The following is a 115,343-nucleotide window of genomic DNA, read 5'->3' on the forward strand; positions in this document are numbered from 1 at the left end:
GATCTGCGGATGACAGTGTTTTTTCCGAAAGGTCCTGCCCCGGGAATGCTTCAGCCGCCTGCCGGAAGACCGAGTTGATGCGCGCATGGGCATACTGAACGTAGAAGACAGGGTTGTCCTTGGACTGTTCGGTCACCTTGGCGAAGTCAAACTCAAGGGCGGCGTCGTTCTTGCGTGTCAACATGATGAAACGCACCACGTCTTTGCCAACGCGCTCCACCACATCGCGCAGCGTAACAAAGGTTCCTGCGCGCTTGGACATTTTAACCGGCTCGCCATTGTCAAACAGGCTGACAAGCTGGCAAAGCTTGATATCAAGATCGCCCTCGCCGTGCGTAATCGCCTTGGTGGCCGCCTTCATGCGTTTGACGTAACCGCCATGATCGGCACCAAAGATGTCGATCATCAGGTTAAAACCGCGCTCGTACTTATCAAAGTGATAGGCGATGTCGGACGCAAAATAGGTCCAGCTGCCATCCGATTTCTTCAGCGGACGGTCTACATCATCGCCAAATTCGGTCGCTCGGAACAACGTTTGCGGGCGCGGCTCCCAGTCATCGGGCTTCTTGCCTTTCGGTGGCTCCAGCACGCCGACATAAATGTCACCCTTTTTCTCAAGATGCTCGAATGCTGACTGAACCTTTCCAGCCTTGACCAGTCCGTCTTCAGAGGTGAAGACATCATGGGCAACGCCAAGAAGACGCAGGTCTTCCTTGATCAAAGCCATCATTTCGACAATCGCGAAATTACGGAATTCCTCAAGCCAGTCTTCTTCGGGCGCGTTTTGCCATTTGTTGCCATCGCGCTCGGCCATTTTCTTACCCGGCGCAACCAGATAGTCACCCGGATAAAGGCCTTGCGGGATTTCGCCAATATCTTCGCCAAGCGCCTCGCGATAGCGCAGATGAAGCGACCGGGCCAAGACATCAACCTGCGCGCCGGCATCGTTGGTGTAGTATTCTTTGGTCACGGCATAACCGGCCTTGCCAAGCAGATTGGCCAGAACGTCACCCACAACGGCCCCACGGCAATGACCGACATGCATCGGGCCGGTCGGGTTGGCTGAAACATACTCGACGTTGATCTTTTCACCCTTGCCAAGATCGCTGTTGCCGTATCCCGTGCCGACTTCAAGCACTTTGCTCACCTGGGATAGCCAGAACTGATCGGCCATGCGCAAGTTGATGAAACCGGGGCCAGCAATCTCGACGTTCTCGATATGATCAAGACCACGAAGCTTTTCTGCAAGTTTCTCGGCCAGATCCCGCGGCTTCATTCCAGCAGCCTTTGAAAGCAACATCGCCGCATTGGTTGCAGCGTCCCCGTGCGACGCATCGCGCGGCGGCTCGACCGTCACACGTGTCGTGTCAGTTCCGGAAGGAAGAACACCATCTTTTTCAAGGGCGAGAAGCTGATTCTCGATGTCGCTTTTCAACAGGCTGAAAACATTCATGACTTGGAACTTTATAATTTCTGGTTCTGACCGGACAGGCCAATTGACTGGCGCCTGTTTTGAGCCATTTCACCTTAAAACGCAAGTCACCCTTGTCAGGACCCCTGACAGGTTTTGACATTTCTGCCATGCGCGCTAAATAGAGACTTAAATACAGCGTTCCGACCATGCTATGATGTGTTCACAGAACGCAAACATGCCTGCCCAGGCAGGCTGGAGACCAAGGAGTGTTGAATGACCGATTCTTCTCGGCAAGTTCAAATGACTGAAAGTGCTGCGAAACGCATTCAGGAACTTATTGCAACCGAAGGTGCCGCGAACACGATGCTGCGCCTGCAAGTCTCTGGCGGCGGTTGCAGCGGGTTCCAGTATGAGTTCTCGCTCGATTCAGACACCACCGATGAAGATCTTATCTTCGAAAACCACGGTGCGAAAATGGTGATTGATGAAGTATCGCTCGACCTTCTGGGCGGTGCAGAGATCGATTTCGTGCGTGAATTGGTTGGTTCGGCGTTTCGTGTGAACAACCCGAATGCCACGTCCTCTTGTGGTTGCGGATCTAGTTTCTCGATTTGATCCGGATCTACAAACCGATTTATGAAACGGGGTTCGTTGATGGCGAACCCCGTTTTGTTTGACCAGATACCCCAAAAACCGAGGCCCGAATGAAAATCGCCACCTGGAATGTCAACTCAATCAAGGCCCGCCTGCCAAACATTCTTGAATGGTTACAGGACGGGAAACCGGATGTGGTTCTTTTGCAGGAAACCAAAACGGTCGATGATGCATTCCCGGCAATGGAGATCGAGGATCTCGGCTACAATATCGCGGTGCATGGTCAGAAAACCTATAACGGTGTCGCTATCCTTTCAAAGTTCCCGATTGACGATGTCGAACGCGGTCTTCCCGGTAACGATGACGATGACCAGGCACGCTATATCGAAGCGACCATTTCCTCGCCCAACCCGGTTCGGGTCGCCTCGATCTATGTTCCGATGGGAACTGCCGTTGGCGACAAGAAGTTTGATTACAAACTGAACTTCCTTGACCGTCTGATCACCCGGTTTGATAAAATTCGCGCCAGCGGTGAGGCCGCCGTCATGGGCGGTGATTACAACATTGCGCCCGATGACATGGATGTCTATGACCCGGTGAAGCTGCGCGAAACCGTGTTGTGCACAACGGTTGAACGCAAGCGTCTGCGCACCATGATGAATATGGGCTTTACCGACGCATTCCGGACCTTCAACCCGAAAGGCCATCAATATAGTTGGTGGGACTATCGTGCAGGTGCGTGGAACAAGGATAATGGCCTTCGTATCGACCATCTTCTTTTGACCCCGGCCGCGGCAGACAGACTAAGCGCATCCGATATCGACCGCGATCCTCGTGGTAAGGAAAAGGCATCTGATCACACACCTGTATGGTGCATGATCGACGACTGACCAGTTGCGTTCATTGATATAACAAAGGGCCGCACCAGTCAGGGTGCGGCCCTTTTTATTTGTTGTACGTTTCGGGTCTTATTCAGCTGCCTGCTGCATCGCGCTGCGATAGGCAACGATGTCTTCAATGCTGATGACGACCAAATCGTGGGATTTGGCATATTCGATCAATTCGGGCAGTCGCGCCATGGTGCCATCCGGGTTGGTGACTTCACACAGTACACCTGCGGGCTTAAAGCCAGCCAGACGCATCAAATCAACAGTGCCTTCGGTATGGCCACGACGTTCCAGAACCCCACCTGGACGGGCGCGCAGCGGGAACACATGACCCGGACGCGCCAGATCACTTGGTTTGGTGTCATCCGCTATGGCCGTTTTAACGGTGGTGACACGGTCAGCGGCAGATACCCCGGTGGTTACGCCAACCTTGGCTTCAATGGTGACGGTAAAGCCGGTCCCCATGCTTGAGGTGTTGTCTGAGACCATCGGAGGCAGTTCAAGTTCCGTTGCCTTTTCGTCGGTCAAACACAGACAGACAATGCCACTGCAATCGCGGATCAACATTGCCATCTGTTCATTGGTCAGATTTTCTGCGGAAAAGATAAGATCGCCTTCATTTTCGCGATCTTCGTCATCAACAACCAATACACCTTTACCCTGGCGCAGATCATCAAGCGCACGTTCCATGCGCACATGCGGATCGCCAAAGATCGAAAGATCGGATTGTTTTTCAATACTCTGATTCATAACCGTCCTCTACGGATGGGGCTTACGAACCAGGGCAACAAAGAAAGGCCCGCTCTGCGGCAAATTGCCACATTGCGGTCGCAGTCAGACGGCACGTCAGTCACGCAAAAGCGCTCCTGTCATCACCGTCACGCTTTATCCTCTCCCATCCGGACTATTACCGTCGGCTCCGGAATCTCACCGGATCTGCTGACCCCAAAAGTCTTTCGACCTGTGGGCGCTCGCGGGCTTCCCAGAAAACTGGATTACCGCCGGTCGGGATTTGCACCCTGCCCTGAGAATAAGCGCCGTGTTTCAACGACAAACGCCGATCATAATTGATCGACAGGCGCACTTTATGAAAGCGCATCTGCGTTGTCAAACACCTTAAAACCATTGAAAAGTTGGCAGCTAAATTTCCGAAAGGACTTTGCCCGCACGGAAATGGAAATCACAACCGGTTTTGCGTGCCTCGCGCGGGGCCCACTGGCAAACCGCACATCTTTTGTCCGAAGTACGGCGCTTTGATTTGCATTCCCGATGTAGATAGCTGCCAAGCATTGCGTCAATATAACTGCCTTCAAATACATCGACGCCCAGGCTACGCCCCATTCTAAGGGCGGTTCGACTGTCGCACCGCGTCAGGATAAGACTTTGATCCGCAAACAGTTCGGCAAATTCGCGCAACCTGTCTGCGACCTCTGCACGACGGGACCCAACAATGTTTTGATCCCAGATCACCTTGATGAAATCGACATTCACTTTGCGTGGCGACAGGAACTCCAGTGCAGGTAATGTTATTCGATCCAGACCGACCTGAATTCCCAGCGAGTGCAAGAACTCACAGGCATCTTCGAATTCCCACCAGTTCGCAATCGCGTTCTCCATCGAGAATTCAATCGCCATATTCTCAATCAGCCTTCCATCATGCTCGGCGATGAAATCGGTGAACTTGTCGGTATGTACTGTCTGAATTTGCATATTCAAATGCAATTTATCGGGCAAGATTGCAGGTGCTATGGACGCTGTGACTTCCATGATCTTTTCATCAAGCACCCGCGACAGAATTTCGATCTCACCCGGTCCTTCCAGAAGAAAACTGGCAAGATGATGTTGGCGCAGGTAATCCAGTGAACAATAGATTTCATGGCCAAGGATTTCGCGGCGACTGTCTTCAAAACCGACAATTGCCTGTCTGCGGCACGAATCAAATACTGCTTCGGTTGTAATCGCACCGCGGAGCATTTCGGCCATGTCAAAACGCTCTGCCGCTGCACTGGCCGGCCGCTCTGCAAGTGAAATCCCCAACAAATCGCCAAGCTTTTCCTGGTCTTTTGGCCATTCGAAACGGTTCCAGAGATTGTCCGGAATATGGCCAAGCCCTTGCCTGTCAATCACGTCCGTCAGGATTTCACGGATATGCTCGACAAAGGTCTGATCATCGCTGTCCCAAGCACCTGCGCGTGCAAACGCCACCATCCCGTTTTCAAGACGGTGGACTTTGGTGTTTTCGGGCAGATTGTGAAAAGCATCGCGCGTGATCGCCTGATAATCTTCTGTACCAAGACGAAGATCAGCCGGAATATTCAGGATGCCCAATGAAGGAGACTTGCCGTTAGCTGCGTGTTTGCGCAAGCTTTCGATAAATCGGTTTATGGTCAGCGCGGGTTTGGTCGAGTGGGAGTTCATGAGCATTCCTGTGTGAATCGGTCACACCATATGCCACAAACTTGGTTAACTCAACCTAAACAACTATACCATTGCATAGTGATTCCTCCACCTTTAGAGCGAGTTTGGTGAAGAAGGTACTCGCTGGCACGCCGACAACATAGCCATCAATACGATCAACAACCCGCAGCCCCTGAAGCGCGTTGGCGGTAAAGACCGCATCAAACTCACGCAATTCCTCGGGCGTTTTGGGATCTGTGCTGATTTCAAGTTCGGCTTCCTCGGCCCACTGCAGGACATAATCCCGGGCAAGGCCACAGAGAATCCCGGTATCTTCATCCGGCGTCCACAGGCTGTCACCAGCGATACCAAACAGGTTGGCAACACTTGTCTCAGCCACGTGGCCGTCTGCCGACAGGATAATGGCATCATCTGCACCGTATTTCCGGACTTCCTGTTTGGCGGCGATGTTATCAAGGTAGTTGGTGCTTTTGATGCTACCCGCCACCGAATGCGCGTTCCGGCGCACTTTTTCCGACGTTGCGACGACAAGGCCAACATTGGGATCGACCGGGTCGAACGGTGCAGCTGTGATCAGGATGGTCGGGTCTGGTGAATCTGGCGGCAAAATGCCACGCTCTCCCGGACCACGAGAAACTGTCATACGAACAACTGCGTCCTTGCGGTGAACTTGCTCAAACAAGGCTTGGACAACGCTTTCGACTTCTTCGGTCTCTGGCAAAAGATCAAGCGGAAACTCGATCAGCTCTGCGTGATGATCAAGCCGCCCCATATGAGCGTCAAGCCAGGCAATCTTTCCTTCGTGGGCGCGCATGGTTTCGAAAAAACCGTCACCAAGAAGAAAGCCCCGGTCCGTTACCGGAATCGACGCTTCATCAAGATCGCAAAAACTGCCATTCATCCAAACCTGCATAGCCCGATCCCTTTTAGTCGTTATCGGCTCCCTTCCCGGAAGCGCATTTCAGAAAGTTGGCCAAAAGCATGTGGCCCTGCTCCGTCAGGACAGCCTCGGGATGAAACTGAACGCCATAAAGTGGCAGGGTTGCATGGGCAAATGCCATGACCTCCCCGTCTGGTCCCGTTGCTGTCTCAATCAAACTGCCATCATTTGGCAAATCAACAATTAACGAATGGTAGCGCGTTACTTGCAAAGGATTGTTTAATCCGGCGAACAAACCAGTCCCGGTGTGTTTTATGTATGATGTCATGCCATGCACAGGGCGCTTTGCCCGTTTTACGGTTCCGCCAAAGGCCTGCGCGATCGATTGATGACCAAGACATACCCCCAACATCGGGTAGTCGTTCTTAAGGGTGCTGATAAGTTCAAGACTGTTGCCTGCTTCATCCGGCCCGCATGGTCCGGGTGAGAATACAATTGCCTCAGGCATCATGCGACGAACATCATCCGCGGTAATATCGTCATTTCGAACAACTTTGACCGCATGACCCAGTTCTTCGAGGTAACGAGCAAGATTAAAAACAAAGGAATCATAGTTATCAATCAGCAGGATCATTTCAGATCCTTTGCATCAATGCCGAACAGTTCGAACATCTTCGCGGCCTTGACCAGTGTTTCTTCGTATTCCAATGCCGGGTCACTATCGGCAACAATTCCGCCGCCCACGTTAAATGCCAGTCTACCACCATTCACGCTGAGTGTTCTGATGGCAATATTGGTGTCCATGGTGCCATCAAACCCGACATACCCAATCGCACCACAATAGGCGCCGCGCGTCGTGCCTTCGAGTTCCGTAATGATTTCCATCGCACGAATTTTCGGAGCACCAGTAATAGACCCACCCGGAAAACAGGCCCGCAACGCATCAATGGCAGTCTTGCCTTCTTTGAGTTCACCCGTCACGGTCGACACCAGGTGATGCACGTTAGCATAGCTTTCAAGTGTACAAAGCGCAGGTGTCTTCACAGTATGAGGTTTACTCACTTTTGACAGGTCGTTTCGCAAAAGATCAACAATCATAACGTTTTCTGCGCGATCTTTTGCAGAAAGCATTAATTCCTGTGCCAATTCCGCGTCACTCAACGGGGTCTCTCCGCGCGGCCGGGTTCCCTTGATCGGTTTGGTTTCGATCTGTCCGTTGGTGACTTTCAGAAACCTTTCAGGTGAATTGGAAAGTACCGCGACATCGCCAAAGTTCAGGAACGCGCCAAAAGGTGCGGAGCTGATGTCACGCAGGCGTCGATACAGGTCAAAGCGCATCGGTATTGCATCGGTTGGATACTCTGCCCGGAAACTTTGAGATAGGTTTGCCTGAAAAATATCGCCCGCAAAAATGTAGTCAATGACGCTTTGTACAGCTGCCTCATATGCCTTGCGATCAAAGTTTGATTGCCAGTTCGAGATGATCGGCGCGTGCGGAACTGCGGGCGTATCGATCAACGGTTTGGCAAGTTTCAGGTACTTGCGAACCAAGCTCATACGATCCTTGGCGCGTTGATCACGTTTCGGCCCGGGCGTTTCGGGAATACCACTAGAAATCAACCACATGCGTCGATCATGCTGGTCAAACGCAATCACCAGATCATAGATGCCAACCGCCATATCCGGCATTGAAAGCCAGTCATTCGCTGCTTTGGGCAGGACTTCGGTCTGGTGCGCCAGTTCATATCCAAAATAGCCAACAGCCCCACCCTGAAATGGTGGAAGCCCCTCCTCGGTCTGAACTGGATATCGTCCCAGAAGATCATCAAGCACATCAAACGGATCGCCGGGTACGTCAAAACCATCAAGTACCACCTGCCCGTTCTTTGCCGTTAGCTTGTGTAATGGCGACACCACAATGTAGGAAAACCGGTCGCGGTCTCCGGAATCAAGAAAGTGGCTATCGGCAAAGACCGAAAACGCGCCGTAGGCATCGACCGGCTCGATATAGGGACATTCTTCTATCAGCATTCAACAGGGGCAATCTTGCGGGAAAAGGGATCAAAACCGCCGCGAAGTGCGGATCACAGCCAAGTCTGTAACAAGGAATGCAAAATTAAGCGATTCTTTTGCAATCTGACGAAGGGTTTTTATCAATCAAAGTTGATTTTCGAACCGAACAAAAGAAAAGGCCAACCCATCAAGGTTGGCCTTTTGTCATTTCAGATCGAACTTCCGATCACATCGAGGCGATACGTGCGAAAGCATCATTGAGTTTGGCCAACGTGTCCTTGGCCTCTTCAAGTTTGGCTTTCTCCGCACTCACGATATGTTCAGGCGCGCGGCTAACAAACTTCTCGTTCGACAGTTTGCCTTCCTGAGCTTTGATGTATTTCGTCTTGTCCTGAATTTCCTTTTCAAGACGCGCTTTTTCGGCGGCCACATCGATGAAATCGGCGACAGACACGAAGACCGTCACCCCGTCAACCACAGTCTGGATCGCGCCCTTGGCAATTGCTTCGACATCACCCTGCCCTTTGAAGGCAATCTCAGCCACGCGTGCAAGGCGTTTCACCTGGGCTTCCTGTGCGGAAACAGCGGCCTTCATCGCGTCAGATGCATCCACCAGATAAATTGGAACTTCGGCCGCCGGCGGAACATTCATTTCCGAACGCACGCCACGGATATTCCCGATCAGGCGGATGGCAAGATCAACTTCGGCTTCTGCCTCACGATCAATCAGGGCGTCGTCAAATGACGGATAACCTTCGGCAATCAGCATTTTGGCACGACTATCTGCCGTCTTGTCCCAAAGTTCCTCGGTGATAAATGGCATGATCGGGTGCAAGATCAGAAGGATCTGATCAAGAACCCACGCGGTGACGGCCCTGATTTCAGCCTTGGCTTCTTCGTCATTGCCCATCAGAACCGGTTTGGCCAGCTCCAAATACCAGTCGCAGAAAGAACCCCAGACGAACTGATAGGCACTGCTGGCCGCATCGTTGAAACGATAGGTCTCAATACCGGTGCCGACCGACTTCGCAGCTTCAACCGTTTTACCAACGATCCAGCGCCCAAGGACCGATTTCACTTCGCTTGGGTCAAAGCCCTCAACCGGCTTGCATTCGTTCATCTCGGCAAAGCGCGCAGCATTCCAAAGCTTCGTTGCGAAGTTTCGGTAACCTTCAACACGTGAAGCGGCAAGCTTGATGTCGCGTCCCTGTGCCGCAAGGGCTGTCAGGGTGAAACGCAGGGCGTCACAACCGTATTCATCAATGATTTCAAGCGGATCGATCACGTTGCCCTTGGACTTGGACATCTTCTGGCCGTGCTCGTCGCGAACAAGTGCATGAATATACACATCACGGAACGGTACTTTGCCGTCCATGAAATACATGCTCATCATGATCATCCGGGCAACCCAGAAGAAGATGATGTCAAAGCCGGTAACCAGAACATCGCCCGGATAATATTTGGCAAGCTCAGGCGTCTTTTCCGGCCATCCCAGCGTTGAATACGGCCACAGGCCAGACGAGAACCAGGTGTCAAGAACGTCGGTTTCCTGCGTCAGTTCGACATCCTTGCCGTAATGGGCCTTGGCAGCTGCCTTGGCTTCCTCTTCGGTCTCTTCGACAAAAAACTCGCCGTCCGGGCCGAACCATGCGGGGATACGATGCCCCCACCACAGCTGACGCGAAATACACCATGGCTGGATGTTACGCATCCACTCAAAATAGGTATTTTCCCAGTTCTTTGGCACAAAGCGAATGCGGCCGTCTTCAACCGCTTCGGTTGCCGGCTTCGCAAGAACCTTGGCATTTACAAACCACTGATCGGTCAGATACGGCTCGATCACGACGTTGGAACGGTCGCCATAGGGGACCATATGGACGGTATCTTCGATCTTCTCAAGCAGACCTAGTTCATCCATCTTGGCGACAATCTGTTTGCGGGCTTCAAAGCGATCCAGACCGCGGTATTCCTCGGGCGCTTCGTCATTGATGCACGCGTGGTCATCCATGATGTTGATTTTTTCAAGTCCGGCGCGTTTGCCGACCTCAAAGTCATTGAAATCATGGGCTGGCGTAATTTTAACAGCGCCAGAACCTTTTTCCGGATCAGCATATTCGTCTGCAACGATTTTGATACGACGCCCGACAATCGGCAGGATGCAATATTTACCAACCAGATCCTTGTAACGTTTGTCGTCCGGATGCACGGCAATACCCGTATCGCCCAGCATCGTTTCCGGACGCGTGGTCGCAACCGTTACAAATTCGCCGTCGCGCCCCTCAATCGGATATTTGAAGTGCCAATAGTGGCCTTTGACCTCTTTCTGAACGACTTCAAGGTCGGAAATCGCCGTCAATAGTTTCGGGTCCCAGTTGACCAGACGCTTGTCACGGTAAATCAGACCATCTTTGTGCAGCTTGACGAACACCTTGCGCACAGCGGCCGACAGGCCATCATCCATGGTGAAGCGTTCACGCGGCCAATCCGGTGACGCGCCCAGACGACGCAGCTGATTGGTGATGGTCCCACCGGATTTTTCTTTCCACTCCCAGACCTTCTCGACGAACTTTTCACGACCAAGATCATGACGCGTGACATTCTGTTCGCCAAGCTGGCGCTCAACCACCATCTGGGTTGCAATCCCGGCGTGGTCAGTACCTGGCTGCCAAAGGGTATCTTTACCCTGCATCCGGTTGTACCGGATCAGGATATCCTGAAGCGTAAAGGTCAGTGCGTGCCCCATGTGGAGGCTGCCGGTCACGTTGGGCGGCGGCATCATGATGACATAGGGATCGGCGCTTGAGCTCACATCGCAGGCAAAGGCCCCTGCTTTTTCCCATTTATCGTAAAGTCTGCCTTCAACATCGGCCGGGTTGTAGGTCTTCTCCAACATGGTCTTTTGATCCGCTGCGGGTTTCATCAGTTATACAAAGAAAAAGCGGCGCACCGTTGGCGCGCCGCTCGAATGTTAAAATCGGCTCGCCTACAGGTCTTCGGCGCGGTTCACGATCCGCTCGATTTCCTTTTTCACAAGGCGTTCGATCATATAGGGAAGGTTTTCGTCAAGCCATTCCTTAAGCAACGGACGAAGCATGTCACGCACCAGATCCTCTAGGGTGGCATGCCCGGCATTGACGCCAAGGGCCACAGCGCGTTTCTTTGCAACAGCTTGCGCCAATTCCGAGATGGTTCCGGTCGCTGTTGATTCCGTCATATTGGAAATCAGCGGCTCGTCATCATCCTCGTCGTCATAAAGGGCTGGCATTGCCGGTTCGGGCTCTGGCTCGGGTTCCGGCTCTTCAAATTCCTCATCCAAAGGGGTTTCATCGAAATCGAGCATATCGTCGAGTTCGAGGTCTTCCTCTTCTTCCGGTTCATCGAGTTCCAGTTCCTCTGGCTCGTCGTCGAATTCAAGCTCTTCTGGCTCTTCATCAAGAACGAGTTCGTCGATTTCTTCTTCTGGCTCGGGCTCAGGTTCTGGTTCCGGCTCGGGCTCAGGTTCTGGCTCGGGTTCCGGCGTCGGTTCGGGTTCAGGAGCAGCTTCCTGTTTTTCTTCATCCCCTTCATCAGCAAGAATCTTGCGGATCGACTGGAGGATATCCTCCATGGAAGGTTCTTGTTGCCCGTCACTCATAATTAAACTTCCGCACTAGTGTCATTTAACCAGACCGATCCGACCCAAGTCCGAAGGCAGGGTGATTCACCCTGCCCCGACCATCAACAAATCAATCCGTTCCCCACCACTGGTCCTTGACCTTTTTATAGTTGGACTCAGTGTCATAAATTTCGACCGGCAGACCAAGGACCTGCGCATTAAGCGCCCCCATGGCGGCCTTTACCTGAAATTCCGCAACTGCAGCGTCACGACGTGAACCGACAAGATCCACACGGGCCTGCAATAGTTCCTGTTCCTGATCAAGAACGTCAAGAACTGTACGTGAACCTACAGATGCTTCTCGTTGAACGCCATCAAGGGCGACTTCCGCCGATGAAACCTGCGCTTGTTGCGATTCGATACTTGCACGTGCTGTAACAAGCGTTTCCCATGCACTGGTCGCATTTTCGATCACCGAACGGCGCGCTTCATCGATCTGTATCCGCGCCTGTCCAGCAGTCTGTTTTGCCGAACGCACGTCCGAGAAAACGGCACCTTGCTGATAAAGCGGAATGGAAACCGATGCGATGATATCTGCGCTATCGGCCGTAAAATCCTCGGTCGAGGCTTCATGCGCCCGCTCAACACCAGCTGCCAGGGTGACTTCCGGGTACAGCGAACCTTCGCTCAGTTGGATATCAGACTGCGCTGCTTGTTCGGTATAGACCGCCTGAAGAACTTCAGGGTGCTGGTCCTGCGCGATCGCCAGGACATCGGAAATGCTGGTCGGCAACCCGGCAAGCGGATTGGGAATTTCAAGGTTGCTTGGCGGATTTCCCACAAGGCGCTCGTACTGTGCGCGGGTATTGGCCAAGGCGCCCTGTGCTGAAATCAAATTAGCTTTTGCGCCCGCAAGGCGCGCTTCAGCCTGGGAAACGTCCGTGCGCGTTACCTCGCCGACTTCAAACCGATCACGGGTGGCTTCCAGCTGACGTTCCAGAACGCGGACGTTATTCTGATTAAGCTCGACAACAGCCGTATCCCGCAGAACATTGAAGTAAACCGTTGCGACTTGAAGCATCACATCCTGCTCGGTCGAGCGCAGCGAAGCGCGCCCTGCCTTGATACGGGCTTCCGCGCGTTCGGTTTCTGCTGTCGTGCGCCCGCCACGATAAAGCGGCTGTGTAACATCAAGACCAACAGTATAAGGTGTCAGGCTGTTGTCGGTGTTGGTGCTATTGACCTCGGTCTCGTAGTCGCGAACACCTGCGCTGCCCGAAAGGCTTACGCTTGGACGCCAGTTTGACAGCGCCGATGAAATTTCTTCGTCAGTCGAGCGCAAAGCGGCACGACCGGCTTCGAGTGTCGGGTTGCTCTGATATGCCTTGATAAGAGCTTCTTCCAGGCTTTCTGCAGAGGCACCGTTGGCAAGAACACCTCCGGTGGCCAGAATACTGCAGGTCAGCAAGAACCGTTTGATCATTTATCTACCCTTGTAAAATCCTACACCAAGTCCCGACCCCGGCGCAGTTTCACGTATGGTAACGACGGAAAGAAAATTTTCCAAGAAAAGAGGCATTTGCATCAAAAAAAAGTAATGTGCCCCGTTTTCTCCGTCATTGCCGTTTTCAATCGTAGCGGCTCATATCACGCTCAATTTCAAGCGCCCATGCATCTATACCGCCGCGAACATTAAAAACCTCTTTAAATCCATGGTCCTCAAGGAACCGGCCAGCATGACGACTGCGAACGCCATGATGACAGATGATTGCCAAAGGCACATCAGGCGCCAGTTCACCCACCCTGCTCGAAAGCTCGGAAAGTGGAACATGCAGCGCCTGACTGATAGAGCAGATTTCAAGTTCCCAGTCTTCCCGAACATCAAGCAAGGCAATAGGCTGATTGCTATTTAGCCTTGCCGAAAGTTCAGTACAACTGATGTCTCGCACCATCAAACCCCAAACCGGACTCGATCCGGTCGAAACACAGAATCAGAAGACAAAGCGTTCTGCCGGCTCGAACCCAGGAAGGTATGGGATATTCGCATCAAACAGATCGCGATGACCAATCACGCCATTTTCACGTTCATAAAGGCGTGCGACACCCACCTTGCCGGGCTCACGCACGACAGCCAGCAAACGACCGCCGTCGGAAACCTGATCAAGGATTGTCGCAGGAACATCGGCGACCGCACCGTCAAAGATAATCACGTTATAGGGTGCCTGTTTGGCATAACCGGTGGCCATGTCACCTTCGACAACAATAACGTTGTCATAGTTTTCCGCCTGGAAGGTTGCCTCGGCTGCCGCGGCCATTTCCTTGTCGCTTTCGACGGAAACGACAGTTTCAGCAACGCGTGAAATCAGTGCACTGGAATAGCCGTAACCAGCCCCAATAACCAGCGCAACGTCCGTTTCAGCAATTTGTGCGCTTTGCATAAGGCGTGCGATGACCATCGGCTCCATGGCAAAACGTCCGCCACCGACGGCAATGTCCTCATCGATATATGCGACACCGCGCTTGCCTTCTGGCAGGAACAGTTCGCGCGGAACCCCTTCCATCGCTTCGATGACCAGCGGATCGGTAACCTTGTTGGTCCGAACCTGATTTTCCACCATGTTGTGGCGCGCGACTTGGTAATCCATGTTTATCTGACCTGAAAATTCTCGCGAGAAACAGACCACAGTCCTCTTTTTGTCCCCAAAGACGGCTGCGGCAATTGCCCTGTTTATAGTCAGCACATAAGCAACTGACAACATCGGATCAATGTGTGGCTTCGATTTTAACACATTGAGGGCACTAAAAGATTGACCTTTACACGCTCATATCCGCGCAATGCTCCTTTTCATAAGGCAACTGAGCATCTGGACATGGCAGGAACATAGCTCTGTGCGATGCCGACTACTTCTTGCTCATATGAAATATGTTTTTGCGTTTTCAGGTCGTTACACAACAACGCGTCCGAGAAAACACGACAAAAATTACACAACCGTCACTTGAAACGGTCGACGGCTGCCTAAACATAAACCAAAGCATAATCTTAGGCACGCCTTGCACACACCATAACGGCGAACGATTTCGCTTTGCCTAGCGGGTTCTGCTGTCGCGCTTCGGGTGACTTAGTAAATTGTCTCGGCAAGAGATTTAGGGGAAAATAATGCGTGATAATGGTCCTGTAACCAATCGCGAAGTCCTGATGAATGACGATGATATTCTCGTCTCGGGAACAGATACGGGTGGACGCATCAAGTTCGCCAACAAATCCTTTGTGGATATTAGCGGCTTTACAGACGACGAACTGATCGGATCGCCGCACAATGTTGTGCGCCACAGCGACATGCCCAAAGAGGCCTTTGCAAACCTTTGGGAAACGATCAAAGCCGGACTTCCCTGGCAAGGTCTGGTCAAGAACCGCACCAAAAATGGTGACCATTATTGGGTTCGCGCAACTGTAACCCCAACCTTGGAAAAGGGTGAGGTCACAGGCTATGTATCGATCCGGACCAAACCGACGGACACGGAAAAAAAGCGTGCCGAAAGCATTTATGCGGACTTGCGCAAGGGTGAGGCAAAAAATGTCGGCCTTGAATATGGTGAGATTGTAGATACCAGCACCAAGGCGAAATTGGGCAACTTCCTTTCCAGTATCAAAGGAAGCCTGACCGTCGCGTTTGGCACCATGGTCATTCTGATGATGCTGATCGGTGGATATGGCCTGTGGGGCCAATACAACACTGAGAAGTCGTTGATAAACCTCTATGAAAATCGCGTAAAACCACTGAACCTGCTCAAACAGATATCGGATGATTACGCTGTTTTCGTTGTTGATGCCTCTCACAAGGTTCGCAATGGCAACTTCTCGTGGCAGGAAGGCATTGAAAGTATTGATCTCGCGAAGACACGCATCAAGGCGAACCTTGAGCTTTATCTCAATCGTGAATTAGGCCGTCGGGAAACGCCAATCGTTCAGGAAGTCCGCGGCATGCTGCCCGTCGCTGATGAACTGGTCGACCGCCTTCGACAGATTTTTGTCGCTGAAGACAGCGCGGCCCTTGATGCTCTCGTCAAGGAAGAGCTTTATCAGAAAATTGATCCGCTGACTGAACTGATCGGCAATCTGTCTGTTCTTCAAAACCTGATCGCCGGCGAACGTGTAGAAAAGGCGCGCGCGGATTTCGTTCAGACCCTGATTATTGAACTCGTCCTCATCGCACTCGCCATCATCTCGACAGTGATTTACGGTGGATGGTTGATCAAGAAGCTCAGACGTCCACTTGCGCAGATGGAAAATCATTTCGATGCCATCGAAACCAATGATTCGGGCTATGTGATCGAATTACCATCTGTTTCCGATTTCAAACCGGCGATACAGCAATTGCGCGCTTTGCACGCCAAACTTTGCTATGCCAAACTCGAACGCGAAGAAAATGAATCCAGGTCCAACCAGCAACGCGTTGGCGCGCTGCGTGGGCTTGCCGAGACCGTCGAGCAAGAACTGCAGAAAGTCGTTCAGGCAATCATTGATCAAACAGGTCGTTTGAACGCTGCTGCTGTTGATATGGCAGGCTCTTCAGAGCGTGTTTCCGAGAACTCCGAGAGTGTTGCCGCTGCTGCACACGAAGCCTTGGCAAATGCAGAAACCGTCTCTGGCGCATCTGAAGAACTGGCTGCGTCGATCCGTGAGATTACGCGGCAAATTGAAGAAGCAACCAGCCTGACAGCAGAAGCCAATCGTGCCGGTGAAAGTGCAGAAAACACAGTCAAATCATTGAAGGACAGCGTTGATCGTATTGGCGAGGTTGCAGAACTGATCGGTGATATTGCAGCTCAAACCAACCTTCTTGCCTTGAATGCGACCATTGAGGCCGCCCGCGCTGGCGATGCTGGCAAAGGTTTCGCGGTTGTCGCCCAGGAAGTTAAAAACCTTGCCAATCAAACCGCTAAGTCCACTGAGGAAATCACCCGCCAGCTTGGAGAAATCCAGAATGTTACGGGTTCTGTTGTCGCCACCGTTCAGCAGATGACGTCAAGCATCCGTCGCGTTGACGAAGTCGCCTCCAACGTTGCGGTCAATGTTCGCCAGCAAGACGACGCAACCCAGGAAATCGCTCGTAACGTGGTTCAGACGGCGGAAGCGTCAAATGAAGTGACCGAAAAGATCGGGCATGTTGCCTCCGAGGCGCAGGACAACCTCACGCGAGCGGCTGACATGAATAAAATCGCCGAAGAAGTAGATGTGAGCATCGCTGAACTTCGCAACAGCCTTGTTCGAATCGTTCGTACTGCCACACCTGAGGTAAATCGCCGCAAGGATCCTCGGCACGAAGCTCAACTGGCCGTTACGGTTAAGGTCAAGGGGAAGTCAATCCGTGGTCAGACCATCGACATATCGACGGGTGGCGTAAAGGTCTCGCTTGCTGAGGCGATCAAGGAAGGGACAAAAGGCGAAATCACCATCGATGGCCCGAACACCACGATCCCGTTTGAGGTCGAAAACGCCCTTGATACGATCGCAAACCTCGATTTCGCACCAAGCAAGATCCGCGAGGAACAACTGAAACCGTGGCTTGAAAGACGATTTGGCAAAGCCAAAGGTTAGTCCCAAGGCCAACTGTGGAATGACATTCCTATAAGCCCTCACAACCACCCGAGAAGTTTTTTCGGGTGGTTTTTCTTTTTCACGGGACTATTCGGCAAGCCTTCAGAAAAATGTAAATTGGGTGCTTGACGGGTTATGTTTGTTGGGGCTATACACCGCTCCAGCCAACGCGAAGGCGCGATGGCGGAGTGGTTACGCAGAGGACTGCAAATCCTTGCACGCCGGTTCGATTCCGGCTCGCGCCTCCACTGGTCCGGCATAGCTCAGTTGGTAGAGCAAATGACTGTTAATCATTGGGTCGCAGGTTCGAGTCCTGCTGCCGGAGCCATAAACCCCTGGAACCTAGTTCCGGGGGTTTTTGCTTTTGCGGGCCAGTTTCATCTGTTTGATCAAGCATTCGAAATGGCGACAGGCGCGTATAACGCCATGCGTATTTCAACCTCCTTTTGCCCTCCTCGCCATGTGATCCAATCGCATTGAAAAAAGACACGATTTTGGCCAGATTTTCTCAAAAAAGGTCTTGCGGGCCTCGGACTGTTTGATTATACACCTGCCACGCGCTTCGAGAGACGCGCAAAGCCTGATCCGGCATAGCTCAGTTGGTAGAGCAAATGACTGTTAATCATTGGGTCGCAGGTTCGAGTCCTGCTGCCGGAGCCAATTAAAAAGGGACCGAACAATTTGTTCGGTCCCTTTTGCTTTTAGCCCTTACAACCGCTGGATACTCAAGTGATGAAAACCGTCAAAATCGAGCTTCGTGAAGTTGAGCTAGCAACCCTTTCCGGATCGACCCGTGGTTGGCTGATAACTAGCGATGGCGGAATCATTCATGGAATGGTGCACCCGATTGACGGGGATCTGTTTACAATCTCGTCCAATACTGACCCCCGCATACAGGCCTTCGGCTGGTGCCCGATGTTTGACAGCCTGGCCCATGTGCAAAGTGACCTTGAAATCGCCCTTGCGATGTCTTCGCAAGAAGAAGTCGAAACCTGGCTTGAAGAATCCGAACGATTTGATGACGATGGCCATCATGGGCATGTTCATTAACACCCTGCGTGTCTGCTGCTTACCGGCCTGACCTCAAATGGCCACGCACTGCCACAAAAACTTCGTACCGGCAGTGCTTTATTGATACACAGCAAATCAATATAATTGTTACGCCTCTAAAATACCGCACCGCATCATGGATCGCGTGCTGACAAACTGGCATGCGCATCACCATAAAGGGCAAACAGGCCAAAACCCGGCCTGCCCCACAGGACAAGGCGCAATTTGGCGATGAGTACAATTAACCTCGATCATCTGTTCAAACCCAAATCGGTCGCCGTGATCGGCGCGTCAAACCGCCCGCACTCTGTTGGCAGTGTTCTGATGAAAAACCTGCTGGCCGGTGGCTTTGACGGGCCAATCATGCCAGTTAACCCGCGCAGCCAGTCGATTGGCGGTGTGCTGGCCTATCCGGACGTCGACAGTCTTCCAGTGGTTCCGGAACTTGCGGTGATATGCGTCCCGCCAAAGGGTGTTGTGCCGGTCATGGAATGCCTTGCGGAAAAGGGCTGTCTCGCCGCGATAGTGCTGACTGCGGGCCTGACTGCGGAGCAATATGATGATAACCGCACAGTCAAACAGGCGATGCTTGATATCGCGGCCTCCAGGAAGATGCGTCTTCTTGGTCCAAATTGCCTTGGCCTGATGGTGCCGGGCATTGGCCTTAATGCCAGCTTCAGCCATCAAAGTATTGGCAGCGGCAAGATCGCCTTTGTCTCTCAATCCGGGGCCCTGTGCACAGCTGTTCTGGATTGGGCTGCGGCTCGCGGAATCGGGTTTTCCCACTTTATCTCTTTGGGCGAATGCGATGACGTCGATTTCGGCGATGTGATCGACTATCTGGGGTCTGATCCTGACACCCGCGCGATCATGCTTTATATCGAGTCCATCCATGAACGCCGAAGCTTTATCTCTGCGGCCCGTGCGGCATCACGCAACAAGCCGATCTTGTGCATCAAATCTGGCCGCTTTGCCGAAGGTGCGGCTGCGGCAGCCTCCCACACCGGCGCTCTTGCTGGCGCTGATGATGTCTTTGATGCGGCCATCAAACGGGCCGGTGTATTGCGTGTGTATACGGTCAGCGAGATGTTTTCTGCAGCTGAGACCCTTTCACGCATGCGCCCTTTCCGTGGCGACAAACTTGGCATCGTCACCAATGGTGGCGGGATTGGTGTTTTAGCGGTTGATGCCCTGATCGAACGTCATGGCCAACTGGCACATCTTGAAGACGAAACCATTTCTGCACTCGACGAAATTCTGCCGCCGACCTGGTCGCATGCCAACCCGGTTGATATCATCGGTGATGCGCCCGGTGAGCGTTATGCAAAGACCATTGATGCGGTCCTCAAGGACAAGAATATCGACAGCTTGCTTGTGATGCATGCGCCGACAGCAATTACCGACCCGGTGGAGGTCGCACAAGGTGTGATCGACACAATCAAGGGCAGCAAGAAGAACATACTGACCAACTGGGTTGGCGAGGCCACCGTGGCCGAGGCGCGCAACATGTTCTACGCGGCCGGAATTCCGACCTATCGCACACCCGAAAATGCGGTTGCCGCCTTCCAGCACATGGTGAACTTCCGCAAGCTGCAAGACCTTCTGATGGAAACCCCGCCATCCGTGCCACATGATTTTACGCCCGATATAGACAAGGCGCGCAGCATCATTCATGCGGCAATCCATGCGGGACGTAACATGCTGACGGAACCCGAAGCGAAGTCGGTTCTGGAATGCTTTGGCATTAACACCGTCAAAACCTATGCAGCACGTGATGTGCAGGACGCTGTTAGCAAGGCTGAAGAGATTGGTCGTCCGGTCGCACTGAAAATCCTGTCTGACGACATCAGCCACAAATCCGATGTTGGTGGCGTTATCCTGAACCTTGAAAACGGGGAGGAAGTTCGGGCTGCTGCGGAAAAAATGGAACGCGTCATTCGCGAAAAGTTCCCGGAAGCACGTCTGCGTGGCTTTACCGTTCAGGAAATGGTCAAACGGTCTGGTGCACGTGAACTGATCGTTGGCATGACCACCGACCCGATATTCGGGCCGGTCATTCTGTTTGGTCATGGCGGTGTTGAGGTCGAAGTTGTTCGTGACCGTGCCATGGCATTGCCGCCACTTAACATGAAGCTTGCCCGCGAGCTTGTGGAAGGCACACGTATTCACAAACTGCTTCAGGGCTATCGCGATGTGCCCGCAGTGAACCTTGAAGAGCTATACATGACACTGGTGCGCCTGTCGCAGCTGGTGGTGCAGTTGGGTGAAGTTGTCGAACTTGATATGAACCCGCTCTTGGCTGACCGCGAAGGTGTCATCGCGCTTGATGCCCGCATCAAGGTCACGCCAAAAGTGCTGAGCGACGAAAACCGTCTGGCTATTCACCCCTACCCGCGTCACCTCAAAGAGAACGTGGTGATGGATGATGGCACGACTTATTTGCTACGGCCAATCAAGCCCGAAGATGAACCTGCTCACTATGAGTTCATGTCGCGCCTGACCCCCGAAGACATTCATTTCCGCTTCTTCGGATCGGTTCGTGAACTGCCGCATTCGGAAATGGCGCGTCAGACGCAGCTTGATTACGACCGTGACATGGCCTTCCTTGCGATTCTGGTCGATGGCGACGAAGAAGTTGAATTCCACGGCATTGTTCAGGTTGTTATTGACCCGAACAACGAAACAGCCGAATACGCCATCATGGTTCGTTCCGACATCAAGGGGCGCGGGCTTGGCCGTATACTAATGGAAAAAATGATCGAGTTCTGCCGTCGCAAAGGCACAGAAACCTTTATTGGTCAGGTTCTGCCAAACAACCGCCGCATGCTGACCTTGTGTGAAAGCCTGGGCTTCACCCGAAAATTCATTCCTGATGAAGATGTGTTTGAGGTGACGTTGCCATTGCAGCGCGACACAGAATGACCAAACGATGATCAAAACATGCAAAAAGCCCGGCCTAATGCCGGGCTTTTTCATAAGATGACGAGTTTTGCCTTGATATCGGCCACGGCCTTTTCAGGGTCGATACCCTTTTCAAGCAGTGAGTCTCTGGCTTCGTTCTCAATCACGCGCAGTTCATGCAAGGTCGTCTGAACATCTTCCAATTGCTGTTCGAGCTCTTCGATCCGCCGTCTTCCAACCAGCATCAAGTGTGCAAGCTGCTCGGTGCGGGAGCGGTCAGCATCGTAAAGGTCAATATATTCCTTGATGTCTTCGAGCGAGAAACCAAGACGCTTTCCACGCAGAACAAGCATTAGCCGCGCACGGTCACGATAGTTGTAAACACGCGTCGCCCCTGCCCGCTGAGGCGAAAGCAGGTTTTTGGTTTCATAAAACCGGATTGCGCGCGGGGTAATGTCGAACTCTTCGGCCAACTCGGTGATGCTATAAAGCTTGTCGTTCATGATTTTTCTTGTTTGTTGAATGCGGTGCGCCACCATCGCAACATTCCGACAGCCCAGTCAACTGATTTACGCATACGTAAGGCGAAAACACCTGGTGTGGTGTCTTACGATGACGTCGTGTCAATCATTGTAGACTGGTAGGGAACGGACATATTCAAGATCGACAGGAATGTAGTTCGGACCTTCGAAAACTGAACCACGCGTGCGTGCCCCTGGCCAATACCCGCTTTCACTAGACCACGTACTGCCATCTGGCATCGGCACATCCAATGCATCGCAATAACCTTCCTGATGCTGCGCGCGAAGCTCGAAGCGTGCAGCCAATCCATCCTCGAACAATGGGGTATCTGAGGCGCGTGGCGCGCTCAGAACACCATCATAAGGGGCAAATACGTCGGGATACGTCACGTGATTGGCAAGATCACCGGTAAACTGAACCGGTAATGGTCCGTCCGCTGACAGATCAAGCTTATCGAATGGACCAAAGAAGGACTGATCCAATGGCATTAAGTCTTCAGGCAGTTTGTTTGGATCCGCATGTTCAATGGCGTTGCGCGCATTGATCAAACCGCGTGTTGTTCCCTTTTTGATGTATTTCTGGCGCAAGAAAAAGCTGTTGTGCAGGCAAACCGATACATAATCGGGCTGTGCCACGGCCCCGCCTTTGCCCAGCTTGAAAACAGCGCCGCCATTATACTCATCACCCTCCGGGCCCGGTCGGCTGTCAAACCAGCAGATATTTCCATAATAGTACCAGAACCCGCCACGGACACCGTCCTGCGAGAACAGCTTGTGGCAGTTATAAAACCGGTTGCGCCCAATCCACCAACCGACCGCCGTGGCTTCGGGTTCGATCGGATTATCGCGAATATATCGAAAGCGGTTGTCTAATATCCGGACGTCGCGGTTAAAACTGCCAACCGGAGCATTAAGATTATGGGGCGAAACATCCATCCGGACGCCATTATAGCAATCACAGATATCGTTTCGGATGATCTCTACATCGCCGATAATGTCATCAGCGCCAAAGAAGGCACCATTCAGATAGCGGTACTCAACCTTGATGACATTGCCGTTTTCGTCCTTGCCATCATGGATTTCGTCCCAGCGGATGCTGCGCCAGATATTTGGGTTCTGAACCCATCGACAGTCCGATATCGAAATGCCACGGGTTTGTTCACCATTTGCATAAAAGGCATAGGTCCCGTCGGCGATATCAAGATCACGAAAAGCCAGATCCTGACTGTTCTCGATATAGACGGCACTCGGCCAGGCGCGTTTGATGGTAAATAGCTCGATCCGAATATGGGCGACATCAATTAACTGGAATACAGCAAAGCCGTCCCGCCCGGGATTACTTGCCGATACAGATGGATCGGGTTGCTTGTTCGCATTGATGATCGCATCGGGTTCACCCCGGACGATGATTGGTTGTTCAGAAGTCCCGCTGCACGGAAACCGCAAAGGTTTATCAATGCAATAGTCACCGGCAATCATCCGGATCATTTGTCCTGGCTGGCTTTGGCTAATCGCCTGTTCAAGGGTTAATGTCGGACGCAATTTTGCGTCGATCCAGTGTTGCCGACCATCACTTGAGACATAGACAATTTCCATACCAAACCCTCCTGCCAATGATTGCAAAACTATATCGCGTAACAACCGATTACAAAATCAGTTGTTTGCAGCACATTTTGCAAATCTTGGTTTAACAGAAATCCGGACGCAGTCCCGGTCCATCAGGGTTTAGACATAGTGATATTCGATCAAAACTTGGTATGGTGGGCCGCAAATCAAAAAAGTGAGTTTTTCTCATATTCTATTAACAAAACATATCCGCTAGACACGATCCCCGCTTTCCATCGGCCATTTTGTATGATGGCTGTCGATGACAAAGTGATGTTTATGGGTAACAGGCGGGTGATAGTGGCGATGTCGGTGTTTTTCCCTGTCCTGTGCGTCTTCATGAACATGCACGTGATGAGGATCATTATGGTCATGCGGATGTTCATGCCAAAACCCGGGATGGCTATGGCGTATTGCAAGCTTGTCTTCCTTGGGCCACAGCAAGATTGCAGCAATGATTGCCATGAACGCAAGACCACCTGAGGCCAGAAACGCAACAGACAGGTCAGCCAAACTGCCAAGCCAGCCAACAATACCATAGGCAAACAGCCAGCCACCATGTGACAGTGCAAAATTGGCCGCAAAGAAAGCCGACCGATCACCGTCACCCGCCGATCGTTGAACCAACCGACCACCCGGCGTTTGGGCAAATGTCGTACCTGCGCCTGCAATAACCCACAGGGTTGCAAACGCCATCACACCCCGTTCACCAGCGACCAACAAAGCACCACCGAGTAACATCGCCGCCGCTGCCCCGACGATGCCCGAAAGCATCAATCGGCGTTCACCTGTGCGTTCGATGAAGCGCGGGATCAAAAAAGCGGCAATCATGGATCCGCCGCCCGCACAGGCGAGGAAACTGGTGGTAAGGAACTCGCTCCCGCAAAGAACACCACGGGTTAAAACAACCGTATTGACGATAATCATCGCACCGACCGATGACACGGCAAAGTAAACCACCAAAAGCCCGCGCAAGCGTGGCGTTTTCAAATAGGCTACGATCCCGAAGATCGTATTATCATAGATACCGCCAAGCCGATCTGTTGCTGCCGCTTGCGGCACAACGGTGGTCATGATCAACAAGGCTGAAAGTGCAAATGTGAGACTGTTTGCCATGAACAGACTGTCAAAGGACCAGATGGCAAGCAGTGCCGCCGCCACCGCCGGACTGACGAGGTTTTCAAGATCATAGGCCAGGCGGGCGTATGAAAGCCCCTTGGTATAGGCCTTTTCGTTCGGAAGAATTTCGGGAATTATCGCCTGAAAGACCGGGGTAAAGGCAGCAGACGCCGCATTGACCAGAAACACCAGAACGAAAATCTGCCAGACTTGATCAACGAATGGCAGACATAGAACGATCAGCGCACGCAGCACATCAAGGCCGACGAGCCAGATCCGCCGTGGCAGCAAATGTGCCATGCCGCCCGCAACCGGCGCGATCAGAAGATAAGTCACCATCTTCAGAACAAGGATGGAACCTAGCACCCGCCCGGCATCATCCCCGGCAAGGTCATAAGCCAGCAGCGATAGAGCCACCGTGGTCAACCCCGTGCCAACCAGTGACGTGATCTGGGCTGCGAACAAATGACGAAAGGCCGGTTTGGTAAATGGGGATATGCTTGATGTCATCTCCGCCCTTTCACTTTCATCCGGCCGTTCGCGTCCTCAGGATGCGTCCTCGGCCTCTTTGGCCCGCGCACTGGCCGTACATTTCTTTTCCGGTAATTGAAGCATTTTTCCCGTGCGCAGTTCAATGATGCGTGTTGCCAGTTTGCGGCGAAAATGCGGATCATGCGATACAAGGATCATGGCCTGAGGCAGACCAAGCAGGATTTCCTCAAGCCGGCGCATATTTTCTTCATCAAGCGCGTTGGTCGGCTCATCGAGCAACAAGACATCTGGCTTCATTGCAAGCACCGCTGCGACCGATACCAGCCGCTTTTCGCCCCCCGAAAGTTCGTGCGTGATCCGTTCGCGCAGATGCTTGAGATGCAGTTGATCAAGGACATCATCAACAATTGCAAGCGCCTCTTCGCGGCTGGCACCAAGGTTTAGCGGGCCGAAGGCAATGTCTTCGATAACTGTCGGACAGAATAACTGATCATCCGGGTCCTGCACGATGAAACCCACACGGCAGCGCAAGTCATGAAATTCCGCCTCGGTAACACGTGGCGAGCCAAAGGCCCGGATTTCGCCCGCGTGCGGTTTAATGAGCCCCACGATGATCCGCAATAGAGTACTCTTGCCCGCCCCGTTTGGCCCGGCAATAAACAGCCGTTCGCCGGGGTCAAGCGTCAGACTGACACGATCCAGAACGTTTTGGCCCGCCCGATAGCCATAGGAAATATTATTCAGTTCAATAAGCGAAGACATAAATTCGATCCAACAGGACTAGCGCGGTAATCAGCGCCAGGAAAATTACGGCGAACAAACCATCTCGACGGCGGAAGGCCATATCATCAATCAACGGGAAATGACCGCTGAACCCACGACACTTCATGGCTTCAAGCACTCGTTCCGCACGTTCAAGCGAACGCACCACCAGCATACCAAACAAATACCCGAATGATCGGTATGTGTGGGCATTATTGCGTGCCTTGAAGCCGCGCAGTTTCATGGCCATGCGAAGACGGTGATATTCGTCATGCAGCACAGAGATATAGCGCACGGTAAACATCATCAGATGCACAAGTGCTGCCGGACATTTCAAGCGGTATAGCGCATGGCCAAGGGTCACCGGCGTCATGCCTGCAAGCAGGCTTAGCATCATCAAAACAACCGCATTCGCGCGGATACCGACAAGAATGGCATGCATCAGGCCCTCTTTGCTGGCCTCTGCCCCGAAAACGGTAAACATCGGTGTTCCCGGTGTCGTGAAGGGCAACATGATCAGCATGACGATGATGAACCCATCCATGGCCGCCATGCGTTTTAATGTCACGCGCCAGGGCGGATCGGTCAGGCTCATTGTCATAGCGGCAAGCGCCAGGGCACAGAGCGCGAATTCAATCTGTTGCAGGGCAACAACGACAATCGCAAAAACACAAGCAGCAAGGACACGCGCTCGTGGATCGAACCTTTCGACAAATGCGATGGGGTTCCCGACACCTGCCTTGACATTCAAGGGGTGATCATGTCCGAAAAGATGGCTCATGCTTCAGGTGCTTTTGCTCTTAGGCGTCGCGCGGCAAGGTAATAAACAATCCCGAATGCCCCGAATATATAACCAATACCGCCCAGAATCGATTGAAGATCGTTCTTTTCCTTGTATGCCGTGATTTCGCGGCGAAGCGGGCGCAATTCATCGCGCACGATAGATGCAATGATTTCTTCCTGGGCACGGGTAATGGCCGGAACCGCGTTTTCGGTTGTTGCAACCACTGCCACCTTCGCAGATGAAGCACTTGTTGCATTTGCCTGCGCGACATTTGATAAGTCGTTTATGGCAAATGCAGCTTCTGCCACGTGACCTGCACCAAGGTCCGCACGAAAACGTAAATCCACATCACCTGATGGCGTGTATACGAAAAAGCCATCTTCATCAGTGGTGATTTCGTCAATCTTCGTGCCATCGGGGGCCAGCACTTCGACCAAAGTGTTGCCGGCCATGACACCATTTGAGAAGCCGACTTCCCCTTCGATGCTGGGTCCACTTGGGAACACAGACGCAATCACCTTGTGCGCCTCTGCGCTACCAGTCCCCTGGAGAAGCGCAACCATGGTCAAAAGCAAAGCAAACAGCCTAACCATTTGGTGTCTGCTCCGCCTGATTTGCGCGCAAGACGGCTGCCTGCATTTGAAAGTCTTCAACGGGATCTGCAGGTTGCAACAGGGCCGGTTTGACCTTGGCAATAAGATAGACAGAAGCCGCAGAGACAAGGCCTTCAACGATCATGATCGGGATATGGGCAAAGAATACCAGTTTAGCCGCCGGAATAAATGCATCCCCGCTAAGCCCCAGGGCAATTGCGACAAAAAGGGTCGTGAGTGCAATTGAGAACGCACCAGCCACCCCACCCAACACAGCCGCTGGGACCGGCGGAACACGCGCAACCATCCCCCGGAACAGGAGCCCTGCCAACACAGCGGGAAATGCGATATTCACCGTATTGACGCCAAGTACCGTCAAACCGCCAAAGCCAAAGAATATCGCTTGTAGCAGCAGACCAACGAAAAGTGCTGGAAACGCGGTCCAGCCAAGCACCAGCCCGGCGAGACCACTCATAATGAGGTGCACACTGGAGGGCCCAACTGGCACATGAATAAGCGACGCAACAAAGAATGTTGCCGACAAAACCCCGGTTGCCGGGATTTTATCAATTGGAAGTTTCCGCAGTCCCAAGCCAAGCCCAGCCACTGCAAGACCCCCCCCACCAATCAAAACTTCCGGTGCCAGCGCACCATCCACAATATGCATCTGTTCTGTCCCTCGCCTATTTCACATCATAGGCGCGAACCCACAGGACTGCATCCTGTGAAAGCTCTTTACCCTGAAATTCTTTGTCAGGGCCGCTGCCAAGTGCTGCAAAACCCCAAAAGCCCGCTTTTGGCACGCCGAATGTGAAATACCCGTTTTCATCGGAAAGTGCGACCACGGCACCACCAGGCATTGGCGATGCGGTTGGTTCCTGGGGCGTATTGCTGGCCATGTCGGGTTCAGCCGCCATGTATTCGACTTCAACCTCTACACCCGCCAACGGTTTCCCGTTGCTGAGAACGCGACCGGTGAAGGTTGAACCGGCAATGATATTGGTTGGCCGATTAAGCGGCAGAATCTCGGTTTTCAGCCCTTGCGGTTCCATCCAGTCTGTCGGGATCTCGTTGCGGCTGACATAGGATTTTGTGATTTGCTGGATGAAGATATCTTCGCTTTCTTCATAATACGGTGCTGGAACGACGACCATCACATAGTCACCGCTGCGCCGAAGCGTCAGCACTCCGTCAAAGGCGGCTGCCGAATTCGCGCTTCCGGTAAAGGTGATCGGCGAAAGCGTTGATTTTAAATCAATTTTCTTGCCGCGATTAACCGCATAAAAATCCAACGGCTTTGCCATATCCATGACATGACCATTTTCAAACGGATGCCAGAAAATCAGTTTAACGGGCTGATCGCCCGCCTTGCTAACATTCACTTCCGGCGTATAGGCCAATTGAAAATGAGCATGCGCCGGCAATGTGGCCGCCATCACGCAGGTGCTTGCAATGACAAGCCTGCCAAGGGTTTTCAACATGTAATCGTCTCTTTCTCAAACGATGCACGCAAGCCAACGGCCCAACGCGCAGGGTCAGGACAAAGAACGATAGGATGGCTGGAAGCAAGATTGCGGATCTTGTTAAGACCGTGTGTACCCCTGCAACCTGACGCTCACCCCGGCGTCCAACAGTTTTATACCGGGCCATAAACACCCGGCAGTCAAAGGCAGGTCTCCTGGCTCGCGGCTTTAAAAACACTGCGCCTTCCCGGCTTGTACCAGTGGCATATGCAGTGCTCTGACCGCTTACAGTTGCGGGGGCAGCCGTGGCTTTGTCATGCGTGACGCACCACGTTCCCTTTTAAGTTGATCCATTCTGATCAACACCAAAGACCGTTTCATAATCCACGCGCGACGGATTGCTGTCAACTATTTGCCCCGTTGCTGAACAACAAACTTTTGGGCCAATGGCTTGACGTTATCTGGGGGCTACGCAAAGATCGTTCGCACCTTTACCAGCAGGCAAAGAATGCCTCAAACACGACGGGCGAAAACATTATGACACCTGAAACAGTTCTTGTTTTCTGGTTCAAGGAACTTGAAGAAAAACAGTGGTTTATCAAGGATACTTCCCTTGATCGCCATATCACCGAGCGCTTTTCCGATTTTCACGCAGCAGCGTGCACCGGCGAGCTTTTTACCTGGCGAAAAACGCCGCATGGCCGTTTGGCCGAGATCATCGTTCTTGATCAGTTTTCGCGCAATATGTACCGCGATCAACCGCAATCCTTTGCCACCGATCCAATGGCACTGGTTCTGGCACAAGAAGCCGTTTCACTGGGACTGGATCGCAAACTCGTGACACCGCAGGAACAAGCATTCCTGTATATGCCCTATATGCATTCAGAATCCGAGATCATCCACGAAGTGGCGGTTGATCTGTTTTCGCAGCCGGGGCTTGAAACCAATTATGAGTTCGAGCTGAAACACAAAAAGATCATCGACCGATTTAGCCGCTATCCGCATCGTAATGAGATATTGGACCGCCAATCGACGCCAGAGGAACTGGCGTTTCTGAAAGAGCCCGGATCATCCTTCTAAGCATAAAAAAGGGACGGTTTCCCGTCCCTTTCATCTGCTCTCAGCTAAGCGCAGAACATCACCCGACATCCCGGTCGCGATTATCCCACCAGTCTTGAACAAGGCTTTCTGCCTCATCCATGTAATCAGCCTTGCCGGCAAGGAAGGCTGCCATAGCTGCGCTGCCTTTGATTTTGGCCTCTGCAGGGATGTCTTCGACATCGCCACGCCAAACACCAAGGAAGTGTTTAAGAGAGACCGGGCTTTGGTCTTCATCATCTTTTGCGGGTTTAGACAACAATGCAGGCCAGCGAACATCATTGAGTTCGCCATTATCAAGCATGCGCAAATCGACATGCTTGTAAGGCGTTCTTTCCGCCTCGCCGCCGCCACCCTTGATCACGCCAATGCGCGGCAATTCAAGCAGCCTACCGGTTTCGCGATGAACATCGAGAAACGCCGGGTGAAACACGCCAAGAAACGCAGAACGTGCTTGCAGCGGGTTTAACAACCGAAGAAGGGTATTAACCGGGCTGCGCAGACCAAGCAATGGGCGCAAACCAATCAGCTCCTGCAGTTTCGGATGCATATGGCGTAACGGCAAATATGCAAAGCCCTTGGATGCGATATCCGACCGTGCTTCCTCTGCAGACATGGCAATTGGCAATTTCAGAGCCTTGATGGCGGCTTCTGTGCCGACGCCATTTACAAGGTGCGAATTGTAGCCATGCATCAGGATCGGCACGCCGTTTTGTGACAGCAACAGGGCTGAAAGAACAAACCATGGCAAACCACGGGTTCGACCGGCAGCATAAGATGGCCAATCGAGCGCAGGGCGTTCAAGCGCATCATCCTCGCCGTCTTCATCCGGCTCCAAACGGGCCGCCTTGCGCACAGCCTCAATCATGCCAGCAAGTTCTTCGGGCGTTTCGGCCCGATAGCGCAGCATCAACAAAAACGCGCCAAGCTGGATCGGTTCAACCTCGTCACGCAGGATCATGGAAAACGCTTCAAACGCTTCTTCGCGGGTCAGGCTGCGCGAGCGCCCCGGTCCACGGAAAAACGTGCGTAAATAGCCCGAAAAAGGATGCGCTTCGGGTAAAACGTTTTCTTCCTCGAGCTGTTCAAGATGCTCGTCGGTCATAAGACTTCACCGGATAGTTGTCGTTACTTGTCGTGGATACGCGTAAAGACCCACTCTGTCTCAGTGGAGAGGTCATCCTGATAGCGATAGCCGTCGACATCAAATTTCTTGAGGTCTTGCGGGTCTTCGAGCCGATTGTCAATCATATAGCGCGCCATCATGCCACGTGCACGCTTGGCTGAGAACCCGACAACCTTGGCCGTGCCCCCCTTTACCTCTTTGAAGACAGGGGTAATGACCGGGCCATCAAGCGCCTTGGTCTTGATCGATTTGAAATACTCGTTCGAGGCCAGATTGATCAGGCTCCGATCCTTATGACCCTTGGTGATTTCATTGATCTGCTTGGAAAGCTTGTCGTCCCAGAATGCATAGAGGTCCTTGCCACGCGGATTGGCAAGACGTGTTCCCATTTCAAGGCGATATGGCTGCATCAAATCACGCGGTTTAAGCAGACCATAAAGCCCGGAAAGCATACGAAAATGATCTTCGGCCCAGTCAATATCCGCAGCCTTCATCGTATCGGCATCAAGCCCGACATAGGTGTCACCACGAAATGCAAAAATCGCCGGTTTTGCGTTGGTCCGATCAAATGGGCGCGAAAAATGCTGGAATCTTTGATAGTTCAGATCAGCCAGATTTTCACTGATGCCCATAAGTTTCATCAAGTCGCTGCGACTTTTTTTGCGCGCGACATCAACGAGTTCTTCTGTGTCATCGAGAAATGCAGGTTGGGAAACAGACATTTCCGGGACATCTGTTTCAAAATCCAGCTTCTTGGCCGGGGACACAACAGCAAGCATCAATCTGCCTCTTCTCTTTCATCTCGGTTCGATTTGTCGTAACAAGCCACAAGGCATGGGCAATGTCTAGGGCCCAACCCCATGTACAGGAGTATACGGCTGTGCATCGGTTTGGACCCTTGGCGTTAACCATAAACTTCTAACTTTGCAGAAAAACCGTCTTGCGCAAGCTCTGACGGAAGAAAGGAACCATTATGAGTGAACAAGTTCGCGCATCCCACATTCTTCTGATGTATGCGGGTTCGGCCCGTTCGACCGCTACCCGGACCAAGGACGAAGCCCTGACCGAAATCAATGCACTTAAAGATCAGATCGCATCAGGTGCTGATTTCGCAGAACTCGCCAAATCAAACTCTGACTGCCCGTCCGGCCAGCAGGGTGGTGACCTTGGTTTCTTTGGTCGTGGCATGATGGTTCCGGAATTTGATGCCGCCGCCTTCAGCATGGATGTTGGCGCGACCTCTGACGTGGTTGAAACCGACTTCGGTTACCACCTGTTGCAGCGTACCGCCTAAGCAACCGCTTACGCGTCATGCAAATGGTAAAGGCTGGCATATGATTGCCAGCCTTTTTCTTTTTCAGTCCTGCATCTCAGAAATCAACAATCGGGGCATCAAGCTCATATTCCGACTTGTGATCCTCGACCTCCAGCACCCAGACATCGCGATCAAATCCGACTTGCTTGCGACAGTATTCGTCGCAGGCAAATTCCGTTTCCCGGCCCCCATCCGGCCCACCGGCAACCAACATCCAACCAAGGTCACCATCGAGCGTGGTCACGCGTGAGTAGACAAAACACCCCGCGTCAAACCGGTTAAGCTTCAAAAGCACAGCACCTGCGTCTTCGTTGCCCTTATGAGCGACCATGGCCGTGATCAGCTTTGACTGGCAAATCGCGATCTGCCCCCGCACCCATAAACCTGCCTTAAGACGCGGCTGCATCACACCCCATCCCGCGAAGCGGTTACGTTTTCCGGCATTTGCAATATCAGGTTCGCATTGGGGCAGATGTTTTCCCACATATCCCACTCGGAAGGCTTGGCCGCGCCAAAGAAGTCCCCTTCCCGACCCAGCATGTCAAAAATGATCTGGAAATGCAGATGCGGAATCCAGTCTCCGTTGATCGGGAAATCCCCAAAACGGCATAGTTGATCGCCCGCAGTTATTTCCATGCCCTTGTACAGCCCTTCAAGAGAATCACGACTTAAGTGCCCGTAAAGCGTATAGAATTTAACCCCGGCAGCCGGTTCATGCTGCAAGATGATCGTCGGTCCGTAATCAAGGTGCAGGTTGTTATCCGCAAAGCTGTGTACAACCCCGTCAAGTGGCGCGAACACAGGTGTGTATGCTGGCGCGAACAAATCGATGCCCAGATGCTGGCTTCGTGCCTCGCCATCATTTTTAAACTGTTCGGATTGATAGCAAATCCGGTCTTCGCGATAGCGGCCAACGCCGACAGGCGCCTTGGCATCTGCAAGTTGCTGCCACATGATTTCGGTTTGGCGCGCCGGATCGCTTTCCCCGCCAATGACGACGTCGCCGTTCGATGAGAAGTCGTAAACGATCTTTGTACAGGTCTTGAGGTCACATTCCATCACCGACCGGAAACTATCGCGATTCTCTTCGATCCACGCACGCAGCTCTGCGGCCTCTGGCATCGGTTCCTGCCCTTGTATGAGGCGTTCCTGATAGGTTTGAAGACGGTTGGCAGCAGCGGTAGATCGCATGACGGTCACTGTGGTGGCTCCGAAACAGAAAAAGGCAGGGACGATGCCCTGCCTTTAGCTACATTAATATCTGCCTGATCGGCAAGCCCTGGCTTACCAGTTGGTCACTTCGTATTCGCAGGACACGTCATCATCATCGGTGTCGGTCAGCGCAACCGTCAGGCGGCGCATCTGCGGGTTAAAGCGTTTGATAAAGTTCAGCAGCAGAAGCGATTCTTCGGAAAGCTCGCCCGCGTCCTCGTCGTCTTCATCAAGTTCGCACAGCTCAACCAGCTCAAGGAACAGCGCACCAAGCGCGCGTTTGACATCTTCACCGCCCTTAAGGCCGCCCGTCAGTTCGCCGAGCGGTCCAAGATCAATTTCGAGTTTGCGCAGGTTCTTGCTCATCTGGTCGATGGCGTCTTCATCAAGAACCATCTCGGCCGCAATCATATGCGTACCAACTTCGTTGATATTCATGAAACCGACGAACTCGAACAGATCGTCTTTGGTCCGGCCATCTGCCAGCAGCTTTTCGGTATGCGCTTCGAATTCATCGAAGTCGATATCTTCGCCAAGATCGTTTTCAAGATCGCTCATGTCGCTCTCCAATCTGAATTTGCGCTGCTGATACTCTGGATTGCGGGAAAACTCAACCCGGACTGGTGATATGGTCATCTGCTATGCAGCCATCACATTGCCTGCAATAAATCCTAGCAAAGAAGATTGCGAACATTATCGCAATATCACTAGGATCAACACCTCAGATTATAATAGTTCTGCACGGTCAGCTTTTAACGGATAGTGTCATGCCCGCCTTCACGCTTCTCGATATTGTCGCATTCTTCTGGGCTTTTGCCTGGTGGGTGGGTTACACGCTGTTTGCAGATGCCAGTTCAAGGCGGCGAAACTCCATTTCGGCCCATATGGCAAGAAATCGCCATCGCTGGATGGAACAAATGCTTAAACGCGATATCAGGATGGTCGACACATCCATTGCCAGCAACCTGATTACGGGCATCAGTTTCTTTTCATCGACCACCATTCTTGTTCTGATCGGTCTTGTGGCGTTGTTGGGCTATACCGACAAGGCAATTGAAACAGTGTCCGCCCTGCCCTTTGCGGCTGTCACAACGCCCGGTGTTTGGGAATGCAAGGTGGTGTTGCTGATTGTGATCTTTATCTACGCCTTTTTCAAATTCACCTGGGCGTTTCGCTTATCCAACTATTGCTCGATCCTGATTGGTGCTGCCCCTGATGCAGATGAACCCGATGCCCCGCGCGCTGCGGCCCGCGCTTCAAGGATGAGCATGATGTCGGCACATAACTTTAATCGTGGCATTCGGGCCTATTTCTTTGCCCTGTCAGCACTGGCATGGTTCTACCACCCGGTCGCATTTGTTATCTGTGCAACATGGGTAACGCTGGTTCTCTATAATCGGGAGTTCCGGTCGCACGCGCTCGATATCCTCAGTGGTCATCACTGAATTCTTCAAAAATCAAAAAAGGGCCGCGATTGCGGCCCTTCTCGTATCGTCGTATCGCGCGCTTTCAGGCGGTCTGCGCGCGTCGCCGAATTGCAAAGGTTGCAACAACGAACAACACCAGACCAACCGGCAGGGCTGCACTGTAAAGCAGCGTCACCCAACCCGATCCGGCATAGATTGTACCGGCTGACAAAGATGCGATTGCAACCGTCCCGAATACACAAAATTCATTGATCGCCTGCACGCGGGCCTGTTCGGATGGACGGTAGTTTTCCGTCAGGAACGTGGTTGCGCCAACAAACATGAAGTTCCAGCCAATTCCGAGCAACACCAGAGACACCCAGAAATTGCCGATTAAATCCTGACCGGCAAGACCGACAGCCAGGCACACAAAGTTCAGGATCGCACCAGCCTGAATGACTTTAAGGGCGCCAAATCGTTTGATCAGGTTGCCGGTAAAGAACCCGGGCGCATACATACCGACGACATGCCATTGAATGATAAATGCCGCATCGCCAAACGCGTAATCACAATCAAGAATCGCAAGCGGTGTCGCCGTCATCACAAAGCTCATGACCGCATAGCCCAATGCCCCGGCAATGATCGCAACAATGACAGCCGGTTGGCCCATGACGGTTTTAAGCGGACGTGCTGGTTCAGGGTGCTTGTGCCCGCGCATATCGTGCAACCGCAATTGCCCAATCGCGATCACCAACAGGAACTGCAATCCGATCAAGGCGACGAAGGTGCCAAGAAACGGCACCGTACCAAACCAGTCGCGGGCAAAACTTGCCAAGTTGGGGCCGATAAAGGCAGAGGCCAACCCACCGAGCATCGTGTAGGAAATCGCACGCGCCCGGAATTCTGCCGGCGCTGCTTCGGCTGCCGCAAACCGATACTGCATCGCCACTGCGTTTCCGGCCCCGATGCACGCACAGGCAATACACAGCAGCCAGAAATTCGAATAATAGACGGCCCCCATCCCCGATACCGCCCCCAGCATCGCGACCGTAGCCCCCATCCAGAATCCGAATTTGCGTCCCATCTTGGCCATGATCACGGCTGACGGGGCTGTCATCGCCATCATGGCGATCATCATGAACGCAACAGGAAGGGTTGAAAGGGATTTGTCACTGGCAAGTGAAAAACCAATGACTGCGGCGACGGTAAAAATCAATGACATCGCACTGGCAGACAGCGCGACACACAGACTCAATATCATGATGTTCCGGCGAACTTCCGGGCTCGACATTTGGGGCTCCCTTCGGTGGCGTTGGTGGCGCCGTTATGATGTTTTTGCAAAACAGGCCAAAGGCAAAGGCTTCTATCTTGCTCTACATGTTTGTCCTGTTATATTGGCTCTTCACCTTACGGGATAGTATCAATGCACGGCTTTGCCGACAAAAAGTTGAATACCGCCAGACTAACTGCATGCCGAAATGGCTGCAGCGCGGTTCGTGCTGTCCCGAAAGTCGCTTTTTTCAAAGAGCGAACTTGACCTCATCCTGAAATTCCTTTTCTTGTGCATTTACCCCGCGTAAACATGCGGGTCTTATATGTGCATTACTGAATTATGCCCGCAGATAAAGCAGAGTTGAGCCAACCATGATTGCCCTGACCCTTCCCGATGGTGCCGTACGCGAATTTGACGGCCCGGTATCGGGGTTCGATGTCGCCAAAAGCATCAGTTCTTCGCTGGCAAAGAAGTCCTTTGCCATCATCGTCAACGGCGAAGTGCGCGACCTCGCGCGCGAGATTGACACTGACGCGACTATCGAAATCGTGACCAAGGGCCATGAAGAGGTTCTGCCGCTGATCCGTCACGATTGCGCACACGTGATGGCCGAAGCCGTTCAGGAACTCTATCCCGATACGCAGGTCACAATTGGCCCGTCCATCGAAAATGGTTTCTATTACGACTTTGCCCGCGAAACGCCATTTACGCCCGACGATCTGGTCAAGATCGAAAAGCAGATGCACAAGATCATCGAGCGGAATGAGCCGATTGTGCGTGAAGTCTGGGATCGCAACGAAGCCATCAAGTTCTTCCTTGAGAAAGGCGAAAAGTACAAAGCCGAAATCATCGAAGACCTGCCGGAAGATGAGACCATCACCTGCTATCGTCAGGGTGATTTCATCGACCTGTGCCGCGGCCCGCATGCGCCCTCGACCGGCAAGATTGGCAAGGCCTTCAAACTGATGAAGGTCGCCGGCGCATATTGGCGTGGCAATTCCGATAATGAAATGCTGCAGCGTATCTATGGCACTTGCTGGGAAAGCAAGGAAGACCTGGATGCGTATCTGCACATGCTGGAAGAAGCAGAAAAGCGCGATCATCGCCGCCTTGGCCGCGAGATGGACCTGTTTCACATGCAGGAAGAAGCGCAGGGTTCTGTTTTCTGGCACGACAAGGGGCTGAAGCTGTATCGCAAGGTCGAAACCTATATCCGTGATCGTCTCGATGATGCCGGTTATCAGGAAGTCCGTACGCCGCAGCTTGTCGACCGTGTGCTCTGGGAAAAATCCGGTCACTGGGAAAAGTTCCGCGAGAACATGTTCACCACCACCCCGGATGAAGATGATCCAGAACGCGTTCTGGCACTCAAGCCGATGAACTGCCCGTGCCACGTGCAAATTTTCCGCCTTGGTAGCAAATCCTATCGCGACTTGCCGCTGCGTATGGCGGAATTTGGCTGCTGCCATCGAAATGAACCGTCTGGCGGTCTGCATGGCATCATGCGTGTGCGCCAGTTCATCCAGGATGATGCCCATATTTTCTGTACCGAAGACCAGATTGTCTCGGAAACCAAGATTTTCTGTGACCTTCTGAAGTCGGTCTACAAGGATTTTGGCTTCACCGACATTCTTGTGAAGTTTTCGGACCGTCCGGAAGTTCGTGCCGGTTCTGATGAAATCTGGGACAAGGCTGAAGCAGCCCTTCGTGAAGCGGCACTGGAAGCTGGCCTGGCGCTCGAAGTCAATCCGGGTGAAGGCGCGTTCTATGGACCGAAGCTTGAATTCGTTCTGCGTGATGCGATTGGCCGTGACTGGCAGTGCGGCACGCTTCAGGCCGACTTCGTTCTGCCGGAACGTCTTGATGCATCCTATATGGGCGAAGACGGCGAAAAGCACCGCCCGGTCATGTTGCACCGTGCGATTCTGGGCTCGCTCGAACGTTTCATCGGTATTCTGATCGAGAACTACGCTGGTCGTCTGCCGCTTTGGCTGTCACCGGTTCACGCAGTTGTCTGCACCATTACCAATGACGCGGATGACTATGCGCACGAGGTTAAAGCTGCTCTCGAAGCCAAGGGCCTGAATGTTGAGCTCGATATTCGTAACGAGAAAATCAACTACAAGGTCCGCGAACACAGCCATGCCAAGGTACCGATGATCCTTGCGCTGGGCAAACGCGAAGCAGAAGAAAAAACCGCTTCGGTTCGCCGCATTGGCTTCAAGCACCAGAAGACCTATGGCATCGATGAACTGGGTGATGCAATGGCCGCAGAAATCCGGGATCGCGTGATCGAAGCCGAATTCTGATTAAGGTCATACCGACAAATAAAAAGCCCGCAGGTCAGATGCTTGCGGGCTTTTGTTTTATCTAAACACGATGTTATTCGTGCGGAAGTTTCGGGTTATTCGTTGGCGGCAATGATCCGCCACCTGCCCCGGACAGATCCAGCTTTGGCATCCCAGTAGCAGTCTCTGCTTGTTGTGCACGTGTCTGGGCATAGGCTACGGACGGATGGCGGGCATTGCCAAATACTTGCCCGATAAAACGCCAGATCTTTGGCACAAGCCAGACCAGCAGCAGCACAAAAACAGCGAGCAGCACAAAGAAAACCACAGGGTGGAACGCAACAGTGTAAAGCGCACCAAAAACGGCCACATCTTCGGCGACCGAGGCGACGCTGTTGCTAATCGGTTCAGGTGACGTGTTGATCGCAGCCCGACTACCTGCCTTGGTAAAATGACTTCCAGCTGCAACGGTCCCACCGACCAGCAATGCAATGGCGGTTTGAACGCCATCTCCCAACCCAACATCAAGGCCACCCAGGGCGCCGGCCGCAAGCAGGGCACCAGCCGGAATACGGATAAAGGTGTGAATGGCATCCCAAACACTGTCGACGATTGGAATCTTGTCCGCAACGAATTCGATCAGGTACAGGAACATTGCCAACGCCAGCACCCACCAACTTCCCAGAATCTGAAGTTCCGGTGGCAGATCCAGCAGCCCGAAATTGTTCATAAAGCCAAGGATAACCACGGTACCATACAGATTTACACCGCTGGCCCAGGCCCCGCCCATTCCCAAAGCAAGAGTTTCAATGACCCCCACAGATAACGCCCTTTCAAAGACACAATTCTCACTAACAAGTGACTAGGCAAAACTTCCAGTTGTGATAAATCACACTTTCAGAGCGTCCCAACGCACGTATCAATGCCAAAGTAGATCTACGAAAGGTACGACGATGAACCGTGATGGTGAAACCCCAAAATTGATCAAGGCATGTGCTGTGGTGATGTTTCTTGCCGCCCCGCTTTTAACAAGCAACGCATTTGCGATGGGCAGTTCAGATACATGGAGTTCCGGGGGAACAGACCTTGGCGCCGTGACCGATCTTGTAGATACCGGCATGTACGACATGGCTATCGACAAGATCGAAACAATGCTCAAGGAAGATCCGGACAACGCCGATCTGTATAATTACCTCGCCTACAGCCAACGCAAAACGGGGGATTTTGACAGTGCGGCACAAAACTATGAACGCGCACTTATGATCGACCCGGAGCATGTCGGCGCTCTTGAGTATCAGGGCGAGTTGTTTCTTCAGACAGGCAAGCCGGAACTGGCACAGGAAAATCTGGCACGGTTAGAACAGCTTTGCGGCACGGGTTGCGAAGAATACCAAATTCTTGCAAGCAAAATCACAAACTGAACAACGTTATTGAGACCGCCCAAAACCTATTCGTCTGGATAGGTTCCCATTCTTGCGTAAACAGGCCATATGTCTTTCTTATATGGACAGACGCAAATGGGATTAGCCATGTCAAATGCGGTAATGCGTAAAAGCTATACGGTGGTTTGCCAGCGGACGACGGGCCAGCTGATGGAACTGGAAACAGTGTCCGACTATACTGCTGCCCTCAATACCGCCAAAGAAGCGATTGGCAACAAAAGCAATACTGAAATCCGCATCGTCGAAAACAAGTATGATCAGGCCAGCCGAAAGGACAAGAAGCAAGTCGTCAAGATCCTGACTGCCGAGAGCAAATCAGGATCTCGCGGATCGGCAGGACGTGCCGGGCAACGCCCCGGTGTGACGCGTGAAACAGCTAACCAAGCCAGCAAAGGGATCATCAACATCGTGATCGCCGTAACTGTTCTGGTCCTGCTTGCCGGCATCATGATTCCCTTGATCATGAGATAACCTGCTTCCATCACCTACGCTGGTCATTCACGCAAACAGATCCAGCTGCGTTTGTTTGACTATGTTCCTGATTTCTAAGTAGACCTGATCGCAGTTGGTTATTTGCGACAGTTGTTTTTGTCGGCAAGGAAAGATATAACTTTCCCTGATACAGTGATGATCAGGTGAAGCGTGAAAAGCAGGTCTGCGACAACAAAAAACAACCCTTGCAACAAGCGGGGCTGGATTACCGCCGCAGCGCTTTTGCCGCTCCTCGCCGCCTGTAGCACGGATGACCTTTCCGGTCTCTGGTTTGGATCTTCTTCCACACCACAAGAAATCACTTCCGCATCTGGCGATCAGTCCTCAGCCGCCGAAAAAAACAATTTTGATCAGGTTGCTTGTGGGTTATTTCTTGGTCAGACAGAACAGCAACACCGTTCGCAAGAAGGCAACAGTTCCGGTACGTCCAATCCGATATCGCTTGCGAGCAGCCCCCAAGAGAACCTGCTTCAGGCCATTTCCTATGACATGGACGGGAACTACCAAAGCGCGCGTAAACTCTATGTCTGGCTAACCGCTACACCACCTGACACGAAAGTGGATCTTGATTGTGGTCAGGGTATTCGTCTTTCCGGCAGCATCAACAGCCTTGCACAGAGACGTCTTGTTGCGCTTGATGCTGCATCCCCTGAATACGCCCGTTCCGAGGAAATCGATACAGTCGTCGCATCGGCAACGGTCCCGCCTGGCCCGGAACTTCCTGATCCACCACAAGTCGAACGTGATCGCCGCTTTTATGAGACAGGCGGCGTCGTAACGGCCGAACCCGAAGCGCCGACCAACGCTGTTGCGCGAATGGATATCGAAGTCAGCGAGAACACAGCACAGCTGACCCGTGTTGAACGTCGGACCGCATCAACCGCCCCTGCGGTGTCAAAAGCTACAAACGATGCGAAAATCGAAGCGGAAAAACCAACACAGCCGCCAAAAAATACAAACGCCACTACGGTAGCAAAGATTGCCCCGGTTGCGGCACCTGAGCCAGTCACCGAAGCGCCAACAATCGCAGGTGACTCTGCATCTACTGAACATTCGGGTGCGATTGTCACATCCAACGCCCGGCCTGTCGAACAAGGCGAGCTTGATGTCGTGGACCGTCGCCCAGAAGCACCGATGATCGAGCTTCCGATTGCATCTGCTACACCCCCCTCAGGCGCGACGAGCGAAACATCACAATCAATGGCGACTGAACCAAATCCGCCGGTACAGACCACTGCGTCAATGGCCCCCTACTACGCCGTTCAACTGGCGGCGTACCGGTCACGCGGGCGGGCCGAAGGCGCCTGGTCAAAGTTCCAGAATGCGTCTCATGGTATGCTTGCCGCCGCTGATCACGAGGTGGTCAGTATTGCAATTGAGGGTAAAGGTCTGTTCTTCCGCTTATTGACGGGCAACTATGGCACCGCTGCGGCGGCAACACAGGCGTGTAATACCCTAAAATCCGCAGGGACAGATTGCCTGATACGTAAAGTCAGCCCTTAGGCCTGAGGCGTTCTTTGGCCGCTATAGCGATTTTTTGTGAACGCACAAGGCCATCTGGACGCGTTTTCTTTCCGTGTCTGCGCACGAATCCTGGCATCCTGTTCAGGAGGTATTCGACCTTGGCGTTGTGCCGGTAATAGCGCCAACGCAGATGCTGGATAAGCCGCCTTGTTCTTTTTGACCCCGCAGCCAATAGCGGGACGCCAAATGCAATAAAGACCATCCCAAAGAACGGTGGCGGCAACGGCAAGAACACCAAACCGACCAGCAAACAGAATGCTCCTGCGATCATCAGACCCATTGATTGCAAACGCTTTAGCTTACGCAAGGCCGACCCTACCGAGCAATTCCAGCGACTTTTGATGTCGATTATCCAGATCACACTCGACGCTGCCAAAAGAATGTTCAAAGACATTTGATCAACAGGGGAATTGCTATTGTGCGCGTCTGGAGTACATTGCACCCATGAACACACAAATTTCTACGGGATAAACGATATGTTCTCCGTGCTAAAAGCCGATAAACCTAAAATGCCAACCGCAGAAACCGCGCTTCCGGGCCGTGACGAGGCACTCCCGGTCGCGGAGACAAATATAGTGACAGGCAATCCCATGAAAGGCCCGTTTCCTCAGCATCTCGAAATGGCTGTCTTTGGCATGGGGTGCTTCTGGGGTGCTGAACGGCTGTTTTGGCAAACCGAAGGCGTTTACAGCACAGCTGTGGGATATGCTGGCGGCTATACAAAAAATCCGACTTATCGCGAAGTTTGCGGCGGCATGACCGGTCATGCAGAAGTTGTCATGGTTGTGTTTGATCCGGCCGTGGTTTCCTATTCATCACTTTTGAAACTGTTTTGGGAAAGCCATGACCCAACACAAGGCATGCGTCAGGGCAATGACGTCGGAACCCAATACCGTTCCGTGATCTTTGCCTGTACGCCCGAACAGATCGAAGCTGCAAAACAGTCACGCGCGGAATATAACGCGGCCCTGAAGGCAGCCGGTCAGAACGATGTAACCACCGAGATTGCCGAGGCACCGGAATTCTTCTACGCCGAGGACTTTCATCAGCAGTATCTTCACAAAAATCCCGACGGGTACTGTGGTCTTGGCGGCACAGGCGTTTCCTGCCCGGGCATGTAACGAAGACGGTGATCAGAGATGTTTTTCTGCTCTGATCACCAAATCTAAGTTATCGCGTTGCTTTAACCTCAGACCGGCTTTCCGCCATATTCACGGCTAAGGTCTGCGCACACCCGACGGACCTTAAGCCCCAGATGTTTAATTTGGTCGTTCGGAATACGTGCCGCAGGTCCTGAAAGCGACAAGGCTGCGATGGGTAGCCCGGTCTCGTCACGGACCACGCCAGCGACACAGCGCAAACCTACGGCATGCTCTTCGTCGTCAAGTGCATAACCGCGCAGCCTGGAACGTTCCAAATCCTGCTCCAGGGCCGACTGAGTTACGAGAGTTCGGTCGGTAATCTTGGGCATACCGTGCTGCGCAATGACGGAATGCAGTTCTTCTTCTGGCAAAAAGGCAAGGAGTGCCTTGCCCACGCCTGAACAATGCATCAATGCCCGACGGCCGGGCGTGACCAGCGCACGCATCATCTTGCGGCATTCAACCTGCGTCAGGAAGATGACTTCGCCTCCGTCCGCGACAGCCAGATTGACGGTTTCACCACTGTCTTCCATAAGCGCACGCATATAGGGGCGCGCGATCTGGCTCAGGTTGCGGTTTTTGGTAAAGGCGTTGCCAACGCTAAACGCTTGGACACCCACAAACCAAAGTGTGCGCTCACCATCAAAAGTCACAAAACGTTCGTGCTGCATGGTTGTGAGCAACCGATGCGCCGTTGACGGCGGCAATTTTACCTGCTGCGCAATTTCGGTCAGCGTCATCCCGTCTTCACTTTCCGCAAGCGCGTTAAGGATGCTTAGCGCCCTGACGAGCGACTGCACTTGTTGCATTCAGAGACTTCTCCCAAAAAGCGGTCAGGAATGCCGACCACCGTTGTTATGTTGTCTCTAAATTTTAGGAGATCATCGTGCGGCTTGCACGGACTTTTGACGTACCCAGACAAAAGCCGAGTAACTGACCAGATAAACCGTGGCCGCCCCAAATGCACAAACTGTACCCCACCCCAAACCAAGGACAGGATAGCCAAGACTTACGGCAAGAATGTAAACCCACAGCGCGCCCATCCCACGCGGGAAATTGCGGATCACAGTGTGAACCGGCTCAACCCCGTAAGAAAAATGAATGATGAGCATCATGGGATACAGCGTTACCGGAAAACCTGACAGCAAACCGGACCACCGGGGACCGATCCATGCTGCAATTCCGCTGATTACCAAGACGATGACCGCCGCCAATGCCGCACGCAGCAGAACCACACCCTTCGTCAGGCGGACACGATTGAGAATTCGGACATTCTCGATCTTGCGAAACAGTATAAGGGCAACAAATATCGCGACCAGCAGGATCACAGCCGCCTGTGTCAAACTCATCGGGGCCAGTTGAAACAGCCAAGACACTGAAAGATATACGACAAAAGCGCCAAGGGAACTCAGAACAATCTGGGGAATGACCGGTAAGGCCACGCATTTCCGTGAAACAAGGAAATAGGCATAAAGGAACGTGAGTGTCGCGATCAGCCCCGGCAACGCATAAACCGCGCTTTCACTGGCAAATGAAATCCCCTGCTCGATTGCGATGAAATACAGAAGGATGGCCGTTCCCAACGGATAACCAGAAAGAACACCTGCAACCCGTGGGCCTGCGCGCTCTGCAAGGACGGACAGCCCAAGAACTGTTCCAACAGATACGGCAATCTTGGCAAGGATCAGTTCCACCGGCTTTGGTTCCTCTATACAATCCTCGATAACAATTTATCGACAAAGTGCCAATATCGGTAGCCGGTTTCGCTGAGTTGGGCAAGTGCAAACAAGTAAACCGAACAAATCGCTCGATATGGACCGCATTCCGCCGGTTTATTTCCGCCAAATTGGCAAACGCTGGCAGGCAGCCCTTCAGGCTGCTACTTATCGGTTTTCATTGGATAAACTCACAGGGTAGTACAATCGCCTATCCCGTTTCCCGTAAACACCCAAGCGATCTTCAGGCCGTGAACTCAAGGATAGAATCAGTCAGCAGTTTAACCCCTGTCAGGAACAGAAGACTGTAGCAAACCCGATAGAACAAGGTGACACTTACCTTGTCATGCGCCCACAAGCCCAACCAGGTTCCAAACAATGCCACGGGCACGAACAAAAGCGATGTTCCAAGGTTCGAGGCGTCGAACTGCCCAAGCATGGCATATGGAATCAATTTCACATAATTGACGACGATAAAGAACATCACCGTCGTGCCAACGAAGATCGACTTGTCCATTCTCTGCGGTAACAGATAAACCGACACCGGTGGCCCGCCGGCATGGGCGACAAAACTTGTGAACCCGGCGAGCGCCCCCAGAATGGTTCCTTTTCCGATTGTTGCGGATCCGGGCACCGTACTTGCGCTGCGGCCACGCAACCAATGGTCCAGTGTGAAAATGATTGCGATCATTGCGATAATCAGTTTGACCGCGGCTTCATTCAGGTAACTGAACGACAATGTTCCCACCAAAATGCCAAGCAACGCAGCAGGAACAAGTATCTTCATGTTTCTGCGGTCCCAGCGCTTGCGATAGGCCCACACATTGGCAACATCCATCAGGCACAGAATAGGAAGCATGATGGCGGCCGCAGCTTGCGGCGAAACGGCCAACGCCATCAACGGCACTGCGATCACCCCAAGGCCGCCACCAAAACCACTTTTGGATACGCCTGCGATTAAAACCGCCGGGATGCCAACGACATAGAAAAACGGATCCGAGATAAACTCCATCGGACGTCCTTGTTTGTTCGGAAACTTTCAGGATTTAGGGCCGGGTCTAAAACCGTTCACATCCTTATTTCTCAAGAAGCCTGGGCATTAACTCGACGAAATTGCAGGGTCGATGCCGGTTGTCGAGTTGATAGGTCAGGATTTCGTCCCATGCATCCTTGCAGGCCCCTGTCGATCCCGGCAAAGCAAACAAATAAGTGCCCATACAGACACCGGCAGTTGATCGTGACTGAACGGCGGACGTTCCGATCTTCTGGAAGGAAACCCATCGGAAAAGCTCCCCGAAACCCGGGATTTCCTTTTCATACAAGGCGCGATGCGCTTCGACTGTGACATCACGTCCAGTAACACCGGTGCCGCCCGTTGTTATAATCGCATCGACATTTTGGTTGGCGCACCATGCACCCAGCTGTTTACGCAAAGCAACCTGATCATCTGGCAGGATTTGCCGTTCATAGACGCGATGTCCCTTTTCGATGATCCGTTCGCACAGCACTTCCCCGGACGTATCATTATGGAGATCACGCGTATCGCTTACAGTCAGAACGGCAATGTTGATCGATACAAACGGTATGCTTTCGTCAATACCTGCCATGATGTTCTCCATATCTTTTGAAAGGCTGCACCAACCTAATATGACCTGAAATGGGTGCAAGCGTTTTCACGCATCAGGAGAATACCAATGCGGCCTTCCGAATCATGAAACAACAATTCAGGCATATATTTTGAAGTTTTATTAGCAAACCGACCTTCCAAACGCGTACTCCACCAAACTAATTTCTCCCAAACGAACGGCCCCACTCCTCATTTAATTTGAATAGCTTGACAAAATTATTGAATGTCTTACTTCATCAAAAATGACATAATTGGTAATACCAATATACGACATCTCGGTGACTTCGCTTGCCGGTCTGAAAAATTACGCTTAGAAAAGCGGTAAAGGACTACCAATTTGGCGCCCCGGAATGATGCGTCAAAAACAGAAAATATGGTCGACAGGAAACAAAGGACTCATCATGAGCGACTTGCTTTGGCAACCGACGAAAGAACGCGTTGAAAATGCAAACGTCACCCGCTTTCGCGACTGGGTGAACGACAAGTATGCGCTTGATCTCAAGAGTTTCACGGAACTCTATGACTGGTCTGTTTCCGAACTCGAACATTTTTGGCCTGCTGTCATTGAGTTCGCCGACCTCAAGGCCGAAACATGGGGCGAGCGCATCCTGATCGATGGCAACAAAATGCCGGGAGCACAATTTTTCCCTGACGCACGCCTGAATTTTGCCGAAAACCTGCTGGTTCGCGATGACGACAATGATGCGCTGATTTTCTGGGGCGAGGACAAGGTAAAAAGCCGGCTTTCGTGGGCTGAGCTTAACATTGCGGTCTCCAAGTTTTCGCAGGCACTGCGCGCCGAAGGCGTTGGAAAGGGCGACCGGGTATGTGGCTACATGCCAAACATGTCCGAGACCGTCATCGCGATGCTGGCAACAGCGGCCATTGGCGCAACATGGTCTTCTGCCTCCCCCGACTTTGGCGTGCAAGGTGTAGTTGACCGCTTCGGTCAGATTGAACCAACCGTCATGATAACGGTCGATGGATACCATTATAATGGCAAGCAACATGATATCCGCGAAAAGGTGCGCGACGTCGTTGACCGCATCGACAGCCTGAAGAAGGTCGTTATCGCTCAGTATGCCTTTGACGGGGCAAACACCACCGGAATTCGCAATGCAATAAAGTATGAAGAGTTCATCGCCCCTTTCCGGACTGAAAAGATCGTCTTTGAGCAGGTTGAATTCAATCACCCGCTTTATGTCATGTTCTCATCGGGCACGACCGGCAAACCCAAATGCATTGTGCATGGCACTGGCGGCACTCTGCTCAAACAGGTATCCGAGCATATATTGCACTGTGACGTAGCACCGGGTGACCGCGTTTTTTATTTCACGACCTGTGGCTGGATGATGTGGAACTGGCTCATGGCCGGGCTCGCTGCCGGCGCGACACTCTTGCTCTATGACGGCTCACCGTTCTATCCGAATGGCAACATCCTGTTTGACTATGCCGACGCCGAAGGCATGACTCTCTTTGGGACATCGGCAAAATACATTGATGCACTTGCCAAGGCAGAGCTGAAGCCGCGCGAAACCCACGATCTTTCTTCGGTTCGCGCCATGACCTCTACTGGTTCCCCGCTTGCCCCGGAAAGCTTTGATTACGTTTATCGCGACATCAAGGAAGACATTCATCTGGCATCCATTTCCGGCGGCACGGACATTCTCGGTTGCTTTGTTTTGGCATCCCCCGTTTTGCCTGTAAAACGCGGCGTCATTCAAACCCGGGCCCTTGGCGTTGCAGTCGACGTGTTTGATGATGATGGCAAGCCTGTGCGTAATGAAAAGGGTGAGCTTGTTTGCACCAAGCCCTTCCCGTCCATGCCGGTCGGCTTCTGGAATGACCCGGATGGGTCACGCTATCACAGCGCCTATTTTGATCGGTTTGATAACATCTGGTGCCATGGCGACTATGTCGAACTTGATGATGAAGGTGGCATGGTTATCTACGGTCGATCGGATGCCACGCTTAATCCAGGTGGTGTTCGCATCGGCACGGCCGAGATCTATCGCCAGGTCGAAAAGCTGCCTGAAATTCAGGAATCGATTGTTATCGGTCAGGACTGGGACAACGACGTTCGGGTCATCCTGTTTGTTGTGCTCCGCGATAATTATGTGCTGGATACCGCTCTGATCGATAAGATCAAGAAGCAGATCCGAGCCAATTGCACACCACGCCATGTGCCAGCCAAGGTACTTGCTGTCGCAGATATTCCACGTACAAAATCGGGCAAGATTACCGAACTGGCCGTTCGCGATGTTGTCCATGGCAGACCGGTGAAAAATCAGGAAGCCTTGGCTAACCCGACGGCATTGGAGCTGTTTTCCAATCTTTCAGAACTAAAATCCTGATCTTCAAAAGCCCCGCCATCACGAGCGGGGCTTTTTTCACACTTGCCCCCTCGCCTGACCACAAAGTGTTGCGACCTTTCTGCGCGTCACACCGATTCCGCACTGCAGCGGTGCATGTTTTTTAAACAATGTGAACTCGTGCACTTTTTTTGACCATCGATCTGAATTTGGTGAAAAAAAGTTCGTGCAATTCCCAACGCAGTCCCCATACCTGCACAAAACCCACCTAGAACATTGAATAAACATAGGAAATGGGAATTTGTATAATTTATCTACGCAAAAGCACGCAGGATATAACTGCAGAAAAAGTCTCATTTTCCCGCTGAAAACACAGTTCTCTGCCGTGCCCTAAATTTTTCACACTTGACACAAGGCGGCCTAAAATTTCTTAATTTGGCGGTCCGATCTTCTTCGGACGGATGGATATGCGGCTCTGCATATCCAGGGTGGCACAAAAGCTAAAAACAATGCTTTGCTAATAAGGGAGCTCATCTTATGAAAATCCAAACGATCCTTGCCGCTGGCGCAATGACCGTTGCAGCCGTTGCCGCGCAGAACGCACAGGCAGGTGCTGTGCTTGACGGCATCAAGGACAAAGGTTTCGTTCAGTGCGGCGTGAACACCGGTCTTCCGGGTTTCTCCGCTGCCAATGCCGAAGGTAAGTGGGAAGGTATCGACGTTGACGTTTGCCGCGCTACTGCAGCTGCGCTGCTTGGTGACGCGAACGCCGTTCAGTACACCCCGCTGACCGCAGCACAGCGCTTCACGGCCCTGCAGTCCGGTGAAATCGACATCCTGTCGCGTAACACCACTGCAACCACCACCCGTGATGCAAAACTCGGCCTGACCTTTGTCGGCGTCAACTACTATGACGGTCAGGGCTTCCTGATCCCGAAAGGCCTTGGCGTTTCGAGCGCAACTGAGCTTGACGGCGCAACCGTTTGCGTTGAGCCGGGCACCACGACCGAGCTGAACCTTGCTGATTACTTCCGCGCCAAAGGCATGTCCTTCGAGCCGGTTGTTATCGAAAACATCAACGAAGCAACTGCTGCCTTCTTCTCTGGCCGTTGCGACGTTTACACCACCGATGCTTCGGGTCTTGCTTCCATCCGTACCCAGATGGCTGAAAACCCGGCTGACTATGTCATTCTGCCGGAAATCATTTCCAAAGAACCGCTCGGCCCGGTTGTCGCCCAGGGTGACGAACAGTGGTCGGACATCGTTCGTTGGGCCTTCACCGCAATGGTTGAAGCAGAAGAGTATGGCGTCACCATGGAAAATGTTGACGACATGAAAGCAAACAGCACCAACCCGGGCATCCAGCGTCTGCTGGGCGTAACGCCGGGCATGGGTGAAGCTCTTGGTCTTGACGAAGCTTGGGCATACAACATCATCAAGCAGGTTGGTAACTATGGCGAAAGCTATGAGAAAAACGTTACCGCCAAGCTGGGTCTTGAGCGTGGTCTGAACGCTCTGTGGACCGATGGTGGCCTGCAGTATGCATGGCCGGTGCGCTAATCACTAGCAAGCCGACTATCTAAACCTACGAAGCTCCGCCCCACTGCCTGAACGCATGGGCGGAGCTTTTCGTTAGGTGCTTACTGATTTTGGATATAATCTACACCTGAGGGTCATATGAGTAAGCCTCAAAATGCCCCGGGGGATGTTCGTTCCAAGGGTCTCGTCGACTACCTGAATGACGAAAACGTTCGTGCGGTGCTGTATCAGATCATCGCGATTGGACTGATCGTCCTTGCGGGCTGGTATCTGGTGTCCAACACCCTGTACAACCTTGAACAACAAAACATCTCTACCGGTTACGGGTTCCTCGATCTTGAAGCGTCCTTCGAGATCAGCGAGACCATGATCGACTACAGCGCACAAAGCAGTTATGCGACAGCGCTGATGGTTGGTCTGCTTAACACTGTGAAGGTGTCACTTCTCGGCATCATTTTGTGCACGATCATCGGGACTATCTTTGGCATTGCACGCCTGTCCTCGAACTGGATCGTTCGTAAACTGGCAACCGTTTATGTTGAGACGTTCCGAAACATCCCGGTGCTGCTACAACTGTTCTTCTGGTACGCACTGATTCCCGGCGCATTCCCGCACCCGCGCGATGCGTTGGAACCCATTCCCGGCGTTTTGCTGACATCACGCGGCATGTATATGCCGGTTCCAGAACCTGATGCCGCCTATACCCTGATGGCCATTGCGGCCGTAATCGCCTGCGCAGTGATCTATTTCGTCAAGAAATGGGCCAAAAAGCGTCAGGATGCAACCGGTCAGCCCTTCCCGATGTTTCTTGCCGGTCTCGGCATTTTCGTCGGGTTTGTTTTGCTTGCCTATCTGGTCGGCGGTGCGCCAACCGAACTGAGCATGCCGGCCCTTAAAGGGTTTAATATCCGGGGTGGTTACAATATTTCACCCGAATTCATGGCAGTACTGATCGGCCTTACGGTTTACACCTCAACCTATGTTGCAGAGGTTGTTCGTTCCGGTATCCAGGCTGTTCCGAATGGTCAGTGGGAGGCTGCCGACAGTCTTGGCATTCGCCGTTCTGTCGCCCTTCGCAAGGTGATCCTGCCGCAATCCATGCGCGTTGCGATCCCGCCACTGACCAACCAGTATCTGAACCTGACCAAAAACAGCTCATTGGCTGTTGCTGTCGGTTACCCGGATCTGGTTTCGGTATCCAACACGACCATGAACCAGACCGGTCAGGCGATTGAGGCCATCTCGATCTTCATGTCGATCTATCTTGGTTTGTCCTTGTTGACCTCGCTCTTTATGAACTGGTTCAACAAGAAAATGGCACTGGTGGAGAGGTAACATGTCAGAAAACGCAAAATTACCTCCTCTGCCGACCGGCACCTTTGCCGAACGTGCGATTATATGGTCGAAAAAGAACCTGTTTGACGGATGGTTCAACACCATTCTGACACTTGGTTCGATCGCGTTCCTGTTCTGGCTTATCCCGCCAATCGTTGAGTGGGCCATCGTCAATGCGACGCTGTCCCCCACCATCGAGGGTTGCGCAGAAGCCAGCGGCGCCTGCTGGGGCTTTGTGAATGCGAACTTGCGACTGATCCTGTTCGGGACCTACCCGTTTGACGAACAGTGGCGTCCGCTGTTGGCCATGATCCTTCTGATGGGCATCATTTGCGGTAGCCTCGGTGGAGTTAAGTATCCGGGCATGCGCAAGGCCATCATCCCGATGTGGGTGATTGGTGTGCCGATCATTGCCATCCTCATGTGGGGTGGTGTGTTTGGTCTGACCTATGTCCAGAACAGCTATTGGGGTGGCCTGCCGCTGACCCTGATCCTGTCATCAATCGGTGTGATCTTTGCCTTTCCGTTCGGACTGCTGCTGGCACTTGGTCGTCAATCGCACATGCCAGCGATCAAAACCGTCTCAGTGGTTTACATCGAGGTTATTCGTGGTGTGCCGCTGATTACGGTGCTGTTCATGGCATCGGTCATGTTCCCGCTGTTCCTGCCTGATGGGGTGACCATCGACAAGCTGCTGCGTGCACAGATCGGTATTATCCTGTTTACCGCTGCCTACCTCGCCGAGGTATTCCGTGGTGGTTTACAGGCTGTGCCACGTGGTCAGTTCGAGGCTGGTGACAGTCTTGCTCTGTCTTACTGGCAATCGATGCGCCTGATCATTTTGCCGCAGGCACTGCGTCTGGTGATCCCGCCGACCGTCAACAGCTTTATCTCCATGTTCAAGGACACCACACTGGTCGTGATTATTGGCCTGTTTGACTTCCTTGGCACGGTAAAGCTGGCACTGCGCAGTGACCCGGCCTGGACCAAGTATTACGTCGAAGGTTATGCCTTCGCCGCGGCAATATTCTTCCTGATCTGTTTCTCGATGGCGAAATATTCCGCCTATCTTGAAAAAGAGCTTCGCAAAGGCGAACAAAGGTAAGGAGTGAGGAAAAAACAATGACTGTAGCAACTGAACCCACTACCGGCGCTGTGCCTCCTCCGTCCAAAGAGGATGTCATCACCGTCAACAAGATGAACAAATGGTATGGCAATTTCCATGTTCTCCAGGATATTGACCTGTCTGTTCGCAAAGGTGAGCGTATCGTTATCTGCGGCCCGTCCGGCTCAGGTAAATCGACGCTGATCCGCACCCTGAACCGCCTTGAGACCTATCAAAGCGGTGAAGTCTTCGTCGATGGCATCTTGCTTGGCGACGATGTCAAAAACATCGAAGCCGTGCGCCGCGAAGTCTGCATGGTGTTCCAGCACTTCAACCTTTTCCCGCACATGACCGTGCTGGAAAACCTGACGCTGGCCCCGATCTGGGTTCGCAAGATGCCCAAGAAGCAAGCCAACGAACTGGCCATGCATTATCTTGAGCGTGTGCGAATTGCCGAGCAGGCCCACAAATACCCGGGGCAGCTTTCCGGCGGTCAGCAGCAGCGTGTGGCGATTGCCCGTTCGCTCTGCATGCAGCCGAAAATCATGCTGTTTGACGAGCCGACCTCGGCCCTTGACCCGGAAATGGTCAAGGAAGTTCTCGACGTCATGGTCGAGCTTGCCAAGGAAGGCATGACCATGCTTTGCGTGACCCACGAGATGGGCTTCGCCAAAGAGGTCGCAGACCGCGTGATCTTCATGGATGCCGGCCAGATCGTCGAAATGGCTGGTCCGCAGGAGTTCTTTGATAACCCGAAAAGCGATCGTACGAAGCTGTTCCTCAGCCAGATTCTTTCGCACTAGTCGGTTAGCGAACCACTTGATCTCTGCAAAACGGCCCCCTCTACGCGGGGCCGTTTTCGTTTTTGCAAAAATGATCCTTGCCCCGGCCCGCGCAATTGCCGAAACTCGCCCCACCCTGTTCATCATCCGGAATGCAAATGACCACGCCTGAAACGAGTTCCGTGACACATCCCGCGCTTATTTCTGTTGAACATCTCAGCAAACGGTTTGGCAGCAAGCTTGCGCTTGATGATGTCAGCCTGTCTCTTCCTAAAGGTGAGACATTGGCGATCATTGGTCCGTCGGCGGCAGGCAAAAGTGTTCTGATGAAATGTCTGGTCGGAATTTATGGGGCAGATGCCGGCAAGATCATCCTTGATGGCGACGATGTCAGCCAGACCAATGCGCCCAAACGGGCCGCCTGGGCCGAACGCATTGGCATGTTGTTTCAGCAAAACGCCCTGTTTGACAGCCTTAAGGTCTGGGAAAACATCTGTTTCCGGCAAATTGAACTTGGCACGCTCAGCCGCAAGGACGCCAAGGAGCATGCCGTCCATCTGCTGGGACTTGTCGGCTTGGCTGCTGAAAGTGCTGACTTGACGCCTGGTGATCTGTCAGGCGGCATGCAAAAACGCGTTGGCGTCGCGCGGGCCATTTCAACAGATCCAGCCATCCTTCTGCTCGACAATCCAACGGCTGGTCTCGACCCGGTTTTATCGAATCATATTGAGCTCATGATCGGCAAAATTGCCGAGCAGCGCGGTACCACGGTGATTTCCATCACCAATGACATGCAAATTGCCCGAACACGTTATCAGAACCTGATGATGATGCATGATGGCAAGGTCTATTGGTCGGGGAAAACCCATGATATTGATGATGCGCACAATGAACATCTGACACAGATGTTGAACGGATCATCGCAGGGACCGATTACCATGCGTACCGGAAAACGCGAAGATCACGTCTTCAGCTAGAACCCAGCTTCCACCCCTGTTGTGCCCGCCTAGTTTGCGGTGTAGACCGACACGTCCGCTTCGCGGATGACGTCCGACCAGATCGGTCCCGGATGGCGATCCGTGAACAGCGCATCAATTTCGGAAAGATGCCCAAGACGCACCATTGCGCGGCGCCCAAATTTGGACGCATCCGTGCACAGGAATGTCTGACGTGCGTTGGATATGATCGCACGCGCCACGCGGACTTCGCGGTAATCGAAATCCATCAGACTGCCATCCTCATCGACGCCGGAAATCCCGACAATCGCGTAATCAACCTTGAACTGGTTGATGAAGTCGATGGTCGCTTCCCCAATCACCCCGAAATCCCGCTGCCGCACCACGCCACCGGCAATGATCACTTCAAAGCCCTGGTTTGCGGCACAGATTTCCGCAACATGTAGGTTGTTGGTAATGATCTTAAGGCTCTTGTGCCCGAGAAGCGCATGCGCAACTTCTTCGTTGGTTGTCCCGATATTGATGAACAGCGACGCACCTTCTGGAATGTGTTCTGCAACCAGCTTCGCAATTTCACGCTTGCTGCCAAGGTTCAGAACCTGACGGTCTGTATAGGCCGTGTTTTCAGTGGTCGAAACACTGGCCGCACCACCATGGTATCGCGCGATCAGGCCCTCTTCAGCCATTTCGTTGATGTCGCGGCGGATGGTTTGCGGTGTGACGGAAAAGTGTTCGGCAAGGGTATCAATGGTCATAAAGCTGTTTGAAGCGACGAGCTCCAAAATCTCTCTACGACGTCGATCCAGTTTCCCCATGCCTCTCTCCTACTGTTCTCAATTTTCATCTTTATCGGAAAATTTTCATTCCTGATCAAAATGCTTTCTCTTGCTCCATTTGGCAAGTCTTGTCCGTCTCACGAAAAGTACCTACAGCACCAACGGCACCAAAATCACGGCAAACAGTGTGATCATTATCAGAGCTACGACATTCATAACGGCACCAGCCCGCACCATGTCCCCAATGCTGATATACCCGCTGGCAAAAACGATGGCATTCGGTGGCGTGGCCACCGGCGACATGAAAGCACAGCTGGCTGCCAATGCTACCGGCACGGACAGCAGCAAAGGGTCAATCCCCTCACCGATCGCGTATGTCGCGACGAGCGGCAGGAATGTGGCGACCGTTGCTGTGTTGGACGTCAGATGACTGATCATCGAGACGATCAAGGCGATAAGAGCAATTTGCACGAACACCGAAAGATCAGGAAAAGCGCCTGCATTGCCAGCAATCCATCCGGCCAGTCCGGTATCATTGATCAAAGCCCCCAGAGCAAGACCACCCCCGACCAGAAGCAACACACCCCATGGCAATCGAAGCGCTGCCTTCCAGTCGAGAACATAAAGGTTTTCACGTGCCTTGACCGGGATCGAGAACAAGGCAATTGCTGCCATCACCGCAATTGATGCATCAGACAACTGCAAGCCCGGCAAGATGGCATTGATCAATGGCTTCAACAGCCACAGGCATGCCGTGATCACAAACACCAGTGCAACTGACTTCTCGCCCCGCGACATGGGTCCAAGAGAATCCATATCTCTCTGAAGGGATTCGCAAGCCGCGTCTGGAAGAGACGATTGCAACGGATAGACGATCTTGGTCAGGACCACCCAACACAGGGCCAACATGATCGCGGCAAACGGCACGCCAACAATCATCCATTGACCAAACCCTATGGAAAGATCGAAGTTACTCGACAAATATGCCGCAAGCAGCGCGTTGGGTGGTGTTCCAATCAAAGTCCCTATCCCACCAATGCTCGCCCCAAAGGCAATTCCAAACAGCAGTGCAAAGGCAAAATTTCGCACATCCGGCGCCAACTGGATCGGATCATCGTTTGTGGTTTGGTTGGTGGCGATGTCCAACGGGTCCGCTTTCCCGTCATCACGCAGCAGCTGCACCAGCGACAAGGCAATTGGCAGCATCATCGTCGCCGTTGCGGTATTGCTGACCCACATGGACAGGAACGCGGTTGCTGCAATAAATCCGCCAACAAGAGACGACGGCCGGAACCCCACCTGTTTGAGGATCAAAAGCGCAATACGCCGATGAAGGTTCCAGCGTTCCATTGCGATTGCAATTACGAAACCACCAAAGAACAGGAACAGCAACGGATTTGCATAATGCTTGGTGACCTCACTGATCCCTGCGACTGACAGGCTGGGCGCAATGGCAATGGGAACAAGGGCCGTTGCAGCGATCGGGATCGCCTCACTTAGCCACCATATTGCCATCAGAGCCGCAATCGCCGCTGCATACATGGCCGGTCGCGGCATGCCATCGGGTGGGTCTGACACCATCATCACAAGCGCCACGATGATCCCGGTCCAAAATCCGATCTGCCGACGCAACGCCCCTGGACGGCGTGGTGACGCGGGGTTCGCCCCTGTTGTCGATATTGGCAGACGTTCAAGAAGTCGGAACCGTATCATTGTTACACGCTCATCAATCATCAAACGGGAAAGCAATCCATGGGGATTACTGCATCAAACTTATCTGATATCAAATTGATTTTGCTTGAATTATTCCAGTCCCCAGCATGATGGCAATTTTTCCGCATCACGGTAAACCGACCAGTTCGATTATGTTTGCAGATGCCAAGATCGGTGATAGCGTTCCGTAAACAGACAAAACAAGACAAGCTGCTTACAGCGCATCAGAGAGGAACCATCCGTGAAACTCCATTGCTGCCCCACCCGCGTTTTCGTTGCCCCCCTTGGCGTGGAGGCAGAAAATGGACCGCTTTGACTACATCGTGATCGGGGCCGGTTCGGCCGGATGCACCCTTACCAACCGGCTTTCAGAAATTCCTGATGCCAACGTGCTGTTGTTGGAAGCAGGCGGCAAAGATCGCAACCCGTGGATCCATATCCCCGTCGGTTATCTTTATTGCATCGGCAACCCAAAGGTGGACTGGTGCTTCAAGACCGTTGAAGAACCCGGTTTGAATGGCCGGTCGCTGGGTTATCCGCGCGGCAAGGTGCTGGGTGGGTGTTCTTCGATCAATGGCATGATCTACATGCGCGGCCAGGCCAATGATTATGACCAATGGCGCCAGTCTGGTTGCACGAACTGGGGGTGGGATGATGTCCTGCCTTTCTTCAAGAAATCCGAAGATTTCTATCGTGGCCAGGATGATCTCCACGGCGAAGGTGGTGAGTGGCGAGTTGAACAGGCCCGCGTGCGTTGGGAAATTCTTGAAGCGTTTCAGGATGCTGCCGAACAGGCCGGTATCCCCAAGGTGTCGGATTTCAACCGTGGCACCAACGAAGGTTCATCCTATTTCGATGTGAACCAAAAACGGGGTATTCGCTGGAACACGTCCAAAGCATTTCTCCGCCCGGCCCTTGAGCGCAAGAACCTTGAAGTGCGCACCAACGCGCATGTCCGTCGCCTGATCATTTCCGAAGGTCGCGTCACGGGTGTCGAATATGAACGCGACGGCAAGATCGAAACCGTTTACGCCAACCGCGAAACCGTTTTGTCTGCCGGTGCAGTCGGATCTCCGCAGATATTGGAGCTTTCCGGGATCGGACGTGGTGACATCCTGCAGCAACACGGGATCACTCAGACCCTTGATAGTCCGCAGGTTGGCGAAAACCTCCAGGATCATTTGCAGCTGCGTTGCGCTTTCAAGGTTTCCGGTATCAAAACGTTGAATGAAAAGGCCAGTAGCCTGATGGGCAAGGCCAGCATTGCCCTTGAATATTTTTTCAATCAATCCGGCCCGATGTCGATGGCACCAAGCCAGCTGGGTATCTTCACCCGGTCAGATGAATCATATGAAACACCGAACCTGCAATATCACGTGCAGCCCCTTTCGCTGGAGAAGTTTGGCGATCCTGTCCATCCCTTCCCGGCCTTTACAGCCAGTGTATGCAACCTGCGCCCACAAAGTCGCGGCAGCATCCATATTACGAGCCCGGATCACGCGACGCAGCCCGCCATTGCACCGAACTACCTGTCGGCAGAGGCAGACAAGAAAGTTGCTGCTGATTCCATTCGTCTAACACGCAAGATTGCGGCCCAGCCGGCCCTGTCTGCCTACAGCCCAGAAGAATTCAAGCCGGGCCCGTCCTATGACAGTGAAGAAGATCTGGTCAGGGCCGCCGGTGATATCGGAACAACCATTTTCCATCCTGTCGGCACATGCCGGATGGGGGCCGATAAAGGATCGGTGGTTGATCCGGAATTGAAGTTGCGCGGCCTTGATGGACTGCGGATTGCCGATGCGTCCATCATGCCGACAATCACGTCGGGCAATACAAACTCACCTACCATCATGATTGCAGAGAAAGCCGCGGCCATGATTAAAGCTGCAGCAGCCGGTTAAGGCAGGCCAAACAGCAAAAGCCGGGGCATCAACCCCGGCTTATTTTGGTCACCAGACGGATATCAACCCTGTTTTCGTGCAACAATCCGTTCGCGCACAGCGGGCTCACTACCCGTTGGGTCAACATCACCTTCACCAATCACAATCGCTTCGCGCAGCAAGGCCGTTGCTTCATCAAGTTGTGCCTGATCGCGGGTATGCGCCATGCAGATCGGCGTTTCGGCAGAAACTGGCTGTCCGACCTTGATAAAATCGGTAAAGCCAACGGCAAAATCAATTTTTTGGTCCGCGCGTGTCCGCCCGCCTTTGAGCGACACCAGCGCAAGGCCGACCTTTCTGGCATCCATCGAAAGCACACGTCCAGTCTTGGCTGCTGTTACCGTGTTTATCATCGGTGCCGCTTCTAAATACTTGCCGGTATTTTCAACGAAGTCCGCCGGACCACCAAGACTTGCGACCATCTTGCCAAAGGTCTCTGCAGCCTTCCCGCTTTCAAGCGCATCTGTCGCCATGCACAGTCCATCGGACACGTCCACAGCAACACCACTGACAGCAAGCATCTCCGCAGCAAGCGCCATCGTGACATCATAGACACGTTGTTCCCGGTGTTTCCCCGACAAGAAGTCGATTGCTTCATGCATTTCAAGTGCATTGCCCACGCTATCGCCCAGGACCTGTTCCATATCGGTCAAAAGTGCGACTGTTGGTACGCCGTTTCGGGTAGCAACTTCCGTGATACTTTCAGCAAGCTCGCGGGCGCGATCATACTCAGCCATGAAGGCACCTGATCCAAACTTTACATCCATCACAAGGCTATCAAGCCCTGCTGCCAACTTCTTTGACAAAATGGATGCCGTGATCAGCGGTATGCTTTCCACCGTCGCCGTCACATCGCGAATGCCATAGAAACGCTTGTCCGCTGGTGCCAGATCGGACGTCTGCCCGATAATCGCACAGCCAACGTCGCGGGTAACCTTGGCAAACTCTTCGAGTGTCGGGGTGGTGCGATAGCCCGGAATGGAATCAAATTTGTCCAGCGTACCGCCCGTATGACCAAGACCGCGACCGGAAATCATCGGCACAAAGGCACCACAGGCGCCGACAATCGGGCCAAGCATCAGGCTAACCTTATCGCCAACGCCACCAGTTGAATGCTTATCAACAACCGGTCCATCAAGTCCAAGTGTCTTCCAATCCAGAACCGTACCGCTATCGCGCATATTACGCGTTAAAGCGGCGCGTTCATCCATGGTCATCCCGTTGAAGAACACCGCCATCGCAAGGGCTGCAACCTGACCCTCGCTAATGCTGTTGTCGGTTATGCCTTTGACGAAAAAGGCGATCTCGGCGTCGCTCAGAACTTCGCCTTCACGTTTGCGGCGAATAATTTCCTGGGGCAGCATATGCTGTCTCCTGCGCACTTGTCGTTAAATCAAATCAGCAACTTAGAAGTCACAAAACTTCATGAGTCACTTGAAAAATACTGCAGCAATATCTTGATAAGATTGGCTGAACCCTCTTTAGCCATTTCCAGTGTCTGTTCATGGCTAAGCGGTGTGGCACTCATGCCTGCGGCCAGGTTGGTGATGTTTGACACCGCCGCCACCTTGAACCCAAGTCGGCGGGCAAGAATGTTTTCCGGCACGGTCGACATACCAACCGCATCTGCACCCAACACCTTGAGCGCGCGAATTTCGGCTGGTGTTTCAAAGCTTGGCCCGGTGCACCAGCAATAGGTTCCCTCGAACAGTTTAATGCCGAGTTTTGCAGCCACGTCATGCAGGCCGGAACCGATTTCCGGGTCATAGGGTACATCCATACCGACAAAGCGATCATCACCGTGATAGCCAATCAACGGATTCGGGCCAAACAGGCTGATATGATCGGTAATCAGCATCAGGCTTCCCGGAACGACGTCTGGAATTAGCGAGCCCGCCGCATTGGTCAGAAGCAAGCGCTCTGCCCCCAATTCACGCAGAATTTCAAGCGGCTCAGCCATCAAATCGGAACGGCCATGTTCGTAATAATGGGCCCGCCCCTGCATCACGGCGACGGAAACACCGCCAATACGTCCAAGCACAAGTGTGCCCCCATGTCCGGCGACAGTTGGACGGGGGAACCCGGGCAATTCTTCATAAGAAATGCTGATCGCATCGCTTACGGCGTCAACGACCCCGCCAAGGCCGCTGCCAAGCACCAATGCAACGTCCGCCCTGAATCCCGGTGCCTTGCTGGCAATGATGTCGAGCGCTGATTTTACATTGCTCATTTGAGGTTCTCCGGACCAAACGAATGGGGAATAAGTTCTTCGCGGCTCAGGGTCAGAAGTGTCTCGCCGGAATCATTGATGATAAAAATCTTTGCGTCCGAACCGGTAAACTCGCGGATTTTTTGGCGACATCCACCACACGGGGTACAGGCGATATCACCAAGCCCGACAACAACAATCTCGTCAAACCGGGTTTCCCCGGAAAGCACCATCGCCGAAATCGCTCCGGCCTCTGCACAGACACCTTCGGGATAGGCCGCATTTTCAACGTTGCACCCTGAAATGACCTTACCATCTGCCGTACGCAGGGCGGCACCGACAAAGAACTTGGAATACGGTGCATACGCCTTGTCACGGGCCGCTAGTGCCGCGTCAATCAGATCGCGCGGCGCCTGTTTCTGAACAACCATTTTTTTGATCCTGTTTTGATTACCTATCGCGCCTGACCAAAGCGCTAGATACCGTAAAATGTGGTTCGGGACTGCCTGTATCTTAGGTCCAGACCCGAACCACGAAAAGCTTAGCGTTCCTTGACATAAGCGCGACCAAGCGCCTTTGGCGGAATGGCCCGGCCAATAAACCCGGCCAGAAGAATGACCGTAAGGATATATGGTAGCGCCTGTACCAACTGGACAGGTACTTCGCCAATCCCCGGCAGCACGACGCCCTGCAAACGGGTTGCCGCCGCATCAAGGAACCCAAACAACAGGCATGCAGCCAGTGCCGGGAATGGACGCCATTTACCAAACACCATGGCCGCCAATGCGATATAGCCCTTGCCTGCCGTCATGTCCTGCAGGAACGAAGCCCCCTGCGCAGTAGAAAGGTACGCGCCCGACATGCCGACAAGTACACCGCTGCAAATCACCGCGCGATAGCGCATGGCTACAACACCAATACCGGCAGTATCCACAGCGCCCGGGTTTTCACCAACCGCACGCAGACGCAAGCCAAACCGGGTGCGATACATCACCCACCATGCCGCCGGAACAGCAACGAAGGCGACATAGACCAGAATATTGTGACCACTGAGCAATTCCGAATAGATGGGCCCCAAAACCGGCGCGTCGGCGAATGCTTCGGCCCCCGGGAACGTTATGGGCTGGAAACGCGATGCCTTATCAAGTGCCGGTGTCTTTCCGCCCTGTGCAAACAGTGCAATTCCGACAAGTGCCGTCAGGCCGGACATCAAGATGTTGATCGCCATGCCTGAAACCACCTGATTGCCCTTGTGCGTAATGCAGGCAAAACCATGCAGCAATGAAAGCCCGATCGTGGTGGCAATCGCAGCCAGCAGCCCCACCCACGGGCTGCCAACATAAAATGCAACAGCAGCCGCGGAGAACGCACCACCAAGCATCATGCCTTCAAGGGCAAGATTGATGGTCCCGGACCGCTCCGAGAACATCCCGGCAAGGGCTGCAAGAATAAGCGGCGTCGAGGTGCGCAGCGTTGCATCCAGCAACAGGATAATCAGCTGAAATGTATCCATTATGCGGCCTCCCCGGCATCCTGACGCAGACGCCACGCTGTATATATCTTTGTCACACGCGGCCGGAACATATGCTCCATCGCGCCGGTAAACAGGATGACGAGACCCTGAATAACCACGACCATGTCATTGGAGATGGTCGGGATTTCAAAGGAAAGCTCCGCCCCGCCCTGATAGAGCATCCCGAATAGCAAAGCCGCAAGGAAGATGCCAAATGGATGGTTGCGTCCCATCAACGCGACCGCGATACCGACAAAGCCATAGCCAGCAGTGAAATCAATCAGCAGGCGATGCTGAACGCCCATAACTTCGTTGAGCGCCATAAACGATGACAGCGCGCCCGAGATCATCATTGCAATGATGATAAAGCGTCCGGGCTCAATGCCGGCATAGGTCGCGGCGACGGCATTAGCGCCCACAGTGCGGATCGCATAGCCCCAGCGGGTATGCCAAATGAACAGCCAGACCATCACACTGATGACGATGGCATAAACAAATGACAGGTTGAGCGGGCTTGATGCCATCTTGATGCCAAGCGCAGCGGCAATGTCATGAATGAATGGCAAACGCAGATGTTCGGCGATCTGTTCACTTTCCGGCGTCATGGAGCCTTCCGGGCGAAGCACGTTCACCAGCAGGTAAACCATTAGCGACGACGCGATAAAGTTGAACATAATCGTCGTGATCACAACATGCGATCCGCGACGTGCCTGCAGATAAGCCGGGATATAGGCCCATGCAGCCCCGAAAATCATCGCAGCCAACATCGCAACGACCAGCATGATCGGGAATGGCAGGAAGTCGAGGTACAGGGCCGCCAGTGTTACACCAAGGCCACCGACATAGGCCTGCCCCTCGGCCCCGATGTTAAACAGTCCGCAGTGGAATGCGATTGCAAAGGCCAAACCTGTGAAGATGAAGTTGGTGGTATAATAAAGCGTATAGCCCCATGCCTCTTCATATCCGAATGCGCCGTAAAGCAGGATCTCGACAACTTCTACCGGGTTTTCACCAATCGCCAGAACCACCAGACCCGAAACGACCAGTGCCAGCAAAAGGTTCAGCAGCGGCAACGCTCCGACATCAATCCAGCGCGGAAGTTCGACAGTCTTGCTCATGCCTGCCCCTCCGCTGCCTTGGCTTCGTTTGGATCAACCCCGGCCATCATAAGGCCGAGCACGCGTTCATTTGCCTCCGATGCAGCGACTTCGCCAATGATGGCCCCGTCACACATCACCAGAATGCGGTCGGCAAGCGACATGATTTCGTCAAGCTCCACAGACACCAGAAGGACGGCTTTGCCTGCGTCCCGCATGGCCACAATACGTTTGTGAATGAATTCAATGGCACCAATATCGACCCCGCGGGTCGGCTGGCCCACCAGAAGCAATTCCGGGTCACGCATGATTTCACGCGCCAGAACCAGCTTTTGCTGGTTACCGCCCGAGAAATTGGCGGCTTTCAAATCCGGATTATCCGGTCGCACGTCAAATTCCGACATCATATTGGCCGTGGCGTCCGAAATAGCATTCCAGTCAAGAAGCACACCCTTTTGATAGGCTGGGTCATCTTCGTAGCCGAGAATAGCTGCCTCTTTGGCCGAAAACGCCGTGACCATTGCCATGCGATGACGGTCTTCGGGCACATGGGCAACACCGCGACGGCGCAGTTCGGCAGCGTCAACACCTTTGCCCGGTGTGACGTCCTGTCCGTTGAGTTCCACTGTCCCTTCGCTTGCAGAACGAATACCGCCAAGTGCTTCTAAAAGTTCACTCTGGCCATTGCCGGACACACCTGCAATGCCGACGATTTCGCCTGCCCGGACATTAAAGGTCGCATGTTTGACCTTGCGCACACCTTGGGCATTGTCGACACACAGGTTATCGACATTAAGGACAGTCGCCGCCGGATTGGCTTCACCTTTTTCAAGGCGCAGCAATACCCTGCGGCCGACCATTAATTCTGAAAGTTCTTCCGGGCTGGTTTCGGCTGTCTTGCGATGCGCCACCATTGCACCCTGGCGCATCACAGACACGTTGTCTGTTGCTGCCATGATCTCGCGCAATTTATGGGTAATCAGAACAACCGTCTTGCCCTGTTCCTTAAGCGTGTCCAGAATTCTGAAAAGATGGTCCGCCTCTTGCGGGGTCAAAACCCCAGTCGGCTCATCCAAAATAAGAATTTCTGCCCCACGATAGAGGGCCTTGAGGATTTCCACACGTTGCTGCAGACCAACCGAAAGGTCGCCCACAGTCGCATCGGGATCAATATCAAGCGAATATTCACTTTCAAGACGTCTGAGTTCTTCGCGGGCCTTATCAACGCCATCGCGCAGAACAGCACCGCCTTCGACGCCAAGAATGACGTTCTCGAGAACCGAAAATGTTTCGACCAACATGAAATGCTGGTGAACCATACCGATGCCGACGGCAATCGCGTCTTCTGATCCCTTGATATCACAAAGCTTGCCATCAACATGAATGGTACCGCCGTCGGCTTGATAAAAGCCGTACAGGATACTCATCAGGGTCGACTTTCCAGCCCCATTTTCCCCCACGATCCCGTGGATCGTTCCTTTATCGATCTTAAGATCAATTTCTTTATTGGCATGTACCGCACCGAACCGCTTGTCTATACCGCGCAGTTCAATAGCGGGTTGCACGGCACCGGTTACCCCGGCACCGTGCATTTGATGCATCGTATCCGACACGACAAATCCCCGATTTGATTGACGCTTGCCTTACATCGGGCAGGCGCTATCGCTCATGTAATCGTGTACTTCAAGGCTGCCGGAAATGATTGCTTCCTTGGCCTCAGCAACGGCTGCTTTCATATCGTCGGTGATCAGGCTTTCGTTATGTTCGTCAAGTGCCCAATCAACACCACCTTCAGCAAGACCCAGAATGGTCAGGCCCGGCTCCCAGGTATCGGTGGCAGCAGCATCGAACGCTTCATAAACAGCAACGTCGACGCGTTTCAGCATAGACGTCAGAACCGAACCCGGATGCAGGCCGTTCTGGTTTGAGTCAACACCAATGCCAAGCTTGCCAGCATCGGCTGCAGCCTGAAGCACGCCAACACCGGTACCACCAGCGGCATGGTAAACAACGTCTGCACCACGGTCGAACTGCGACTTGGCAAGTTCACCGCCTTTTACCGGATCGTTCCAAGCAGCACCGGTTGTGCCGGTCATGTTCTGGAAGACTTCTGCATCCGAATTGGCATGTTTTACGCCCTGCGCATAACCACAGGCAAATTTGCGGATCAGCGGAATGTCCATACCGCCGACGAACCCAACCTTACCGGTATCAGACGCCATTGCGGCAAGAACACCAACAAGGAAGGAACCTTCGTGTTCCTTGAAGACAACGGACTGAACGTTCGGAAGGTCTACAACCATGTCCACGATGGTGAATTTGGTATCCGGAAATTCTTTCGCCACTTTTTCAAGTGCGGATGCCTGAGAAAAACCAATCGCAACAATCGGATTCATGCCACGGCGCGCAAAGTTGCGCATAGCCTGTTCACGCTGAGAATCGTTCTGGATTTCGAAGTCGCGGTACTCGGTACCGGTATCTTCCTTGTATTTCTCCGCACCCGTGTATGCCGCCTGGTTGAACGAGCGGTCAAAACGGCCACCAAGGTCGTAAACGACAGCCGGTTTGATTTCTGCAGCCGAAGCAACACCTGCATAGCAAGCGACAGCCGCGACCACCGAGGTCAGAAGCTTTTTCATTCCGATGCCCTTCTTTGTTTGAATTCTGATTATGTCTTCCACCAATTCCGTTGATTGGTGGAACTCCCTCATCGAAAACACATTATTCACAACATGACGAAACGCAGGTTTTGGTCCCTCAACCAAAGTAACACAGGCGGTCATGCTGCGGACGCTAATGGTAACTACAAAATGTGGTGTGCTGTAAATAGCTGAGGACGCAAGACTTCGACAAAACCTGTCCATTTGGTCGAAATCCACAACCGATAGCCTAATGCAAACACCGCCTATCTGCGGGGTTTCCCTTAGTTTTCAGGAGCCTTTCAGTGAGTTTTACCGCAACCGTTGCCCGACGACTATTTTCCCACCCGAATGCTGGTTTTGGTGGCCGGTTTGCAACGAAACAACCAATTGTAGATCAAAATTCATCCCTGCCCGATTCTTCAAACACGGTCTGACCATGTGTTTTAGCCTCTCAGCGTTGCCTTGCATGCATGAAACCGGGTTGCGTTTGAACACCTTTCACCGACGCCTCTAATTCAACAAACCCAAGGCAGTAATTTGTCAGCTCTTTCTTTGTTTTTCTTGCGTTCGAACGCGCTTGAGGATTATCAACATCGCTTGTTGCAAATGACCTTCTGGCTTGTGACGTCCCATTAAAACGAGCAAACGTTCTCCATGACCCCTAATGCCAATATCCTTTGCTTTGGTGCAGCGCATTTTGACCGCACATTGCAATGTACTGAAACATTTGTCCCAGCCGCCTCAAACCCGGTTCGAACCCTTCATCGCAAACCGGGCGGCGTCAGCCGCAATATTGCCGTCCATCTGCGGCTTCTTGGAAACAATGTGGCAATGCTCGGCGCAGTTGGAGATGACGGTGATGGCGATCAGGTCATTGAATCCCTATCCGATATCGGAATTGATACCCGACATGTCATGAAGATCAAGGACGTGGCAACAGCAGGTTACACCGCACTCTTGGACGAAACCGGTGAACTCGCACTGGGTATGATGAATGCTGAAGTCTACGACATGTTAAGCATTGATCGACTGCAACCGCATTTGGCAAACCTTCTGGCGCGTCCATGGTGGTTGATTGATGCCAACCTGCCGAGTGAAAGCATCCAATGGCTTGCCGAAAACAAAGGGACGGCGAAGTTTTGCGCTGCCACCGTTTCTCCCAGTAAGGCTGGTCGTTTCAAAAACGTGCTCGATAAAGTTGATTTGCTGATCGCCAACCGTGCAGAGACACGTGTTCTTACCGGGATCGATATCACTAGCCTTGATCAGGCCAAACGTGCCGTTGAACTGCTGCGCAGCACAGGCATCCCGGACGTCATCATCACACTTGGCGCCCAAGGTGTTGTATCTTCGTCTGGTTCAAAAATAGCGTTCTGGCCCCCGCTGCCAACCAAGGTCAAAGATGTAAACGGTGCCGGAGATGCATTCTATTCCGGTTTCCTTTCCGCCTACGCCAAACCGAAAACAAATTTCGACACGGCGATGGCGTCGGGACTGGCAATGGCGAGCCTGACGGCAGAGACCGAAGGTACGACCGTTTGGGATGTGTCACAGGAAGCTCTTGCCACACGCGCCGAACATGCCGAAAGCACCCCGCTCTGACCCCTGCGATCTGTACGTCTGCGGTGCTTGATGATTGCAAGCATCCTTCAAGGCAGGTAGCTTGTCCTGAATTCAACATCAAACCGGAGCCATTCCGATGCATCCATTTTTCATCTTTGTGAAATGTGAACTTGGCAAAGCCTACGACGTCGCAGCTGAACTCGTCGAAGAAATTGAAGGCGTGTCGGAAGTTTATTCCATCTCTGGTCCGTTTGAACTGTTGGTCAAGGTATATGTCGAAGACGAACAGGATATCGGGCGCTATGTGAACGAACAAATCCACAAATTGCCCTTTATTAAAGACACACAGACAATCATCACTTTCAACGCCTTCACTTAAGGCGCAATCCCGGTCTGTCATAAAAAAAAGCGGTGCCAATCTGGCACCGCTTTTCTGTTTGAAACGGCGAATGCTTGCTTAGTTGCCAGCAACATCACGGATAACATCAAGGATAATATCCGTACCCCTTTCAATCAGGACCACATCATTGCCTACAATTTGGCGGATCGCGCCATCACTGCGTTTCGGCAGTTTTGCAACCACATTGCCTGGCAAGTCACGCTTGGCGATACCAGGTGGCAACGTACCCCCACGCTCAAGTTTCATGGCTATTCCTGGCGGCAAACCCTTGTTTCCTTTGCCCTTGCCGCCCTTATCCTTCTTGCCGTTTTGCCCGCCGGACTTTTCGGTATCATCTTCTGTTACGATATCTGCAACATCCAGAACGTCACGAATGATACGTCTTTCTTCGTCGCTGAAAATACCGCCGGCTTGCGCAAGTTCGATCGAAGCATGTGTGTGAGTATGATCTGCAGGATGAGTCATCCCTGGCAGTGCAAATGTAATGCTGCCTCCCACAAACAAGAGACCCGTTGCAATTGATTTAAACCGTCTAGTGAATGGCATTCTGGCCTCTTTCATCGTGATACATGCTGTGATTGATGTAGGCGCATGTCAGCAAAATTACGACACCCCCATCTACGATAACGTCTGAGAAACAACATTTCTGTCATTCCGGCGCAAAATATTTCAGGAACGGTCGCTCCAAGCTGGGATTTTGACGGAAGCGCACTATTACTTATCCTTTCGAGCAGGGGCTTAATATTTCACACGATGATGAATATGCGCCTCGGGCACATTTGTTCTGTTTCAAACCATTATAGTGTTTTCAGGATGTGTTTATTGTGTGATATACATCACATTAACTTCGCGAGTGCGCATCGACAATCAGTATTATTACAACAAAGAAATCTAATGCTTCATGGCTTCTGGTAGATTTTCGGTTCACCTTGCTAGATCAAAAAAGGATCTCGCAGCGGCGCAGGCTCTGCGTTTTGAGGTTTTCTTTGATGAGTTCAAGGCAAAAGCCCTTACCGACCAACATTCGGCCGGCCTCGATAGCGACAAGTTCGATGACTTTTGCGAGCACCTGCTTGTCGTAGACAATGAGCAGGACAAAAAAGTCATCGCAACAACACGCCTATTGTTGTCTTCACAAAAACCGGCGGATTTGCCCTATATCGCACAGGAAGAGTTCTCTATTCCCCTGCTCGATGCCGTACAAGACAACTGTATGGAAGTCGGTCGGTCCTGCGTTCACAGGGATTATCGGGATAGCAAAGCCATTCAGTTCTTGTGGCGCGGCATCACCAAGCTGATCTTTGACAACGATATTCGATATCTTTTTGGCTGCGCCAGTTTTCATTCAACTGACATCGACGAAATTGCATATGAGCTGGCCTACTTGCACCACTATCACACGGATCCGGCTGCCCATGTGGCACGCGCACTCGATTATCAATCGATGGACCGTATGCCAAAGGGTGAAATAGACCCTGACAAGGCCACTGCCTTATTGCCACCATTGATCAAGGCTTACTTGTCATTGGGTGGCGTCGTCGGAAACGGTGTCGCGCTTGATCCTGATTTCAAGACACTTGATATCCTGATCACGGTCGATGTATCCAAAGTGCCAGACCAATATCACCGGTTTTACAGAAAACAGGCGGATCGCCTAAGTTTTGATCCGCTGTTCATCTGAGTCCCACAACGACGTTGATGGCATTACTGACATCCGCCTATTTGGCCTTTGGAAAGATAACGACAATGTCACGCTGACATTCACCAAGGATTTCTAAGCGTTTTGGATCAGACGGTTAAGACAGAGACGACAGCACCCATCACACCTGCACAACACATCAAAGCAGGGATCAAATTCACCATTCTGATGGTCTGGTTGATTGTGATGCTAATCCCCTTCCTGATCTTGGAGGGACTGAAAGCAAGAGCCAGTGCGAAAATCGTTCGCTTCTGGCATATTGGTGCGCGCAAGATTACCGGCATTAAAGTCGAACAGATCGGTTTCCCAAGCGATACCTTGCCGCTTCTTATGCTTGGGAACCATACGTCTTATCTTGATATCCCGGTGATCAATTCACTGTTTACCGTGAACTTTATCGCCAAATCCGAAGTTCGTAGCTGGCCGGGCATCGGGTTTCTGGCGCGCTGTTGTCAGACCATTTTCGTCGAACGCCGTGCGATCAAATCACACGAACAGATCAAGGTTCTGCGTCAGAAAATCCTGCCGGACCGCCGACTGGTCCTGTTTGCGGAAGGCACTAGCACCGATGGCAGTGTCGTACTGCCATTCAAATCGTCACTGATGGAATTTGTCTTTGATCAAAAGATCGCTGAGGTGTGCCATGTTCAACCGGTTACAGTGATCTGCCTGAAAGAAACCTCCGACAGCACATCACCAGAACCAGAACATGTCCTGTACCCGTGGTTTGATGATACCACGCTTGCATTTCACTTCTGGCGTTTTCTGGCAACCAAGGGCTGTATGGTCAAAGTTCACTTTAGCCCAAGCCGCCCTGTTTCCGACTTTGCCAACCGCAAGGAACTGACCCAATGGGCCCATGCGGGTGTCCAACAAGGCTATGCAACCATCCTGAAAAACTCTTAAGCCTGCCTTACGCCTTTCGCGCGCGAGCATGCGCCCAGTTTTCCTTGATCTGATACCACTTCTTTTCGCCAACCATCTTGCCAAGGTACTGATCAATCACCTTAAGCTTGATGATGCTTGCAAGCCCGGCCAGACGCGCGGGCCAGGTTTCAGGCATCGCGCGCAAGGTCAGGCTGATGCCGGCTGTGCTATATTCAATGAAATGCCACCAACGGCTTGGAATGAAGATAGTATCGCCAGGTTTAAGAATGCACTCGTATCCCTGAATCTCTCTGAGCTTCGGATAACGTTCAAGATCCGGGTCGCGGAAGTCCACATTGCATGAAACAGTCAGCGGATGCCGGTAAAGCTTTTTGCTGTCTTCGCTGCCATACAGAATCACACGCTTGGTGCCAGTCATCTGGGTCAGGAAAACGTGGCTATGATCAAGATCATAGTGAATATCGACATAGGCATCCTGACCGCCCACAAACAGAAACGGATGGTTTTTCAGGAAAGGAACACCAAGGTCGGGATAAGAGAAATCGTCGCGCAGTTGCGGCATGTATTTAAATACATTGAACAAAAACATGCGAAGCGGCGTCGGCCCCGCCTGAATCAGGTCCAGATACTCGCCAAACGGCATGCTCTGGGTTGAGTCCAGATAGTCGTTATCGGAGTTCGCAAAGGCCTCACTGTAAAGCGGCACTTCAACCTGACCACACCCCTGTTTCAGATACTCGTAGGTCCACTTCTCCAACGCAGGCCAGTTCTGTGCGAAACTGCGCATAATGACGGGACGCCGGGGCTTCAGGTAGTTTTGAATGAAATCTTCCCGGCTGAGTACGTCGTGACGATCAATGCTCAAGTATGGCAACTGGTTGGTCATTCGGGACCCGTTCTCTTGTTTTTTGGTGCCTGCTTCTTTGGCGTAAGAACACCATTTATTCTTCGTTCAGGTGCATTCTTTCGATCACACGATCGATGAAACAAAGCAGTTTCTGCACCCGGGCCACATGGGCTTGCCAAGGAACGGGCAAAACAGCCGGGTTTCAATTGAAATATGCTCTGCCTGATGCAACTGACCAAATCTCAGATAGAGCATATGCCGTTCACGAAATCAAGCGGCCAAAACCTGCCATAAATCGCATTAAACGCCTGTAATAATTATGGTCTTAATCAAACAAGAAACAGACCACATCCGAAGCAATACTGCATGGCTTCACATGACGATAAACATCAATCAAGGACACCCCGCATTTCCGTCGCGGCCCCCTTAACGCAATCCCAATTCAGATCAGTTGTCTTTATTTGTGATGATATCACTGATCCTTAAACAGTAAGGCCCATCTGAAATATCGGTATGACCTGCAGGACTTGTCGCCTTTCGCTTTTTGTAACGGCGGCATTGAAAACTCCTCCGGCGTCGGAAAGTCAGCAACGAAGCGCGTCCAGTACCGCTTCAGCCTGCATATCTGCAGAGGCATTCCTGCGCTGAGACCCAAACGAAAAAAGCACCCCGTCTTGGGGTGCTTTTTCACTGGCGGGCAAGGAGGGATTCGAACCCTCGATAGGGCTTGTCACCCTATACTCCCTTAGCAGGGGAGCGCCTTCAGCCACTCGGCCACTTGCCCTCTATGTCCTTGGTGTTCCGTGCGGAACGACGCCTTTCTTAAACATCGCCATGGCCCGTGTCAATGCCCGAAACCGGCGTTAAGGACGTTTTCTTTTTAACAGTCCTGCCAAATAAAACCAGCAGCTTTTTGCCTGCTTTGCTCATCACGTTTCACGGTTGATGGCAAAAAGAGTCTTCAAACCATCACACAGCTGTAATCAACTGGAAAAAAACAGATGTCATAAAGCCATGGTCGATTGGTTTTTCACCGTCATGTGACGTAAATGCTGGTTGGAGAAAGATGCGTACGATCTATCAAAGCACCGACGATTTCGGTCACACCCTTCGTGCCCTGAAAATGACAAAGGAAGGTCACAACGATCCGGTTTACATGGGGCTTGTCATTCAGGACCGCGAAGTTCTGTTCCGCACCCGTGAAAACAGTTCGCGCGATTTCGTTTTGCAGAAGATCAAGGATTTTGTCGCTGGTAACGCGGCAACACTGGTATCCCAACCGGCCTGATGGCCGGTTTTTTATTACCAAAACACCCCCTTGCCTTCCCGGAGCCCCGTATCCGCAGGAAAGCAACGTGACGATTTCAGTCGCGCCGGGGCGACACTCCCCGTTCGCCCTGCAACTTCACCGCCGGTCACTCCGACCGGCGGTTTCTTTTGCTTTCAGGCCTGCGAAGTCGCTTGCCTTGCGACATATCCCCGCCACATCAAAAGCAACGCAACGATCAGCACCGGAAGAACCCCGTAATTCACCGGAACCCACCCTGCGCCAGCGATCAATACACCACTCGCAATCGACGCCAATGTTGCCGTGACGCTGTTGCCAAGCTCCATAAGACTTTGCGCATGCCCCCGTTCAGAGGCGTCATGCCCCTCGCCCAACAATGTTGTTCCGGCCAGCAGCATCATGTTCCAGCCAAACCCGAGCAGGAATGAACTGACCAGAAAGGCGGAAACTGAAATCCCCGATACCGCAACCGCGACGCTTGCCACCAGAACCAGGGCACCAACGGATGCCACCCGGCGCGGACCAATCCGGTCAATCATTGGCCCGGCAACAAAGGCAGGCAAAAACATGCCGATCAGGTGCCAGCGGATAACACTGGCCGAAACATCCACGTCATAGCCGCAATATTTCATCGCAAGCGGTGTCGCCGTCATGACCAGAACCATAATGCCCTGCCCGGCGGCACTGATGGCAACCGCCCCGCGGATCACAGGTCGACGCAGCAGTTGCGCCATCACCGCCCGGCTCGACCCGGTGCGTTCGGGAATGCCACCATCGGGCAACATCGTCATAAGGATCGCGCCAATCGCCGCCAAACCGGCCAGTGCCACATAGGCCCCAGAAAATGGAACCGGCAGCATATCGCGACTGCCAGCGGCGACTTCCGGGGCCACCAGTGCCGCCAGCACACCCCCGCCAACCACGAGTGCCGCTGCACGCCCCTTTTGCCCGGGATCGACGGTTTCCAGTGCAGCGTAGCGGTAATACATGGCGGATGCCTGATAGGTGCCAATCAGTGCTGGTGCGAGCGCGACGATCCAGAACGCCCCAATATAAATCCCGTAGGCAACCAGCAGGCCACCAAAAACACCAAACAGAGCCCCAACAGAAAGCCCGACGCGCCGCCCATGCCGTTGCATCAACATGGCAAGCGGATGCACGGAAACCAGATTACCGATCATGAGAACACCAAGCGGCAAGGTCGCCAGCGCAGGCACCGGTGCAAGCGAGACACCGATAATCGATGTCAACGTGATCCCGATCAACGAACAGGACCAATAAAGCGCCTGAGCGATAAAAAGCAGACGCAGTGAACCATTGGCTAGCAACAACATGTTCCCAACTCCCCAAAAGATAGACTGTTATGAAGACCGTCAGGCCACGGTCAGATGGCAGCCGCTAATGACTTGCGGGCAAAGCGTTCCGCGTATTCCTGCGGACTGACAGAAAGATGGCGCTGAAATGCCCGACGTAACGTTTCCGGATGCCTAAAACCACAAAGCTTTGCGACCTGCCCAATCGTAATGGCTTCGTCCTGGAGCAATGCGCGGGCAGCTTCGACGCGTACGCGTTCGACATAGCGGGCCGGGCTCATTCCCAGATCACGGGTAAAAACACGTGAAAAAGTCCGTGGGGTCATTCCGGCACGTTCAGCCATCGTTTCAAGCGACAAATCATTGGCAATATTGCCCGGCAACCATTCAAGCAGGCCGGCCAGTCGGGCCGTCGTGCCAGCTTCCGGGATCAGATAGGCACTGAACTGCGCCTGCCCGCCCGGCCGTTTGAGGAACATCACAAGCCGACGCGCCACAGCCAAGGCAAGGCTCCTGCCAAAATCGGCCTCAACAATTGCCAGCGCCAGATCAATGCCTGCTGTTACACCGGCGGATGTAAAGACATGCGGATCGCCATCCAGTCCAGCCGGGTCATAGCTGTGCAGCCGATCTCCCATCATCTGAATGGCCGGGTATTCACGCGCCATCTGGTCACATCGCGACCAGTGGGTGGTTGCCATTTTGCCATCAAGCACACCAGCCTCTGCCAAAACAATTGCGCCTGAACAAATAGAGCCCAGTCGCGGCACGGACATACTGGCAATGCGCACCCATTCGATAATGGCCGCATTGTCGCGCAAAGACCAAACACCGGCACCACCAGGCACGAACAAGGTATCAATCTTGCTCAGGTCAAGATCACGCCACCCGATATCAGAATGTATTCGCACACCGCAGGATGTCCGAATGGGGCCGCTTGTTTCAGCAACAACAACGTTTTCGTATCCCTGAGGTCGCCCCAGACCAACCAGCTCGTCATTGGCCGACCCAAAGACCTGCAAGGGTCCAATGACGTCCAGGCTCATGACATCGTCAAAGGCAAAGCAGGCGATAGTTCTGACGGTGTTGGTTGGGTTAGACATCGCGGTATCTCCTTCTCACAGATACAGGATGCCGGATTTGGAAATTGGCAACAATGACAAACACCCCACGAATTTCGCCAAATGGCTCTCGCGGGGTGTTCAAATCATTTGTCGTCAAAGAAGCAGGTGTTTGGTTCAGAACCCGCTTCGTTGCAACAGCGCATAGAAGTCACGGATCGTGCCTTCCTTGGTTGTCATATCCTTGATGTCATCGACCAGCTTGTCGGTGAAGTTGGGCTGTTTGAGGTACCCCACAACCCTTTTTCGGGCCATAGCCGCAGACTTGCCTTCAATCAGGACACCGCTGGAACAGAACTGGACCAGCATATAGGCGCGTTTGCGCAGATGGAGCGAAGGATTATCGATCCGTTCAATTACCTTTTCACGCACAAGGTAATCGGCAAGACCATCATCAAGCTTGGTTGCAATCTCTGTCTTGATGTCATCCGGGACACTTGAAGCCGCAAGCAGGTCGTTCATGTGCGTAACGGTCGCCATCTTGTCACGCGGTTTGGATTCGGGGGAACAGAATGCCCGAAGGGCGCGCATATCCTTCACAGAATCGCGCATCATGTCATAAAGCTCGTCGGCATAGTCTTCGACGATTCCGCTATTGGCAACGGCGATAAGCCAGGTCAATTTTCGGAAGTTCGGAATAAGGCGTCCGTTAATCTCTGCAACGCCGTCAATCAAGGCCCGTGGGCCACCGACATTGCGCAAACGCGCGCCGCGTTCGGCAATTGCCTCGACCATTGGGGTGCCATAAATGACCCCCTGCTCGGTAATCAGTCGATCAAGAATACCCTCAAGCGGATCAGGGTCGCTTTCGTGACGTTGCAGGCTGTTTGCACTTTTCAGTTCCCGCACGATGTAATCAAACATCGCTTCCTGACTGTTCGCCAGAAGGCCCGAACCAAATAGCGGGTTGAGGAGTTCAAGGATATCGTCGGCAGCGCCGCGATTACCCTTTGCCCGACCAAGCGCCAAATCGATGTGAAGGGTGACGGCTTCGCCGAAGCTGCGCGAGCTGCCAAGCAGCTCTTTTAATGCGACAGGAGAGCCGAGAATATCGGCAATCACGTCGTCGATCATCTTGCGCGCGGCTTCATCTTTTTCGTCGCCCTTGACCTTGAGCGCCAGATCAAGTTTGCCAACCCAGTTTCGGGTTGATGACAGCACGCGCGTCAACGCAACCATGGTCAGGAAGTCGGTATCTTCGGCCAGATTGAGCCGACGGATTTCGTCACGAACTTCTGAGATGGTGGCGTCTTCGAATGCCGGGAGGTCGACTTTTTCAACTTCGCGGGCGCGCGCAGAAAGCTGCTCGATCGCGCCATGAAGGTTGTTCATCGCCTCGATATGGTCACCTTCGGTCGCCTTGGCGTGCAACCCGGCGACCTTGTCAACCGCAGTCGGCATCAAGGTGTCATGGAACATCAGCTTGCGCAGGTTCTGGTAATTGTACATTACCTCGCAAGGTGTCAGGATTTCCTGTTCGAAATACTTGCGCAGCAACCGGTTGATGGTCGCGCGGCTTTCCTTCTGCAAAAGGTCGTTATCGGTTTCGCATAGCGGCGCTTCCTCAATGGGTGAAACGCGAACGTCATCATCCTGATCCTCGCCAGCACCTTCTTTTTCGAGAAGTACCTTTTCGATATGACGACCGTCGCCGCGTTCCCAGTTACGAATAACGCGCACAGCAGAGATCTTGGTTTTCACAAGCTTTTCAGCTTCTGCAACCGCTTCCTTTTCGACATCAAATGTCGAATGGATTATCCAGCGATCCCCACGCTGGACCATAACTTCAAATGTCGTATCCGACATAACGCGCTCTGGCTCCCTAACTTCCTGTTTGGGCGGCATTACTCTGCCGTTCAACTAGTCAGGCGCGTGTCCCACTTTTTTATATTTATTCTTCTTTATAAAGCCAATCGGGGTATTAAAACAATAGTTGGATGCGATGACTCCATATACTTTCGGTTATTTCTTTAGTTTTTTCTCAATTTTCTTCGTTTTTGCGACTGCATTGCAACCACAATTCAACTGCGCATGTTTGTGATCGATCTCCTTCCGGTCATGATCACGGAATCCGCGTCGCAATTTCCCTGGTCAAATCTGCAAGCAAACTACTCATCGCGATCACAGTGCCCTCTATCGTCGAATCATTGGGCGTACTTACCTTGTTGTATTTTGCCGCTGCGACGATCTCGCCGCTCTGGAAATGAACAAGTTTCCAGCGTGCCGTCAGAATGACATTCCCGTCCGCCTGGCGCTCAAACTGGTCGATATCAACAACGATCTGCCAATCGACTTGATCCCGCGACGTCCAGGGAAAAACCTCAAGCCGGGACGCAACACCACTCCGGTCTAGATTGTCCATGACGACACGGTTGATGTTCTCGCCAAGCGGCTCTGCCCAACGATATCCGGAATTGACTTCGGGCCGGTTGGCCGTACTCCGGGTAACGATGGTGGACCGGTCCAGATAACTCGGAATGGTCACCGGCCCGACACCGATTACAGATGAACTCCCTGACGCGGAGACCGGCTGTACCATCGGCGACAGCAGATAATATTGATCCGGAACTGAAGGCGAAGCGCACGCCACCAGAACTGGTGCGACCAGCAACATCACGCATCTGCTGATCATCATTTTAATTGAGTGTCGCATTATTCGTCCTCCTCCGGCCCGCTTCTGCCAAGGATCAGGGCGCTCGGGTTCTGTTCCAGGAAATCGGTAAGCTCACGCAGCGAACGTGCAGTCGCCCCAAGCTCTTTCAGGGCCTGTTCAAGATTGTAGCGCACAGGTGATGTTGGTGCTGTAACATCCCGAACACCGCCAAGGGCCTCACGCGCGGCATCCAAAGCTGTCTGGGTAGCCGGCAACACACTGGCATCCAGATTGGTTACAAGGGTACTGATCCCTGCTGCTGCTTGTTGCAGGCTGACCATCCCGTTATTGAGCGCAGGCGACGTCACAATGTTTTCCATGCCCTCGACCGTGCCGAGCAAACGAATGCCGATTTCTTCAAGCGGGAAGGTTTCCACTTTCTCAAGAAGGCTGGTAAGCGAATTCGCGATTTCGTCAAGCTTCTGCGGTAGTGTTGGCAGCTCGGGCAATTCCCCCTGCTGATCACCAAGGTAGCGGGCGGGTGAAACCGGCTGCATCGAAAGATCAACAAACAATTGCCCGGTGATGAAGCTTCCAGTCTTCAGGCGCGCGCGCATACCATTGTCGACAAGTGTTTCAATGGTTTCCTGCGGGTCGACATCCCCCAAACGTCCCCCGACGATACTGACGCGCTCGGGTTCAAGTGTTACTTCAACAGGAATCCGGAAAGATCTTTGATCTACAACATATTCCAGATCGACATTCTCGACGGTACCGACACGAATGCCATTGAACTCCACCGGCGCACCGCGCGGTAGCCCTCGGACCGAAGAGTCGAAATAAAGCTTGTATCGCTGGCTGTATCCTTCGGCCAGCAACTCAGCCTTTTCAAGGCTTTCATGCAGGCGAAATACTGTATCAGCCGCCGCCATTTCCGCATTTTCATGGCCGGGAGGCGTGTAGAAATTGATGCCGCCCGCCAACACAGAGCGAACTGACTGCGCCCGCACCGAAAACCCTTCGGCATTCAGATCAAGCGCAATCCCGCTTGAATCCCAAAACCTTGTTTCGCGCTTTACAAGCGCGTCGAATGGCTTGTGCACAAAGACCGGTATCGACACCCCATCGGCGTTGGCATCAAGCTCTGCATCCAGAACCTCACCAACCTCAACCCCGCGCAGCAGGACCGGCGTTCCCTCCCCCAAAGAACCGAGTTCTTCGGCCCTCAGAACAAATCGGGTACCGTCTTCCTCGTTCGGAACAAATTGTGGCTCTTCCTCGCCAACAAAGCTCCGGGCCTTGTTGCCGGTTTTGTCCGGGACGACTTCGACATAGGCCCCCGACACAATGGTTTCGAGACCGGTAATGCCCCGCGCACTCACCCGGGGTCGCACCACCCAGAACCGTGTCTTGTCAGTAAGATAGTCCTTGAAATCCGCATTGATGCGTACGGTCAGGACAACATGTTCCAAATCATCCGCGAGATTAATCGCCGTCACCTGACCGACATCGACATCGCGATAACGGATGGCGGTTTTGCCAGCTGAAAGGCCCTCGGCGGATTCAAAGGTAATGGTAATTTCCGGGCCCTTCGATACGATATCACGCCATAACAGCCAGCCACCGATAATCAAGGCCACCAAGGGCACCAGCCAGATTAAAGAAAAGCGGCCCCAGCCTTTCCCGATGTCGGGCGTTTCGGGCGTTTGATCCGATCCGGCACTCTTCACGTCACTCATGACGGAACCCCCTGTTTATCGATATGGCTTTGGTCATCATTCCCCGAACTGTCCTGCTTTGTTTTGGCTTTTTTCATTCCGGCGCGATCCCAGATCAGACGTGGATCAAATGCCATCGCTGAAAGCATGGTCAGAATAACGACCCCACAAAATGCGACGGCCCCAAAACCGGGCTGGACCGATGCGATGTTACCAAGTTTGACCAGTGCTGCCAGGATAGACACCATAAAGACATCCACCATCGACCAGCGACCGACCAACTCTGTGACGCGATAAATCAGTGTGCGCTGCTTTAGGGGACCCGACAACCCCATTGCCGTCGCGAAATAGATCCAGCCCAACAGAACAATCTTGATGATGGGCACCAGAATACTTGCGGTAAAGACGACGATGGCAATCGGCCACTCACCGGCCCGGACCAAGGCGCTCACCCCCGACAGAATTGTATCCGCCCCGGTTCGGCCAAGATAGGTCACCGTCATGATCGGAAAGACATTGGCTGGAACATACAAGATCATCGCAGCCACCAGAAGAGCCCAGGCCCGCGAAAGACTTCGTGGTTTGCGGTGGTGGACCATGTCGCCACAGCGCGGGCAACGAAGATGTTCTTTGCCATCACTAACCACGACCATCGCACATGTATGACAGGTCAACAGCGTTTTCTGGCCACGATCAGCGCTGGCTTCCCGACACATATCGGCTGACACCGGATAAGACAGACTTTTCGGCGCCAATCGGCGCCAGACATAGCGCGGATCCAGCGTCACATTCATCAAAAGCACTGTCGGAATCAGAACACAGATGGCAAAAAATGCCGGACCAGCAATGACTTCGGCGTAGTCAGTCAATTTGGTCAGCGCCACAAGCAAGCCGATCAGGAAAACATCAAGCATCGACCATGGCCGGATCAACGCAAGAATACGCCAGACCTTCTGCATGCCAGGCCAAGCTTGGTTCAGAAAAATTGGCAGCAAAACATAGATATGCGCGACAATCAGCAACAGCGGCGCCAGCATGGACGTAACCGCAACCATTATCGCCAGAAACGGAAATCCTTCACGCCAGAACGTCAGGACACCACTGCCAAGGGTGTTTGTTTCAACCCGACCTTCCATCGCAAATGTCAAAATCGGATAGCTATTGGCGATGACGAATAGCAAGAAGGCGGTAACCGCAAGGGCCAGCGGTTTATCAAAGCGCGCCAATGCCGAGCTATAAAGCGGCGACCCACACCGAACGCAATATGCGACACTTCCTGTCGGGATATCCTTCTCGACATGGAGATAGTCGCAATGCTCACAGGCGATCAGTCGATCTGGCATTGTTTTCCTGTTTTTACAATCCGTTATCCGCACTGGTTCGCAAATCAAAGTAAGCGACACTTTTGCCCACAAGTCAAATCACGCCACGATCTGGGAATGAATGCCGTCGGCCAGTCAGGCAAAACTTGTTCAGGAATGTGTGGTGCGGTTTAGGTTCGTATTTCAGGCAGATGACGACGCGCCTCTGACAGAACGATTTCATTGACCTGGTTAAGCAACCGGCTGTTGATGGTTTTGTGGTGCCAATAAAGGGGACGATCAATTTCGAACGGGCACGGGCGGATCAGCTTTCCGGTGCGCAATCCTTCCTCGGCCTGATGCTGCTCTACCACGGCATAGGCAACACCCTGTTCGGCAAGTGTCACAAACCCTTGGGAACTTGGCACCGTGTGGGCGGGAAATTCTCCGGGATTGAGTCCGAAATACTGGTGAAGGAACTGGTTTTGCAGTTCGTCATGTTCGGAGAAGTTCACGGCCGGACACGCCTTCAACGCAGCCGCCGTGACACCATTCTTGAAATAGCGGTCGTTAAATGTCGGCGAAACCACCATGACGTAGCGCATGCGCCCCAAGGCCCGCACACGGCACCCTTGAATGGGTGTGTCACGCAGGCTCACCGCCCCCAAAACATTGCCGTCCTGTAACGACTGATGGTTAAGCGATTCATCATCAACCACCAGATGCACCAACAAGCCAAGCTTCTCAAAAAGAACCTTCGGAACATCGACAAACCAGGTTGCCAGGCTATCGGCATTGACCGCAAGGGTCACCTGCCCATACCCACTGTCTGCCTGCAAGTCTGGAAGCTCATCGCCAAGATCCTGCTCAAGCAACCGAACACTTTGATAATGCGCAAGCAACCGTTGCCCGGCAACCGTTGGCGCAATCGGCTTGGAACGCACGATAAGAGGTTGCCCAAAGCGTTCTTCAAGCAGTTTCACCCGCTGGGATATCGCCGACTGAGTCAATCCCAAGGCGCGTGCAGCCTTTTCAAAACTGCCAAAATGAATGACCTCGGCACAGGCCTGAACAAGTTTGTAATCCAGCATGATTAATCGTCAATTTTCCTAATACTATATAAGTATAATTCCATTTTCTTATTTTCGAAAGCTGGTATCAACGGCGTGCAACCACACGGCGTGCAACCACACAGGAACATCAAAGAATGCTGTTAACGTATGTCACCGGATTTGGCCTTGGCGGCGGACTGATCATAGCGATTGGTGCGCAGAATGCCTTTGTTCTTGGTCAGGGACTTCGGCGCAACCACCCGGTGATGGTCGCCTTCGTTTGTGCATTATGTGATGCCGTCCTGATCGCTGCCGGTGTTGCGGGACTTGGAACTCTGATTGCGGCTTACCCGTTGCTCACGACGGTGGCGGCATGGGGCGGCGGGGCTTTCGTGATCTGGTATGGATTTGGGGCGTTTCGGCGCTTGTTTGAAACTGAAACACTGTCGGAAAAGGCGATATCAAAAACCGGGTGGCAAGCGGTTCTGAGCACCACCTTGGCTGTGACACTTTTGAACCCACATGTTTATCTTGATACGGTCGTTATGCTGGGTGGTATTGGCGGGCAATATCCGCCGGATGCAAGGATTGGCTTTGCATTGGGTGCAATGAGTGCCAGTTTTGTCTGGTTCTTTGCCATCGCACTGGGGGCAGCATGGCTTGCACCTTATGTCGCCCGACCAATCACCTGGAAGATCATCGATGGACTGACCTGCGGCGTCATGTGGCTTGTGGCATATAGCCTTCTTGCCCCGGAAATCCGCATTCTCCTTACGCGCTAGAAACAGGTTGCCGGGCGGGCTCCCTACTCGCTCATTGCTTCCTTGAAGTGGCGGCGGCATACCGGAACATAGCGGTCATTCCCCCCAATTTCGACTTGTGCGCCTTCACGGATCGGGTTTCCGTTTTCATCAACGCGCAGGACCATGCCGGCCTTGCGCCCGCAATGACAGATGGTTTTCAGCTCATTAAGCTTGTCCGCCCAAGCCAATAGCCATTTGGAGCCTTCGAAAAGTTGCCCCTGAAAATCGGTCCGGATGCCATAGCACAGCACCGGAATGCCATGGATATCTGCAATATCGGAAAGCTGCCAGACCTGTTCTTTTGACAGGAACTGTGCCTCGTCAATCAGGACACAATCGACCTTGCCCTTTTCGACCTGCTCAAGGATCAGGCCAGCCATATCGGTCTTGGCATCAAACAGCAGTGCCGGGGCTTCAAGACCAATACGCGATGCAATCTTGCCTTTCCCGAAACGGTCATCAAACGACACTGTCATCAGCAGCGTTTCCATGCCACGTTCACGGTAATTGAAGCTCGCCTGAAGCAACGTGGTCGATTTGCCCGCATTCATGGACGAGTAATAGAAAAACAGATTGGCCATGGATCCCCCCGAAAGTCGTCAAAGGGACATAGCCGATCATTCACGATTGATCAATACAGCGAAAAGACTGTCACGCACCATTGCGCGAAATATCAATATCACGCATTTCGTGACGCATGAATTCCAACAACGACTGGATCTTGGCGCTCCGCGTCACACCAGCCGCAAAAACGGCATAGATTTCCAGATTAGGCAGGCTGCAGTCCGGCAGAACCCAAACCAGTTTTCTGTCATCTATCTCATCCTGAACATCACAAAGCGGCACGACGGAAAGGCCATGACCACCACGCATGAATTGCAGACGTGCGGTCGCGTTATCGACCCGGACATTTCCATTAACCCGGACTTTCTGTTCTATGCCTTTGCACTTCATCGTCAGGGTTTCGGGCACGCGGCTATACATCACCCACTCGTGGTCAGCCAATTCATCGATTGTTTCAGGGGCACCTGCCCGTTCAAGGTAGTTCGGGCTCGCGCAGATGATGCGACGGGTTTGATAAAGTTTGAAGCTCTTGAGGTCCGAACTTTTAAGCGGCCCGGACCGGATGCCAATATCAATACCCTCTCCGATCAGATCGACCACCTCATCGCTTAAATGCACATCAAGTGCGACCCCCGGGTATGCCTGCCGGAAACGATCCAGGATCGGGACAATACGCAAATTTCCCAGATGGACCGAGGATGTAATCGAAATTTTTCCGACCGGGTCATCGCGCAATTCCTCCACCCGTTTTCGGGCCGCTTCGGCCTCTAGCGTGATGGTGCGACAGCTGTCGTAATATCGCGCGCCCGCGTCGGTCAGGCTGAAGGTACGCGTGCTTCGGCGTAACAACGGCGCCCCAAGCTTGGCTTCGAGCTGTCGGATTTGATGGGATACGGCCGCACGGCTCAGCCCCATCTTGCGTGCCGCGGCAGAGAACCCGCCTTCTTCGACCACATGCGCAAACATCATCATTGCTCTGACTTCATCAAGTGCCGACATTTTTATACGCTCAAAAATTTTGACAATCTGTCCAATTATTTACTCTTACGCAAATTTACTCAGCCAGTTACCATCAAGGCAAATGAAATCAACGCACGGAGGACCTGATGCGTATTCTGATGATTGTTACCTCGCACGACAAAATGGGTGAGACCGGACACAAGACAGGTATCTGGCTCGAAGAGTTTGCCGCTCCCTACTACCGCTTCCTTGACGCTGGCGCGGACGTAACTCTTGCCTCTCCCAAGGGTGGAAAGCCGCCGCTTGATCCGAACAGTGAGGTGCTGGATGCCCTGACTGATGCGACCAAACGTTTCGAAAACGATGCAGACGCCCAGGCGGCATTCGCCAACACCGTCACGCTTGACGGGCTTAAGGCCGATGATTTTGATGCGCTGTTCTATCCTGGTGGCCATGGCCCGCTTTGGGATCTTGCAAATGATGCAAAATCAATCGCCCTGATCGAAGCGTTCACCGCACAGGACAAACCTGTTGCTGCGGTCTGCCACGGGCCGGCTGCTTTGGTTGGTGCCAAGGGCACAGACGGAAAACCATTGGTGTCGGGCAAGAAAGTCACAAGCTTCACCAATGACGAAGAAAAAGCTGTCGGACTTGAAACCGTCGTCCCGATCTCGATCGAAGACGAATTCAAAAAACACGGCGCAATATTTGAACGCGGCGAAAACTGGGCATCCTACGCGGTTGTTGATGGTAAATTGGTCACCGGGCAAAACCCGGCATCCAGTGAAGAAACAGCCGACGCGGTTTTGAAACTGCTTTCAGCATAAAACGCTTGACCTTCCATCTACTGGAACCTCGATAATGCCTTCATAGACACCCGATTTATGGAGAGTTTCGATGGTAAAACTGAAGGTGGAAAAAATGAGCTGCGGTCACTGCGCAAGTGCGGTGAGCAAAGCTGCTACCAAGGTCAGCGGCGTTGAAAGTGCCGAGGTTGATCTGGCAAATGGCGAAGTCGCTGTTGCTGGAAATCCCGATGTTAACGCCCTGATCGCGGCCATCACAGACGCCGGTTATCCGGCATCTGAAGCCCGCTAGATCAGAACCCCCGTTCGCGTTCCCCACCCGAACGTCAGAGCCGCCAGTATTGAATATATACTGGCGGCTTTTCTTTACCCTGACCGCTCGTTTGTGCAACCATCACCACAAACAGAAAGCGGCACCAAAATGACTTTTCATATCACTGCCCTGTGCGGAAGCCTTCGCCAAGCCTCGATTAACAGGACCCTCCTGAACGCGGCCAGACAGGTCGCAAGCCCCCATAACGCAACAATTCATCTGTTTGACGGCTTGGGCCATCTTCCGATCTTCAATCCGGACAATGAAGATACCGATGACGGTAATGTTGCAGCGTTTCGCGCAGCACTTCATCGCGCGGATGCAGTCCTGATCGCCAGTCCGGAATATGCGCATGGTGTCACCGGCGTGATCAAGAATGCCCTTGATTGGGTCGTTGCCAGTGGCGAATTCATGCAAAAACCTGTTGCTTGTTTGAATGCGTCTGGCCGGGCCACAATCGCCCAGGCTGCCCTGATCGAAACCATCAGTACGATGGATGCGCGGATCGTTACCCACGCGTGCATAACGATTCCACTGAACGGCAAGAACTTTGGCGTTGACGATGTCGTGCAGGATACGTCCAGCCGGGCTTTGCTGGATAGGGCCCTTGGGAACCTAACGGCTGCAATTCCAACTGACGATATATCCAAGGTCATTTAGTCATACAAAAAAAGCCGCCCAAACGGGCGGCTTTTTCTTTGGTCTGATGATTACGGTCAGCCGAGGATTTTGTCACACAGAAGCTTGTGGACCTGGCCAACGAACTACCCAATGCACCTTCATTTGATTTCTGGAGAACCTAGCTTTTGACGTCTAGCCTCGTAGATGGATTTGTCCATAACCATAATCATGTCGTTTTCGACCTGCTCGCTATAGTTTTGTACAAAAAACAATGGGAGCTTGTTAACGCCGATATACCCTACTTGTGCTCCCTTGTACGTACCTTCAAACATATTAGCGCCGATCATTTCCAGTAGTTGGGCGCGATCATAGAGTTTCTGTGGGAAGGCAGTTGTGCAAAAAGTGGCATTTTCGACAACTGAAAAAACGGCAACAAACTTCTCGTCATCGAGAAAGGCATAGTTTTTTGTTTGATAAATGTTACCGTTAATATTGATACTGCGAGTTTGATCCGGTTGATACGTGCCTCCGAGGCTTCTTGCCGCCGCGCCGACAGCCTCAATATCACCCATGTTTTCGACGCAAGTATCAAGAACTATGCTAACAATTTTTCCCAAATCTTCTGCTGCATAGGTGGACGGTACTTTTGTGCCAGCAGAATTGCTTGTCGTCTGACATGCGCCAAGAAGAGAGAGGGCAGCCGCAACAATAATCAATTTCATTTTGAACCTAAAACTCCTTTCTTTTGATAGTTGTATTCAAAATCAGCTTAGACTTGCAACGAAGCTTTTGCACCTTTCTGGTTTCAAGCAGACAATTTCCGAACGAAAAAGCCGCCCAAACGGGCGGCTTTTTCTTTGGTCTGATGATTGCGATCAGCCGAGGATTTTGTCGCGCAGAAGCTTGTTGACCATACCCGGGTTGGCCTTGCCACCGGTGGCCTTCATGACCTGACCAACAAACCAGCCAAGCATTTTTTCCTTACCACCTTTGATTTCCTCGACCTTGTCGGGGTTGGCAGCAATGACTTCATCAATCGCGGTTTCAATCGCACCGGTATCGGTGATCTGCTTGAGACCTTTTTCCTCGACAATCTTTTCCGGATCGCCGCCGGTTTCGATCATGATTTCAAAGACATCCTTGGCAATACGGCCAGAAATGGTGTCGTCGGAGATCAAATCGATCAGCTTGCCAAGGTTTTCCGCCGTTACCGGGCTATCGGCAATACCGACCTCTGCCTTGTTCAGCGCACCAAACAGGTTGGTGATCACCCAGTTCGCTGCCAGTTTGCCATCACGGCCCTTGGCAACGACTTCGTAGTAATCCGCCTTTTCCTTTTCAGCGACAAGAACACCGGCATCATAGGCCGACAGGCCGTTTTCGCGCATGAAGCGGGCCTTTTTCTCGTCCGGCAGTTCCGGCAGTTCCTTTTCGATTTCCGAAACGAACGCGTCATCAAAGACCAGCGGCAGCAGATCCGGATCCGGGAAATAGCGATAGTCATGCGCCATTTCCTTGGAACGCATCGAACGGGTTTCCCCAAGACGCTGATCATACAGGCGTGTTTCCTGAACGATCTCGCCACCACCTTCGATCACTTCGATCTGGCGTTTTGCTTCGATCTCGATCGCCTGCATCACAAAACGGATGGAGTTGACGTTCTTGATCTCGCAACGCGTGCCGAAACCTTCGCCCGGACGGCGCACCGAAACGTTGGCATCACAGCGCATGGAACCTTCGTTCATGTTGCCATCACACGTGCCAAGATAACGAACAATCGCACGCAGCTTGGTCAGGTACGCGCCCGCCTCTTCCGGTGAACGGATGTCTGGCATGGAAACGATTTCCATCAGCGCTACACCCGAACGGTTCAGGTCGATATGCGAATATTTCGGGTCCTGATCGTGCATCGATTTACCGGCATCCTGTTCAAGATGCAGGCGCTCAATGCCAACCGACTTGGTCGAACCATCAGGCATATCAAGAATGATCGTGCCTTCGCCGACAATCGGTTTGTCGAACTGCGAAATCTGGTAACCCTGCGGCAGATCGGCATAGAAATAGTTTTTGCGGGCAAAAACGCTTTCCTTGTTGATCTTTGCCTTAAGTCCCAGACCGGTTTTAACCGCCTGACGTACACATTCTGCGTTCACGACCGGCAGCATACCTGGCATGGCTGCGTCAACGAGGCTGACGTTGCTGTTGGGCTCGTTACCGAACTTGGTCGATGCACCTGAGAACAGCTTTGATTCGGAAATCACCTGACAGTGGACTTCCAGACCAACCACGATTTCCCACGGGCCGGTTGAACCTTCAAGAATATAGCTCATGGATCAGCCCTCCTGCCCGGCAGGTTTTGCGGTAAAGTTGGCAGCACTTTCCAGTACACCACCAACACGCAGAACAGTTTCTTCATCAAACGGCTTGCCAATCAGTTGCAGCCCAAGCGGCAAACCCTCGGAAGAAAGACCGGTCGGCACTGATAGCCCGGGAAGACCCGCAAGGCTTGCCGGAACGGTAAAGACGTCATTGAGATACATCTTGACCGGATCACCTTCGTTATCACCAATCGCAAAGGCCGCAGACGGTGCCGTCGGGGTCAGGATCGCATCGACCTGACCAAATGCACCTTCAAAGTCCTGATAGATGCGGCGACGGACCTTAAGTGCCTTGTTGTAATAGGCGTCATAGTAACCAGCCGAAAGCACATAGGTACCGATCATGATACGGCGCTGAACTTCCTTGCCGAAACCGGCTGCACGCGACTTCATGTACATGTCATCAAGGCTGTCGCCCTCATCCATGACACGCTGGCCGTAACGCAGACCATCATAACGGGCAAGGTTCGAGGATGCCTCTGCCGGGGCGACGATGTAATAAGTCCCAAGCGCATATTTGGTGTGCGGCAAGGTCACATCGACCACTTCGGCACCAGCATCACGCAGCATGGCAACACCATCGTCCCACAGCTTGCTGATTTCTTCGGGCATGCCATCAACACGATATTCCTTCGGAATACCGATCTTCATACCGCGAATGTCCCCCGTGAGGGCAGCTTCAAAATCAGGCACGCCAATGGGGGCAGATGTGCTGTCCTTGGCATCATGACCAGCCATTGAACCCAGCATGATTGCTGCGTCGCGAACGGTTTTGGTCATCGGACCTGCCTGATCAAGCGAACTTGCAAAGGCCACAATACCCCAGCGCGAACAACGACCGTAGGTCGGCTTCAGGCCAACGATACCGCAATAGGATGCCGGTTGACGGATTGAACCACCGGTGTCGGTACCGGTCGCGGCCAGCGCCATGTTTGCAGCAACAGCAGCGGCAGAACCACCCGAAGAACCACCCGGAACAAGATCCTTGCCGGACTTGTCTTTCCACGGGTTAACAACGTTGCCGTAATATGACGAGGTGTTCGACGACCCCATGGCGAACTCATCAAGGTTCGCCTTGCCCAGCATCACGGCACCATTGCCAAACAGGTTGGTGGTGACGGTGGATTCATATTCCGGTTTGAAACCTTCCAGGATGTGCGATGCCGCCGTGGTCTGGACACCTTCGGTGCAGAACAGGTCTTTGACAGCAATCGGCAGGCCTTCCATCTTGCCAGCTTCGCCCTTGGCGCGCTTGGCATCGGATGCCTTGGCCATTTCCATGGCCTTTTCCGGGGTTTCGGTGATGTACGCGTTCAGATTGCGATGCGCGTCCATCGATTTCAGGTGTGCTTCGGTCAGTTCGACCGAGGTATAATCACCCTTCGCAAGCCCGTCACGGGCGTCTGCAAGTGTCAGCTTTGTCAGATCAGTCATTATTCAACCACCTTGGGCACAACAAAACAGCCAGCATCGGTCATCGGTGCGTTTGACAGCACTTTTTGCTGGATATTGCCATCGGTGACTTCGTCCTTGCGCAGCGGCAGGGTCAGATCGGCAACAGACGTCAACGGCTCGCAGCCTTCGACATCGACTTCTTGCAGTTCCTCGACGAAATCGAGGATACGGGTCAGATCTCCCGCCAGTTCGGAAAGGCCTTCTTCGGACACGTTGATACGCGACAGATAGGCAATACGGCGAACTGTTTCCTTATCCAAAGACGACATGGATGAAAGTCTCTCTTAAGGAATGACAAAAACCCGGCAGACAGAACTCTGCCGGAACGTGAATTACAGCGCGGAAACTAGCACCCCGCCGCCCCTGCCGCAAGGGTTGGAAGTGACGAAGAATGCCCGTTGCCGGGCTGTTTGACCGATCACACTGTTGCGCATGAAAATATCGCCAGACCTGATCGGATGACTGCGACCGAAAACAAACAGGCCGACAACGTGAATGTTGCCGGCCTGTTTAGTGTTTTTGTCTGCCCCAGAGTGGCGGGACAGAAAGCGAGATTGGCTTAACCCGGGCTCATACCACGCAGACGTTCGGAACGACGACGCAGCAGTTCCACAGTCAGCAGCAGCAGGATCGAGACCGATACAAGGATGGTCGCGGCTGCCAGGATGGTCGGTGAAATCTGCTCGCGCAGGCCGGTATACATCTGCCATGGCAGGGTCTGCTGACGGGCCGAACCGACGAACAGCACAACAACCACTTCATCAAACGAGGTGATGAAGGCAAACAGGCCACCCGAAATCACACCTGGCAGGATCAAAGGCATCTGAACCTTGAAGAAGGTGGTGACCGGGTTTGCACCCATGTTGGCGGCTGCACGGGTCAGTGATTTGTCAAAGCCAACAAGTGTCGCCGTCACCGTGATAATCACGAACGGAATACCCAAAACAGCGTGGGCCAAAATCACCTTCACATAACCGACAAATGCCTGGTTTAGTCCGAGCTGGAGTTCAAGCCAGTTACCCAGCGGCGCATAGAAGAAGAACATACCGGTTGCGGAAATGATCAGCGGCACGATCATCGGCGAGATCAGAACCGCCATCATTGCCTGACGCCCCGGAACATGCGACTGGCTCAGGCCAATCGCAGCAAGGGTGCCAAGGGATACCGAAATCAGCGTCGCAATCGGTGCAATGATCAGCGAGTTCTTGAGCGGCACCATCCATTCGTCAGTACCGAGGAAGTCGCGATAATGCTTCAGGCTATAGCCCTCTGCCTTGAAGCTCAGCATTTCCGGCGTAAAGGTAAAGAAGTTCTCGGCATTGAAGCTGAGCCACACCACCGGAAGAAGCGGCGCGATCAGGAAGAAGAACACAAATGCACAGATGAACAGGAACGCATTGTGCCAAAGAACCTGACCAGGCGTGTAGTAGATCGGAACGCCGGCACGGTAACGTCCGCTTCCAACCCAATTGGCAAACCAGCCCATCGAAATCCCGACGAGGAAGCCACCAAACAAGCCACCAAGGCCGCCGAAAACAAGACCAACAACACCGAAAACAACAGCGGTCGCCAGCGTTTTCTGTTTGCTTTTCATCTTGACGATTTTCGAAAAGACAAAAGCAAGCGCCGCGCCGACAGCAGCACCAAGGACAAACCCGATCCACGGGCTGCCAAAGATGTTGCCGGTAATGAAGCCGAACATGGCCCCTAGCAGAGCCACAAGTGGCATCGTGAAGGTCATCAATTCGGGCCGTCTTACGTATGAGATTACTTCATTCATGTTCTTAGCCCCCCAACTTCACGTTATCGATGCCCACAATCTTGTCGTAGCACCAGTACAGGCCAAGAACGACGACGAGAAGGATAGACCCGAGTGCGGCCGCAAGGCCCCAGTTGAGCGAACTTGAAATGTGATAGGCAATTCGGTTGGAGATGAACACGCCATCCGTACCGCCAACGATTTCCGGCGTGATGTAGTAACCGATCGCCAGAATGAACACGAGGATCGAACCCGCACCAATGCCCGGAACCGACTGCGGGAAATAGACACGCCAGAAGGCAGTCCAGTTCGTCGCACCAAGAGACTTGGCCGCGCGTTGATAGCTTGGCGGAATGGTCTTCATCACGGAATAAAGCGGAAGGATCATGAATGGCAGCAAGATGTGTGTCATCGCAATGACCGTACCTGTTGCATTGTTCATGAGAATAAGGCGGTCCGCATCATCGACGAACCCAAGCCAGACAAGGATTTCGTTGATCACCCCTTGCTGCTGTAAAAGCACCTTCCACGCCGACGTACGCACCAGAAGCGAGGTCCAGAACGGCAGCAGCACCAGGATCATCAGAATACTTGCTGTACGCATCGGCAGGTTCGCCAACAGCCACGCGACCGGATAACCCAGAAGAATACAGCTACCGGTAATAATCAGCGCCATCACCAGCGTACGCGTAAACAGCGTGGTGTAGATCTGCTGATTGTCCGGCTTCATCTTGACCCCGTCTGGCGTCAACGACATATCTACGGAATTAAGGAAGTAGCCCGGCGTCATGCTTGGCGAGTAGAGTTTGATCGTGGCCCAGACCTCGGCATTGCCCCAGTCTTCATCTTCTTGGGTGAAGGCTTCGCGGAAACCGAAATCAGGAAGTTGATCAATATTTGCTGCAGCTGCCTGAAGAGCACTTGCACCCGCACCGTTATAGCTGTTGATCGCTGAAACGGTATCAGGGTTGGTCAAATCCATGCCGAGTGCGCCATAGACCGACTCCCATGGATCTTCTTCGGCAACGGTATCACCATCACGAATGGCAGCCCAAAGCGCAAAGTCGGTGTAGGCGCGTGCCGTCCAAGGCAACATTTCGATGATTTCTGCCGACGGTACAAAGCCGACATCACCGCTCATGTTTTCGTCAGACATCGCAGCCATCAGTTCACGGCGCTGTTCAAGGAAACCTTCACCGCCGGTTCCCGACATCATTTCGAACCAGAAAGACCCTTCTTCAAAATTCGGGTCAATGGCTTCGAGCGGGTCCTGCCAAAGTTCACCAATATCATCAAGCGAACGACCGGTGGTACGGAACAACGAGGAAACGCCGGTCTGTTCATAGTTCAGGCGGGTACCCAGGCGCGTGTGCTGCTTGGCTTCCTCTGCCTTGAACAAATCAATGTAAAGATTGCGATAGACATCTTCGTGTGGCGGTTGACCTGTGGAACCATCCCATTCTGACAGCGCCACCACTGTGCCCGGAATCGTATTGGGCACAATTTCGTTCTCAACCGACCGGAAAAGCATCGAGAGGATCGGTACGATAAAAGTCACGACCACAAAAATCAAAAGCGGTGCAACCAGCATAAGTGCGCGCATCTTCTGGCGCATCAATGCCCTTCGTAGACTTTGTTTTAGTGGTCTGCCATCTGCAGCCAACACTACTTCTTGTGATGTATCACCCATTACGCCCCCGTAAGCCTGCCCCGGTGTTTTCGATCTGTTTTATCGATTGGCAATTTGTTTTGTAGCGATTTGGTCGGTAAAGGGGGCCGCAAACGGCCCCCTTCCCTTAGCTCTTATTGAGCGAGCCAAGCCTGGAACTTGGCATCGATGTCGTCACGGTAGTCAGCCCAGAACTCGTAGTTATAGAGGAACGTGTTCTTGGCGTTTTCCGGATCGGTCGGCATGTGCGGAGCCATGTCGATACCGAGCTCTGCGTGCTTACCAACGAGCGGAGCAGAGGAGAAGCGAGCCGGGCCATACGAGATGTATTTAGCCTGGTCTGCAAGACGCTGGGTGTCGGTTGCGAACTTCACGAAGTCCAGAACACGGTTCAGGCGATCTTCCGGAAGACCTGCCGGAATGATCCAGCCGTCAAGGTCGAAGACCTGTGCGTCCCAAAGCATGGCAATCGGCTGATCCTGTTCAACAATAGCGGAGAACAGACGACCGTTGTAGGTCGAGCCCATGAACACTTCACCGTCAGCCAGAAGCTGCGGGGTATCTGCACCAGCACTCCACCAGATCACGCTGTCTTTGATGGTTGCCAGTTTGTCGAGAGCGCGCTGCTGACCTTCTTCGGTCTCAAGAACGCTGTAAACCTCGTCCTTCGCAACACCGTCGCAGAGCAGAGCCCATTCCATGTTGTTGATCGGACGCTTTTCAAGCGAACGCATGCCCGGATAGGTTTCGGTATCGAACAGGGCACAGATGTCGGTCGGTGCCGGGGTTCCAGCCGGAACCATGTCTTCACGGTAACCGAAGGTGGTCGAGTAGACGATCTGCGGAATGAAGCAATCGCTTACAAGGAGATCACCGAAGTCATCTTCTGCCGAGGTGCCGTCCGGCGCGTCAGCAAGAACTTCGTCCGGATCGATTTCCATTGCGAGACCTTCATCGCAAAGGCGCATCGCATCAGCAGCAACAACGTCAACCAGATCCCAGGTTACGTTGTTTGCTTCGTTCATTGCACGCAGCTTTGCTACAGCTTCGTTGGAGCTTTCATCCCAAGTGATCGAAACACCCGGGTTCATTTCCATGTAAGGCTCAGCATAAGCCTTGATCTGGCTGTTCTGATAAGCACCACCCCAGCTGACCAGCGTCATGTCCGACGCCATATGGTCGTCGGCATATGCTGCACCAGTTGCGACAACAAGCATAGCTGTTGATGCTGTAAGGGTTTTAATGAGTTGCATTAATAGACTCCCTGATTGTTTCCCGGACTATTCGTTGAGGACCAGCACCCGGGCGTACCGGTCCTGTATCTGCCTGACTCTGAGATGATTACGACGCGTCAAGCGCGCGGCAATCCTCTGCAAGCCAGCCGATCTCGATTTCCTGACCAGGTGTCAGACGGACCTGATCCGGTGCGTTCCTGGTCTTGATGATGAACTCATCATTGCCAGCCACGCGCAAACGTGTACGGAAGATGTCACCCATATAGATGAATTCCAGCACCTCTGCCTTAAGCGTATGAGCATCTTCGTGCAGACGATCACGGTTATATTCAACACGTTCAGGACGGATTGAAACGCGGGTACGTTCGCCCACTTCGGTCACATTGACCGGTACAGCATCGATGATCTCGCCGCCATCAAGCTGGACGACACAAGTGTTGCCCTTGATTTCCTTGATGATACCCTCAAGCGTGTTGTTCTCACCGATAAACTGCGCAACGAAGCTGTTTTCCGGCTCTTCGTAAAGTTTGTCGGGCGCTGCAAGCTGCTGAATACGGCCATCATCAAACACAGCGACACGATCTGACATCGTCAGTGCTTCGGTCTGGTCATGGGTCACGTAAACAGTTGTAATACCCAGCTGATGCGCAAGGTGCGTAATTTCAAACTGCATCTTCTCGCGAAGCTGTTTGTCGAGCGCGCCAAGTGGCTCATCCATCAGAACCAGTTCCGGTTCGAACACCAGCGCACGTGCCAAGGCGACACGCTGCTGCTGACCACCTGAAAGCTGTGCAGGACGACGCCCACCAAAGCTGCCCATTTCGACCATGTCGAGGGCGCGCTTAACCTTTTCTTCCTGCTCTGCCTTTCCCAATTTGCGAACTTCAAGCGGGAAAGCCAGGTTTTCCGCAATCGTCATATGCGGGAAAAGCGCGTAGTTTTGGAAGACCATACCGATACCACGCTTGTGCGGCGGAATATCGTTGATCGAAACACCGCCCAGACGAATATCGCCATGAGTCGCGGTTTCAAAACCTGCGAGCATCATGAGGCAAGTGGTTTTTCCCGAACCTGACGGACCAAGCATCGTCAGGAATTCGCCCTTCGGCATAGTTAGGTTGAGATCTTTAACGACAAGAGATTCGCCGTCATAGCTTTTTTGTACACGTTCAAATTCAACGAACGCTTCGTTCGATGCACCGTCTGCCAAACCCAATACCCCCTGATATGTCTTTGTTTGTTCAGCGTTAACGCTATTGGTGATTTTTGTATGCGGAAATTCACTGGAACCAATTCAGAATGACGGCTCGTGAACCCCGAGGATAGAAGCATTGCGACACTACCGCGTAATAGGTGCGCTGCATCTATCTGTTTTCTCTCTCAAGATGATGTGCGCATTAAGCCTGCCTGTCTCGCCCTGCATATTTCGATTTCGATTAATTTCTGCAGCGCGACATTAAAACAAACCTGATATAGCACTTCAACCCCTCATAACTCATAAAGATTTTTCCGCTAGGAAATCCGCCATTCTTTAGATTGTTCAGAATAAAATTCGCCAGCAAGGTCAAATCCGCATTTTTTCTTCCATAAATCGGAATACGATACATTTGCTTTACGCTGGCAATTTCATAAAAACACACCTATAAGGTCGCCATGATTTGCAATGATACTCAGGAATTGCTGCGGTTCTTACCACCGGCAGCACGTGTGTTGGGCCTTGATCTGGGCACCAAGACCATTGGCGTGGCCCTTTCGGATGTCGGGCTTCAGATTGCTTCACCTTATGAGCTGATCTCGCGCAAGAAGTTTTCGCGCGATATGGCGCAGCTTTCTTCGATGATTGATAAGCAGAATGTTGGCGGCATCATCATTGGCTTCCCGCGCGAACTTGACGGTTCGATCGGCAAGGCATGCCATCGCGTCTATGCGTTCATCGATGAAATGGAAAAGTATATCGACCTGCCGGTCTTGATGTGGGACGAGCGACTGTCGACCAATGCGGTCGAGCGCGTATTGATTGACGAAGTCGACATGACCCGCAAACGCCGTGCCGAGGTCGTGGACAAAACCGCGGCTGCCTATATTTTGCAAGGCGCACTGGATCACATGAACCGTCATACCGATCCGGGCGAAAATGCCGAGGCAGATGATGACGATATAGAAGGCGAAGAAGACTAAAGCCGTTTGCTCTGTCGCTATCGAGCCAATCAATCCAAAGCTGCCTGCATCTTCAGGCAGCTTTTTTATTGGGCCTTGATCACCATCATGACACCGAAGAACCGGGATGGCGGAAGCACAAGATCGCCGTTGTGTTCAATCGCGCCCATGGCGATGGCCGCCTCGGAAATCTTGGAAATATCATCCACAATCAACTCAAACCCGGCAAACCCATCGGTGGGAAAGGCCGGATCCTCGACCCCATATCGCGAAACCAGCTCGTCGCCATGCAATGCGTCGAAAATCCCGTCGATCCCGATTTCGCCATAAAATTCCTGCACGACCTCGGCAGCCCAATGATTAAGCAACACTTTGCCAATCGCAACGGCCCCGTTCGTGTGGCTTTGGTAAGCCGGAAAATAGAAATTCTGAACCGGATGACGGTGCTGGCAAACAAAGGTTACCGCATGCCGCAACAAGGGATGGTTTGCATAGGCCAGAGAAAACGCAACACCGACAGTATCGCCGTCCGGCGTCTTTGCATCGCGCTCGAAGTGAAAGACCGGCGGAACCGCAGCACCTGCTTCGATGAATTTGTCGCGATCATGTTCGGCATCATCAGATTGCAAGGCCAGCATCGACATGCCTTCGCGATGGCGCAGGTAATCCCGATTGTATATCGGAAACGAAAAAGGCTGCGCCAGATCAGTCTCAGCGACCTTGGCAGGGTCCACAACGGAAAGAAGTTCGATATACATCCCGTCAAGCTGCACTAGCGCGTTGCCTGTGCCAAAAGGATGAACTGCACGCGGAGTCACCGTAAAGCCAAGCTGTGAATATGCAGAGATCGCGGAGTCCAGATCGTTCACACACAAGACAATGTGATCTATCGCGCGTGGCATGGCATCCCTTTCCGTGAAGTTTCAGCGACCTGGACGACTTTCAAGCGCCTGCACTGTATAGACGCCCAAATCCGTTGGCTGTGCTGACTATCACATCGGAAAACACAGAGCAAAGCGCAACTGGGCCTAAATGAATTTTAGTCACCTGCCCAAACGCATGAAGGGCAGTATATTTCCCCCGGTCCCCATTTAATGATAACAGTAGGCGGAATTCTTAAAGCTCTCCGCACATGGTACCGAAAGCCGCTTTATGATCGCCATCTTGTCAGCTTTGCTGCCTACTTTTGCCCTGATTGTTTTGGGTTATATCCTGCGTGAACGCAAATTCCTGCCTGACAGCTTCTGGCCGGGCGCAGAGAAGCTGACCTATTTCGTCACCTTTCCTGCCCTTTTATTTTCCAATACAGCCAAGGCCGACCTTGGCAGCCTGCCGCTTTTCGGGATTGCGACCGCTATGCTTGGCACGATCGCCATCTGTACCATCCTGATCCTTGCGGTACGTCCCGCCCTGAGGGTCTCTGGCCCGACCTTTTCATCATTGGTACAGGGTGCCATTCGCCCCAACACCTATATCGGGCTTGCCGTTGCTGCCGCACTGCTTGGAACGCATGGCCTGACGGTTACGGCCCTGTGCGTTGCGCTGGTTGTACCAACGGTGAATGTCATATCGGTTCTGGCTTGTGCGCATCTGGGCGACAATGATCGCAATCCGGGCTTATTGTCCCTGCTCCGTGACGTGGCAAAAAACCCGCTTCTGATGGCTTGCGTTTTGGGCAGTGTGTTTAACGTCCTCGGGATTGGGTTGCCGCCAATTGCCGGACCGTTCCTTGAAGTGCTGGGTCGTGCCGCACTTCCCGTGGGTCTGCTTGCCGTCGGAGCGGGTCTTGATCTTGGTGCCGCGAGACGCGCGGGGTTTCCGGTTGGCATTTCAACTGTCGGGAAATTGATGCTTAGCCCGGCAATAGCTGCTGGCCTTTGTCTGGCACTTGGACTGCCGGCCACTGAACTGGCAGCTGTCGTGCTGTATGCAGCCCTGCCCTGTTCCGCCAGTGCATATGTGCTGGCCCGCCTGATGGGCGGTGACGCACAAATGATGGCCAGCATCATCACGGTTCATACCCTTGCCGCAATTGCCACGATGCCGGTGATTGCAATTCTGGTTCAGGTTGTTTGACATGCGGACCGTCTGACCAAACGGTCAGGAAATCACAGTCTATTGGTGGGAATATTTACCTTTTCGTGACTGGGGCAATTCGTTATGCTCCGCGCGAAATTCTTGCAAGACCATCCAAGGGAAATGTGCAACGCCATGAGCGTCATGGGACCAGCGGCGGATCATTATCCGCACCCACACCTCCTCGGCATAGAGGGTCTGACCCCCGGGGAAATCACCCTTATTCTTGATCGCGCACAGCACTATGCGGAAAAAAACCGCTCCGCTGACAAAACCAGCAATATTCTGGCTGGTGCGACGGTTGTTAACCTGTTTTATGAAAACTCTACCCGGACACTGACATCGTTCGAACTTGCGGCCAAACGGCTCGGCGCAGACGTTATCAACATGACGGTCGGCACCAGTTCGGTCAAAAAGGGTGAAACCCTGATCGATACGGCTATGACCCTTAATGCCATGAACCCGGATGCACTGGTTGTTCGCCATGGCGACAGTGGTGCGGTCAAGCTTCTGAGCGAAAAGGTCAATTGTGCGGTTCTGAATGCGGGCGACGGTCGCCACGAACACCCGACACAGGCCCTTCTTGATGCGCTGACCATTCGCCGCCACAAGGGACGCTTGCATCGCCTGAATGTTGCGATTTGCGGCGATATCGCCCATTCCCGGGTCGCGCGTTCCAATATCCTGCTTTTGAACACCATGGGATCACGTGTGCGCCTTGTTGCTCCGCCAACCCTGATCCCGTCCAAAATCGACCGGATGGGTGTGGAAATCTTCCATGATATGGAAGAAGGCCTTAAAGACTGCGACATCGTCATGATGCTGCGCCTGCAGCTTGAACGCATGGAAGGAAGCTTTATCCCGTCGGTGCGTGAATACTTCCATTTTCACGGTCTTGATCGCGCCAAGCTTGCCAATGCCAAACCCGACGCCCTGATCATGCATCCCGGCCCAATGAACCGGGGTGTCGAAATCGACAGTGAAGTCGCAGATGACGTTGAACGTTCCGTCATTCGCGAACAGGTCGAAATGGGTGTCGCGGTACGTATGGCAGCGCTTGAATTGCTCGTGCAGAACCACAGAAAAATCGGAGGTCAGGCATGAGCCCCGCAATTCGCGCCAAAGGTGCTGGCAAAAAAGCATTCATCAATGCCCGCCTGCTTGACCCGGTCAAACAAACCGACGAGGTCGGCGGCCTCCTGATCGAAGACGACACGATTGTCAAAAGTGGTTCGGACATCACCGAACGCTCGGTTCCCGATGGCTTCGAGATCATCGACCTTGGTGGTGCCTGCCTGGCCCCCGGTCTGGTCGACATGCGTGCCCAGTTGCGTGAACCGGGCTTCGAGCATCAGGAAACCATCGAAACAGCCGGAAAGTCGGCAGCAATCGGCGGTGTTACCACCATCATTGCCCTGCCCAACACTGACCCGGTTATCGATGATGTGGCGGGCGTCGAATTTATTGCGCGGCGCGCGCGCAAGGTTGGACTGGCCAAGGTATTTGTCTATGGCGCCGTTTCCAAAGGGATCGCAGGACAGGAAATTACCGAGATGGGCCTGTTGCATCAGGCAGGTGCGGTTGCCTTCTGCGATGGCGTCAAAACAATTGCAAGCGCGCGACTATTGCGTCAGGCGCTGTCCTACTCTGCTTTCTTTGACGGCATGATCGTCCAGCACCCCGAAGAGCCAGAGCTTTCAAAGGGTGCTGCCATGAATAGCGGTGAGCTGGCGACCCGCCTTGGCCTTTCCGGGGTGTCACCGCTGGCCGAGGTCATCCAGATCGAACGTGACCTGCGCCTTGTCGAAATGACGGGCGGGCGCCTGCATTTCGCGCATATCTCGACCGGTGAATCGGTCGAGGTCATCCGCAAGGCCAAAAAACGCGGTTTGAAAGTGACCTGTGATACGGCGCCGCCCTATTTTGCGCTAAATGAAAACGCGGTCTCTGATTACCGTACATTTGCCAAGCTTTCACCGCCGCTACGATCTGAAGATGATCGACAGGCGATTGTCGCGGGCCTTGCAGATGGCACAATTGACGCCATCGCATCGGACCACGACCCGCAAGATGCCGATTCAAAACGCCTGCCCTTTGCGCAGGCCGCGGCAGGTGCCGTCGGCTTTGAAACCCTTTTGCCGATGGCGTTGGAGCTTTATCACAACGAGCACATGTCGCTTCTTGAGGTTATCACCAAGCTAACGCGTGTTCCCGCCGAACTGGTTCGTATTAAAGGTGCAGGAACGCTAGATGAAGGAACGGCGGCCGATCTTGTGATATTTGATCCGGATCGCCCGTGGAAAATTGATCCCTACCAGTTCCAGTCGAAATCCAAAAACTCCCCATTCGATGGCCGATTGACGCAGGGGCGCGTGCTGCGCACCCTGATTGATGGCCGCGAAGTGTTCTCGGAAGGTGCCTGAAATGGAACTTGATGCCACGTACAAAGCGATGTTGATGTCGCTTCAGGTTGCCACAGTGTGTGGTTATCTGCTGGGCTCAATCCCGTTTGGTCTTGTGCTTACCAGAATGGCGGGCCTTGGCGATATCCGTCAAATCGGTTCTGGCAATATTGGTGCGACCAACGTGCTGCGCACCGGGCGCAAGGGCCTTGCCTTTCTGACCCTGATCGGGGATGCAGGCAAAGGTGCCTTTGCGGCATTGCTGTTCACCCATCTTTATGGTGCTGAGCAAGGTATCTTCGCGGGCGGCGCAGCGGTCGTTGGGCACATGTTCCCGATCTGGCTGCGTTTTAAAGGCGGCAAAGGCGTTGCAACCACGCTTGGAACATTGGCAGCCGTAAACTGGATCATGGGCCTTTGTGCCGCGCTGACCTGGCTTGTCATGGCGCTTGTTTTCCGCATATCGTCCCTTTCGGCGCTGATCGCGATGATTGCCGCCCCACTGGCCGCCTTTTTCATTGCCAAAGATCCGGGTGCCGGATGGCTTGGTGTATTTCTTGCCGTGATTGTCTGGCTGGCCCATCACGCGAACATCAGACGCTTGATACGCGGCGAAGAACCCAAAATCGGTCAAAAGAAAAAGCAGGCTGACGAAGATACTTCAGCTTAAGGGACGCAAACCGCCCCTTCGAATAGCTTGACGAAAGAACGCCCGGATGACCACAATCCGGGCGTTATGCATTTTCCAGAGCAACAACCACAGCGATTGCCACAATCTGAACGCCTTGCTCGTATGCGGCTTGCGCGGAGCACCAATATCGGCCCGGTCAGCTTTCGCAAGATGCTGGATCAGTTTGGCACGGCTCGACTTGCGATAGAGGCGCTTCCGGACATTGTCGGCCAAGCCAAAGGTTCACGGAAAATCGAACTCGCAGGCCGAGAAGAAACCATTGCGGAAATCGAAGCGGCAAAAGCTTGCAAGGCCAAACCCGTCATTTTTGGTGATCCCGAATACCCTGAGCTACTTGCCAGAATTGATGATGCGCCGGCGTATTTCTACGCCATCGGCAACCTGGAGCTGCTGGGTAAAACAGCGGTTGGAATTGTCGGTGCCCGGAATGCATCCGCCACCGGATGTGGTTTTGCGCGCAAACTCAGTCATGAACTTGTCAGCGCCGGTTATGTTGTCGTATCCGGCATGGCGCGCGGGATCGACGGGGCTGCGCATGCGGCAGCGATGCAGTGTGCTGGCAAAGACACCGGCGGCACGATTGCAGTGCTCGGTGGTGGCGTTGATGTGGTGTATCCCCGCGAACATCAGGACCTTTATTCGCAGCTCTGCGAACAGGGCTGCGTAATATCGGAAATGCCACCCGGTCTAAAGCCGCAGGCAAGGCACTTCCCCCGTCGCAATCGCATTATATCGGGTCTGTCTTATGGCGTTATTATTGTCGAGGCCGGACGAAATTCAGGGTCGTTGATAACCGCGCGGTTCGCAGGAGAACAAGGTCGCGACGTTTTTGCAGTTCCGGGTTCACCGACGGATCCCCGTGCGAGCGGACCAAACAGCCTGATCCGTGATGGCGCAATATTGTGCGACTCTGCCGACGTCGTTTTGGATACGATCCGGCAGGCAGAGCAAAACAACTATCTGTCCGAAGAAATTCATGCTTTCACTCGAGAGCCCTCTGCAAAGCCTAATGGCTCATCCTCACCCCGATACGCAGAGATACTTTCTTCGCTTGAACGTGACGCTATCTCAGAGGACGAGAAAAAAGCAGAACAACCAATTGAAATAAATGAACTTTCATCCTGTGCCGACACTGAAATAAATCCGATAGAGGACACTGAAAAACTGTTTGATTTACTCTCCTCCTCACCCCTTCTTGTGGATGAACTCATCCGTACGTCGGACTTGCCCGCCGAGCAGGTTTCGACAATTTTGATTGAACTAGAACTTGCAGGAAGGGTTGAACGTCACCCCGGAAATAGGGTATCGCGTATCGCCAAATGAGAGTCGCGCCGAATATGGACGTGACAAATATTGTTGTGATTTGCCGCATTTTGCGCAATTTGATCTGAAAAACAGCGACACACTATAATATATGTGTGCAAAACTTCAGGTTACTGACCACACAGCATAATGACCGCCTTCGGGCGCAAGAACCGGACACGAAAAACGTAATGAATCTTGTCATCGTCGAATCCCCGGCCAAAGCCAAGACGATCAACAAATATCTCGGTGACGATTTTAAGGTGCTGGCCTCATTTGGTCATATCCGTGACCTGCCCTCAAAGGATGGTTCCGTCGATACCGACAACGACTTTTCGATGGTCTGGGAAACAGACAGCCGGTCGGAAAAACAGATTCGCGAAATTGCATCGGCAGCACGTGACTCTGATACCATCTACCTCGCGACTGACCCGGATCGCGAGGGGGAAGCTATTTCGTGGCATATTCTTGAAGTTCTAGAGCAGAAAAAGCTGCTCCGCGGTCGTGATGTTCATCGCGTAGTGTTCCACGAGATCACCAAGAAAGCCGTCACCGAAGCCATCGCCAATCCGCGCGAACTCAATCAGGAGCTGGTTGATGCCTATCTGGCGCGCCGCGCGCTGGATTATCTTGTTGGCTTTAACCTTTCTCCGGTTCTGTGGCGCAAACTGCCCGGGTCGCGTTCAGCAGGGCGTGTCCAGTCCGTTGCGTTGCGGCTAATCTGCGAACGCGAAATCGAGATCGAAGCCTTCAAGCCTGATGAATACTGGTCGCTTGAGGCAGGATTTGCTGTGCCAGAAGGCAAGTTTTCAGCCCGCCTCACCCATTTGAATGGCGAGAAACTCGATAAACTTGCACTTGGCGATGAAAACGCTGCCAAGGTCGCCAAGGAAAAGGTTGAAAGCCGCAGTTACAAGGTATCGAAGGTCGAGCGCAAGGACGTAAAACGCCGTCCGCAGCCACCTTTCACGACTTCAACCCTGCAGCAGGAAGCTTCACGTAAGCTTGGCTTTGGTGCGAAGCGCACAATGCAGTTGGCCCAGCGCTTGTATGAAGGTGTCGATATCGGTGGCGAGACGGTTGGTTTGATCACCTATATGCGTACGGATGCCGTGGTGCTTTCACAGGAAGCACTCGCCGCCGCACGCCGCCTGATCGGCAAGGATTATGGCGATCAATACCTTCCGGCCAATGCGCGCAGCTTTGCCAACAAGGCCAAGAACGCGCAGGAAGCCCACGAAGCCGTCCGTCCGACCGATCTTTTCCGCCGCCCGGAACAGGTGTCGCGTCATCTTGATAAGGACCAGTTGGCCCTTTACACGCTGATCTGGAAGCGGACCGTAGCGTGTCAGATGGAAGATGCACGCTTTGATCAGGTCGCTGTGGATCTGTCATCGAATGACAATCACGTGGTCCTGCGCGCCAACGGATCTGTCGTTAAGTTTGATGGTTTCCTGAAGCTTTATCAGGAAGGCAAGGATGACGATTCTGATGACGAAAAAGATCGTCGTCTGCCGCCGCTCGCAGAAGGCCAGAAGCCTGACCTGGGCAAAGTCAGCATAGATCAGCACTTCACCCAGCCTCCGCCCCGCTATACCGAGGCGAGCCTGGTCAAGAAGATGGAAGAGCTTGGGATTGGCCGGCCATCGACCTACGCATCAATCATCTCGGTCCTTCAGGATCGAAACTACGTCTTGCTGGATCGTCGCCGTTTCGTCGCACAGGACCGTGGTCGCCTCGTGACCGCCTTCCTGTCGAAGTTCTTTGAACGGTATGTGCAGTACAACTTCACCGCAGACCTCGAAAACCAGCTTGATGAAATCTCGATGGGCAAGCTCGCCTGGAAAGATGTTCTCAAGGATTTCTGGAAATCGTTCAAAGGCAATGTTGACGAGGCCAAGGAACTAAAGATCACCGACGTTCTTGATGCGCTTCAGGTAATGCTGGAAAACTATTTGTTCCCGCCGCGTGAAGACGGAACCGATCCGCATAAATGCCCGAAATGCGAAGACGGTAAACTCAGCCTGAAACTTGGCAAGTTTGGCGCATTCCTTGGCTGTTCGAACTATCCGGAATGCAATTATACGCGGCCGCTTGTTGCCAATGAAAACGGTGCGGATTCCGAACTGGATGCCGGCCCCAAGGTCCTGGGTATCGACAAGGAAACCGGTAAGGAAATCACCCTTCGCAAGGGCCCGTATGGTGTTTACGTCCAGCTTGGCGAGGAAGAAGAAGTCGAAGGCAAGAACGGCAAGCCGAAAAAGGTCAAGCCAAAGCGGACCTCCCTGCCCAAGGGACTGGAACCATCTGTCGTTGACCTGACAAAGGCCGAAGAACTTCTGACCTTGCCGCGCGTTGTCGGGATCTATCCCGAAACCGGCGAGGAAATGAAAGCCAACATTGGCCGCTTTGGCCCCTATGTTCAGGCGGGCAGCATCTTTGCCTCGCTCAAAGCCGACGATGATGTTCTGACCATTGGTGAAAACCGTGCCATTACCCTGATCGCCGACAAGCGCGAGAAGGCTGGCAAGGAAATCGGCAAACACCCCGATGATGGTGAACCGATCTTTGTTGCCGTCGGGCGCTGGGGACCGTTCGTTAAACACAAAAAAACCATCGCCAATATCCGCGATGTAGAGCGTGACGACATTACCCTTGAGATGGCAATAAAGGCCATCAAGGAAAAAGAAGCCAAATCGGGTAAGACCACCAAGGCTTCTGCGAAAAAGACGGCGACGAAAAAAGCGCCAGCAAAAAAGAAAACCGCTGCCAAGAAACCGGCAGCGAAAAAGACCACCAAGAAAAAGGCGGCGGCAGATTAACTGCCGCCTTCCTTTTCTCTGGAATACCTATGAAAGGACGCCGCAACGTTGGCGAACGATACAGAAGACAAAAAGCACTTCCCGACCAAGGAAGAGATTATCGAATTCATCGATATGAGCCCGACACCCGTTGGGAAGCGAGAGATCGCGCGCGCCTTTAACATCAAGGGCGCAGCCAAGATCGAACTCAAGAAGATCCTGAAAGAACTGAAAATCGGCGGCGATGTCGTCAAGGGACGGCGGCGCTTTGACAAGCCTGACCGCCTGCCCCCGGTTGAGGTGCTTGAAATCACCGGGATTGATGATGATGGCGAAGTCCTGGCCAAACCGAATGTCTGGAAGCATGACTATGACCCGCCGCTGATCGTGGTGAAGTCGATCCGCCGTGGCGGCCCAAGTGCACCGGGTATCGGTGACAAGATTTTGGCCAAGCTGCGCTATACCGGCAAGCATACCTATGAAGCCAGCATCATGCGGGTCCTTGGAAGCGGGCCACAGCGCGTCTTGGGACTTTATCGCCCCAACGAACGCGAAGGCCGCGTTGTGCCCACAGATCGCAAGGATAGCGGCGAGATTGCAGTCCCGCTTGATGATCATCCTGATCTGGAAAGCGGTGCACTGGTTCTGACCGAAATCCTGCCGGGCAAGCATTTCGGATTGCGCAAAGGCCGTATCACCGAGGTTCTTGGCAATATCAACGAGCCAAAATCCATTAGCCTGGTGTCGATCCATGCGCGCGGCATTCCGTTTGAATTCCCGCCTGAAGTCGAGCTTCAGGCGCGTGAGTCCAAGGCCACACCACTGGGCAAACGTACAGACCTGCGCGATATTCCGCTGGTCACCATTGATGGCGCCGATGCGCGGGACTTTGACGATGCTGTCTGGGCTGAAGCCGACCCGGATCCCGCCAATGAGGGTGGCTGGCACATCATGGTCGCGATTGCCGACGTGTCTTGGTACGTGCGTCCGGGCGATGCGCTTGATCGTGAGGCGGTCAAACGCGGCAATAGCTGCTATTTCCCGGATCGCGTGGTACCGATGCTGCCGTTTGAGCTTTCGAATGGCTGGTGTTCGCTTGTCCCGCATGAAGATCGCGGTTGCATGGCGGTAGAGATGTGGCTTGATAAGCACGGCCACAAACTTCGTCATAAATTCTGCCGTGGCATGATGCGCTCGGCGGCGCGTCTGACCTATGATCAGGTTCAGCGCGCTATGGACGGCCAGCCGGACGAAACCACCGGTCCGCTGGTTGATACCATCATCAAACCGCTTTACGGCGCGTTCAATGCATTTTTGGAAGCTCGCAAGAAGCGTGGCGTACTCGAACTTGATGTGCCCGAACGCAAAATCGAGCTGAATGATCAGGGACAGATCATTGCCATCGCACCGCGCGCACGATTTGACAGTCACAAGCTGATCGAAGAGTTCATGATCGCGGCCAACGTGTGTGCGGCAGAAGAGCTCGAACGCATCAAACAGCCCTGCATGTACCGTATCCACGATGCCCCGAGCGAAGAGAAGCTTGAAGCCCTGCACGAATTCCTTGAGGGTGCCGGATACAAGCTAAACAAGGCATCGGTCCTCAAACCGCGTGATTTCAACCGCATCCTTGAGCTCGCCAAGGACACGCCTGAGGCTGAACTGATTAACACAGTCGTGCTCCGCAGCCAGTCACAGGCAATGTATAGCCCCGACAATATCGGGCACTTCGGGCTTGCGCTTAAGAAATACGCGCACTTCACCTCCCCGATCCGTCGTTATGCCGACCTTCTGGTCCATCGCGCCCTGATCGCAGGCCTCAAGCTTGGTGAAGGCGGACTAACGCCTGAAGAAGGCGAACGGTTCGAGCAGATCGGTGAAGATATATCGGGCACCGAACGGCGTGCCGCCATGGCCGAGCGCGATGCGGTTGACCGGTATGTTGCGGCCTATATGTCCGATAAGGTCGGCGCAGAGTTCCCCGGCAAGATTTCCGGGGTGACGCATTTCGGACTGTTCATATCGCTGAACGAAACCGGTGCCGACGGCTTGGTTCCGATATCCACCCTCCCCGATGACTATTACATCCATGATGCGGCGAGCCACGCGCTGGTCGGGCAGAACCGGGGAAAGAAATTCCAGTTGGGCGATACGGTTGTCGTTCGGATCGCCGATGCTGATGCCGCCACGGGTTCTTTGGCCCTGCGCCTTGCAGAGCATGCCGACATCACCGAACGTGACCTGATTGAGCGCCCGCGTGGACGTCGTGGATCTGGCAAACGGCGCGGTAGCCCGGGTGATCGCAACCACCGGCATGGCAGCAAGCCAGGATTCCGGTCTGGTCCGCGCGACGCACACGGTGCCGGCGGGGCCTCCGCGACCAAGTCGAAGGGCAGGAAAGCCGGAGCCAAGAAAAAGACAACGCCGAAAAAGCAACGCAAACTGGTGGCATCCAACCGTGCGGCGCGCAACTCGGCAAAACAGGGGCCGAAGTCGGATTAAACCGATTGATCCCGCGAAACGACAAAAGGCGGCCTATATGGCCGCCTTTTTCAGTTTACCACGAACGTTCCGGCAAATGATCAGAGCATGGTTTCGATGAACTTCGCGAGATGTTCGGCAGTCTGCTTGCCCCGGTTGCTAATGATCGCGACGTTCTGCGGCAAACCTTCCAGATCCGGATGAGACGCATCGAAGCTTGTCAAAAGGCCCAGTTTTTTGTCCGCCAGCGTTTTCATCGCCGCCAGAGCGCGGATCAGTTCAATCCCGCTCAGCCCATCCAGCACGGCAGCGGTAATCACGGCATCCGGGCGTGATTGCACGACGGTCTCGAACGCCTCGACCGCTGAGCGGGCCGTAATGGTCCGGAATCCCTTTTCACGCAGCTCACGCTGCAGAAAATGGCCCTGCACGGCTGTAGCTGTGACCAAAAGGACTTCCTTGTTCTGTGCGACCGCCACGTTCGAGGTCTTGTTCTTTTCATCGGCTTTGACGCTTCGGGTCGGCAAGGAGCGAAGGATACGGGTTTCTTCTTCTGCCTGCGGGTTCGTACCGCTTTCGATGATCTCTCGAATCCAGCTGGTGAAATCGACCAACGATGCCGCTTCAAGGTCATCAATTTCGCTCAGATCCGCGATATAGTCCTCAAGTCGATGGGCAATCGCACCGACCAAAGGAAACCCGAACGATCCGGCCAGACCTTTGACGGTGTGGGCTTCGCGCCGAAGTTCAGCAATACCCGGCTCTGCTTCATCCATGCCGCCCGCAACACGGTCGATCGTTGTTTCAATGCGATCAATGCGTTCCAGCGTGTCCTCAATGAAGTCCTGTTTCAGACCGGCAACGACGGCATCTGCATTTCCCATTGGGCACTCCTTTGGCAACTGTTCGATCAAGCAAACGTTACCATAAATGCGCCCGCAAGGTGAAAATGGCGGGTCGATTTTACTTGCCTGCGCGATCGAACATCATGATGATGGCTTACCGTTTCAATGCCCGTTTTCGTCACCCGGATCAAGTGCGCGTTGAGAGGCGACAGGAGTAAATTTTGACCATGAATGCCCCACACGATCTTTCCCCGCAAACAAATGACACCGCCCCCGACCAGAATGGCAGTCGCATCATGACTGGCCTGCGTCGTGGTTTTCGGCGAAAATGTCCGAACTGTGGCCATGGCTTTGCCTTTGGCGGGTATCTGAAGTTACGCCCGGAATGTGATGTGTGCAGCCATCCGATTGGTGAGTACCGCTGCGACGATGCCCCACCCTATTTCACAATCTTTTTGGTCGGGCATATTGTCGTGCCGGGCGCACTGGCGATGGAACAAAATTTCAGCCCGTCGATGGCATTGCAGCTTTCGATTTGGCTTCCGGCAACAGTCGCGCTGTGTCTTGCAATATTGCCCTTTATCAAGGGGGCTGTCCTTGGCACTCAGTGGGCCATGCGCATCAAGGGATAGTCGTTAGCCAACCAGCATTTTTTTGATTAGAATGCGTAGGTTACCTTACCTGAAATCAACGGATTGTTTAGTTGGTCGCACCAGGCATTTTTCAGAACACCAGTGACACAATCGACAACGGCATACGCTGTTTCCAACGCATATGCGCGGTTGTTGGCCTTTCTGTTGTTCTGTCTGCTTGCGCAAGTTCACCGAACGTTGGTGTTAGCTCGCCAGATGATCCACAAACTCAGGAATTGATTTCCCAGACAATCGAACTGGTCGCAACGCGCTATATAGACCCAATCAGCCGCGAGCAGATCCTGGTTAATACTCTGGATGGCCTCTCAGCAATTGACGATGACATCCGCGTTGATATCACGCCCAATGACCTGATCCTGCAGTATGAAAAGAAAACCGTCGACCGGATCGCATTGCCAGTTGTCTCTGGCGAAGCCAATGATCAGGACAATCTGCAGATTTGGTCAGAGATCACGCTTCGTGGCCTTGCAAGCTATCGTGCGCATTCTGCCAAACTCCGAAACACGGCGACGAAAGACGTCGAGTCCGCTCTGATCAGCGGTGCGATCCGTAATCTTGACCGATATAGCCGCTATGAGGGCCCGGAACGCGCAGAAAATGCACGTAACCGCCGTGATGGATATATCGGCATTGGCGTAAGGGTTGTTGGCGGCACCGGCTATCCCGTCGTCAAACTTGTTCATGCCGACAGCCCCGCCGCACGCGCAGGGCTTAATGCTGGCGACCAGATTGTTACCGTCAATGGTCTGGACATGTATGGCAAGGCCAGCCGATACACCGCTGACCTGTTGCATGGCGAAGAAGGAAGTTCCGTCCTGATTGAGGTAAATGCCGCCAATAGTGGTGCGATTACCCCGATCGAAATTCTGCGTGAAAGGGTGATTGACCGAACTGTCTTCACCGAGATCCGCGACAACGTCCTGATCGCACGGATTAGCAGCTTTAACTCGGCAACAGCGTCAACTCTTGCCGATAACATCATGAAGGCCAAGCTTTATAACGGCGGTCTTCATGGGGTTATTCTTGATCTTCGCGGCAATCGCGGTGGGTTGCTTCAACAGGGTGTGGCCGTCGCAGACCTGTTTCTTGCCGACGGCCCAATCGGCAAGACCTTTTCACGTGTTATGGCCGCGCGTCACGAATTTCAGGCAGAAACAAAAGACCTGACCGAAGGTGCGCCGCTTGTGATCCTGATTGACGGGCGTACAGCGTCTTCTGCCGAACTGGTCGCAGCAGCCCTTCAGGACCGTCATCGCGCTGTTCTGATTGGCTCGACAAGCTTTGGCAAGGGTTCCGTGCAGGCAATCAACGATTTACCGAACCATGGAACGCTGACCTTTACCTGGTCACGCATCACCGCACCGTCTGGTTACACTTTTGACAGGATTGGTCTGTTCCCGGCGATTTGCACGCAGCCAGAGGACGGTACCACACCGATACATTACGTCACCGACGCCCTGTCGCAACGTGACAAAATCGCTTCTGTGATGACGAAATGGCGCAACCTCGACTATCAGGATGAAAAATCCCGTCGCGAGCTTCGCGATGTCTGTCCCGCGAGTTCAAATGGGACAGCATTTGATGTCGACGTCGCCCTGGAACTTCTGAAAAATCACCGTGAATACAAGAATCTGGCCTATGCCGGACAAGAGGAAATCGCGGATACATTTGCCAGCCAATAAATTTGCATTCTTTTTTGCCAAAATGGCTTGACACTCTGCTGATAACCTTTATGTTCCGCGGCCTGAGATACACCTGAACACAGGATGCAGAGACATGGCGAAGCCCGCTTCGATCCTCGTAAAGTTGGTAAGCACCGCAGACACCGGTTACTTCTATGTTGTTAAGAAGAACCCGCGGAATACCACCGAGAAATTCCAGTTTCGCAAGTACGACCCGGTCGTGCGTAAGCACGTCGTGTTCAAAGAAGCGAAAATGAAGTAATCCAGTTCTTCGGAACCGGTTACAAAGATCAAAAAAGGACGTGTTCTTCGGAACACGTCCTTTTTTGTTTCTACCCGCCTCTACCTGCTGCGATGCTAGACTTGATGTCGATATCAGCCAAAGCGGCGATACCCTGCTGCTGCCAGCAACAACCAGCCACCGATAAAGGCAAAGCCACCAATCGGCGCGACCGCACCAAAGGCGGAAATGCTGCTAAAGGCGATGGCATACAACGATCCGCAAAAGAACAAGATACCGATCAGCATCGCATATGCGGCAAAGCGCAGGAACTTTTCGTCCCGCACATGATGCACAAGACCGGCAACTGCAGCCAGTGCAACTGCATGGGTCAACTGATAGTGAGCGCCCTTCTCAACAAGGCTGCGCGCATAGTCCATATCACTGCCTGTCATACCATGCGCAGCAAACGCGCCTAGCGCGACGGCCATAGCACCATTCAATCCGGCCATAACGACAGATAAACGCATTGTTGATCCCCTGTCTTAATAAGCATTTGTCTTGCTTACCTTAGTCAGGCCGCTGATGGTGCGCCATGCGAAAACGCAAAAAAATGGCCGTACAATAAATGTACGGCCAGTAACTCTCTTGGGGGAGATGTGCCGGATCATCGAAACGTCCGCCACACCGTTATGTTTACCTGTCGATTTAACCTTACTCTGTGACAGCCATCACATATCGGCCAAAAAATCACACAAATCGCAGTTAATGAATTGACTCGCTTAGGAATTCTTCAAGCCTGCGAACATCAGGCACAATCAGACCACTATCGGCCTTCTGCACCAGTTGCCGACGTCCAAGCGTGCTCATCACCCGCGCCACAGTCTCGCGCGAGGTGCTTACGCGACTGGCGACTTCAGAGTGCACCGGAACGGGTGACAACAACGCAGCACCGTTTTCATCACTTACATTGCGCGCACGGCGTAGAACTTCTGCGACCACGCGTTCGTTTGCGCCCAATGTGCTGACATCAACAATCCTGCGGGTGGAATTACGCACAATTCTGGCCAGTTCCCCGATGACGTTCCAGGCAACCGATGGGTGACTTTTGACAACCTTTTCAAAATTGGCAGGGCTCAGGATGCCAACACTGGTATCGTCAACCGCGATAACACAGGCTGAGCGCGGCTCCCCGTCAATTGCAGACAACTGCCCGACACAGCCACCAGCGCCGATTTCCTCAAGCGTGATTTCACGCCCTGACAAGGAATAATTGACGATCCGGACGCGCCCCGAAAGGATCAGATAAACGTCCGAACTGTCCGACTCAGGTTCGATAATTTGCGCCCCGGCAGAAAATGTCTTTCGGTTAACGTGGCGTTCGACATCTGTTATCGCACTCTCATCGAGATCTGCGAATATGCCGACCACAGATAATTTGACCATATCCCCCCAAGCTTCTCACTAAAATGTTGTTCTGTTCCGAACGACAGATCACCTGCGTCCGATCACATCTTTTGCTGTCCCTTGGGTAATCATAAGCAAACAACCTCAGACTGACAATCATTGCCAAACCAAAGAGGCATTCATACTTGTGAATGGACAAAAACATGCTGCATGTGCGAACATACACCACGGCTTTTCAATTAAAGCGTCAGTTTGCACCCATCCCGCTTAGCGAGGAGGAGACCGGCCATGAACACCGAACTGGAGATTTTTCGCCGCAGTCCAACCGGCAAACCCAAAAGCAAGCATCCCCTTGTCTTTACTCATGGCGCCTATACCGGCGCGTGGTGCTGGAACGAACACTTCCTGACCTGGTTTGCCGAACGCGGTTTTGAGACCGTGGCTTTCTCCTTACGTGGTCATGGGGGAAGTGGTGGTCGCGAACTGCGCAGTCTTGCGTCCATTGACGATTACGTCGAGGACCTTGAAGAGGTTGTCGAAACCCTTGGCAAGAAACCCGTCCTGATCGGGCATTCCATGGGCGGCTATATCGTTCAGAAATATCTTGAACGCCACAGTGCCGAGGCCGCAATACTGATGGCATCCGTCCCGCCCGAAGGATTGATTGCCAGCAATGCCATGATGGCGATGGCCCAGCCAGACCTTTATTTCCAGATGTTCTGGCTGCAAGCCATCGGCCCGCACACCTTGCTGCGTGAACGACTTGGCCGTGCAATGCTTTCGCCCGATATCGCGGAAGACGAAGGTATGATCTATTTCGGGCGACTTGAAACGGAAAGTCAGCGCGCAATTGCCGACATGATGGGAGCCAACCCGATCTTTCTGTCAAAGGATGAGGTTCCGTCCATGCTGGTGCTTGGCGCACGTGATGACGAAATCATCCAGAGCGAGCTGATCCACCACACCGCCAAACGCTATGGCGCGGATTATGCCCTGATCGAGGACATCCACCACGCCATGATGCTTGATAAAAACTGGGAAAAAGTGGCTGAAACCATAATGGAATGGCTACAAGTCAAGCTCGTCACACAAGCGCGCAGCAAGGGTAACAAAACTGCTGCCTGAAAAACCAGCCACAGATTTTTCTGCCCATTTGCACCCGCATCTGCCACGATGCGGGTGTTTTGTTTTACGCAAACCTTCAAGCAACCAAAGAGGTCTGGAACATGCCCCACGAAGCTTCCATCTCTGTCAAAATGATCAAGGCTGTTGCTGTGGCAGGACTATTGTCGACCTGCCTTGTCCAAGGAACTTCTGCCCAGCAAACAACAGACGCCATTGCACCCGAAGCAAGTACAACCAGCTTATCCAATCAGACACGCGGCTCCGACATCGCCAATGACTGGATGATCAGTGCCGCCAACCCGCTTGCGGTCGAGGCTGGTGCGAATATCCTGCGTTCCGGCGGCAATGCCATTGATGCCATGGTCGCTATTCAAACCATGCTGGGTCTTGTGGAGCCGCAATCATCCGGGCTTGGGGGTGGTGCGTTTCTGGTTTACTTCGATGCGACCACTGGAAAGCTGATCACCCTTGATGGCCGCGAAACCGCCCCACTGAACGCAACACCCACACTGTTTCAGGATGAAAACGGTGAACCGCTTAAATTCTATGATGCGGTTGTTGGCGGAAGGTCGGTTAGTACACCTGGCACCCCTGCCCTGATGAAGGCTGCGCATGAAAAATGGGGCCAACTTCCATGGAATAGCCTGTTCGATCCAGCAATCCAGACAGCGACAAAGGGATTTGAAGTTTCACCGCGTCTTGCGGCACTCATCGCAAACGATGCCGAGAAACTGTCACGCGACCCCGAAGCCAAGGGGTATTTCTTTGACCAGGATGGCCTGCCACTTGCCGCAGGTACACTTCTTCAAAACCCGGAATATGCCAAAACCTTGCAAGACCTTGCAGCCAACGGCACCGTAAATTTCTATCAAGGCAAGATCGCGCG

The 115,343-nt window shown here is 53.1% G+C and carries 105 protein-coding genes, 4 tRNA genes and 2 riboswitches (2 of these 111 running past the window's edge); of the genes, 45 read left to right on the plus strand and 64 right to left on the minus strand.

Annotated elements, in window-relative coordinates; genetic code table 11:
• Positions 1-1,453, minus strand: partial view of an arginine--tRNA ligase gene (gene argS, locus AUQ43_RS04770; protein WP_062954933.1) — the 5' portion only. 299 nt of this gene lie to the left of the window's left edge; only the first 1,453 of its 1,752 coding nucleotides appear in the window; its start codon is at positions 1,451-1,453; its stop codon lies off the left edge, out of view.
• Positions 1,454-1,687: 234 nt separating this feature from the next.
• On the opposite strand from argS, the gene erpA reads away from it, so the two are divergent.
• A complete protein-coding gene (gene erpA, locus AUQ43_RS04775; RefSeq protein WP_062954934.1) occupies positions 1,688-2,029 on the plus strand; it encodes an iron-sulfur cluster insertion protein ErpA in 342 nt (113 codons plus the stop codon).
• 89 nt (positions 2,030-2,118) lie between these two features.
• Positions 2,119-2,898 carry an exodeoxyribonuclease III gene (xth, locus tag AUQ43_RS04780; RefSeq protein ID WP_062954935.1) on the plus strand — a complete coding sequence of 260 codons (780 nt, stop codon included), beginning with the start codon at positions 2,119-2,121 and terminating at the stop codon, positions 2,896-2,898.
• 78 nt (positions 2,899-2,976) lie between these two features.
• Here the strand turns inward: xth and ribB are convergent, their stop codons facing one another.
• From ribB to AUQ43_RS04830, 10 genes are all read right to left on the minus strand, one after another.
• Positions 2,977-3,645 carry a 3,4-dihydroxy-2-butanone-4-phosphate synthase gene (ribB, locus tag AUQ43_RS04785; protein ID WP_062954936.1) on the minus strand — a complete coding sequence of 223 codons (669 nt, stop codon included), beginning with the start codon at positions 3,643-3,645 and terminating at the stop codon, positions 2,977-2,979.
• A gap of 133 nt (positions 3,646-3,778) precedes the next feature.
• A riboswitch (FMN riboswitch) is annotated at positions 3,779-3,931 on the minus strand.
• Between the two features lie 104 nt (positions 3,932-4,035).
• Positions 4,036-5,313, minus strand: coding sequence for an EAL domain-containing protein (locus AUQ43_RS04790; protein WP_062954937.1), 1,278 nt, complete (start codon positions 5,311-5,313; stop codon positions 4,036-4,038).
• A gap of 55 nt (positions 5,314-5,368) precedes the next feature.
• Entirely contained in the window at positions 5,369-6,226 is an 858-nt protein-coding gene (locus AUQ43_RS04795) for an aminotransferase class IV (protein WP_062954938.1), read from the minus strand.
• Between the two features lie 13 nt (positions 6,227-6,239).
• Positions 6,240-6,827: an aminodeoxychorismate/anthranilate synthase component II gene (locus AUQ43_RS04800; RefSeq protein ID WP_062954939.1), complete on the minus strand. Its 588-nt coding sequence runs from the start codon at positions 6,825-6,827 to the stop codon at positions 6,240-6,242.
• Positions 6,824-8,224 (minus strand): aminodeoxychorismate synthase component I, encoded by a 1,401-nt coding sequence (pabB, locus tag AUQ43_RS04805; protein WP_062954940.1) that lies wholly within the window; start codon positions 8,222-8,224, stop codon positions 6,824-6,826. The genes AUQ43_RS04800 and pabB overlap by 4 nt, the downstream gene beginning before the upstream one ends.
• A gap of 208 nt (positions 8,225-8,432) precedes the next feature.
• Entirely contained in the window at positions 8,433-11,099 is a 2,667-nt protein-coding gene (locus AUQ43_RS04810; protein ID WP_062955265.1) for a valine--tRNA ligase, read from the minus strand.
• A 90-nt stretch (positions 11,100-11,189) separates the two neighbouring features.
• Positions 11,190-11,813: a DUF2497 domain-containing protein gene (locus tag AUQ43_RS04815; RefSeq protein ID WP_062954941.1), complete on the minus strand. Its 624-nt coding sequence runs from the start codon at positions 11,811-11,813 to the stop codon at positions 11,190-11,192.
• A 118-nt stretch (positions 11,814-11,931) separates the two neighbouring features.
• Entirely contained in the window at positions 11,932-13,284 is a 1,353-nt protein-coding gene (locus AUQ43_RS04820) for a TolC family outer membrane protein (RefSeq protein WP_062954942.1), read from the minus strand.
• Between the two features lie 145 nt (positions 13,285-13,429).
• Complete coding sequence (locus AUQ43_RS20060) at positions 13,430-13,753, minus strand: rhodanese-like domain-containing protein (RefSeq protein ID WP_232310585.1); 324 nt, start codon at positions 13,751-13,753, stop codon at positions 13,430-13,432.
• Between the two features lie 39 nt (positions 13,754-13,792).
• Positions 13,793-14,446 (minus strand): protein-L-isoaspartate O-methyltransferase, encoded by a 654-nt coding sequence (locus AUQ43_RS04830; RefSeq protein WP_062954944.1) that lies wholly within the window; start codon positions 14,444-14,446, stop codon positions 13,793-13,795.
• 512 nt (positions 14,447-14,958) lie between these two features.
• Here AUQ43_RS04830 and AUQ43_RS04835 point away from each other — a divergent pair.
• From AUQ43_RS04835 to AUQ43_RS04860, 6 genes are all read left to right on the plus strand, one after another.
• Positions 14,959-17,400 carry a methyl-accepting chemotaxis protein gene (locus AUQ43_RS04835; RefSeq protein WP_062954945.1) on the plus strand — a complete coding sequence of 814 codons (2,442 nt, stop codon included), beginning with the start codon at positions 14,959-14,961 and terminating at the stop codon, positions 17,398-17,400.
• Positions 17,401-17,574: 174 nt separating this feature from the next.
• A tRNA-Cys gene (locus tag AUQ43_RS04840) sits at positions 17,575-17,648 on the plus strand.
• A gap of 4 nt (positions 17,649-17,652) precedes the next feature.
• Positions 17,653-17,728 (plus strand) — tRNA-Asn (locus tag AUQ43_RS04845).
• A 256-nt stretch (positions 17,729-17,984) separates the two neighbouring features.
• Positions 17,985-18,060 (plus strand) — tRNA-Asn (locus AUQ43_RS04850).
• A 72-nt stretch (positions 18,061-18,132) separates the two neighbouring features.
• Positions 18,133-18,450: a hypothetical protein gene (locus AUQ43_RS04855; RefSeq protein WP_062954946.1), complete on the plus strand. Its 318-nt coding sequence runs from the start codon at positions 18,133-18,135 to the stop codon at positions 18,448-18,450.
• Positions 18,451-18,681: 231 nt separating this feature from the next.
• On the plus strand, positions 18,682-21,372 hold the full coding sequence (locus AUQ43_RS04860) for a bifunctional acetate--CoA ligase family protein/GNAT family N-acetyltransferase (protein ID WP_062954947.1): 2,691 nt from the start codon (positions 18,682-18,684) through the stop codon (positions 21,370-21,372).
• 50 nt (positions 21,373-21,422) lie between these two features.
• On the opposite strand, the gene AUQ43_RS04865 is transcribed toward AUQ43_RS04860, so the two are convergent.
• From AUQ43_RS04865 to AUQ43_RS04900, 8 genes are all read right to left on the minus strand, one after another.
• Positions 21,423-21,854, minus strand: a complete 432-nt coding sequence (locus AUQ43_RS04865) for a MerR family DNA-binding transcriptional regulator (protein WP_062955266.1) — start codon at positions 21,852-21,854, stop codon at positions 21,423-21,425.
• A 120-nt stretch (positions 21,855-21,974) separates the two neighbouring features.
• Complete coding sequence (locus AUQ43_RS04870; RefSeq protein WP_062954948.1) at positions 21,975-23,468, minus strand: hypothetical protein; 1,494 nt, start codon at positions 23,466-23,468, stop codon at positions 21,975-21,977.
• Between the two features lie 222 nt (positions 23,469-23,690).
• A complete protein-coding gene (locus AUQ43_RS04875) occupies positions 23,691-25,106 on the minus strand; it encodes an MFS transporter (protein ID WP_062954954.1) in 1,416 nt (471 codons plus the stop codon).
• A gap of 36 nt (positions 25,107-25,142) precedes the next feature.
• Positions 25,143-25,850, minus strand: a complete 708-nt coding sequence (locus AUQ43_RS04880; RefSeq protein ID WP_062954971.1) for an energy-coupling factor ABC transporter ATP-binding protein — start codon at positions 25,848-25,850, stop codon at positions 25,143-25,145.
• Positions 25,834-26,631: a cobalt ECF transporter T component CbiQ gene (gene cbiQ / locus AUQ43_RS04885; protein WP_062954973.1), complete on the minus strand. Its 798-nt coding sequence runs from the start codon at positions 26,629-26,631 to the stop codon at positions 25,834-25,836. The genes AUQ43_RS04880 and cbiQ overlap by 17 nt, the downstream gene beginning before the upstream one ends.
• Complete coding sequence (locus tag AUQ43_RS04890; RefSeq protein WP_062954982.1) at positions 26,628-27,227, minus strand: hypothetical protein; 600 nt, start codon at positions 27,225-27,227, stop codon at positions 26,628-26,630. Before AUQ43_RS04890 ends, cbiQ begins: the two co-directional genes overlap by 4 nt.
• On the minus strand, positions 27,220-27,894 hold the full coding sequence (gene cbiM, locus AUQ43_RS04895) for a cobalt transporter CbiM (RefSeq protein WP_062954983.1): 675 nt from the start codon (positions 27,892-27,894) through the stop codon (positions 27,220-27,222). Before cbiM ends, AUQ43_RS04890 begins: the two co-directional genes overlap by 8 nt.
• Positions 27,895-27,910: 16 nt before the next feature.
• Positions 27,911-28,708, minus strand: a complete 798-nt coding sequence (locus AUQ43_RS04900; RefSeq protein WP_062954984.1) for a DUF4198 domain-containing protein — start codon at positions 28,706-28,708, stop codon at positions 27,911-27,913.
• Positions 28,709-28,877: 169 nt separating this feature from the next.
• Positions 28,878-29,075, minus strand: a riboswitch (cobalamin riboswitch).
• Positions 29,076-29,227: 152 nt separating this feature from the next.
• On the opposite strand from AUQ43_RS04900, the gene AUQ43_RS04905 reads away from it, so the two are divergent.
• Entirely contained in the window at positions 29,228-29,770 is a 543-nt protein-coding gene (locus AUQ43_RS04905) for a DUF924 family protein (RefSeq protein ID WP_062955267.1), read from the plus strand.
• A gap of 58 nt (positions 29,771-29,828) precedes the next feature.
• On the opposite strand, the gene AUQ43_RS04910 is transcribed toward AUQ43_RS04905, so the two are convergent.
• Both AUQ43_RS04910 and yaaA read right to left on the minus strand, forming a co-directional pair.
• Complete coding sequence (locus tag AUQ43_RS04910; protein ID WP_062954985.1) at positions 29,829-30,893, minus strand: glycosyl transferase family protein; 1,065 nt, start codon at positions 30,891-30,893, stop codon at positions 29,829-29,831.
• Positions 30,894-30,916: 23 nt separating this feature from the next.
• On the minus strand, positions 30,917-31,693 hold the full coding sequence (gene yaaA, locus AUQ43_RS04915) for a peroxide stress protein YaaA (protein ID WP_062954986.1): 777 nt from the start codon (positions 31,691-31,693) through the stop codon (positions 30,917-30,919).
• Positions 31,694-31,887: 194 nt separating this feature from the next.
• Here yaaA and AUQ43_RS04920 point away from each other — a divergent pair, with 194 nt between their 5' ends.
• Positions 31,888-32,208: a peptidylprolyl isomerase gene (locus tag AUQ43_RS04920; protein ID WP_062954988.1), complete on the plus strand. Its 321-nt coding sequence runs from the start codon at positions 31,888-31,890 to the stop codon at positions 32,206-32,208.
• Positions 32,209-32,284: 76 nt separating this feature from the next.
• Here the strand turns inward: AUQ43_RS04920 and AUQ43_RS04925 are convergent, their stop codons facing one another.
• From AUQ43_RS04925 to AUQ43_RS04935, 3 genes are all read right to left on the minus strand, one after another.
• Positions 32,285-32,635 carry a DUF1491 family protein gene (locus tag AUQ43_RS04925; protein ID WP_062954993.1) on the minus strand — a complete coding sequence of 117 codons (351 nt, stop codon included), beginning with the start codon at positions 32,633-32,635 and terminating at the stop codon, positions 32,285-32,287.
• The gene (locus AUQ43_RS04930) at positions 32,635-33,420 is read right to left on the minus strand and encodes a peptidoglycan DD-metalloendopeptidase family protein (RefSeq protein WP_181838545.1); all 786 of its coding nucleotides are present in this window, start codon (positions 33,418-33,420) and stop codon (positions 32,635-32,637) included. Before AUQ43_RS04930 ends, AUQ43_RS04925 begins: the two co-directional genes overlap by 1 nt.
• Before the next feature lie 93 nt (positions 33,421-33,513).
• Positions 33,514-33,999, minus strand: a complete 486-nt coding sequence (locus AUQ43_RS04935; RefSeq protein ID WP_062954996.1) for a hypothetical protein — start codon at positions 33,997-33,999, stop codon at positions 33,514-33,516.
• A 209-nt stretch (positions 34,000-34,208) separates the two neighbouring features.
• Here AUQ43_RS04935 and AUQ43_RS04940 point away from each other — a divergent pair, with 209 nt between their 5' ends.
• Positions 34,209-34,886 carry a DUF599 domain-containing protein gene (locus AUQ43_RS04940; protein WP_062954997.1) on the plus strand — a complete coding sequence of 226 codons (678 nt, stop codon included), beginning with the start codon at positions 34,209-34,211 and terminating at the stop codon, positions 34,884-34,886.
• Positions 34,887-34,950: 64 nt separating this feature from the next.
• On the opposite strand, the gene AUQ43_RS04945 is transcribed toward AUQ43_RS04940, so the two are convergent.
• On the minus strand, positions 34,951-36,138 hold the full coding sequence (locus AUQ43_RS04945; RefSeq protein ID WP_062954998.1) for an MFS transporter: 1,188 nt from the start codon (positions 36,136-36,138) through the stop codon (positions 34,951-34,953).
• Positions 36,139-36,491: 353 nt separating this feature from the next.
• On the opposite strand from AUQ43_RS04945, the gene thrS reads away from it, so the two are divergent.
• On the plus strand, positions 36,492-38,429 hold the full coding sequence (gene thrS, locus AUQ43_RS04950; RefSeq protein WP_062954999.1) for a threonine--tRNA ligase: 1,938 nt from the start codon (positions 36,492-36,494) through the stop codon (positions 38,427-38,429).
• A 73-nt stretch (positions 38,430-38,502) separates the two neighbouring features.
• Here the strand turns inward: thrS and AUQ43_RS04955 are convergent, their stop codons facing one another.
• On the minus strand, positions 38,503-39,228 hold the full coding sequence (locus AUQ43_RS04955) for a DUF4126 domain-containing protein (protein WP_062955000.1): 726 nt from the start codon (positions 39,226-39,228) through the stop codon (positions 38,503-38,505).
• 184 nt (positions 39,229-39,412) lie between these two features.
• Between AUQ43_RS04955 and AUQ43_RS04960 the strand changes: the two genes are divergently transcribed.
• The 3 genes from AUQ43_RS04960 to AUQ43_RS04970 all read left to right on the plus strand — a co-directional run bounded on the left by AUQ43_RS04960 (position 39,413) and on the right by AUQ43_RS04970 (position 41,845).
• The gene (locus AUQ43_RS04960) at positions 39,413-39,829 is read left to right on the plus strand and encodes a lipopolysaccharide assembly protein LapB (protein WP_232310586.1); all 417 of its coding nucleotides are present in this window, start codon (positions 39,413-39,415) and stop codon (positions 39,827-39,829) included.
• A gap of 96 nt (positions 39,830-39,925) precedes the next feature.
• Positions 39,926-40,321: a hypothetical protein gene (locus tag AUQ43_RS04965; RefSeq protein WP_232310587.1), complete on the plus strand. Its 396-nt coding sequence runs from the start codon at positions 39,926-39,928 to the stop codon at positions 40,319-40,321.
• Positions 40,322-40,564: 243 nt separating this feature from the next.
• Positions 40,565-41,845, plus strand: coding sequence for an SPOR domain-containing protein (locus AUQ43_RS04970; protein ID WP_147250446.1), 1,281 nt, complete (start codon positions 40,565-40,567; stop codon positions 41,843-41,845).
• On the opposite strand, the gene AUQ43_RS04975 is transcribed toward AUQ43_RS04970, so the two are convergent.
• Positions 41,835-42,260, minus strand: a complete 426-nt coding sequence (locus AUQ43_RS04975; protein ID WP_062955031.1) for a PGPGW domain-containing protein — start codon at positions 42,258-42,260, stop codon at positions 41,835-41,837. The two genes, AUQ43_RS04970 and AUQ43_RS04975, sit on opposite strands and share 11 nt — an antisense overlap.
• Positions 42,261-42,342: 82 nt before the next feature.
• Here AUQ43_RS04975 and msrA point away from each other — a divergent pair, with 82 nt between their 5' ends.
• Positions 42,343-42,987, plus strand: coding sequence for a peptide-methionine (S)-S-oxide reductase MsrA (msrA, locus tag AUQ43_RS04980; RefSeq protein ID WP_062955049.1), 645 nt, complete (start codon positions 42,343-42,345; stop codon positions 42,985-42,987).
• A gap of 68 nt (positions 42,988-43,055) precedes the next feature.
• On the opposite strand, the gene AUQ43_RS04985 is transcribed toward msrA, so the two are convergent.
• The 4 genes from AUQ43_RS04985 to moaB all read right to left on the minus strand — a co-directional run bounded on the left by AUQ43_RS04985 (position 43,056) and on the right by moaB (position 46,330).
• Positions 43,056-43,817 carry an IclR family transcriptional regulator gene (locus tag AUQ43_RS04985; RefSeq protein ID WP_062955051.1) on the minus strand — a complete coding sequence of 254 codons (762 nt, stop codon included), beginning with the start codon at positions 43,815-43,817 and terminating at the stop codon, positions 43,056-43,058.
• A 72-nt stretch (positions 43,818-43,889) separates the two neighbouring features.
• Entirely contained in the window at positions 43,890-44,702 is an 813-nt protein-coding gene (locus tag AUQ43_RS04990; protein ID WP_062955055.1) for a hypothetical protein, read from the minus strand.
• Positions 44,703-44,967: 265 nt separating this feature from the next.
• Entirely contained in the window at positions 44,968-45,735 is a 768-nt protein-coding gene (locus AUQ43_RS04995) for a sulfite exporter TauE/SafE family protein (protein WP_062955057.1), read from the minus strand.
• Positions 45,736-45,799: 64 nt separating this feature from the next.
• Positions 45,800-46,330, minus strand: coding sequence for a molybdenum cofactor biosynthesis protein B (moaB, locus tag AUQ43_RS05000; RefSeq protein ID WP_062955268.1), 531 nt, complete (start codon positions 46,328-46,330; stop codon positions 45,800-45,802).
• Positions 46,331-46,751: 421 nt separating this feature from the next.
• On the opposite strand from moaB, the gene AUQ43_RS05005 reads away from it, so the two are divergent.
• The 6 genes from AUQ43_RS05005 (at position 46,752) to AUQ43_RS05030 (ending at position 54,400) form a co-directional block, all read left to right on the plus strand.
• Complete coding sequence (locus tag AUQ43_RS05005; protein ID WP_062955269.1) at positions 46,752-48,704, plus strand: acetoacetate--CoA ligase; 1,953 nt, start codon at positions 46,752-46,754, stop codon at positions 48,702-48,704.
• A 495-nt stretch (positions 48,705-49,199) separates the two neighbouring features.
• Positions 49,200-50,222, plus strand: coding sequence for an amino acid ABC transporter substrate-binding protein (locus AUQ43_RS05010; RefSeq protein ID WP_062955059.1), 1,023 nt, complete (start codon positions 49,200-49,202; stop codon positions 50,220-50,222).
• Between the two features lie 117 nt (positions 50,223-50,339).
• On the plus strand, positions 50,340-51,536 hold the full coding sequence (locus AUQ43_RS05015; protein WP_062955061.1) for an amino acid ABC transporter permease: 1,197 nt from the start codon (positions 50,340-50,342) through the stop codon (positions 51,534-51,536).
• Between the two features lies 1 nt (position 51,537).
• Positions 51,538-52,641 (plus strand): amino acid ABC transporter permease, encoded by a 1,104-nt coding sequence (locus AUQ43_RS05020; RefSeq protein WP_062955063.1) that lies wholly within the window; start codon positions 51,538-51,540, stop codon positions 52,639-52,641.
• Positions 52,642-52,733: 92 nt separating this feature from the next.
• Positions 52,734-53,444, plus strand: a complete 711-nt coding sequence (locus tag AUQ43_RS05025; RefSeq protein ID WP_198157149.1) for an amino acid ABC transporter ATP-binding protein — start codon at positions 52,734-52,736, stop codon at positions 53,442-53,444.
• Between the two features lie 137 nt (positions 53,445-53,581).
• Complete coding sequence (locus AUQ43_RS05030; RefSeq protein WP_062955270.1) at positions 53,582-54,400, plus strand: ABC transporter ATP-binding protein; 819 nt, start codon at positions 53,582-53,584, stop codon at positions 54,398-54,400.
• A 29-nt stretch (positions 54,401-54,429) separates the two neighbouring features.
• On the opposite strand, the gene AUQ43_RS05035 is transcribed toward AUQ43_RS05030, so the two are convergent.
• Together AUQ43_RS05035 and AUQ43_RS05040 are read right to left on the minus strand one after the other, a co-directional pair.
• Entirely contained in the window at positions 54,430-55,194 is a 765-nt protein-coding gene (locus AUQ43_RS05035) for a DeoR/GlpR family DNA-binding transcription regulator (RefSeq protein ID WP_062955067.1), read from the minus strand.
• Positions 55,195-55,305: 111 nt separating this feature from the next.
• Positions 55,306-56,751, minus strand: a complete 1,446-nt coding sequence (locus AUQ43_RS05040) for an SLC13 family permease (protein ID WP_232310588.1) — start codon at positions 56,749-56,751, stop codon at positions 55,306-55,308.
• 419 nt (positions 56,752-57,170) lie between these two features.
• Between AUQ43_RS05040 and AUQ43_RS05045 the strand changes: the two genes are divergently transcribed.
• Positions 57,171-58,769 carry a GMC family oxidoreductase gene (locus tag AUQ43_RS05045; RefSeq protein ID WP_062955069.1) on the plus strand — a complete coding sequence of 533 codons (1,599 nt, stop codon included), beginning with the start codon at positions 57,171-57,173 and terminating at the stop codon, positions 58,767-58,769.
• Between the two features lie 62 nt (positions 58,770-58,831).
• Here the strand turns inward: AUQ43_RS05045 and deoA are convergent, their stop codons facing one another.
• The 7 genes from deoA to AUQ43_RS05080 form a co-directional block, all read right to left on the minus strand.
• Entirely contained in the window at positions 58,832-60,172 is a 1,341-nt protein-coding gene (deoA, locus tag AUQ43_RS05050; RefSeq protein WP_062955071.1) for a thymidine phosphorylase, read from the minus strand.
• Between the two features lie 59 nt (positions 60,173-60,231).
• Positions 60,232-61,038: a purine-nucleoside phosphorylase gene (locus AUQ43_RS05055; RefSeq protein ID WP_084271987.1), complete on the minus strand. Its 807-nt coding sequence runs from the start codon at positions 61,036-61,038 to the stop codon at positions 60,232-60,234.
• Positions 61,035-61,448, minus strand: a complete 414-nt coding sequence (locus AUQ43_RS05060) for a cytidine deaminase (RefSeq protein WP_062955074.1) — start codon at positions 61,446-61,448, stop codon at positions 61,035-61,037. The genes AUQ43_RS05055 and AUQ43_RS05060 overlap by 4 nt, the downstream gene beginning before the upstream one ends.
• Before the next feature lie 110 nt (positions 61,449-61,558).
• Complete coding sequence (locus AUQ43_RS05065; protein ID WP_062955076.1) at positions 61,559-62,530, minus strand: ABC transporter permease; 972 nt, start codon at positions 62,528-62,530, stop codon at positions 61,559-61,561.
• Positions 62,530-63,648 (minus strand): ABC transporter permease, encoded by a 1,119-nt coding sequence (locus tag AUQ43_RS05070; RefSeq protein ID WP_062955078.1) that lies wholly within the window; start codon positions 63,646-63,648, stop codon positions 62,530-62,532. Before AUQ43_RS05070 ends, AUQ43_RS05065 begins: the two co-directional genes overlap by 1 nt.
• Positions 63,645-65,219 (minus strand): ABC transporter ATP-binding protein, encoded by a 1,575-nt coding sequence (locus AUQ43_RS05075; RefSeq protein ID WP_062955273.1) that lies wholly within the window; start codon positions 65,217-65,219, stop codon positions 63,645-63,647. Before AUQ43_RS05075 ends, AUQ43_RS05070 begins: the two co-directional genes overlap by 4 nt.
• Positions 65,220-65,270: 51 nt before the next feature.
• Positions 65,271-66,266: a BMP family protein gene (locus AUQ43_RS05080; RefSeq protein WP_062955086.1), complete on the minus strand. Its 996-nt coding sequence runs from the start codon at positions 66,264-66,266 to the stop codon at positions 65,271-65,273.
• A 657-nt stretch (positions 66,267-66,923) separates the two neighbouring features.
• Between AUQ43_RS05080 and AUQ43_RS05085 the strand changes: the two genes are divergently transcribed.
• Positions 66,924-67,871 carry a carbohydrate kinase family protein gene (locus AUQ43_RS05085; protein ID WP_062955090.1) on the plus strand — a complete coding sequence of 316 codons (948 nt, stop codon included), beginning with the start codon at positions 66,924-66,926 and terminating at the stop codon, positions 67,869-67,871.
• A gap of 97 nt (positions 67,872-67,968) precedes the next feature.
• The gene (locus AUQ43_RS05090; RefSeq protein WP_062955092.1) at positions 67,969-68,211 is read left to right on the plus strand and encodes an Lrp/AsnC ligand binding domain-containing protein; all 243 of its coding nucleotides are present in this window, start codon (positions 67,969-67,971) and stop codon (positions 68,209-68,211) included.
• Positions 68,212-68,289: 78 nt separating this feature from the next.
• Here the strand turns inward: AUQ43_RS05090 and AUQ43_RS05095 are convergent, their stop codons facing one another.
• Positions 68,290-68,793 (minus strand): hypothetical protein, encoded by a 504-nt coding sequence (locus tag AUQ43_RS05095; protein WP_232310589.1) that lies wholly within the window; start codon positions 68,791-68,793, stop codon positions 68,290-68,292.
• Between the two features lie 340 nt (positions 68,794-69,133).
• On the opposite strand from AUQ43_RS05095, the gene AUQ43_RS05100 reads away from it, so the two are divergent.
• Both AUQ43_RS05100 and AUQ43_RS05105 read left to right on the plus strand, forming a co-directional pair.
• A complete protein-coding gene (locus AUQ43_RS05100) occupies positions 69,134-69,913 on the plus strand; it encodes a GNAT family N-acetyltransferase (protein ID WP_062955096.1) in 780 nt (259 codons plus the stop codon).
• A gap of 102 nt (positions 69,914-70,015) precedes the next feature.
• On the plus strand, positions 70,016-70,837 hold the full coding sequence (locus AUQ43_RS05105; RefSeq protein WP_062955099.1) for a 1-acyl-sn-glycerol-3-phosphate acyltransferase: 822 nt from the start codon (positions 70,016-70,018) through the stop codon (positions 70,835-70,837).
• Between the two features lie 7 nt (positions 70,838-70,844).
• Here AUQ43_RS05105 and AUQ43_RS05110 read toward each other — a convergent pair whose 3' ends face one another.
• Both AUQ43_RS05110 and AUQ43_RS05115 read right to left on the minus strand, forming a co-directional pair.
• Positions 70,845-71,705, minus strand: coding sequence for a cupin-like domain-containing protein (locus AUQ43_RS05110; protein ID WP_084271988.1), 861 nt, complete (start codon positions 71,703-71,705; stop codon positions 70,845-70,847).
• A gap of 652 nt (positions 71,706-72,357) precedes the next feature.
• Positions 72,358-72,450, minus strand: a tRNA-Ser gene (locus AUQ43_RS05115).
• A gap of 282 nt (positions 72,451-72,732) precedes the next feature.
• Between AUQ43_RS05115 and AUQ43_RS05120 the strand changes: the two genes are divergently transcribed.
• Positions 72,733-72,954: a hypothetical protein gene (locus tag AUQ43_RS05120; protein WP_062955140.1), complete on the plus strand. Its 222-nt coding sequence runs from the start codon at positions 72,733-72,735 to the stop codon at positions 72,952-72,954.
• A gap of 155 nt (positions 72,955-73,109) precedes the next feature.
• Here the strand turns inward: AUQ43_RS05120 and AUQ43_RS05125 are convergent, their stop codons facing one another.
• The 7 genes from AUQ43_RS05125 to AUQ43_RS05155 all read right to left on the minus strand — a co-directional run bounded on the left by AUQ43_RS05125 (position 73,110) and on the right by AUQ43_RS05155 (position 82,091).
• Positions 73,110-74,288, minus strand: a complete 1,179-nt coding sequence (locus AUQ43_RS05125; RefSeq protein ID WP_062955154.1) for an MFS transporter — start codon at positions 74,286-74,288, stop codon at positions 73,110-73,112.
• A gap of 50 nt (positions 74,289-74,338) precedes the next feature.
• The gene (locus tag AUQ43_RS05130; protein WP_062955155.1) at positions 74,339-75,370 is read right to left on the minus strand and encodes a GlxA family transcriptional regulator; all 1,032 of its coding nucleotides are present in this window, start codon (positions 75,368-75,370) and stop codon (positions 74,339-74,341) included.
• 135 nt (positions 75,371-75,505) lie between these two features.
• Entirely contained in the window at positions 75,506-77,194 is a 1,689-nt protein-coding gene (locus AUQ43_RS05135; protein ID WP_062955156.1) for a hypothetical protein, read from the minus strand.
• A 256-nt stretch (positions 77,195-77,450) separates the two neighbouring features.
• A complete protein-coding gene (locus AUQ43_RS05140; protein WP_084271989.1) occupies positions 77,451-78,041 on the minus strand; it encodes a membrane integrity-associated transporter subunit PqiC in 591 nt (196 codons plus the stop codon).
• Positions 78,041-79,720, minus strand: coding sequence for an intermembrane transport protein PqiB (locus AUQ43_RS05145; RefSeq protein ID WP_062955158.1), 1,680 nt, complete (start codon positions 79,718-79,720; stop codon positions 78,041-78,043). The genes AUQ43_RS05140 and AUQ43_RS05145 overlap by 1 nt, the downstream gene beginning before the upstream one ends.
• Positions 79,717-81,042 carry a paraquat-inducible protein A gene (locus AUQ43_RS05150; RefSeq protein ID WP_062955159.1) on the minus strand — a complete coding sequence of 442 codons (1,326 nt, stop codon included), beginning with the start codon at positions 81,040-81,042 and terminating at the stop codon, positions 79,717-79,719. Before AUQ43_RS05150 ends, AUQ43_RS05145 begins: the two co-directional genes overlap by 4 nt.
• 149 nt (positions 81,043-81,191) lie before the next feature.
• Complete coding sequence (locus AUQ43_RS05155) at positions 81,192-82,091, minus strand: LysR family transcriptional regulator ArgP (protein WP_062955160.1); 900 nt, start codon at positions 82,089-82,091, stop codon at positions 81,192-81,194.
• Positions 82,092-82,207: 116 nt separating this feature from the next.
• Here AUQ43_RS05155 and AUQ43_RS05160 point away from each other — a divergent pair, with 116 nt between their 5' ends.
• Positions 82,208-82,834 carry a LysE/ArgO family amino acid transporter gene (locus AUQ43_RS05160; protein ID WP_062955161.1) on the plus strand — a complete coding sequence of 209 codons (627 nt, stop codon included), beginning with the start codon at positions 82,208-82,210 and terminating at the stop codon, positions 82,832-82,834.
• Between the two features lie 23 nt (positions 82,835-82,857).
• On the opposite strand, the gene AUQ43_RS05165 is transcribed toward AUQ43_RS05160, so the two are convergent.
• Both AUQ43_RS05165 and AUQ43_RS05170 read right to left on the minus strand, forming a co-directional pair.
• Positions 82,858-83,436 (minus strand): thymidine kinase, encoded by a 579-nt coding sequence (locus AUQ43_RS05165; RefSeq protein ID WP_062955162.1) that lies wholly within the window; start codon positions 83,434-83,436, stop codon positions 82,858-82,860.
• A 70-nt stretch (positions 83,437-83,506) separates the two neighbouring features.
• Entirely contained in the window at positions 83,507-84,418 is a 912-nt protein-coding gene (locus AUQ43_RS05170; RefSeq protein WP_062955163.1) for a LysR family transcriptional regulator, read from the minus strand.
• A gap of 107 nt (positions 84,419-84,525) precedes the next feature.
• Between AUQ43_RS05170 and AUQ43_RS05175 the strand changes: the two genes are divergently transcribed.
• From AUQ43_RS05175 to AUQ43_RS05185, 3 genes are all read left to right on the plus strand, one after another.
• Positions 84,526-85,206 (plus strand): type 1 glutamine amidotransferase domain-containing protein, encoded by a 681-nt coding sequence (locus tag AUQ43_RS05175; protein WP_062955164.1) that lies wholly within the window; start codon positions 84,526-84,528, stop codon positions 85,204-85,206.
• A gap of 70 nt (positions 85,207-85,276) precedes the next feature.
• A complete protein-coding gene (locus tag AUQ43_RS05180; RefSeq protein ID WP_062955165.1) occupies positions 85,277-85,477 on the plus strand; it encodes a heavy-metal-associated domain-containing protein in 201 nt (66 codons plus the stop codon).
• A gap of 129 nt (positions 85,478-85,606) precedes the next feature.
• Complete coding sequence (locus AUQ43_RS05185) at positions 85,607-86,158, plus strand: NADPH-dependent FMN reductase (protein ID WP_062955166.1); 552 nt, start codon at positions 85,607-85,609, stop codon at positions 86,156-86,158.
• A 119-nt stretch (positions 86,159-86,277) separates the two neighbouring features.
• Here AUQ43_RS05185 and AUQ43_RS05190 read toward each other — a convergent pair whose 3' ends face one another.
• The 8 genes from AUQ43_RS05190 to AUQ43_RS05225 form a co-directional block, all read right to left on the minus strand.
• Complete coding sequence (locus AUQ43_RS05190) at positions 86,278-86,841, minus strand: hypothetical protein (protein WP_062955167.1); 564 nt, start codon at positions 86,839-86,841, stop codon at positions 86,278-86,280.
• 153 nt (positions 86,842-86,994) lie between these two features.
• Positions 86,995-88,449, minus strand: a complete 1,455-nt coding sequence (gene gatB, locus AUQ43_RS05195) for an Asp-tRNA(Asn)/Glu-tRNA(Gln) amidotransferase subunit GatB (protein ID WP_062955168.1) — start codon at positions 88,447-88,449, stop codon at positions 86,995-86,997.
• A 3-nt stretch (positions 88,450-88,452) separates the two neighbouring features.
• On the minus strand, positions 88,453-89,931 hold the full coding sequence (gene gatA, locus AUQ43_RS05200) for an Asp-tRNA(Asn)/Glu-tRNA(Gln) amidotransferase subunit GatA (RefSeq protein ID WP_062955169.1): 1,479 nt from the start codon (positions 89,929-89,931) through the stop codon (positions 88,453-88,455).
• Positions 89,931-90,221 carry an Asp-tRNA(Asn)/Glu-tRNA(Gln) amidotransferase subunit GatC gene (gatC, locus tag AUQ43_RS05205; RefSeq protein ID WP_008890773.1) on the minus strand — a complete coding sequence of 97 codons (291 nt, stop codon included), beginning with the start codon at positions 90,219-90,221 and terminating at the stop codon, positions 89,931-89,933. Before gatC ends, gatA begins: the two co-directional genes overlap by 1 nt.
• Positions 90,222-90,511: 290 nt before the next feature.
• Positions 90,512-91,732, minus strand: coding sequence for an ABC transporter permease (locus AUQ43_RS05210; RefSeq protein WP_062955170.1), 1,221 nt, complete (start codon positions 91,730-91,732; stop codon positions 90,512-90,514).
• A 4-nt stretch (positions 91,733-91,736) separates the two neighbouring features.
• Complete coding sequence (locus AUQ43_RS05215; RefSeq protein WP_198157144.1) at positions 91,737-93,326, minus strand: ABC transporter permease; 1,590 nt, start codon at positions 93,324-93,326, stop codon at positions 91,737-91,739.
• Between the two features lie 188 nt (positions 93,327-93,514).
• Positions 93,515-94,633 (minus strand): extracellular solute-binding protein, encoded by a 1,119-nt coding sequence (locus tag AUQ43_RS05220; protein ID WP_062955172.1) that lies wholly within the window; start codon positions 94,631-94,633, stop codon positions 93,515-93,517.
• Positions 94,634-94,721: 88 nt separating this feature from the next.
• Positions 94,722-95,825 carry an ABC transporter ATP-binding protein gene (locus AUQ43_RS05225; protein ID WP_062955173.1) on the minus strand — a complete coding sequence of 368 codons (1,104 nt, stop codon included), beginning with the start codon at positions 95,823-95,825 and terminating at the stop codon, positions 94,722-94,724.
• Positions 95,826-96,268: 443 nt separating this feature from the next.
• Between AUQ43_RS05225 and ruvX the strand changes: the two genes are divergently transcribed.
• A complete protein-coding gene (gene ruvX, locus AUQ43_RS05230; RefSeq protein WP_062955174.1) occupies positions 96,269-96,793 on the plus strand; it encodes a Holliday junction resolvase RuvX in 525 nt (174 codons plus the stop codon).
• 65 nt (positions 96,794-96,858) lie between these two features.
• Here ruvX and AUQ43_RS05235 read toward each other — a convergent pair whose 3' ends face one another.
• Positions 96,859-97,674: a VOC family protein gene (locus tag AUQ43_RS05235; RefSeq protein ID WP_062955175.1), complete on the minus strand. Its 816-nt coding sequence runs from the start codon at positions 97,672-97,674 to the stop codon at positions 96,859-96,861.
• A 250-nt stretch (positions 97,675-97,924) separates the two neighbouring features.
• On the opposite strand from AUQ43_RS05235, the gene AUQ43_RS05240 reads away from it, so the two are divergent.
• The 7 genes from AUQ43_RS05240 (at position 97,925) to rnr (ending at position 108,546) form a co-directional block, all read left to right on the plus strand.
• On the plus strand, positions 97,925-98,848 hold the full coding sequence (locus AUQ43_RS05240) for an AEC family transporter (RefSeq protein WP_062955176.1): 924 nt from the start codon (positions 97,925-97,927) through the stop codon (positions 98,846-98,848).
• A 144-nt stretch (positions 98,849-98,992) separates the two neighbouring features.
• On the plus strand, positions 98,993-99,952 hold the full coding sequence (locus AUQ43_RS05245; RefSeq protein WP_114129844.1) for an aspartate carbamoyltransferase catalytic subunit: 960 nt from the start codon (positions 98,993-98,995) through the stop codon (positions 99,950-99,952).
• Entirely contained in the window at positions 99,949-101,271 is a 1,323-nt protein-coding gene (locus AUQ43_RS05250) for a dihydroorotase family protein (protein ID WP_062955178.1), read from the plus strand. The genes AUQ43_RS05245 and AUQ43_RS05250 overlap by 4 nt, the downstream gene beginning before the upstream one ends.
• A 1-nt stretch (position 101,272) precedes the next feature.
• Positions 101,273-101,920, plus strand: a complete 648-nt coding sequence (gene plsY / locus AUQ43_RS05255) for a glycerol-3-phosphate 1-O-acyltransferase PlsY (protein ID WP_062955179.1) — start codon at positions 101,273-101,275, stop codon at positions 101,918-101,920.
• A gap of 27 nt (positions 101,921-101,947) precedes the next feature.
• Positions 101,948-103,264 carry a DNA-processing protein DprA gene (gene dprA / locus AUQ43_RS05260; protein WP_232310590.1) on the plus strand — a complete coding sequence of 439 codons (1,317 nt, stop codon included), beginning with the start codon at positions 101,948-101,950 and terminating at the stop codon, positions 103,262-103,264.
• 170 nt (positions 103,265-103,434) lie between these two features.
• Positions 103,435-106,065 carry a type I DNA topoisomerase gene (gene topA, locus AUQ43_RS05265; RefSeq protein ID WP_062955181.1) on the plus strand — a complete coding sequence of 877 codons (2,631 nt, stop codon included), beginning with the start codon at positions 103,435-103,437 and terminating at the stop codon, positions 106,063-106,065.
• A gap of 48 nt (positions 106,066-106,113) precedes the next feature.
• Positions 106,114-108,546, plus strand: coding sequence for a ribonuclease R (gene rnr, locus AUQ43_RS05270; RefSeq protein ID WP_084271990.1), 2,433 nt, complete (start codon positions 106,114-106,116; stop codon positions 108,544-108,546).
• Between the two features lie 80 nt (positions 108,547-108,626).
• On the opposite strand, the gene AUQ43_RS05275 is transcribed toward rnr, so the two are convergent.
• Positions 108,627-109,409 carry an Hpt domain-containing protein gene (locus AUQ43_RS05275; RefSeq protein WP_062955182.1) on the minus strand — a complete coding sequence of 261 codons (783 nt, stop codon included), beginning with the start codon at positions 109,407-109,409 and terminating at the stop codon, positions 108,627-108,629.
• Positions 109,410-109,597: 188 nt separating this feature from the next.
• Between AUQ43_RS05275 and AUQ43_RS05280 the strand changes: the two genes are divergently transcribed.
• From AUQ43_RS05280 to rpmG, 3 genes are all read left to right on the plus strand, one after another.
• Positions 109,598-110,002, plus strand: coding sequence for a DUF983 domain-containing protein (locus AUQ43_RS05280; protein WP_062955183.1), 405 nt, complete (start codon positions 109,598-109,600; stop codon positions 110,000-110,002).
• Positions 110,003-110,238: 236 nt separating this feature from the next.
• Entirely contained in the window at positions 110,239-111,705 is a 1,467-nt protein-coding gene (locus AUQ43_RS05285; protein ID WP_232310591.1) for a S41 family peptidase, read from the plus strand.
• Positions 111,706-111,799: 94 nt separating this feature from the next.
• Positions 111,800-111,967: a 50S ribosomal protein L33 gene (rpmG, locus tag AUQ43_RS05290; protein WP_008890790.1), complete on the plus strand. Its 168-nt coding sequence runs from the start codon at positions 111,800-111,802 to the stop codon at positions 111,965-111,967.
• A gap of 113 nt (positions 111,968-112,080) precedes the next feature.
• On the opposite strand, the gene AUQ43_RS05295 is transcribed toward rpmG, so the two are convergent.
• Both AUQ43_RS05295 and AUQ43_RS05300 read right to left on the minus strand, forming a co-directional pair.
• On the minus strand, positions 112,081-112,455 hold the full coding sequence (locus AUQ43_RS05295; protein ID WP_062955184.1) for a DUF423 domain-containing protein: 375 nt from the start codon (positions 112,453-112,455) through the stop codon (positions 112,081-112,083).
• A gap of 235 nt (positions 112,456-112,690) precedes the next feature.
• Entirely contained in the window at positions 112,691-113,371 is a 681-nt protein-coding gene (locus tag AUQ43_RS05300; RefSeq protein WP_062955185.1) for a Crp/Fnr family transcriptional regulator, read from the minus strand.
• A gap of 249 nt (positions 113,372-113,620) precedes the next feature.
• Here AUQ43_RS05300 and AUQ43_RS05305 point away from each other — a divergent pair, with 249 nt between their 5' ends.
• Complete coding sequence (locus AUQ43_RS05305) at positions 113,621-114,457, plus strand: alpha/beta hydrolase (RefSeq protein ID WP_062955186.1); 837 nt, start codon at positions 113,621-113,623, stop codon at positions 114,455-114,457.
• Between the two features lie 101 nt (positions 114,458-114,558).
• Positions 114,559-115,343 carry the start of a gamma-glutamyltransferase gene (gene ggt, locus AUQ43_RS05310; RefSeq protein WP_232310592.1) on the plus strand. It continues 1,003 nt past the right edge of the window, so 785 of the gene's 1,788 nt are visible here — the first part of the coding sequence; it begins with the start codon at positions 114,559-114,561; the stop codon falls past the right edge of the window.

The organism is Thalassospira sp. MCCC 1A01148, from assembly GCF_001613795.1.
Classification (GTDB): domain Bacteria; phylum Pseudomonadota; class Alphaproteobacteria; order Rhodospirillales; family Thalassospiraceae; genus Thalassospira.

Coding starts and splice junctions, on each gene's coding strand:
- erpA (WP_062954934.1), top strand. CDS start 1,688: ATGACCGATTCTTCTCGGCAAGTTCAAATGACTGAAAGTGCTGCGAAA.
- xth (WP_062954935.1), top strand. CDS start 2,119: ATGAAAATCGCCACCTGGAATGTCAACTCAATCAAGGCCCGCCTGCCA.
- ribB (WP_062954936.1), bottom strand. CDS start 3,645: ATGAATCAGAGTATTGAAAAACAATCCGATCTTTCGATCTTTGGCGAT.
- AUQ43_RS04790 (WP_062954937.1), bottom strand. CDS start 5,313: ATGAACTCCCACTCGACCAAACCCGCGCTGACCATAAACCGATTTATC.
- AUQ43_RS04795 (WP_062954938.1), bottom strand. CDS start 6,226: ATGCAGGTTTGGATGAATGGCAGTTTTTGCGATCTTGATGAAGCGTCG.
- AUQ43_RS04800 (WP_062954939.1), bottom strand. CDS start 6,827: ATGATCCTGCTGATTGATAACTATGATTCCTTTGTTTTTAATCTTGCT.
- pabB (WP_062954940.1), bottom strand. CDS start 8,224: ATGCTGATAGAAGAATGTCCCTATATCGAGCCGGTCGATGCCTACGGC.
- AUQ43_RS04810 (WP_062955265.1), bottom strand. CDS start 11,099: ATGTTGGAGAAGACCTACAACCCGGCCGATGTTGAAGGCAGACTTTAC.
- AUQ43_RS04815 (WP_062954941.1), bottom strand. CDS start 11,813: ATGGAGGATATCCTCCAGTCGATCCGCAAGATTCTTGCTGATGAAGGG.
- AUQ43_RS04820 (WP_062954942.1), bottom strand. CDS start 13,284: ATGATCAAACGGTTCTTGCTGACCTGCAGTATTCTGGCCACCGGAGGT.
- AUQ43_RS20060 (WP_232310585.1), bottom strand. CDS start 13,753: ATGGTGCGAGACATCAGTTGTACTGAACTTTCGGCAAGGCTAAATAGC.
- AUQ43_RS04830 (WP_062954944.1), bottom strand. CDS start 14,446: ATGGATTACCAAGTCGCGCGCCACAACATGGTGGAAAATCAGGTTCGG.
- AUQ43_RS04835 (WP_062954945.1), top strand. CDS start 14,959: ATGCGTGATAATGGTCCTGTAACCAATCGCGAAGTCCTGATGAATGAC.
- AUQ43_RS04855 (WP_062954946.1), top strand. CDS start 18,133: ATGAAAACCGTCAAAATCGAGCTTCGTGAAGTTGAGCTAGCAACCCTT.
- AUQ43_RS04860 (WP_062954947.1), top strand. CDS start 18,682: ATGAGTACAATTAACCTCGATCATCTGTTCAAACCCAAATCGGTCGCC.
- AUQ43_RS04865 (WP_062955266.1), bottom strand. CDS start 21,854: ATGAACGACAAGCTTTATAGCATCACCGAGTTGGCCGAAGAGTTCGAC.
- AUQ43_RS04870 (WP_062954948.1), bottom strand. CDS start 23,468: ATGGAAATTGTCTATGTCTCAAGTGATGGTCGGCAACACTGGATCGAC.
- AUQ43_RS04875 (WP_062954954.1), bottom strand. CDS start 25,106: ATGACATCAAGCATATCCCCATTTACCAAACCGGCCTTTCGTCATTTG.
- AUQ43_RS04880 (WP_062954971.1), bottom strand. CDS start 25,850: ATGTCTTCGCTTATTGAACTGAATAATATTTCCTATGGCTATCGGGCG.
- cbiQ (WP_062954973.1), bottom strand. CDS start 26,631: ATGAGCCATCTTTTCGGACATGATCACCCCTTGAATGTCAAGGCAGGT.
- AUQ43_RS04890 (WP_062954982.1), bottom strand. CDS start 27,227: ATGGTTAGGCTGTTTGCTTTGCTTTTGACCATGGTTGCGCTTCTCCAG.
- cbiM (WP_062954983.1), bottom strand. CDS start 27,894: ATGCATATTGTGGATGGTGCGCTGGCACCGGAAGTTTTGATTGGTGGG.
- AUQ43_RS04900 (WP_062954984.1), bottom strand. CDS start 28,708: ATGTTGAAAACCCTTGGCAGGCTTGTCATTGCAAGCACCTGCGTGATG.
- AUQ43_RS04905 (WP_062955267.1), top strand. CDS start 29,228: ATGACACCTGAAACAGTTCTTGTTTTCTGGTTCAAGGAACTTGAAGAA.
- AUQ43_RS04910 (WP_062954985.1), bottom strand. CDS start 30,893: ATGACCGACGAGCATCTTGAACAGCTCGAGGAAGAAAACGTTTTACCC.
- yaaA (WP_062954986.1), bottom strand. CDS start 31,693: ATGCTTGCTGTTGTGTCCCCGGCCAAGAAGCTGGATTTTGAAACAGAT.
- AUQ43_RS04920 (WP_062954988.1), top strand. CDS start 31,888: ATGAGTGAACAAGTTCGCGCATCCCACATTCTTCTGATGTATGCGGGT.
- AUQ43_RS04925 (WP_062954993.1), bottom strand. CDS start 32,635: ATGCAGCCGCGTCTTAAGGCAGGTTTATGGGTGCGGGGGCAGATCGCG.
- AUQ43_RS04930 (WP_181838545.1), bottom strand. CDS start 33,420: ATGCGATCTACCGCTGCTGCCAACCGTCTTCAAACCTATCAGGAACGC.
- AUQ43_RS04935 (WP_062954996.1), bottom strand. CDS start 33,999: ATGAGCGATCTTGAAAACGATCTTGGCGAAGATATCGACTTCGATGAA.
- AUQ43_RS04940 (WP_062954997.1), top strand. CDS start 34,209: ATGCCCGCCTTCACGCTTCTCGATATTGTCGCATTCTTCTGGGCTTTT.
- AUQ43_RS04945 (WP_062954998.1), bottom strand. CDS start 36,138: ATGTCGAGCCCGGAAGTTCGCCGGAACATCATGATATTGAGTCTGTGT.
- thrS (WP_062954999.1), top strand. CDS start 36,492: ATGATTGCCCTGACCCTTCCCGATGGTGCCGTACGCGAATTTGACGGC.
- AUQ43_RS04960 (WP_232310586.1), top strand. CDS start 39,413: ATGTTTCTTGCCGCCCCGCTTTTAACAAGCAACGCATTTGCGATGGGC.
- AUQ43_RS04965 (WP_232310587.1), top strand. CDS start 39,926: ATGGGATTAGCCATGTCAAATGCGGTAATGCGTAAAAGCTATACGGTG.
- AUQ43_RS04975 (WP_062955031.1), bottom strand. CDS start 42,260: ATGTCTTTGAACATTCTTTTGGCAGCGTCGAGTGTGATCTGGATAATC.
- msrA (WP_062955049.1), top strand. CDS start 42,343: ATGTTCTCCGTGCTAAAAGCCGATAAACCTAAAATGCCAACCGCAGAA.
- AUQ43_RS04985 (WP_062955051.1), bottom strand. CDS start 43,817: ATGCAACAAGTGCAGTCGCTCGTCAGGGCGCTAAGCATCCTTAACGCG.
- AUQ43_RS04995 (WP_062955057.1), bottom strand. CDS start 45,735: ATGGAGTTTATCTCGGATCCGTTTTTCTATGTCGTTGGCATCCCGGCG.
- moaB (WP_062955268.1), bottom strand. CDS start 46,330: ATGGCAGGTATTGACGAAAGCATACCGTTTGTATCGATCAACATTGCC.
- AUQ43_RS05005 (WP_062955269.1), top strand. CDS start 46,752: ATGAGCGACTTGCTTTGGCAACCGACGAAAGAACGCGTTGAAAATGCA.
- AUQ43_RS05010 (WP_062955059.1), top strand. CDS start 49,200: ATGAAAATCCAAACGATCCTTGCCGCTGGCGCAATGACCGTTGCAGCC.
- AUQ43_RS05015 (WP_062955061.1), top strand. CDS start 50,340: ATGAGTAAGCCTCAAAATGCCCCGGGGGATGTTCGTTCCAAGGGTCTC.
- AUQ43_RS05020 (WP_062955063.1), top strand. CDS start 51,538: ATGTCAGAAAACGCAAAATTACCTCCTCTGCCGACCGGCACCTTTGCC.
- AUQ43_RS05025 (WP_198157149.1), top strand. CDS start 52,734: ATGAACAAATGGTATGGCAATTTCCATGTTCTCCAGGATATTGACCTG.
- AUQ43_RS05030 (WP_062955270.1), top strand. CDS start 53,582: ATGACCACGCCTGAAACGAGTTCCGTGACACATCCCGCGCTTATTTCT.
- AUQ43_RS05035 (WP_062955067.1), bottom strand. CDS start 55,194: ATGGGGAAACTGGATCGACGTCGTAGAGAGATTTTGGAGCTCGTCGCT.
- AUQ43_RS05045 (WP_062955069.1), top strand. CDS start 57,171: ATGGACCGCTTTGACTACATCGTGATCGGGGCCGGTTCGGCCGGATGC.
- deoA (WP_062955071.1), bottom strand. CDS start 60,172: ATGCTGCCCCAGGAAATTATTCGCCGCAAACGTGAAGGCGAAGTTCTG.
- AUQ43_RS05055 (WP_084271987.1), bottom strand. CDS start 61,038: ATGAGCAATGTAAAATCAGCGCTCGACATCATTGCCAGCAAGGCACCG.
- AUQ43_RS05060 (WP_062955074.1), bottom strand. CDS start 61,448: ATGGTTGTTCAGAAACAGGCGCCGCGCGATCTGATTGACGCGGCACTA.
- AUQ43_RS05065 (WP_062955076.1), bottom strand. CDS start 62,530: ATGGATACATTTCAGCTGATTATCCTGTTGCTGGATGCAACGCTGCGC.
- AUQ43_RS05070 (WP_062955078.1), bottom strand. CDS start 63,648: ATGAGCAAGACTGTCGAACTTCCGCGCTGGATTGATGTCGGAGCGTTG.
- AUQ43_RS05075 (WP_062955273.1), bottom strand. CDS start 65,219: ATGCACGGTGCCGGGGTAACCGGTGCCGTGCAACCCGCTATTGAACTG.
- AUQ43_RS05080 (WP_062955086.1), bottom strand. CDS start 66,266: ATGAAAAAGCTTCTGACCTCGGTGGTCGCGGCTGTCGCTTGCTATGCA.
- AUQ43_RS05085 (WP_062955090.1), top strand. CDS start 66,924: ATGACCCCTAATGCCAATATCCTTTGCTTTGGTGCAGCGCATTTTGAC.
- AUQ43_RS05090 (WP_062955092.1), top strand. CDS start 67,969: ATGCATCCATTTTTCATCTTTGTGAAATGTGAACTTGGCAAAGCCTAC.
- AUQ43_RS05095 (WP_232310589.1), bottom strand. CDS start 68,793: ATGAAAGAGGCCAGAATGCCATTCACTAGACGGTTTAAATCAATTGCA.
- AUQ43_RS05100 (WP_062955096.1), top strand. CDS start 69,134: ATGGCTTCTGGTAGATTTTCGGTTCACCTTGCTAGATCAAAAAAGGAT.
- AUQ43_RS05110 (WP_084271988.1), bottom strand. CDS start 71,705: ATGACCAACCAGTTGCCATACTTGAGCATTGATCGTCACGACGTACTC.
- AUQ43_RS05120 (WP_062955140.1), top strand. CDS start 72,733: ATGCGTACGATCTATCAAAGCACCGACGATTTCGGTCACACCCTTCGT.
- AUQ43_RS05125 (WP_062955154.1), bottom strand. CDS start 74,288: ATGTTGTTGCTAGCCAATGGTTCACTGCGTCTGCTTTTTATCGCTCAG.
- AUQ43_RS05130 (WP_062955155.1), bottom strand. CDS start 75,370: ATGTCTAACCCAACCAACACCGTCAGAACTATCGCCTGCTTTGCCTTT.
- AUQ43_RS05135 (WP_062955156.1), bottom strand. CDS start 77,194: ATGTCGGATACGACATTTGAAGTTATGGTCCAGCGTGGGGATCGCTGG.
- AUQ43_RS05140 (WP_084271989.1), bottom strand. CDS start 78,041: ATGCGACACTCAATTAAAATGATGATCAGCAGATGCGTGATGTTGCTG.
- AUQ43_RS05145 (WP_062955158.1), bottom strand. CDS start 79,720: ATGAGTGACGTGAAGAGTGCCGGATCGGATCAAACGCCCGAAACGCCC.
- AUQ43_RS05150 (WP_062955159.1), bottom strand. CDS start 81,042: ATGCCAGATCGACTGATCGCCTGTGAGCATTGCGACTATCTCCATGTC.
- AUQ43_RS05155 (WP_062955160.1), bottom strand. CDS start 82,091: ATGCTGGATTACAAACTTGTTCAGGCCTGTGCCGAGGTCATTCATTTT.
- AUQ43_RS05160 (WP_062955161.1), top strand. CDS start 82,208: ATGCTGTTAACGTATGTCACCGGATTTGGCCTTGGCGGCGGACTGATC.
- AUQ43_RS05165 (WP_062955162.1), bottom strand. CDS start 83,436: ATGGCCAATCTGTTTTTCTATTACTCGTCCATGAATGCGGGCAAATCG.
- AUQ43_RS05170 (WP_062955163.1), bottom strand. CDS start 84,418: ATGTCGGCACTTGATGAAGTCAGAGCAATGATGATGTTTGCGCATGTG.
- AUQ43_RS05175 (WP_062955164.1), top strand. CDS start 84,526: ATGCGTATTCTGATGATTGTTACCTCGCACGACAAAATGGGTGAGACC.
- AUQ43_RS05180 (WP_062955165.1), top strand. CDS start 85,277: ATGGTAAAACTGAAGGTGGAAAAAATGAGCTGCGGTCACTGCGCAAGT.
- AUQ43_RS05185 (WP_062955166.1), top strand. CDS start 85,607: ATGACTTTTCATATCACTGCCCTGTGCGGAAGCCTTCGCCAAGCCTCG.
- AUQ43_RS05190 (WP_062955167.1), bottom strand. CDS start 86,841: ATGAAATTGATTATTGTTGCGGCTGCCCTCTCTCTTCTTGGCGCATGT.
- gatB (WP_062955168.1), bottom strand. CDS start 88,449: ATGAGCTATATTCTTGAAGGTTCAACCGGCCCGTGGGAAATCGTGGTT.
- gatA (WP_062955169.1), bottom strand. CDS start 89,931: ATGACTGATCTGACAAAGCTGACACTTGCAGACGCCCGTGACGGGCTT.
- gatC (WP_008890773.1), bottom strand. CDS start 90,221: ATGTCGTCTTTGGATAAGGAAACAGTTCGCCGTATTGCCTATCTGTCG.
- AUQ43_RS05210 (WP_062955170.1), bottom strand. CDS start 91,732: ATGAATGAAGTAATCTCATACGTAAGACGGCCCGAATTGATGACCTTC.
- AUQ43_RS05215 (WP_198157144.1), bottom strand. CDS start 93,326: ATGCGCCAGAAGATGCGCGCACTTATGCTGGTTGCACCGCTTTTGATT.
- AUQ43_RS05220 (WP_062955172.1), bottom strand. CDS start 94,633: ATGCAACTCATTAAAACCCTTACAGCATCAACAGCTATGCTTGTTGTC.
- ruvX (WP_062955174.1), top strand. CDS start 96,269: ATGATTTGCAATGATACTCAGGAATTGCTGCGGTTCTTACCACCGGCA.
- AUQ43_RS05235 (WP_062955175.1), bottom strand. CDS start 97,674: ATGCCACGCGCGATAGATCACATTGTCTTGTGTGTGAACGATCTGGAC.
- AUQ43_RS05240 (WP_062955176.1), top strand. CDS start 97,925: ATGATCGCCATCTTGTCAGCTTTGCTGCCTACTTTTGCCCTGATTGTT.
- AUQ43_RS05245 (WP_114129844.1), top strand. CDS start 98,993: ATGGGACCAGCGGCGGATCATTATCCGCACCCACACCTCCTCGGCATA.
- AUQ43_RS05250 (WP_062955178.1), top strand. CDS start 99,949: ATGAGCCCCGCAATTCGCGCCAAAGGTGCTGGCAAAAAAGCATTCATC.
- plsY (WP_062955179.1), top strand. CDS start 101,273: ATGGAACTTGATGCCACGTACAAAGCGATGTTGATGTCGCTTCAGGTT.
- topA (WP_062955181.1), top strand. CDS start 103,435: ATGAATCTTGTCATCGTCGAATCCCCGGCCAAAGCCAAGACGATCAAC.
- AUQ43_RS05275 (WP_062955182.1), bottom strand. CDS start 109,409: ATGGGAAATGCAGATGCCGTCGTTGCCGGTCTGAAACAGGACTTCATT.
- AUQ43_RS05280 (WP_062955183.1), top strand. CDS start 109,598: ATGAATGCCCCACACGATCTTTCCCCGCAAACAAATGACACCGCCCCC.
- rpmG (WP_008890790.1), top strand. CDS start 111,800: ATGGCGAAGCCCGCTTCGATCCTCGTAAAGTTGGTAAGCACCGCAGAC.
- AUQ43_RS05295 (WP_062955184.1), bottom strand. CDS start 112,455: ATGCGTTTATCTGTCGTTATGGCCGGATTGAATGGTGCTATGGCCGTC.
- AUQ43_RS05300 (WP_062955185.1), bottom strand. CDS start 113,371: ATGGTCAAATTATCTGTGGTCGGCATATTCGCAGATCTCGATGAGAGT.
- AUQ43_RS05305 (WP_062955186.1), top strand. CDS start 113,621: ATGAACACCGAACTGGAGATTTTTCGCCGCAGTCCAACCGGCAAACCC.